Genomic DNA, 111,106 nt, shown 5'->3' with positions numbered 1-111,106 from the left:
TTTGCTGGTGATAAAACAGTACTTATTTTGCTGGTGATAAAACAGTACTTATTTTGCTGGTGATAAAACAGTACTTACCTTGCTGATGATAAAGCTGTACTTATCTTGTTGATGATAAAGCAGTGTAGTCTGATGAAGATAAAGGCAGAGTCGACTTTTTGTCAGTTTACTCTGCCTTTATATTACTGCTGCATCCAATCGACGTTAACGCCGGCTTGGTCAAACATATCTTGGCTTATTTGAATCTTTTCAGCCCAGCGTGACAGGAAATCTTCGCTTGGTTTTGGACTGTGTACTGTGCTTAATCCAGTTTGGATTATCTTTGCTGCGCAATTAGGGCAGGGGAAGTGAGTCACCCATATTTCGCAGCCGCTGAGATCACGCTTAGCATAGAGAATGGCATTCTCTTCTGCATGGAGGGTTTTTAGCAGCTTCATCTCTCGGTTGTCAGTTTCGGCACTATCGGAGATCCCATGTGGGTAACCGTTGAAACCTAAGGAGACAATTCGGTTATCTTCGGTGATCACCGCACCTACTTGAGTGGAGGGATCTTTACTCCAAGATGCTACAAGCTCGGCCATCTGCAAAAAACGTGTCGCCCATTTTGTCATCATTTAACAGATACTCCTTATGTGTGCTATTGAATAACCAACTCAAACTAGGTGTTATTCTCTATGGTGAACAGTGATAAATCAACCTATAGCCAATGAATAGACAATGAATAAGTAAAGTGTCTGCTGTTTCTGGCAGCGATATCTGAGCTTATACATCAAGTGGTTATATTTGATCCTCTGCCTATAATCAAAGTGCCACTTCATTTATTGACTTGAGTATTGTTATGCTGAGTTGTAAACTTTTGGCCTAGACTTTTCCTGCCGCTTAAGTCAAAACACCTTAATTAGGTTTGATTAACTATATGGTCATTAAGAAAGATGAAAACAATAGTTTAGATGAAACCGATGTTTGCCATGAGTGTGATCTTACCGTGTTGATCCCCAGATTAGCCGAAAACCAAAAAGCACTTTGCCCACGTTGCGGTTACCTTTTAACCGCTAAACGTACAAACTCCTTAGAACGTGTGTTTGCATTTGCCATTTCTGCTTTAATTTTTTTATTACTATCATTTCCATTTGGGTTTATTTCATTTGAATATAATGGCCTGGGGGATAGCATTAAGCTCCTGGACAGTGTGAGTATTCTTGTTGAAAATGGTTATGCTTGGCTTGCCATTATCGAAGTTATTAGCGTGTTTGTTATTCCTAGTTTTATTTTGATGTCTCTTAGCTATTTAATCTTTTTTCTCAGGCAAGGTCGCTACCCTGCTCACGGGCTTATGCTCACAAGAGTTATATTCAAATTGATCCCCTGGAATATGGTTGAAATATTTTTAATTGGCACCTTAGTGAGCTTTGTCAAAATCATTTCGATAGCAGAAATTGGCTTGGGCACGTCCTATTTTGCATTCATCTTATTTTCACTTTCAATGACAGCGGCATTATTACACTTAGATAAAAGAGTATTTTATCAAGCGATAGCCACGAGCCTAACAGCAAAAGAGCTGCTGCAAGTGGCAGAGTCTGCTGCAGCTAAGTCTGTTAAAGCTGAGTCAGTTAAAGCTAAGCGAATAGAATTAACGCTGGTGGAGTCAGAGTTAGTGGGATCAGAGTTAGTGGGGGCAAAATTAGACGCGCCAGAGACTGAGAGACAAGTAAAAGGTGGTCGCGATAAACAGCAAGCTAACAGCCTATCAATCCAAAAAACCTGGGCGTTTATTATTACTTCTATTTTGTTGTATATTCCAGCTAACTTATTGCCAATCATGAACACTGAGTTTTTAGGTCAAAGTGAGCCTAATACCATAATTGGTGGTGTGTTATTACTTTGGCAAGATAAGTCATATCCTATTGCTATCGTAGTGTTTATTGCTAGCATCATGGTGCCCATCACCAAAATTGTCATCCTTATCTGGTTAAATTACAGCGTACAGACTCATTCTGGTCGATTAGAGCATCAACGTATATTTTTGTACCGCGCAGCAGAGTTTATTGGTCGCTGGTCTATGATGGATATATTTGTGGTGATTACACTAACCAGTTTGGTTCAGCTTGGTAATACTATAAGCATTATACCTGGGCCCGCTAGCCTAGCTTTCTCTGCTGTCGTGATCATGACGATGTTGGCTGCAATGAGCTTTGAGCCGAAATTAATTTATAACGAGTATCAACATTTATGAAATCACAACAGCCCCTTGATGCAGAGATTAAAACGGTGAAAACAATCTCTAAGGTTTGGTTCGTACCTATAGTCGCGCTGTTGATTGGTGGCTGGATGGTGTATTACCACCTCAGTAACCAAGGTCCGGCTGTGACCATTTTGTTTAATTCGGCTGAGGGGATGGAAGCTGGAAAAACAAAAATAAAATCCAGATCGGTCACTATTGGTGAAGTTGAAACCATTAAGCTCAATGAGCAAGATGATGGCGTTATTGTGACAGTAAGAATGTCAAACGATACTGAAAAAATGCTGGTGAAAGACAGCAAGTTTTGGGTGGTGAGCCCTCAAATTGCCCTGTCAGGAGTTACGGGCTTGGATACATTAATATCCGGTGTGTATATTGAGCTTTCGCCGGGCTTATCTGAGCAACGTAGCAGTGAATTTACCGCGCTTAACTCTCCCCCGATAACCCCCAAGGGAACGCCTGGCTTACATGTCACCTTAAACAGTGATAAGCAATTTGCTTATTCCCAGGGCGACCCGATTATTTATAAAGGCTTAACCGTCGGTAAAATTGAAGAGGTGCACTTTAATATTAAAGATCGCGCCATCTATTACAATGCGTTTATTCATGCGCCATATCATGAGCTACTCACAAGTAACACCCGATTTTGGGATGCCAGCGGTTTAGTTGTCGACCTCAATGCCGAGGGGATTTCACTTAAAACGGGCAGTATTCAAACCATATTAACGAATGGGGTGACCTTTGGCATACCAAAGGGAATGCCATTAGGCGCTAAAATTACCGAACTCGATTCCTTTGAAGTTTATTCCGATTATCAAGGGGCGAGTAATGCGCGCTATAAATACTCATTAGAATATGTGATGTTAGTGAGTGATACGATTCGAGGTTTAAGTGTCGGTGCACCAGTGGAGTATCGTGGCGTGACTGTCGGCGAGGTGTCTTCGGTTGAGTTAATCACGACAGATCCAAGCGCTTTGTACAGTGATAATGTTCGAATTCCGGTACTCCTCAGTATTCAGCCGGGGCGAATAGGCTTACCTGATAATGAGCAAGGCGTTGCCTTGATGAAGCAGCATAATACGCTCTGGATCCAAGAGGGGTTAAGGGCCAGCTTGAAAACAGGCAGTTTACTAACAGGAAGCCTGTTTGTTGAATTGCAGCATTTTGATTTACCACGAATCGAGAAGCTTGAAACCTATAAAAAGTATGCTGTGATCCCAACGGTTAAAGATCAGTATTCACAACTAATTGATAAGGTTGAGCTGTTTGTCGATAATCTCAATGGGTTACCGTTAGATGAGATGACAAGTAATGCTAATGTCACATTAGTTAATGCTGCTAGTCTGCTTAGCGAGTTACAGCATACGAGCCAAAACCTAAATAAGCTCTTGGCCAGTGCTGAGCAGCAAGGTTTAGTTAAGCAGTTAAGAGTTGCATTAGAGAGTTTTGCTACGCTGAGTCAGGATTTCTCTTCAGGATCTCAAGGCTATGGGCAGTTACAGCAAGCGATGAAGAGTATTTCAGATGTGATGTATGAGCTTAAGCCTTTACTCGAGCAGCTAAAGCATAAGCCAAATGGGCTCATATTTGATTCTGGCAGCCAAGACGAAGAGCCAAAAAAATATTCAGAGGTTAACCAATGAGACTCATTTTAATCAGTTTAATCGGCGCAGTCTTGTTTCTTACTGGCTGCAGTTCAGCGTCAAACACTAGCAGTTATTACCTATTAAATAGCTACACGTCAGCTGGCGTTGCGGCACTTGACTTAAGCAAGCGCGGTGAGCTAAGTGAAAAAGCCAACGTTGAGCTTACGGTGCAGTTGGCTGAGTACTTAAACTCTCCTTATATTGTGATGCAAATTAATCAGCACAAACTAAACTATGCCAGTTTTCATATGTGGGCCGAACCATTAGCCGATGAAACCTTAAAAGCGTTGCAGCTTGATTTAAATGCTTTAAGCAACACGCTCAAATTTGTCAGCACAGCAAAAGTGAGCGAGACCAATAAGCAAGCCCATCTATCAATCCAAATCGATTATTTTTACGTGACAGCACAATCTAAGGTGGTGTTGTCTGGGCGCTATCAATATAACAACAGTTCTGAAATGGGAACTGAATCAAAGGGGGCTCAAAGTATTGAGCAAGCTTTCACCTTTGAGGAGCCATTAGAAGCAGACGGGTACTCGCAATCAGTAACCCAGATGAGAAGCTTGCTGTTAACACTCGCTAAGCAAATCACGGCTAATATCACATACTAAATATCACATATTAACCATTATGAGGGCTGTGCTTGAGAGGCCTGCCAATGTTACTCACTAATGTTTTTACCATAGTTCCTAATATGAGTTTCTCAGATTAGTTTCTAGCTAATGATTCTCGTTAATGTTTCTAGCATAGGTTCTTGCATAGTTTCTAGCACCTAAAAGCTCGGCTTTAGCCGAGCTTTATCATGTGCAGTTAATACACAAACCTTAAAACAGATGGCTGTTGAGCAGAAGGTGGCACACAATACCTGCCGCATACCCTAATGCAATAACTGGCATCCATTTTAAGTGACCAAAGAATGTATATTTTCCATGTGCAGCCCCCATCAGCGCCACACCTGCCGCTGAACCGATAGAGAGCATACTGCCACCAATACCGGCAGTGAGTGTTACCAGTAACCAATTTCCTAAGCTCAGCTCGGGCTGCATCGTCAGTACTGCAAACATCACCGGAATATTATCAACAATAGCCGATAGCACTCCGACCATAATATTAGCCCAGACAGGGTCCCACTGGTTATACATCACATCAGACACTACACCTAGATAGCCTAATAAGCTAAGGCCTCCTACGCACATAACGACCCCGTAGAAAAACAGTAAGGTGTCCCACTCGGCATGAGAGACGCGTTTAAATACATCAAATGGTACAACAGATCCTAATCGTTTCAGGGCTGCCTCATCATGATTAGCAATGGCATTGGCTTTCTTTTTCTCTAGTGAGCGTGGCAGGGTTTTGCGTAGAAAAAAACCAAAAAACTGTAAGTAGCCTAATCCCATCATCATGCCAATAACGGGGGGGAAATGTACCAAGGCATGAAAACTGACGGCTGTGGCGATGGTGAGAATAAATAGTGCCACAATGCGCTTTGCGCCTCGTTTAAGCTCAACATGTTCATTGGGTAAGTTAGGTTTGGTTAGCGGTACAAAAAAAGACATGATTGTGGCTGGCACGAGGTAGCTCACCAGAGAAGGAATAAACAAATCGGTAAACTGCATAAAATTGACTAGGCCAGCTTGCCAGACCATCAAGGTGGTGATATCACCAAATGGACTGAATGCACCGCCAGCATTTGCGGCGATGACGATATTGATACAGGCAATATTAATAAATTTAATGTTACTGCCACCGACCTTCATGACAACGGCACACATTAATAATGCTGTGGTCAGGTTATCGGCTATTGGCGAGATAACAAAGGATAGTAATCCGGTTAACCAAAACAAAGTTCTGAAATTAAAGCCCTTGCTGACCATCCATGCTTGCAGACCATCAAATAAGCGCCTTTCTTCCATGGCGCTGATATAGGTCATGGCGACTAACAAAAACAGCAATAACTCAGAGTATTCGAGTAAGTTATGTTCTAAAGCCTGCTTGGCAACCTCTGTTTGTCCCTGCTGTTGATAGGCAAATCCTATCATCAGCCAAATTAACCCAGCAGCTAATAGTACGGGTTTAGACTTGCGCAGTTGTAGGTATTCCTCTGCCATCACTAAACAATAAGCCAGAGCAAATATCACTAACGAGGCGTAACCGATACTAGAATGGGTGAGATCTAACCCTGTTTCACTGGCTAAGGCGGGGGCGGCAAGCCCCATAGTGATAATGGCTAAGATTAACTGAATGGGTTTCATATTACTTCTCGGTTCCTTGAGAGATTAATTATTTTTCGATTTTGTATCGATGCAATTATTGGCTGCATCGATGATGGATGTTTTATTAAGTGCTGCATAAGTGCGGCGAAAGTATTGTTTCAATACCTACTGCTTAAAGTAGCTATTGCTTAAAATAGCTACTGCTCAAATTACACTGGTGCTAATAGCACAGGTTTAAATGGCACTGGTTCAAATAGTAATGGTTATTTTTTAAACTATTTTACAGTGGGTTAAGCAAGTAATACAAGTCTAACGCTCGGTGTTATTCAAGATAGATGGCAGCGTTTTAGATTGCAGATTATTGATGATTAGGCATGTTGTTACTCGTGATTTTGATATTAACTATCGCTTATCTTCTTGTTATTAAAGCTGTTATCAATATTTTTGTAAACGATAAACTTTGGGGAGAGTAATGGATGCTAGGTGAAACGGTCATTCGTTTTAATGGGGTAGCGACTAAAGTATACCTATCTGTTATAAGAATACTTACTAGCTAAAGCATACCTGTCTACTTAAGAATGCTTACCAGCTAAAGCATATCTACTTAATCATATCTATCTACTTAAGCGTACCTACCAAGTGTAGCCGTAACTGATACCGATTAAGTCTGCACCATCATTGGCGCTCGCAAGCTCTGCATTCGAATAATGGCTATAAGATAAGCCTATTCTATGATGCTTATTCACAATTAGTCCTAATCCGAGCTTATCCTCAAATAGCCAGTTGGAGCCTAAATCACGGTCTAGATATAGGGTGTTATTGACGTAAGCGACACCGATCCCTAGCTCTAGGTAGAGGCTCATTGGTTTAAAGTGCCATTGATACTGAAAAATGGGATTAAGGCTAAAAACATGATTGCTCTCATGCTTGCTCTTAGGGGAATTGTCCTCCCAGCGCTGTACTGATAACTCAAGCCTTAACCCAATACCGTAGTTATCTAAGAAGGTATCGGTTGTGTCTATACCTTGTAAGTAGGATAAGCGCCAGCTTGCCCCTGAATCGTAGCGCTCATTTTTTGCCGGAATATAGCCATAGGAAAACTCGAGCCCAGAGCTTGCAGCGCAAGTGAATGGAAGTGTTGATAACAGTAATGTCGCCATTGCTTTCAACTTGAACCCTGCGAGTTTCACCATGTCTTTGACTATCATTGGTTGGTAATAATAAAGGTTAGTTTGTTTTGCTGAGTATGGGAGGCGGGGAATGATTTATTATGTGAATCGCCCCTATTTGTGTAACTAAATTCAATCTACTTATCAGCTGCTACACTGTACACAGAGCATAAAATGACAAAACAAACAGACGATAAAGAGAATGATAATGCTACGAATTGTATTCATATTGGGCCTGTTACTTTTTTCCTTCGATACTAAGGCGCAAGGTAACAACAGCTTTAGTAGTGAGGTGAGCCATTTTGCCGGAGGCATGGTCGCGGCAGGAGCAATGGTGGTTGTAAGCGATTACTACTGGCCTGAACAGAATCGTGCCTGGGTGGGGTTTACCGTTAGTGCTGTCGCTGGCGGCTTGGCGGAACTGTACCAATACAGCCGTGATGAAAATACGGCTGAAAATGCATTGTTAGACGCTGCATCCCATGCCCTTGGCTCTGCCGTCGGTGCATATATAACTGATCAGTATATTTTGTCACCGGTTATTAGAGTCGATGAAGGTAAAGGTACTTTTGTGGGGCTAAGAGCTTCATTTGTCTTTTAATCTTTTAATACTTGAATCTCGTGGAGGTATTGTGACTTTAAGAAGGAGCTTGAGTGATAAAAGGTTAGAACAATATCTCTATTCGTTCTATAGGTAACGGGATGTTATATGAAACTTGCTTTCAGTAAATTATTCCGTTCCGGCATATCCTACGCATTTTTTAGCTTTGCTCTGGCCCTGTATTTTTCATTAGTTATTAATATCCCTATATATGCTGAATTATATAAAGTATTAAATCAAATTGATGGTGTTAAATTCGGTTTTGTTGTTTCATTGCCGGTATTTTTTTGCTCAGTGTTAGTGTTTGTTTTTAACTTACTGAGTTGGCCAATTGTAGCCAAACCCTTCTTTATTATCTTATTAATACTTTCCAGTATGGTGAGTTACGCCGGTTATAATTATGGCGCGCTATTTGACTACAATATGATAGTTAATATAGCGGAAACAGATACCAGTGAGGCAGGGTCTTACTTTAGCGCTTACTCAACGCTTTGGGTATTTTTGATGGGGATCATACCTGCACTGATTGTGTTCATGGTGCCTGTAGGAATAAAGCAAAGCCCAGCGAAAATGCTAATGATGAAAGTAACCTCTATGCTGCTGTCATTAATGGTTATCGCGGTTATTGCAGCACTTTACTACCAAGACTACTCATCTGTTGGGCGTAACAATCGCTATCTGAAAAAGTTAGTGATCCCGACGCAGTTTGTTTACAGTTCAGTTGGATATATTAAAGACACTTATTTTTCTGAGCCTTTCGTGTATCGCCAAATTGGCTTAGATGCCAAGCAGGCAGATTCAGCGCTTATCATGGCCGAAACCAAACCGACATTAACGGTGCTGGTTATCGGTGAAACAGCCCGTTCGCAAAATATTGAACTTAACGGTTACCCGCGAAAAACGAATGAATATACCCGTGGGCTTGATATCATTTCATTCCAAAACGTAAGTTCATGTGGCACAGCAACAGCGGTTTCTGTTCCCTGTATGTTTTCTAATATGACTCGAAAAGAGTTCAATCGCAGTATTGCTGATAACCAAGATAATTTGTTAGATGTGTTAAAGCGTGCCGGTATTTCATTATTGTGGAAGGAAAATGATGGCGGTGATAAAAACGTTGCAGCCCGTATTGATAAGGTCACCATAGAACGTGCCGAAATTAACGAGTTTTGCGATGGGACCACATGTTTCGACATGGCCTTATTAGATACATTTGAGCAAGATATAAGCTCTCTTAATGGTAATCGAATGATTGTGCTTCATCTTATAGGAAGCCATGGGCCAACCTATTACAAACGTTACCCTGAACAGATGAAAACGTTTGCCCCTGATTGCCCCAGAAGCGATATTGAAAACTGCTCCATAGAAGAAATTGTTAACACATACGACAATACTATTTTGTACACAGACTATGTGCTCAGTAATACGATTGCCACGTTAATAAAGCTAGAAAAAAATTATAATACAGCACTTATTTACATATCAGATCACGGAGAGTCCCTTGGTGAGAATGGCATGTTTTTACATGGTATGCCGTATCGTTTTGCCCCTGACTATCAAACTCAAGTGCCTCTTATGCTGTGGATGTCACCTGGCTTTAAAGAGTCAAAAAATATTAATGCAGCCTGTTTAGAAAAAGCGGCTAAGAGTCATCCATATTCACACGATAACCTTTTCCATTCGGTGCTAGGCATGATGGAGGTAGAAACCCGTGAGTACCAAAGCAGTTTAGATATATTTAGTCAGTGTAAACAGTAGGTCAGCTTTTGTCTTTGCAAGTTAGGTGAGCGTTAGAGACGTTGTAGTGCGAGAGAGCGAAGCGATAAGCTTTCTTGAATATGAGTGAGAGTCCACTAACATTTATTGCAACCGCTATTGAGCGTTAGGCCTGTATTGCCTACAATAGCGCACTTTTTATTTACTGCAATTTTATTACTACAGGCCAGGATTATGACTGACACTACATCGCAACCGACTTTACCTGATCGTCTTTCTGTTAACCCACGTAGCCCGCATCATGTGGAAGCTATTTTTGAGCACGATATCGGTATCAAGGTTAACGGTAAAGAGCGTTTTGATGTTGAAGAATACTGCATCAGCGAAGGCTGGGTAAAAGTTCCATCACACAAGGCCTTAGACCGTCGCGGTCAACCGCTGATGGTTACCGTTAAGGGTGAGGTTGAAGCGTTTTATAAATAAGCGCAAGTAACTGCCCATCATATTGGGCTGAGATGTTGAGCTAAAATATTGAGCCTTGTCTTTAATTAAAACATTGGTTTACTGATGTTTTAAGCGGCAAGGCTTTTTGTCATTTATGGGCACCTAACATAATATAGCCTCTTAACTTATTTAGCCTCTCCCTACTGCAACATTGCCTTCAATATTGCGCTCTACAGCGACAAGATAGTATTCATTCAAATCTCCATCTCAACCTAAACCTTAATTTCAACCTTAATCTGAAACTCATACCAGTACCCGTCTAGAACTCAATATAAACAGGCGTTAACCCTTGTGTCTGCGCTTAGTCAATGACAGCACGCTGACATAATCTGATGGGGGTAACGGCCACTTTTAGTTAGATATCAATGCTTATGGACAATGCTTATGGCTTATGAGGATGGACATTTTTTACACCTTACTTTGCATCTTATAGTAACTACTTTTGCTTCTCTTCACTTCAGCTAGGCTAATGTTGAACTATATTTCAAATAGGCTCATTTACCTATGCTTACCATTTCCGCTTCAGCGACTCAGCTATGGGTGTATCGGCTAGACCAATCTCCTCATACAATAAAGATGAACAATTATGCCAACAAATAAAGATACAGCAGAAGTCGCTTCCGAAAATACTCAGGAAAAAACGGTTGCCTCTTCTAAGCGAGTCACGTGGATTTTATTAGTTATGGTCTTTTTACTGTGGATTTATACGCTGTGGGCTGATCGTGTGACTCCCATGAATAATCACGCCAGAATTAACGCTCAATTGATCCAAATAACTCCTCAAGTCTCCGCTGATATTTACAAGGTATCTGTGGTCAATAATGCAGAGGTCAGTCAGGGGCAAGCCCTAGTTGAATTAGACAATGCGCCTTTTTTACTAAAAGTTACCGCAGCTCGTCTGCACTTGCAGCAAACGAGTTTGTCATTAGGGGCGGATTCGGCGGGGATCCAAGAGGCTCAAGCCAACTTAGTGGCTAGCCAAATAAAACGTGACAATGCCTATAAACATACTCAGCGAATGACGGCGTTAGGCCGCACAGGGGTGATCAGCAAACAATCTTTAGATGACAGTCAAGATCAGCTTAAAGATGCCGAAGCAATGGTCGTGCAAGCTAAGGCTGCGCTTGAACGCTCAAAAAAAGCCCTTGGACCAAAAGGAGAAAATAATCCTCAACTACAAAGCGCGCTAAATCAGCTCCATCAAGCGCTACTTGAGGAGTCATATTGTCACCTGCAAGCACCTGGCGATGGTGTGATTACTCACCTTAATTTGGCTGCGGGTAACTTTGCCGTAGCGGGCCACCCTTTAATTACCTTTATCAATAACAAGCACACTTGGATCACCGCGATGCTGAGGGAGAACTCGCTCATTTATCTGAAACCGGGTACTCCAGTTAAAATCGTATTTGATGCCTATCCCGGCCAAACCTTTCGTGGTGAGGTGCAATCTATAGGTTGGGGCAGCAGTGGTAATGGCAATTTACAAACTGATCAAACGACGGGATTATTGATCTCTCCTGATGGCTTGCAACACTCGCAACGTTTTCCGGTCAATATCAATCTCGGACCAGAGGCCAGTGCCTTACCGCAGCGTTATGGCGCTCGAGCCATGATAAGTTTTTATCCTGGGCAGTCGACGATGGGTGAAACGCTGCTGGATATATGGACTTGGACTTGGAGCTACTTATCCTATGTTTCATAGCCGAGCCAATGCGCTGATAAGATTGGCTGTATTTCCTGTTTTATTATTATATTGGCAGGATTTTTACGGTACTCGTCTACCACTACTCGGGCCCGCTTTGGTGGCGGTTTTATTTTGCATCAGTTCACAAATGCCATCTACAAAAATGATTTTAAAGCTAGGTGTCATCTTGTTTGTCAGTACTTGGCTACAGGGTAAAATCAGCCTATACCTATTTGATGACCCATTAATCTATTATCTGTTACTGTTTGTTACCTTCTATTGGTGCATGCAAAGGGCGCGTGAAAACCCAGCGGATATCGTATCTTCGTTTATGCTGCTTTCTTTGGTGTTAGTGACGGTATTTAGCCGCCAAAAAGGGCTTGATATCACTCAACTGCCTAAAGGACTATTTTTAGAGCTTATCTATGCCGGTTTCACGGTCTGTATTGCCTTTCTATTATTTCCTGGCGGTGAGGTTATCGCGACAACTCAAACCGTTCCAGAGGGGGCGGCGCAGACGGAGATTTGGCACCTTTTGTTTAAAGCCGCTTGCTCATTTATTTTTTTGTGGGTCTTTATCGACTTAAACTTATCTCAAGCGGCACTTATGGCGATCACTTTAACGAATGTGATTAAGGACCCTAACCCGATGAGGGGGGTAAGCTATGGTATTAACCGTCTTATCATGAACAGTGTTGGGCTGTTGTTTGCTTTACCTCCGTTGTTGGCAGCAGCCTTTGAAGTTAACATTATCGTGCAGTTAGGCATCGCTATCGTTTGTGCCATGTTGGTGGGGATGTATGCGATGAAAAAACACGCTAGTAACAATAATTTTCAAGTCTTATATTGTGGCTATGTGATTTTGCTTTATAAAGGCATTACTGAGAGTGGGGGTTATGCACTGCATAATGATTTTATTCGAATTGGGTCTATTTTATTTTCGGTGATGCTGGGTTTGATTATATTGCAGTTAATTCAACCTCAGACTAAAACCGAGCAAGCATCCTAGCTAGCCATATAGCGCCTATCCATTCGCCCTATGTCATCGGCGGCATTAACTTGGTACCTAAGTCCGTTATTTCGCCCTTGTTGCGAGTATAATGGCGCTTGGCTTCATCTTATTCAAAAAGTGTCGACTTATAGGGCTATGTTCAGCTGCTCTTTACTTACCTCGATGACTCGATGTTGCTTATTGAGCTGATTATTTAACCCTGTCATTGCAGTGTTATGCATTTAATTAGATTTATATAGAGGTTTGTTTTGTCTGCTTTTTACCATAGTTGCCGCTATTTCTTTATCCCTCTTCTATTCACTGCGCTGGCTCTGATGATGAGTGAGATCTATCAAGCTCAGCTGCAGGTTTGGCAAGGGAGGATTGAACAACTTCCTTTTTGGTTGCTACCAGCTGGAGTTGTGATTGCACTGCAATTTAACCGAAGTCGCTTAGCGTATCTGGCGCTGTTAATGCTGGCTTACTATCTGTGTTCGTCGGGTGTTTTCTTTGGCAAGCTAGCAGTGAGTCAGCATTCGGATCTGCTGTTACTGGGGGGAGCGTTCACCATCACCTGGTTTGCTTTCATTAAAGACAGGGGGCTTTTGTCTCCACATAGCTTGGTGAGAGGGCTTGGGATAATACTGAGCTTTTTGGTTGCTTTCGTTTGGATCTGGGCTAACACACAATTTAATACGGAGCTGGACTCTTATCTTATTGAACCCTTGAATGTAGATATTCGCATACAGTCCCCATTGTATCTCTGCGTCGCGTTAGTGTTTATTCGTGGGGTTTGGCAGGCAAACTTAGTTAACACCTCCATCTTCATCACCTTGGTGCTTTGGGCTATACACTTTATTTCGCCAGCATTACTGCCGCAGTCTATTTCGATGACGGCATTAGCCACTATTTACATTTTGACGGTTCTGACCGACTCTTATTTTTTAGCCTATCGCGATGAACTGACTGGGCTTGCCTCGCGTCGCGCGCTATATAATTTAGTGCTTTCACTTGGCCGTAAATACAGTGTTGCGATGCTGGATATCGATCACTTTAAGAAGTTCAACGACACCTATGGCCACGATGTGGGTGATCAGGTGTTGAAGTTAGTCTCGAGTAAAATCGGCGGCGTTCGCGGTGGTGGCAAGGCTTTCCGTTACGGTGGTGAGGAGTTCACCATTGTCTTCCCTCGTAAAGACGCATCATCGACGCTTGATTACCTTGAAGAGGTGCGCGAGGCGATAGAAGAATATGATATCGTGCTGCGAGATGAGAAGCGAAAGAGCCAATCAAAAGCCACACGTGGTAAGGCCCAGCAAAAAACTAAAATGGTGAGTGTCACCATCTCTATTGGTGTTGCTGAGCACCAAAGCGGTGAAAACTTTGATCAAACCATGAAGCGAGCTGACGTTGCCCTATATAAAGCGAAGAAGAAAGGCCGCAATCAGGTTTGTACTTAATAAGCTGTTATAGCAAGGTATTGAGGCTGAGCGTAATGGTGACCAGCGTATTCGATACCTAGCAATACGAATAAGGCTCACGTAAACGGTGAGCCTTATTGTTTTCAGTTGATAAGGTATTTACTATTCAACTTTTAGCGTCGACAGATCCTCATTTAGCTCATTCACCACACTCTGTAGTTTGTCGCTGACTAAGTCCACTTCACTTGCGAGCGCTAATAATTCATCAGCTGAGTCACTGATGTGAGTGATTTTCTCGCTGATCTCCACGCTGACGGCAGATTGTTGCTCTGCCGCTGTCGCGACTTGGAGCACACTGGAATTAATCTGATTAATTCTTTCAGTGACTTCACTTAACTGTTGATAGCTTTGTTGAGTTTCATCGGCGGTTCGGTTAACTCGTTGCTGACTGGCATCTATCTGCTCAACTGCAAGGCTAACATCGTGCTGTAAGCTATTAATCAAGCTGTCTATTTCAGTGGTGGATGCCTGAGTTCGCCCAGCTAAAGTGCGTACTTCATCAGCCACAACAGCAAAACCACGTCCCTGTTCACCGGCTCGCGCAGCCTCAATCGCGGCGTTCAATGCCAATAAATTGGTTTGTTCGGCAATACTTCGAATGGTTTCTAATATGGTATTGATATTATGACTTTGCTGAGAAACTCGCGCGATTTGCTCAGATGCAACGCTCATCTCGCCAGCGAGTGCATTAATTTCATTAGTCGTGTTTTCGACACTGCCATGAGTGTTCTTCAAAAATTCAAATGCTTCCCCTGCGCCGTTAGAGACATCGGTGGCTAAATTTGCCACTTCATTTGACGTGGTCGACATCTCTTCTACAGCAGCGGCTATACTGCTGGTGGCGAGCTTCTGGTTCTCAGTGGCGACTCGGGTCGCTAGGGCGGTTTTAGACAGTTCGGTTGCTTCTTGAGTTAATTGTTTCGACTGGCCTTTTATCGATAACACCATCAACTTGAGTTTTTCTGCAAACGCGTTAAAGCCACTTGCCATGGTGATGAGCTCTTTATGACTTTCTATATCAAGAGTTTGCGTCAAATCACCATCACTCTTAGATAGGCTATCGAACTTTTGCGCCATCTGTGACATGGGCTTCACAAAACTGTTAACAAACAGATATAACAGCACCATAGCCAGACCTAGTGCAATCAGCGAGTAAGTGACCATTTTTACTGCTGTTGCTTCTGTTGCTTGCTTCATTTGCGTTATCAAGGTTTGGCTATCAGCCAGTGCCACAGCTTTAGGTTGGCGGATGACTAATGTCCACTCGGTATTAGAGGCGCTAATATTGATTTTTGCTACTGTGGTCAGATAGTCAGGGCTGTTTACCTTTGCAGTCTGTAACTCTTTTGCCAGTTGTGTGTCGGCCTCGGTCAGTGGGCGGTTTAACTGTTTGCTGTGATTAGAGCTTGCCACTAAGCGCTGCTGTTCACTTAATAGATTGACTTGTGCTTGCGGGAGATCGGCGGCGATTGCCACAATCATTTTTTGTAATAAGGGTAAGTTTATATCTACTCCGACTAAGCCTCTAAACTGACCTCCGGCTGTCACGGGGGCCGCTAAGGTGGTCATTAGAACTTTTTCTCCGCCCTCTAGCTCATACCAGTAAGGCTCTATAGTACAGGGCTTGCCGGTCTCTTTACTGCATAAATACCACTCGGCTTCTCGCTGGCCAAACTCATCTCTGGTATCTAGGTACTTTTCATCTGGATCGTCGACAGGATAAAAAGCTAACTCTCCATCTTCTCTCACCCAATAGATTTCAAGCGTGCCTTGATCAGAACTATGGGTTAAATCTCCTTTAAATTGGCTATCAATTTGATCATAGCCATTGGGTTCAAACTGGCTGTATATGGCACTCACCTGAGAGTTAGCGTTGAGGAATTGTTGGTTAAGCGCCTTAACCTGAACTCGGGAAAATACATTGCCATCGGCATGTGATGAACTACTGGCTAATAGCTCAGCTAAGGTTAGCGGCACCATAAATGCACCGTTTAAACGACTTTCAATAATGACGGCTGATTTGGCGGCAATTTCATCCAGTTTAGCTTGAGTAATGCGCTGTAAACTATCTGCCGACAACTGCTGTGACTCCGTAGCCGTCGTCTGCATTGACGTAATGCCGACCCAAGTAATAAGGAGTAATGACAACACTATTATTAAGGCCGTCGTTAGTAACAGTTTTATTTTAAGAGAAGACTTCTGCATTCTAAACACGCTCTACAACTTTCAATAAACCGCATATTAAATGTTTGTTATTGGATGGTAAATAGCGGTTGTGGCTAATGGTGACTTGTATCGCTTTTGTTTTGTTGGTGTTTTTGTGATTAGAGTTGCTTATACCTTGATAGATTAAAATTTGAATACACTTTTTACCGAGTGATAGTTATAGCGTAATAGTTACAGGATGAGCGTTAATAGGCGTATTTGAGGCTATTTAATTGGATATGACTTGGCGGATTTAATGACTATTTGAAATGTCTTTATATATCGATTTTAAGAAATAAATCAGATTCAAAGCGTATTATGTTTCTAACTAGTAAAAAGAGTGTTCTATCGTAGTATCTTTGTCAAAAAATATCGCTACTATTGGCACCAAGATATATATGTATTAACTTAATACAAGGAGTATTTATGTCCCTTAGCCATCAGCAGAAAGTGTACATTCCCAAGGGCGTTCGAGCCAATCAGTACATTACTGCAGAGATCATAGTAACAGATGCGTTGCTAGCTCATTTTCCGGATTACAAAACATGTTACGAGTCTCTTAGTCGCACTATTTTTACGTTAGGGGAGCAAGAGGAGCTATATAACCTTCATGTGATCACTAACGATAAGTTACCTGTGGTGCGTTTTCATGCTGAAGCATATTGCTTTCCAACCGAAGAGCAGATCATATTCTTCTACAATCCTGAATATCATGAAGCGCAAAGCCTTCATAGTAAAGATGATTACCGAGCAAGAAAAATTAGGATTGTATTCTTGGCTACGGGTGACGAAATTCGCAGTAACTCTGCTAATTTCCATATTAAGGTGCAGACCTTCCTTGCCAAATTGATGCCTCAGTTACCAGAGCAAAATCTAAAAATCAAAATTCGCGATCATCAGCACCTTTCATATGATCTGTTCGCTAAAGCGAAAGGCAATAAAGAGAGTTATGGTTATAAGCTACGCTCAATCAGCGATAGGTATAGAGCAAGACAATGCCCGCTTCCAGAGGATCACGGTTCATTATGCTATGTTACGGTCAAACTACCGTTAAGCCGTAAGCTTAAGCAGGCCATATTACCAGAACCGACCAATGACTTTACGCCTCTGTATCAGAAGCTTGAGGATGTATTTATTCAGGCGGCTTCAGCCAAACAGCTTAAACGAATTGCCATGGTTGCAAATGGGCTAACCCCGCTTGTGCGTAACAGTAAATTCGATCTAGTTGATGGCACTGACGAAGTGCAAATGCTTGGTTTTGACCCTAATATCGAAGAGCAGCAGTTTATTCGTCATTGGGACGGTAGCCGCTTAGTCGAAATGGTTAGCTTTACGATTGCCGCTGGCGTTAATGATTGTAAAGATGGCGCACTTGGGCGCTACTTGAACCGAGTTGAAGATGCGCTAAGGAGCCTCACGTCTGAATTGGCGTTAGACAAATCTCGTGATGAGCTGATTGTGCGATTCCACCAACATATTAGTTATCAAGCACCTGAGCAGCTGCTGAGCTGATCTTTTGCTGAGCCAGTCTTATTGCTGATATAGTAAAACACGCTTAAATCCTGGCGTGATATGTTGAGTCTTGTGTACCTAAATGGTGTCATTATCTATGGTAGGCAAGGCTCTTTACATCGGGTTACCACTGCGGCAATACAGATTGATGATCTAAAAAGATTATTGATCTAAATAGAGGCTGGTGCTTCTCTTAAAGTGGGGGAGGGCTTAAGAGCGTTATTGATGACTTTGAACTTGCGTAACGAGTCTTACTAATGAGTGGTCGAAAAGTTACCGATAAGCTGGTTATTGCCATTGATGATCTTACCTTGGCAGGTTTCATCACAATAGATAAAGTCTATATTTCTATCTACGACATTGCCCTTGACGAGAACATGACGTAATAGTACATCACCATTTAGCTGGTGGATTAGTGCATTCCAAGAAATGTTATCTTTAAAAATATTAAAATTTACTCTCATTTATTACCTTTTTTTGTTTGTTTTAGTGTGTGCTGATTTCTTTTTAGATTGGTGAAACCAAAATCGTTTTGGACCCGATGTACGAGACATAGTTAACCTTTTTGAAAAATGACTTAACAATAAGCAAAACTTAAAATAAGTCTTATTTTTTTTATTTAATTTGTATTTATAAGAATATAACGAAGTGATTCAGAAACGTAATGACATATACAACAAGCAGATGATTGAAATGTTAATGTTTTCGCAGATACAGTATAAATTTGGATTAAAGTTTTTTGTTGAAGTTGATTTTTAACGTCAGTGTTATTGGCGTTAGTTTTAAATGACGTAAATGGTATAAAACCATTTACGTCAACTTACGAAGTTACAGCGCGCTTACGTTAGCTGCTTGCAGGCCTTTTTGACCTTGCTCTACTTCGAAAGATACTTTTTGGCCTTCAGCCAAAGTCTTGAAGCCGTCAGAAGTGATTGCACGGAAGTGAACGAATACGTCAGCGCCGCCATTGTCTTGAGTAATGAAACCAAAACCTTTCTCTTCGTTAAACCATTTTACGATACCAGTTGTATTAGACATTATGTGTCCCTTAATATTAAATTAATAAAAATTGTCGCAGTATGCGGTGCACTGAAAAATTGAATTATTTAATGTGATGATGAATATAAGGGAAAACTGAGGATAACAACAATAACGAAGGAATTCTGAGATTTTACTTTTTACTTATTTTTCATTAATCACTCTCAATAGCAGAGCGAGGTAGATACTACGCGATAATTGAGCGTTGTCCATACTTATTTTTAACTTTCTACTTATATCAATAAAATTATCATAAAAATGGCAACGTTTCTCATGCTGTAGACGGAGCCTTTTCAGGTGATGGGCAAGCCGCAAAGCGCTAAGCTTGCTTTGGATGCGCTTAGATAAGATCTGAAGATATGGCAGTTAAATGCATCTCGAGTTCATCTTCAGTTGAGGGCAATGAATTTAACTCAAACGTCAGTGGTTTACTGCCATTAAGCATGAACACTGAGTGGGTACCATGATCGTAGTGAAACCATTTGCCGTTGACGCATAAGTCGGTATAACAATTTGGTAGTAGCTCCATAGGGTACCTCTATATTGTAGGTTTAATGATGATAAGCGGCTGTTTAACATCGCAATGTCACGATGGTGTGAGCTCTGCGAGGTAAGTTTGAGTGCTGCCCGTGATCTCGCTCACCTTTATATGGCCTGAAAAAGCGTAGGCGGTTATTGATCTACATCAAACGCAAGATAAATAGCGGTTTTGTTTTTCAATTGTGGCGATATAAATCACTGAGTTTTGCGTTAGGTTAGTGTCTTTTTGAAAGATAGTATGGAGTCAGTTGGCTGTAGCGATAGTTACTTTTGTTTGGTTGGCATTACCTGTTCATTGCTAAGCGCATTGTTGAAGAGCACTCGTAAGAATTGTTGCAAGAGCAGTTACAAGCGCAGCACTTGAGTTTTTGATTCAGGGCTGAAAAAATAGCTTAGTCGTTAATGACCTTGCCTCTGAAGCGCTAAATTCTCGCTGAGCGATTACATCTTTATACTAATTGATATTAATACTTAAGGTCCCTCGAAACACCACCATGAAACATGAGATTACTATCTCGCTTCCCTCGCTCATCCATCGAATTGGCCGCGAAGCGGTAAAGCAAGCACAAGCCGTTGCTAAACAATTTACTTGTGAGCTTAAGCGTGTGCGCCGTTCTCGAAACTGGGGGATAAGCGGTGATGCTATGCAAATCCAGGCCTTTAGTCAGCAGCTAAAAACTGTGCAATTAAGCGCAGGTAGTAGCGAGTTTGCTTACCTTATTCGAAAAGTGGATACCGGCTTATTGAGCCATGCCGATAAGTTGGAGCCGTTAGCTGTAAAGCTCGCTCGTTTAATCACTCAAGATCCCAACATCACTTTAGCCGAGTTGATGCACATGACTGATTGCACCATGGCTGAGGCCAGAACCGCGCGTTTTGAGGCTGATAGCTGGTAGACCGTGGGCATTTTTCTTTGCAAAATTCGCCTTTAAATTGTTCAGCAAAGCAGTTTGTAACTTTAAATATCTTCATTGAAAATAACGGCTTGCACTTGTTGTGGCAAGGGACTAGTCTACAAAAAATTTGGCGTGTATTTTTAATGTTAGTCAGTATAAAGATGCGTTCGCTTTAGACATGAATCAAAAATGAGGTTTACATGCTTAGCAGTAATATTTTCGATGGATTAACGCTAGACGATGTACTAAGTGAGCATCTTGCCGGGCTAGCTAGTTATGATGAGCCTTATTTTATCTGTATCAAGCTAAATACCACGAGCGATAACGCGATAAAAATGTTGATCCCAGAGCTTGATCATCTGGATGACGATATTTATGCGTTTAGACTTGAAAAACACTTGTTATTACTCAGCCTTGAGTGCGAAGTTGACGAGATAAAGTCACTTGCAAACATGTTACTTGACGCCTTTGCTGCGAATAATGTTACCGCGCAAATCGCTGTTTTCCATCATAACTGCTTAGGCGCACCGATTGAGACCTTAAAGTGGTCAACTCAGTTGTTAGAAGTCCTAATTGATAAGTCGCCTAACGAGTCTATTGTCGAGTTCAACGACTTTTGCGACCGTGGAAATTGGCCTGGTTTGAGCGACTACATTGAAGGGCGTGAACCGGGGAGTGGCGCTGATTTAGGCTATAACTATGATGAAAAAGCCTATGATGAAGACGACGATGACTTTGATGACGATGACGATGAAAGCCATGATCGTTTTGATGAACATGGTTTTGATAAGGATGGTCTAGATGCCAATGGTTTTACTGCACTTATTCAGGCTATTTTAGATAAAGATGCCGCAGTGGTAGCCAAAATGATAGCTAATGAAGCTGACGTGAATCAGGGCGATTGGTACAAGAATAAACCGCTTAATCATGCGGTCCAAAAAAGTACGCTTGAGATTGTTAGCTTACTACTTGAGTCGGGTGCTAATCCTAATCAAGCGGGAAGTTATGGCACGCTAGCGCTTAATATCGCCAGCCAAAACGGTATGTTGTCAAAGATGCAGCTGTTGTTATCAAAGGGCGCAGATGTAAACGGCTTAGATGATGAAGGTGAAAGCGCGCTAATGGCCGCCGCCGGCAACAGCACTGCCGAGGTGGTAGCATTATTGCTGCAATCTGGCGCTGATTGTAATGCGCTCAGTGACGATGGTAACACTGCACTTATCCATGCTGTTATTGGTAACTATAATGAACGTACTGTGATTGTTGAGTTACTGCTTGCTAATGGTGCTGCTAAGACGATGCATCATCAGAATATTCATGACTCAAGCGCAATGGATTTGGCTATAGACCGTGAGCATCAAGACATTGTTGAAATGCTAAAGCAGGCGATGTAATAGTCGTTTTCGATATTGATAGGTTCAGTATGAACTAAAGGGATAAGCTTTACGGCTTATCCCTTTTTTATGAGGCAATAAACTGTAAACCAGACTGACGGTATATGCGTATTTAACCCAGTAAAGGCCAATCAGTGCCTTCATTACTGCAACCAAAGCAAGTGGTTTGCGTGTTATTAGCGCTGTGACTACCAAAGCTTTTCAAGGGTTATTTATGTCTTTATCAAAACATCTTTTCGTTTTTAATCATTTGGTTGCTAACGGCACAAAACGTGATGATAAATATCATTTAGATGGCTTAACGGCTTGGCATGATATTGATGGTTATACCTGTTATTTAGGCTATCAAGACTTAGTGATGACGCTGTTGTTTCACGGCCGTTTTGCTTACGAGTATCAAAAGCGGCTGACCTACAATGAGTTCAATTCGCTTATAGAAAAACGCTTTAGGCAACTCAACTCCCCGCAATAGCTTATATTTTAGCTCGCCATTTGGTTAGCAAGAGTAATCTGTAACGCTCACCTGTGCGTATTAGTGTTTATTAGCGCTGTGGGTTGATTTTGCCAGCGACTGAGTGGAGGGAATTTGATATTGAGTAATAATCCGTTGGCATCAAAAATCTGCTTAGTCTGTGAAAGACCATTTAGCTGGCGCAAGAAATGGCGTAAAGACTGGCAGCAGGTTAAGTATTGCTCTAAGCGCTGCGCAGGGCAAAAGCAGAGCTTAAAAAACAAAGATGCTCTGCAGTAAAGGAATGATGTATGAATCAACATAATCAGCAATTTACCACTTTACGGTTGATCTTAGGCGATCAGCTTAACGCCGCTCACTCATGGTATCAGCAGCAAGATGATAAGACCTTGTATGTGATTGCCGAACTGCATCAAGAGACTGATTATGCCAAGCATCATGTGCAAAAAGTGTGTGCTTTTTTTGCTGCGATGCAGGCCTTTGCAAAAGCCTTACAACAAGCAGGGCACCAGGTGCTGCACCTTACTCTTGATGACACTGCACAGTATCCGAACTTACCAGCGCTTTTAGCTGCGTTAATTAACCAGAATAAAATCAATGAGTTTCAGTATCAATTACCTGATGAATATCGGCTGCGTCAGCAGTTGTCGCAGTTTGCTGCTTCGCTTGAGATTACCAGTCTCGCGTTTGAAACCGAGCACTTTTATTTGGCAGATGCCGAACTTCGTGATTATTTTACCGCAGATAAAAAGCATCGTTTAGAGCACTTTTACCGCAAGCTGCGCCGCCGTTTTAATCTATTAATGCAAGGTGATGAACCCGCTGGTGGCCAGTGGAATTATGATGCTGATAATCGGCAGAAGCTTAAAAAAAACGACTTTGACGCTGTGCCAGCGCCGCTGATGTTTACTAACGATGTCAGCGCCATATTGCGTAGGCTAGAGCGCCATCATGTCACCACTATTGGTGCAGCTCACAAAGAGCTGTTGTGGCCGATTACACGCAAACAAGCTAATGAACTATTGCAGTTTTTTTGTCGTCACTGTTTAGTCAATTTTGGTCGCTTCCAAGATGCGATGACTCATGAGTTAGATATGACCGCAGCGCCTGCCATGGGCGAGTTAGCGCTAGCACCCGGTTCAGACGCCAAAGTCGAACAAGTCACGACTGCAGAATACAAAAAACAGTGGAGCCTGTATCACTCGCGGTTGTCGTTTGCGCTCAATGCCAAAATGTTAAGCCCACAACAAGTGATAGACACTGCCATTGGCTATTTTGAGCAAAGTGATGGCGCCATCACCTTGGCGCAAATTGAAGGTTTTGTTCGGCAAATTCTAGGTTGGCGCGAGTTTGTAAGGGGCGTGTATTGGGCCAATATGCCAGATTACGCCAGTCTTAATCACCTTGCTGCTAATCGTCAGTTGCCAAGCTGGTTTTGGGATGGCGACACTAAAATGAACTGTATGCAGCACGCGATTAAACAATCCCTCGATTATGCCTACGCCCACCATATTCAGCGTTTAATGGTTACTGGAAACTTTTGCTTAATCGCCGGTATCGATCCTGATGAAGTGGACGCTTGGTATCTTGGCATTTATATCGACGCTATCGAGTGGGTAGAGATGCCGAATACCCGTGGCATGAGTCAATTTGCCGATGGCGGCATTGTGGGCTCTAAAGCTTATGCCGCGAGCGGTAACTACATCAATAAAATGAGTGATTACTGCAGTGGTTGCCAGTACGAGGTTAAACAAAGTCATAGCGATAATGCTTGCCCACTTAATGCGCTGTATTGGCATTTTTTGCAGCAGCATATTGATGACTTCAGCGCTAATCCACGCACACGTATGGTTTACGCCAATTGGCTGAAAAAGCCAGAGCAAACACAGCAACTTATTTTACAGCGGGCTAAGCATTTACTCGCCCTTATCGACAATTTATAAGGATATTGATAATGAAACATATTGGGTTTGACGACATTGAGCAGATGGAGCAACGCGTGCGCGCACGCTTGATTAATAGTTTATCAGGATTTAAAAGTGCCAATTTAGTCGCAACGATAAGTGAAGACGGACATAACAATGTGGCGATAATTAGCTCGTGTTTTCATCTCGGCGCTAGCCCAGCACTGATGGGGATGGTTATTCGTCCCGATAGCGTACCGCGCGATACGTTAAGCAATATTGAGCAAATGGGCTGCTATACCATTAACCATGTGTCAGCCAATATTTATCGTCAGGCACATCAGACTTCAGCGCGTTATGCCGAAGAGGTGTCAGAATTCGATAAAGTCGGTCTATCAGCTGAATTTGTTGCTGGTATTGAGGCGCCTTTTGTTGCGCAAAGTCAGCTTAAATTCTCGCTTGACCTACGAGAGATAATGCCACTGGCAATTAACGGTACTATCTTAGTGATAGGCGAAATCACTCATATTATGGTTGATGAGTCAGGCCTAAAAGACGATGGCTATATTGATATTGAAGCGCTGGAAAGTGTTGCGGTATCAGGGCTTGATAGCTATCACCAAACACAAAGGTTGGCACGTTTAAGTTATGCCAAGCCAGATAAAGCCTTGGTAACGCTGCCGATAGATGGCCATTAATCGCCAGTTCTTTTAGCTAAAGGTCTTTAATCGTGAAGTTATTAGATAGCCTTTGGTTAACCAGCCATCACAAGTCGAGTTATCAAGTAGCTTGAATAAATAGCTTTAACAAACAGCTTAGAGACTATTTGCAGTTTTATATTGAGGGCTTTGCGGTTGTACAGAGTGAGCTTTAATTAGCGCTAGCTTAACTAAACTTGATCTACATCAGCACAAAAAAACACCGTGTCGCCATAATCATACATTGTTTAGTGTAAAAGGTTTATTGCCAAGAGCTTCATTGCAAACAGCTGATTACAAGAGGCTGATTGTAAGGAGCGACGTGGTGTCAGATAGTCAAGTCACAGACCAAAAGCTAATCTTAATTCTTAAAACCTGTATCGGAATTGGGTTATGTTTAATCTTGCTTGGGATTTACCTGCATAACTTCAACGACACCATCCACGCTATGGGCGTAACCGGGATTATCATTAGTGCCGTTTGCGTGGCATTTGGCATGGTGCTGTCACTGCCGACGAAAATGTACCTCACGTTTATCTTAGTGAAGCGCGAGACCGATAAGAATCAATAAGCTTTGGGAAGCAAAAAACTCGATGAGCGCGCAGCTTGATACTGATTGACAATGCTTATTCTAGATGTCAGTGCTGTGAATCTGAGCTTTTGTGTAATTAACCCAAGACTAATGCGCCAAAAACACCGATAATTCCCCCAATTCGTTTATTTGGCCTCAGGGCTGATACCCAGTCTGGATCCACAATTAAGCTAGATGCTTGTGTGACAGGCTGATATCTGTGCCAAGGGCAACGCTCGCAACAAAGTGGAAATCATATTCAATGGAAATCAAAGTTAACTTTCTCGATAATTTGAGATTAGAAGCCAAGTTCGATGACTTTACCGTCACCGCCGATCAGCCAATCCGCTATAAAGGCGATGGCTCTGCACCGAGTCCATTTGATTACTTCTTAGCATCATCTGCCTTGTGTGCGGCCTATTTCATTAAGGTGTATTGTAAGGCGCGCGATATTCCAACAGAGAACATCAAACTGTCGCAGAACAACATTGTTGATCCTGAAGATCGCTATAACCAGATTTTTCAAATCCAGGTTGAGTTGCCAGACGATATTTCAGATAAAGACCGCCAAGGCATTTTGCGCTCAATTGAGCGTTGTACCGTGAAAAAAGTGGTACAAACTGGCCCTGAGTTTAAGATTGAAACTGTTGAAAACCTAGATGCAGATGCCAATGCAATGCTGATGGGGCAAAGTGATAGCGATGCTAGCACCTATATTTTGGGTAAAGATCTGCCACTTGAGCAAACCATTGCTAATATGACTGGTATGCTTGCCGATTTAGGCATGAAGATTGAGATTTCATCATGGCGCAACATTATTCCTAATGTATGGTCGCTACATATTCGTGATGCGGCATCACCTATGTGCTTTACCAATGGTAAAGGCGCGACGAAAGAGAGTGCACTATGTTCGGCATTGGGCGAATTTATCGAGCGTCTAAACTGTAACTTTTTCTACAATGATCAGTTCTTCGGTGAAGAGATTGCTAATAGCGAGTTCGTACATTACCCGAACGAAAAATGGTTTGCGTTGGAAGACGACGACTCATTACCTGCTGGTATGCTTGATGAATACTGCTTAGACATTTATAACCCAGAAGGTGAACTTGCGGGTTCTAACCTGATTGATACCAACTCGGGTAATATCGACCGCGGCATTTGTACTATTCCTTACACCCGTCATTCAGATGGCGAGACGGTTTACTTCCCATCAAACCTGATTGAGAACTTGTTCTTAAGTAACGGTATGAGCGCGGGTAACAATATCCAAGAAGCGCAGGTTCAGTGTCTGTCAGAGATCTTTGAGCGTGCGATTAAACGCCAAATCATCGAGCAAGAAATTGTCCTGCCAGAAGTGCCAATGGAAGTACTCGAAAAGTACCCAAGTATCTTAGCTGGCATTAATGGTCTTGAAGAGCAAGGCTTCCCGGTAGTGGTTAAAGATGCATCATTAGGAGGTCAATTCCCGGTGATGTGTGTGACCTTAATGAACCCGAAAACCGGTGGCGTATTTGCCTCATTTGGCGCGCATCCAAGCTTTGAAGTGGCGTTAGAGCGCAGCTTAACCGAGCTATTGCAAGGTCGTAGCTTTGAAGGTTTGAACGATGTGCCAAAGCCAACCTTTAACAGCATGGCGGTAACTGAGCCAGAAAACTTTGTTGAACACTTTATCGATTCAACCGGTGTGATTTCATGGCGCTTCTTTAGCAGCAATGCTGAGTTTGATTTCTGCGAATGGGATTTCTCTGGTACCAACCAGGAAGAAGCTGACAGCTTATTTGGCATTTTGGCTGACTTAGGTAAAGAGGTTTATACCGCTGAATTTAACCAGTTAGGTGCGTCAGCATGTCGTATGCTAGTACCTGATTTTTCTGAAGTGTATCCAGTTGATGACTTGATTTGGGATAACACCAATAAGGCGCTGGAGTACCGCGAAGATATTTTAAATCTGCACTCATTAAGTGATGAAGAGTTAGTGGACTTAGTGAATCGTTTAGAAGAAAGTCAGCTAGATAACTACACCGACATTCGCACCATGATTGGTATTGTGTTTGATGAAAATACCGTTTGGGGTCAGCTAACTATTATCGAGCTTAAGATCTTAATCTATCTAGCACTTGGCGCCGCAGAAGAGGCGATGGAGCTAGTCGATAGTTTCTTACAGTTTAACGACAACACGGTTGAGCGTGGCTTATTCTATCAAGCGGTTAGTGCTGTGCTTGAAGTTGAGATGGACGAAGAGCTTGAGCTTGAACACTTCATCTATAACTTCAAGCGTATGTTTGGTGAAGAAGTGATGAATAATGTCGTTGGTACTGTTAATGGTGACGTGCGTTTTTATGGTTTAACTAAAACCAGCATGGCGCTTGAAGGCATCGAGCCACATCTAAGACTGATTGAAAGCTATAAAAAGCTGCACAGTGCACGAGCGAAAGCGGCTCAGTAGAGCCCAGTCTTAATCGCTAAGTGATAGGTCTTTATACTGTTTAAGCCATATTGGGCTTAAAACAATAGTAATAAGATAGTTGAAAGCGGATCTTTTGTATTTTACAGAAGGTTCGCTTTTTTGTTTATGCTGCTGATACGGACCCAGTGTCAGGATAGGTTGCATCGGCAAGATTGAGTACAACTCTTAATAACAAAAAGTTATTGTTATCAGAAAATATCATAATTATTCATCTTATCTAAATTGTCTTAATATGACGGCCATAAACTATTAGCAATAATCTCTTAGCAAGAGACAAACTAGCAAGAGCCGCATATCGCATTTGGGCTAGACCCTGATGGATACCAAATAGAACTGATCCTGTTGGATTAAAGCCGGATCAGTAGCGTAAGCAGATTAATAGCCAATTTAGGCGAACAAGATAGCCATGCAGCAGAGCGCGTCTATAAGAGTAAATACAGCGGGTTATTGATAAGGAACTTAAGATGAAAAATGCATTATTTCAGTCCGTACAGCTTGGCCGACATACTCTTAATAACCGTATTGTGATGCCACCAATGACCCGCTCGCGAGCGAGTCAGCCGGGTAATGAAGCTAACGATATGATGGCCACTTATTACGCTCAGCGAGCATCGGCGGGTCTAATTGTTGCCGAAGGCACGCAAATCTCACCAATGGGCCAAGGTTATGCTTGGACGCCTGGTATTTATAGCCCATCGCAAATTGCCGGTTGGAAGAAAACTACCGACGCAGTACATGCAAAAGGCGGAGTGATTTTTGCTCAATTATGGCATGTAGGCCGTGTTACTCATCCTGATAATATTGGCGGCGAGCAACCTATCTCTTCATCAGCATTAAAAGCTGAAGGCGTTAAAGTGTTTATCGATAATGGTACTGAGGAGCCAGGTTTTGTTGAGGTGGTTGAGCCACGAGCAATGACCAAGGACGATATTGAACAGGTTATAGGTCAGTACCGACAAGCTGCATTAAATGCCGTAGAAGCAGGTTTTGATGGCATTGAACTGCACGCAGCTAATGGTTACTTGGTGAATCAGTTTATTGATTCTGAAGCGAACAATCGCACCGATGAATACGGTGGCAGCATTGCAAATCGTTTACGCTTTTTAGATGAAGTCGTTGCCGCCATGGTAGATGCTATTGGCAGCGACAAAGTGGGCGTGCGTTTAGCGCCATTTACCTCACTCAACGGCACAGTGGATGCGAGCCCTGAAGAGACGTATACCGCAGCGGCAGCGCTGCTCAATAAGCATAGGATTGCCTATTTACATCTTGCTGAAGTGGACTGGGATGATGCGCCAGAAACACCAGAAAGCTTTAAACATGCAGTGCGTGCTGCATTTGATGGTATTTTGATTTATGCCGGTAAATATGACGCAGACAAAGCGGCGCAAACCATTGCTGATGGCCTTGCCGATATGATTGGTTTTGGTCGTCCATTTGTGGCTAACCCAGATTTACCTAATCGCATAAAGCATGGCTATCCTTTGGCCGCTCATGATCCGGCAACCTTGTTTGGCGGCGCTGAAAAAGGCTTAACGGATTACACTGAGTATAATCTGTAGCGTTAATAGCGGTTCTTACTTTAAAATAGCACGACAAGCCAATAGCAATCCCATGTAAATGGGATTGCTATTTTTGTTATTAGCACGGTGAAAGAATTACTTTTCACCCATGCTATACCACCTAATCCCATTTGCTAATTGGCTGTAGGCCTTCTATTTAAGAGTGCTATTAATGCGCGGAGTGTTGTATCTATTTATCGCCACCTTGTTGGCCGCTGTGGGGTGGGTAGCCTCAAAAATTGTGGTGCAATCGATGCCTGGCGAGGTCTTTATTGGGACGCGTTTTATATTGGCAAGCCTGATCTTGGTGCCATTTTGCTATAAAAGCTTGCTTAAATTGAGCTTGAAGCAAGTGCTATCGGCTTGTGGTGTCGGTGTATTTCTAGGCGGCGCATTGCAGGTTTGGATATACGCAGTGTCGATCAGTGAGAGCTTATCTGAAGGCGCGTTTATCATGAGCTTAGCGATGATTATAGCCCCGCTTACGGCTTGGTTACTGTTTCAAATTAAGCCTAACCGCGCCTTTTGGATTGCACTGCCCGTGAGTATTAGCGGCATGATGCTACTTAGCCTAACCAACGGCTGGAATATGCAAGTGAGCCAGTTGTTGTTCTTGCTAGCATCGTCTTTACTGTCGGTACATTTCGTGCTGAATAAACGAATCAGTGGCAACTTAAAACCGCTTGTTTCTATCTGCTTGCAGCTGTTTGTTGTGGGGGTTGTGGGCGTGGTATATGCGATTTTTACTCAGCCTCACACCATAGTGTTTTCGAGTAACCTGATTATCTGGTTTGCCATATCTACCTTAATCGCAACGTCTGTGCGATACCTATTACAGACGATGGGTCAATATAAGGTGAGTATGGAAACCGCCGCGCTTTTGATGATCTTAGAACCGATTTGGACGCTGATCCTTAGCGTGATAGTGCTAGGCGAATCCCTTGAAAGCCAAAAGCTTATTGGTGGTGGGGTGATATTTTTATCCTTACTTATCTATATCAAGCTTTCTAGATACTATGCCAAGGTTGAGCAAGTAAAAGCCGGACAAGTTGAGGCGGGAAAGAAGGTCCTAGGTGCGAGCTCCTAGGAAGAGCTGAGACGTTACATGAGATGGTTTTAGAAGAGTGGAACGGCCTAGCGAACGTGACTAGGTCACTACAGAACGTTTCGATTATGGGACGAGTAAGGTCTTAGGTTCTAGAAAAGGCAAAGAAAGGTGCTAGGGAGTACTGAGACGGTACAAGCTGAGACTAGAAACTGTGATAAAAAAGCCAGCGTTAATCGCTGGCTTTTTTGCGGCTAGAATACAGTTTGCTATTGAAACCTAGCCAATAAAAATCATGAAGCCTTTGAGGATCAACGCGTTAACGATATCAACAAAGAAAGCGCCCACAATCGGTACCACCATAAAGGCCTGTGGTGATGGGCCTGTTCTTGATACTAGCGCACCCATGTTCATCACTGCAGTAGGCGTTGCGCCTAAGCCAAAACCGCAATGGCCCCCCGCCATTACTGCTGCATCATAGTTACTGCCCATTATTCTGAATGTCACAAAATAGGCAAAGAGCGCCAGCACGGCTGTTTGTACCACTAAGATGGCAAGTAGCGGTATGGCGAGATCAAAGATCTCCCAAAGCTTTAAGTTCATTAAAGCCATAGATAAAAACAGCGCTAGCGAGACTGAGCCCAGTACGTCAACACATTCACTGTTGATTTTGTAGCCGCGAGATATTTCAGTTAAGTTGGTAATCATTACGCCAATAAACAGCGCATAGACAAACTCAGGCATCTTGAGCCAGCTCGCTCCTAGGGCTTCAATAATGGCGCTAGTCCATTTCGCGCCCGCGACACACAACAGCATGATAAACAGGACTTCTAATACACTTTTAGCTGTGACTCTGTCCTCTTCAAGCTGATCATAAGTTACCAGATCTGGGTGGTCGGTATGATGATTTCCACCCACACCGTAACTTGATACTAAGTTATTTTTATTAATAAGCCGTTGCGCCACAGGTCCGCCGATAATCCCGCCCATGACTAAACCAAATGTGGCAGCAGCCATAGCAAACTCTAAGGTATTGACACCATATTCACTTTGGAAGGTATCCGCCCAGGCCGCGCCGGTACCGTGGCCACCTGAAAGGGTAATAGAACCTGCTAGTAAGCCCATGAAAGACTCTAGACCCAATAGGTTCGCTAAGCTAATGCCGACGATATTTTGAATAACGATAAACAGTGAGGCGACACCGAGAAATTGGAATACTTTACTACCGCCCTTGAGTAATAACTTATAGTTTGCGGCTAATCCTACGGTGCTAAAGAACATCAGCATTAGGGTGTTTTGCATCGAGAGGCTAAATGCCACTGTGATATTGTTAAAGTGCAGCACAGTGATAAGGGCTGCAATTAGAAGCCCACCAACAATGGGTTCGGGGATATTGTATTTCTTAAGCAGTGGAACATAGCGGTTAACCGTATGACCTATGAAAAGCACCAGAATCGCAATTAAAAACGATTCCAGTTCGCCAATGGTAAAGACTGTATTCATATGACTCCTAGAAAATAGATAAAGGCGTTATAAAAAAAACACCAGTTTGTTGCTAACTTTTTATTTTTATTGATTTATTTTTATGGCTATGCCTTTGTGGCTGAATATACTGCCACACTTATTTATGTTTTAGATATCCCATATATAGAAAAAACGCGGAGTTTTCACATTAATCTTTTTTTATAAATTGTCCGCAACAAACCCCAAGTCTATTAGGCTCTTAGTTACAGAGGATAAAGCGTTTAACGCTGATATTTTGACTATACTTGAATGATTCAATTTTGCTCTTTTGGTAGCAGCAGCTTGAAATGTTACCGACAGAGCTATAGTTACTTAGACAGTTACTTAGACAGTTACTTAGACAGTTACTTAGACAGTTACTTAGTCAATTACTTAGTTAATTACTCATTTATTCAGTTGCTTAGGTTAAGCTAAAAGGAGTTTGAAGATGACAGCCACACAACTAGTCAGTGTACTGCTAGTATCGACCTCGTTGGTGCTCGCACCAAGTGCAGTAGCAGAGCCACCACAAAAAGCCGAAAAACAAGCGCAAAAAGAATTGAATAAGGGGCAGCAAGAGCTAGACAAAACGCTGCGAAAAGAAGAAAAACAGGCAGCTAAAGAGGCGCGCGAGGCAAGAAAGAATGCCGATAAGTATGATCGTGAAGCACGTAAAGCGGCTGATAAGGACATGAAAGCTGCTAAGAAAGAAGCACAAGACGCTAGAAAGGATACCGATAAGTATGATCGTGAAGCACGTAAAGTGGCTGATAAGGATATGAAAGCAGCTAAGAAAGAGGCACAAGACGCTAGAAAGGATGCCGATAAATACGAGCGTGAGGCCCGCAAAGATATGAATGAGGATATGCGCAGGGCTGACAAGGATGCGATCGAGGCGAGAAAAGATGCCGATAAGTATGAGCGTGATGCCCGTAAAGATATGAGCGAGGATATGCGCAGGGCTGACAAGGATGCGTTCGAAGTGAGAAAAGATGCTGATAAATATGAAAATGAAGCCCGTAAAAAAGCCGATGAACTTAAACGCGAAGTTGAAAAAAAACCTATCCCACAATAGAAGCAGAGCAAAGGTATGTTTATGCCGATAGGCTGGCAACCTATAAAATAGGACAAATAATAAAGCCAGCAATTGATTGCTGGCTTTCAAGATTAACTCTCGTTTTATTCTAGCTAAGCTTATGTAAGAAGGCTAAAAGTTGCTGCTTACCATCGCGAACCCGATATAGGATGTCCATGATAGGTTTAATTACCTGATTTGCCGTTTTTAGGTTGCGGCGTTCATTACGCAAGCTTAGGCCGTAAACGGTCGACATGATTGCCCCAAGAACAGAAGCGCAGATAAGGTACTCGCTACTATAATAGGCCGCTGTAACCGTTAACCCCAGTCGTAGTGCCACCAAAAATTAGGCGCTAAAGCAGGTCTTGTCATAGTTGACCACAGACTGTGGCATCTGCGCTGGGCTCTTACGAGGGCTCGCAGCCTTTATCGGTTCCGCCGTTGGGGCTTGGCTACTGGCGCAACTTAGTTGCTCGCATACGACTATTTCACTTGCTGATTTAGTAGTGGTTTCGGCTTTAACGTCTATGTTATTAATGCTATTAACGACTATGGCATTAAGAGTGACGATCGGTTCTTGCTGTGCTTGTTGAGACTGACCACCGTGAAAGCAGTACTTGGCATGATTGTGCACTCGGCTTTCGCAGCAATATTGATAGCAGCTATCATTCATAAGCCTTATTTAGGCTTGCATTGCCAAGATTGGTTGTTTTCAAATTAACTCTGAAATATGTGAAGTTAATCACTCATGGTTAAGGGGCTCGTAGCCTACAATATCGCCATCTCGTAATGTCATATCATAATCAATAAGTCGTCGTCGGCAGAAAGCATATTTCTGGCGATTAAGTGCGTGCGTTTTTTACTAAAAAGTTAGCGCGATACACTTTATACCTACTGTTTGGGGCGCAGATTCGCTGAGTTAAAGATGGAAACAATCTATTCATGAGTACCGCAAGCAACAAACCCAACTCTGTTGGTAACGACAACCTTGACGCAGCCGCAGTTAATGCCGCGCAGGTGCCAGCTAAAGGCGGGTTGCTAGAGCGCTTTTTTAAACTATCAGCCCATAACACTACAGTATCAACCGAAGTCATTGCCGGCATCACCACCTTTATGACCATGGTTTATATCGTATTTGTGAACCCGCAAATCCTTTCTGCAGCAGGAATGGATGCCAGTGCGGTATTTGTGGTGACTTGTATGATCAGTGCGATTGGCTGTATTGGTATGGGCTTGATTGCTAACTTACCGATAGCATTGGCACCAGCCATGGGGCTGAATGCGTTTTTTGCCTTCTCCGTCGTAGTCGGTATGGGCGTCAGTTGGCAAGTCGGTATGGGCACCATTTTTTGGGGCGCAGTCTGTTTTGCCATAGTGTCCTTACTCGGGATCCGCTCGTGGATCTTAACTAACATTCCCAAATGTCTGCGCATCGGTATTCCTAGCGGTATTGGCTTACTGATCGCTATGGTCGGTTTTAGTAACGCGGGGATAGTGGTGGCAAGCCCTGCAACTATGATCACGGTCGGTGATTTGAGCTCGCTACAATGTGTCTTGGGCGCGCTAGGCTTCTTTATTATCGTTATTTTGGCCTCTCGCGGCATTCATTCTGCAGTGCTGGTGTCTATTGCTATTGTGACCGCCATAGCGGCCTTGATGGGTGATATTGAGTACACCGGTATTGTGTCTATGCCGCCGAGCATTGCTAATACCTTCGGTCAGTTAGACTTGGCTGGATCACTTGATGTGGCGCTGATGGGCGTTATTTTCTCATTTGCCTTGGTGAGCTTGTTCGATAGTTCTGGCACCATGATAGGTGTAACAGAGAAATGTGGTTTTACCGATAAACGTGGTCGTTTTCCGCGTATGAAGCAAGCGTTGATTACTGACTCTGCAACCTCTGTGGTTGGTGCCTATATGGGCACATCTACAGTGACCGCTTACATTGAAAGTTCTGCCGGTGTTGCTGCTGGTGGCCGCACAGGCTTAACTGCAATCGTTGCGGGTCTGCTGTTTATCCTGGTTATTTTCTTCTCGCCACTGGCGGCAATGGTTCCAGGTTATGCGGTTGCTGGCGCCTTGGTTTATGTGGGGATTTTAATGTCATCTGAACTAGCAAAAATAGATGGCAAAGACTTAACTGAGTCAGCTCCGGCCTTTATTACTGCGGTGATGATGCCATTTACCTTCTCTATCACCGAAGGCGTTGCGGCAGGTTTTATTACCTATTGCGTGTTAAAGCTAGGCACAAATCGCTGGCGTGAAATTCACCCAGGGGTGGCTATCGTTGCACTACTGTTTATTTTCAAATTTGCTTTTGTTGATGGTCATTAATCACTCCCGTGTTAATGAGTAGCTTGTAAAAAAGCGTTAAGCATAAAAAAAGGCTCAGAAGGTAATCCTTCTGAGCCTTTTTTATAGCCGTGGCTTAGTAGTCACTAGGCAATTATTTTTCAACCACCATCAGGCCCTTTACCCACACCTTACGGATGTTTTGGCGACTGTTGAGGGTGATGATTTTCTCAAGCTTATCTTTAGCACTGTCCATTTCATCGAGGATAAAAATGTTGCTGTCAGTGACGCTGGTATCAACCACCAGCGCATCGAATTCAAACCCTGGCTGGAACAAGCCTACCTTGACATCAATGGCTTGTCCGCCGCCAACCGTTGCCATCCAATAAGACTCTAAGAATGAAATACGACTGCCGCTTTCACCGCGAGTATCAGCTGGCAAATAAGTTGAAGTGCCATCTTCGCGTACGCGAGAGTGATTCACCGCATCTAAGCAAGTGTGGAATATCGATGGGATTGGCGCGCCAGCTAAGTCGCTACCTAGACCGCATTTTAGCTCGTTATCTAAAATTTCACGGGTTTGCATCACCGCATTGGCAAAGTACATGTTAGATAGCGGGCAGTGGGCAATACTTGCGCCTGTAGCCTTAATCATTTGGTGATCATTTGGGGTTAAAAAGATTGAATGCGCCAAAATGGTTTTGCTGGTCATTAAGCCAAAATCGTTATAGATCTCAACATCTGTCTTGCCGTACATCTCTTGGCTATAATCCCGTGCCCAGTCGCTCTCAGAGCAGTGAGTCTGCACATGGCATTGGTACTTTTTCACCAAGTCGCCTAAGCCCTGTAGCATGTCGCTGGTGCAACTTGGCACAAAACGCGGGGTGACAACCGGTGATACTAACTGATGCTCGTTGCCTTCAAGTGCCAAGACTTGCTTAATAAAGTCTTCGGTCTCGATAAGGGCATCTTGGGTAGATGCTTCGATATAAAATGGCGGACATTGGCTGGCTTCATCCATATTGACCTTGCCAACATAGCCACGCTGGCCTTGCTTTACACATTCACGAGCAAGCTCAACTGAAGTGTCTTTGTGGATAGTGGCAAAATACACGGCGCTGGTGGTGCCGTTAGCGAGCAGTGATTGCACTAGCTCTGGATAAATTTTCTTGGCAAAGCCCATATCTTCAAACTTGGCTTCAAGCGGGAAAGTATAATCTTGCAGCCAATCGTACAGTGGCAGATCTAGCCCTTTCCCCGCTTGTGGGAATTGCGGCGCATGTACATGTAAATCGACCATACCGGGCATGAGATATTGAGTAGGACTCAATTCTATGAGTTGCTTATTGTTCGATAATGCACTTATTTGCTGGTCAAAATCGACGTTTTTTTCTGTGAGAACGGATTTAATAATACCGTTATTATCGACCAAGATTAGCGCTTGAGCTGCGTACTCAAAATCACCTTTCACAGGACAATGAAAATACTGTCCTAATACACCAAATTTAATCTCAGACATCAGTATGCATCCATCTTATTGTTTGTAGGGTTATATCAATCAGTATAAGAAGTTGCTCTACTCAGAGCGGTTTTTGGCAAACTAATTCAAGGCGAATAGCTGAAAGAATGGTTATTCCCTTGTAAAGCTGTTCAACGCAGAAGTAGGCAGCCAAAATCGCTCCAGAATGGCGAGTTTTAGCGGCTCAGCTGCTGTGACTCTTAATGAACAAGAGGGAGCTAAACTTTAGTTCAACTATGATCTTCACTCATCGCAAACCACATGGTCTTGTATGTTCCAGACATACATAAGACATTTCCTCCATCCTTGAAGGTCAGATGTGGTGAATGTCATTCATGCTGGAGCATTTAATGACCTTGCCTCATAACCGCTAAATTCTCGCTGAGCGACCAAATCTTTAAACTGATTGGTATTATCACGGCGGGAGTATTACATGCGCGCAATCAGATTGAGTAAAATAAGCCGCGTTTTGTGACTAAGCTAATAGACTCAATATGCAGCCGATTAAAATGCAGCCAGTGAAATAGAGATAAGCGTTCATTTAGCCACAATAGATACATTCGTTGGCTTATTCATTTTACAGTCTTTTCATCAGAAGCTAGGATCTGTAAAGTACGCCACATAGTAGGCTTTGGGTCATATGGTCCATTTGCTAAGTAACGAACACAAGAGTATTGAAGATGAGTGACGAGCAAAAAGTTATCGATAATTTGGATGACCTAAGACGTTTATTAGTGTCGATTGAAACGGGTGGTTTGGGTCTTGAAGGTGTAGCTGGTGTTGGCATGGCGACTAATAATGCCGATGGTCGTCACTTTGTTGCCGTATTTGATAATAACCATAAGCTGTTACATGCCCGTTGGGTAACCGATGAAGTGTATGAAACTGGCAAAGATATGGTGCGTGACGGCGTGACCGGCAAACACTAAATCCGTTATTTTATGGATAGATTATGGAAGCCCGAGCTTAATGAGTTTTGGCTTTTTTATTGCACCATTTATTGCACCTTTTACAGTATTAGAAAGTATTAGCAATGCCCGAAATTCTAATTTTGCTCGCAGTCTTTATTACGGTATTGGATTACACTTTCGGGATATTCTGTTTTAGAAACGTTCCCTACAACAACGTTTTCAATTAAAACGTTCCCAACCAAAATAATAGGTAGTTGCAATGCAAACCGCTGAAAAATTTATTGAACATCTCGAATTAGAACAACATGTTGAAGGTGGCTATTTTCGCTCGTCATATCGCTCAGAGCAGCAGTTCGATGACACAAGGGCACTGTGGACGAGTATTTATTTTTTATTGCGTACCGGCGAAGTATCGAACTTTCATCGCTTAACGGCGGATGAGATGTGGTATTTCCACGCAGGTGAATCATTAACGATTTATATGATTGATGAGCAAGGGGAGCTGACCAGCGCACAATTAGGCTTAGATATGGCTGCGGGCGAGCGCCCACAATTTTTAGTCCCTAAGGGCTGTATTTTTGGTTCGGCGATGAATAAGCCAGGCTTTTCACTGGTCGGTTGTATGGTTTCTCCAGGTTTTACCTTTGATGATTTTGAGTTGTTTAGCCAAGAAACCTTGTTGACGGATTACCCGCAGCATCAAGATATTATTAAGCGTTTAAGCCGTAGTGGTGTTGGTAGCTAGTGATGACTCTCTAATTATGACTCTCTAATTATGACTCTCTAATTATGACTCTCTAATTATGACTCTCTAATTATGACTCTCTAATTTTGACTCTCTAATTTTGACTCTCTAATTATGACAGTCTAAGAATGATTGTCTAAGTGTGACAGTCTAATAGTGACTGCATAGGGGATGAGACGCTAGTGGAAGCCCTCGCTTGCAGATGCAAAAAGGCGCCGAATGCGATGTGACCCGCCGCCTTTTTTTCTTAAGCTCAGCCCTTAGCTCAAGCTTTAATTTAGTAATTAAGCAAGCCCTTAAGCAGGTCCTTAAGCAAGTTATTAACTTAGCGTTAAGGCTGCTTTGCTAACACGGCGTCAATGTCTGCGGCGCTATGGCGCTCAGCTAATTGCTCCCACTCCTCACCCCATGAGCGGTTAACGATACGGCCACGCTGCACGCCTTGGCGCTGTTCAATCTGTTTAGCCCAGCGCTGTAGGTTAGGGTAGCTGGCAACATCTAAAAATTCGGCGGCATCGTATAAGTTGCCAAGCACTAAATTGCCGTACCAAGGCCATATTGCGATGTCGGCAATACTGTATTCATTACCGCCAATGAATTCGTTATTGGCGAGTTGTTTATCGAGCACGTCAAGTTGGCGCTTAGCCTCCATACTGAAACGGTTAATCGGGTACTCGAACTTTTCTGGTGCGTAAGCATAGAAATGGCCAAAGCCGCCGCCAAGGTAAGGTGCAGAACCTTGTAACCAGAATAACCAGTTCATGACCTCGGTTTTAGCCGCCAGCTCTGTTGGTAAAAAGTAGCCAAATTTTTCGGCTAAATAAAGCAAAATATTACCCGACTCAAACACACGAATTGGCTTTGTCTCTGTGGTATCGATAAGGGCGGGGATTTTAGAGTTTGGATTGATATCGACAAAGCCTGAACCGAACTGGTCGCCTTCGCCGATGTTAATTAGATAGGCATCATACTCAGCCCCAGTCACGCCTTTGGCGAGTAACTCTTCTAGCATAATCGTGACTTTTTGGCCATTAGGTGTCGCCAGTGAATGCAGCTGCAGCGGATGTTTACCTTTGGCTAATACGTGTTTATGTCTTGGACCAGAGTCTGGACGGTTGATGCTGGCCCACTCGCCGCCATTTTCATTATCCATGGTCCAAACTTTTGCTGGTGTGTATGGGTTTGTCATGTTCTGTCCTATAGGTATTAGCTCTGTTAACGACAATTGTTAACTGCATTTGTTGTTAGCGCCGAGCGACATTGATTGCTTTGTGTTAACAGTATAGATATCGGGTCAGTTGCTCTTTTTTAAACCCTTAAAATCGAGTTATGAATATAACCGTTTAATCTGATTGAGAGCGATGAGGAATAAAAAATGCCAGTCAGGTGACTGACTGGCATTTAAGGGAGAACTTAACTTACTTTAACTTCAGTGGACTTGTTAAAGTGTGAGTTAGCCCATTACCAAATGCGTACGCGCTGATCTTCTGGTAAATACAGCTCGTCACCCGGTTTTACGTCAAATGCTTTGTACCAAGCATCGTGGTTACGTGGTGCTTGAGCGCGGTAGCGGCCCGGAGCATGGGTGCCTGCACGTAGCTGGTTTAGCATGCTTTGTTCAGTACGTTTTTCTTTCCATACTTGTGCCCAAGCAAGGAAGAAACGCTGATCACCAGTTACACCATCAATCACAGGAGCTTCTTTACCGTTTAGGCTCAACTTGTATGCATGGTAAGCCATTGATAAACCACCAACATCACCAATGTTTTCACCTAGGCTGTTACGGCCGTTGACGAAATTTTCTGGGATTGGTTCATACTTACTGTATTGCGCGGCAAGCTGATCGGCTTTGGCTTCAAATGCAGCACGGTCAGCATCTGTCCACCAGTTACGTTGGATCCCGTTAGCGTCAGACTTTGAACCTTGGTCATCAAAACCGTGACCCATTTCATGACCGATAACCGCGCCAATACCACCATAGTTTACGGCAGGGTCGGCATTGGGATCGAAAAATGGCGGTTGTAGAATTGCAGCTGGGAATACAATCTCGTTAAACGAGCTGTTGTAATAGGCATTAACGCGCTGTGGTGTCATACCCCAACGGTTACGGTCAGTTTTCTTAAGCTCTTTAGCTACGCTATCAGTATTGAAGTATTGACGCAGATTTTGAATATTGCCTACGAGGTCTTTGTTGGTGAGCGCTAAACCATCAAACTTTTGCCAAACATCAGGGTAGCCAATTTTAGGGTTAAATGCTGCAAGCTTAGCGTGAGCATTGACCTTAGTTTCAGCGCCCATCCAGTCTAGGCCGTCAATACGCTCACCCATAGCGGTACGCAGGTTTTCAACCAGCTCTGCCATTTGTTGCTTAGATGACTCTGGGAAGTAACGCGCAACATACACCTTGCCGATAGCAAAGCCGAGTGACTGAGTGCCTGACATCTCTGATACCGCGCGTTTCCAGCGTGGACGAGGCTCTTCTTGACCGCTTAGAGTTTTACCATAAAAACCAAAGTTGGCCGCGTAAATATCTTCTGATAAAAGACCAGCATTGTTACTGACTGTGTGGAAGGTCAGGTAATCCTGCCATACATTCAGAGGTTGCGTATTAACGAGGTCAATCATCGCTTTGACAGGATCTGGCTGAGAGATATTTAGCTGTGGTACTTGGTAGCCAGTTTGTTCAAAATAAACATCCCAATCAAATCCTGGGTAGTCTTTTGCTAAATCAGCGCGCTTCACTTGGTTCAGTGTTAGGTCGCGGTTACGGCGCTTCTCACGTGGCCATTGGCCTTCAGCCATCTTAGTCTCTAGTGCAAGAATAGCGGTTGCACGTGCTTGGCCATCTTTTATACCAGCAAAGGCCAGCATTTCAGCAATATGATTGACGTAAGCTTCACGGATTTTAACGAAACGCTCGGCGTCTTCTAGGTAGTAAGAGCGATCGGGTAAGCCTAAGCCCCCGGCACCAATAGACATTTCATACTGGTTTGGATCAAGACGGTTAAACCACATGCCACCAGATATTGGGGAGGTGGCGCCCGTTAACCAAGCTTGACCAAATACTTTAGTTAAATCGTCAGTAGACTTAATCGCACTGATTTGCTCTAGCGTGCTCTGGATAGGGGTGATACCGAGTTTATTAATCGTATCAGTATCCATGTATGACTGGTAAAAATCGGCGATTAGCTGTTCTTCGGCATTAAGGTCAGTGCGGCTAGCAATATCATCGATGATCTCTTTAACCTGTTTTTCACTGCGCTCAGCAAGACCGGTAAAGGCGCCAAAGCGGGTTTTGTCAGCTGGCATTACATAGTTGTCGTACCATGTGCCGCTAGCATACATAAAGAAGTCATCGCCTGGATTTACGGCTTCGTTACGCGCACTGAGATCGACACCAAAGCTCCCGAGTTCTGCTTTGTTGTTAGCAGTGTTAGTGACTTCAGCTTCAGTCACTTTTGCTTGGGGTTCGTTATTTACATCTGACGTGCCACAGCCACCCAAAAAGGAGGTTGCTAGGGCCATTGCGATAAGGGACTTTTTCATTATGTTAATCTCTTCCTTGCCAATAGTTTTTATCGTTTTTGTAACGGTTCTTATTATGATTTTGCAATAAACTTTTTATTATTGTTAACCAAGCTATCTTGTAGAATTGCCATAAAATGTCAACATTTGAATTGTTAATAAGTTTGAGTGAAGGACTGAATGCGAAGACACCTAGCTTTACTGATATAAAAATAGCAGCCAAGTGGCTGCTATTTTTAATGTAAATTAAGCGGTGACAAACCTATGCCGTTACTTCTCGATTAATACGTTTGATGCTCTTTTTAAATATACGGCGATAGAAAGTCACTGCGCTGAACATTAAGATTAAGCTACCAACCAGCGATACAGTGGTGATAAACAAGGAGTAGCTGAGCGGCATGTTTAAAGCGTCATGCAGTGGTCTAACAAAACTTGCCACTTGGCCTGAAAGCGGTCTATCGCTGTGCTTTATGGCGTCTTTAATCACACCTTGCTCGAAGCTCATTGTTATACGGTCGGCTTCACGCAGCCAAACACCACTATGACTATCAAAACGTATACTGTAGTTAAGCTCTGTCGGTGTTTCTCCCTTTTTAACTCTTGGTTTACTAATCGCGACTAAGTGTGATTCTGGCCATAAATCTTGCGCTGTTTGTAGCTGACTCTGCCAGTTGTTTGCTTGGCTAATCGGGTAGACCATTTCAGTTGCTGGTTGCTTAAGTGCTCCGGTCCACAAACTCTTGTAAGTAATTAAAAAACCACTAATGCACAAGATAAGCAGCGGTACAGAGATAAACAGGCCGAGCTGGATATGGCTCTTAACTAAGCTGCTTGAGCGGGTATTAGCTGGAATGCTTTGCTTTAATCTAAAGCCCTTACGTATGCGCCACCATAGATAAATCCCGACTAAGGTTACCGCACCACCAAGCAAAGATGCCCAAGCATTAATGTACTTGCCGCCAAAGTCTTCTAATAAGAAGTTGCGATGTAACCAAAATACGGTGCGGTAGCCAGGAATATCACCAAATGAGCTGACTGAAAGCTCATTAAGTTCACTGTCTAATGCTATGGTTTTTCCTCGGGTTGCCGCTTGAATATAAGGAGTATGCTCTGTTGGAAAGCGCACGGTACTCATTGCTGGATAACGTTCAAATAAGACTTCTACGGTATGCGCTTTTTGCTCGATAGATAGTGGCGCATATTGCTGGCCTTTATCATCAAGTCGCTTAAACATATCAACACTACCTAGATATACACCAGTAGTGAGTACAATCAGCATGGTGATACTGATGAAGAAACCGACCCAATTATGGAACCATTTTAGCGTCGCAACAGCGTTCATATTTACATTCTCAAATCGGTATAGGCAAAACGGGCCTATGACAAAAAAGGGGGATCTTAAGGTTATTGTTATAAACAGCCTGATTTGTAAGCTGTTTTTAAACTAAAGATTGAGGTTAGATAAAACATTCGCGAATGGTAATCAATCTCACTATCAACTGCAATTAAATAAGTGTAAAGACGCGTGATGGGCCTAACAGTTTTAGATTTATTGTCGGCTAAGTTCTTTGGAGTTAATGTAACTTTTGTTCACATGAGTGATGTCATGGAATAAACCTCTTTAATCTTGATGACTCATTGGTATCTCTTAATAGCTTTGATGAGAAATCCTCTATTTAGCTAAATGCAACCTTCTGTTAACATTGGCCGTTTCTCTAAATCATTAAGATTATCAGTTCTAGGATTGAACAATGAAAACCTTTGCCCTCTGTTTTTTGTTTATTGTAGTTATCTGTATTTCAGGGCTGACGCTCATTGGCTGCCGCGGGGGAGAGAACGCTGGAAGCGAGCAGGCTATAGCGCAGACTGTGGGCTCTGATAAGCCAGTTTTAAATAATGAGTTTGATAGTATTGCCGAGGGATATGTCAAACTCGTCCTTGAGATTGGATTGTATGCTCCCTCTTATGTGGATGCCTATTATGGCCCTGAGACTTGGCGTCCAAAGCCTGAGGTTAAAGAGCTGAAAATTCCACATGAAAGGTTAGCTGGACGCGCGTTAGCATTAAGTACTCGTTTAGCTAGACTCAAAGAGCGGGGGCTTGACCAAGAGCTAGTTCAACGCCATCAATTTTTAAGTAAACAACTTGATTCAATCCCTCACTTTATCGCGACACTGAGTGGCACTTCCTTTGATTTCGATGGCGAGGCCGTACGTTTATATGATGCTAAACCGCCTCACTTTAGCGCTGAGCACTTTGAGGACATCATTGCTCAAATTGATACGCTGGTGCCTGGTGAAAAACCTCTATATCAAAGGGTGGATGTATATCGACGTCAGTTCTTAATTCCTGCTGATAAGCTAGATCTCGTGCTTAGAACCGCGATAGAGGAGGCCCGTAAGCGTACTAAGGCTAATATCACTCTCCCCCAAGATGAAGACTTTCTTATCGAGTATGTGCAGGATCGCCCTTGGAGTGCATATAACTGGTATAAAGGCGAGCATAAGAGTTTGATCCAGATAAATACCAACTTACCGATATTTATTGATGCCGCAGTGAATTTAGCCTCTCATGAAGGCTATCCTGGGCATCACGTCTTTAATGTACTGCAAGAAACGCATCTGGTGGAGGGGAAAAACTGGCTTGAGTATTCAGTTTATCCACTGTCGAGCCCGAATAGTCTGTTATCTGAAGGCAGCGCCGATGCTGGGATTGCTATGGTATTTCCCGCTGATGAATGGGAAAGCTTTGATCGTGAAATTTTGTTCCCTCTGGCAGGGCTCGATCCGAGTGAGGCTCATAGGTATCACAAGTTAAAGAAGCTTTTGGCGCAATTAAGTTACAGCCGCAATGAAGCCGCTCGTTTGTATATGAGCGGTGAAGCTACAGATGAGGCGATCATTGACTGGCTGCAAAATTACAGTCTCAACTCGCCAGTAAGAGCAAAGCATAATCTAAGGTTTATCAAGTCCAGTGGCAGTTATGTGATTAATTACAATTTAGGGGCGGATATTGTTATCGATTATATTGCAAAGTCAGCCAATAAGGATGCAGAGCAAACTTTGGCGGAAACAGAGGTTCAGCGTCGCTGGAGGGTGTTTGAAACCTTACTATCGAATCCTAAAACGGCGTCTTATATGCGCTAAAAAATATCCGACCATGGGTGAGTAATTGTTTCAGGCCTAATTGCTTGCAGCTTAAGGTTTGTCCTACCCTTGTTACAGCGTTAATTGGGTGAGATTACCCCAAGCTTAAATTAGCCGCAGGAACGAGTGTGATAATTGCAGAGAGTTAAAGCCCGCTATCGGCGGGCTATAATTTGTTGGCGTGAAAAATGATTGCTTTTTACTGGCTTAAACATTGACCCACTTGCTGTGGGTTAAGCTCTGTAGTTTGAATGTATCCACCGCCCATACAAGCGGTGTAATGGCTAAAGAACTCTTTTAACTGATCATTCATTGGCAGTGCCGATTGTTGTTTAACCGCAGTTAATGCGTCCTTCAAGCATTGAGATTTAAACGGCTGCAGTTTAATTGCGCAGTTTTTGGCATCTTTAAAACCTAAACAACGCCGGTATTTATCCTGATTGCAAAGGTAATACTCACCTTGAGTGATTAACTTCTCTAGCGTTAAGGCTTGCTCAACAGCCTTATTCTTCCCGCCTTTTAGCACGTTTTTTTCATCCATATTCACCAACATGAAAGACTTTTTGGCGAGCACTGAATCGCGATAAAGAATTTCAAGTGTCCATCGCCCAGTGACTAACTCATGGGCGTCGCCGAAATACCACATCGCCAGATTACGGTCGTGCTTGAACATGGTGTCCGTCCAGCTTGAGGTGGTGAAGCCTTTACCACTTTTAGGGTCGACAATCTCTGGGTGAGTCATGCGAACTGTAATGGGAAACTGGTTTTGCTTGGCAAGGTGAGAATCGACTTTACCTGAGGCATCTTTAGGTAAATTAACCGCGTAACGATAACCGATATATTGGCCAAGTGTTGGCATCACTAATTGACTGGAATTTACATCATATTGAGCCCCATCCTGGGTAATGGTGCCGGCTTCGATGATACTGACTCGGGGCGATAATAGGTTTGAGATATCCTGTTGGTTTAAGACGTTATTGGCGATTGAAACCGGTGTGCCTTCTATCGATAGCATTTTAGGATGGTATTGCGGATCAAGTATCAAACTTTGTAGCGGGTTATTAAATGCAACGAGCTTATTCAGTTTGTTAAAGGTTGAAATGTCTAACTCTGTGATGCGGTTATTGTTGAGCTCTAGTTCAATTAAAGGTGCTGCAGGGCTCAATGTCATATCATCAATCTGGTTGTAATCGGCTTTGACTTTTATTAAGCGTGGATTTTGGCTTAAATCCAATTGCTTGAGCTGGTTATTTCTGACCGCAACAACTCTGAGATCGGGGTTGTGTTCGAGATCCAGCGCGGTAAGTTGATTGCTCGGTAGGTAAAGGTGGTTAAGCTTAGGATTATGGGACAGATCTATTTTACTCAAGGTGCCAACCGATAGATTTAATGTCTGTAATTCAGGATTATGAGACAGGTCAATCTCGGTCAGCTGATGGCGGCTTAAGCCTAAATCTCTTAGTTTTGGTAGCGTAGAAGTATCAATTTGAGTCAGTGGTAATTTATAGGCATAAAGGCTTATAAGCTGTGGGTTTTCACTCACATCGACAGTGGTAATGTTATTGCCTGAAATATTGAGTGCAATGAGTAATGGGTTGTTAGACAGATCAATATCAGTAAGCTGGTTATTACCTACGATAAGCCTATCAAGTTGCTCTAGATGACTGACATCAATGTGGCTGATTTGATTATCCAGCAACACTAATGCTGTCAGAGCAGGCATAAACCTAATTTCGTCTACGTTGGTTATTTGCTGACTATTACAGCTAAGTTGGGTGATTTTGGCCAGTTCCGTGATGCCGTTTTGTTGAACGCATTGTGCAAATTGTGGGTCGGTAAATTGAACCTCGCTGACTTGCTTTGGAGCTTGTGTTAGGGCGCAGCCGCTTAAGGCTAACAGGCTTGATGCCAGTAAGCCTGCGGTTAACTTCAATGATGTCATTTGTTGCTTATCCTTATTCCAAATACTGGGTCAGTTTATTGTCTGTACCTCTAATTCGAGTTTTTTACGCTATATTCAATCGATTTACTGACAATTTTGGTGCTGAATATATTGATAATGGCTTTATGTTTCAATGACTTTTGGGGAGTGGTGACATTAGAAGGTTAATACTTTGATCTTGAGCAAGCTAGGCAATTAAATAAAAATTTACCGAACCTCCCCATAGCCCGATGTAATGACTAATATGGCTTCAGTTTATAGGCTTAAATACTATCGAGCTTTGGAGCTAGTCAAGCTAATCAAGTTAGTATATTCATAGCAATTAGCACGAGAGGATGTGACGTTAGAACTGAAGTTTTTTGAACACATGTAGCTGATTTTACTTTTGGAGTGGCGGCCATATTCACCAAAATAGAATATAGGGGCAACTGTCACTTTGGATACGTTATACACTTCTGCGGGGCGTTATTTTGACACTGTTTGGTTAATAGTGTTTGGTATCGGATTTTTATTAGTTTTTAATGCTGTGAAGGCTGGTTGCTTCCCCTCGAAATAACTAGTAGTTAAGTCTATGTGTGGGAGGTTTTTACAACTTTAGGCTAGTTTGGCTTAATACTTTGAGCGGATTCAAGGACGCTTTTCTCTAAGCATAATCTGTGGCGACATTCTGGTTACCCCTGTTGCGAGCTAGTGACTATCTTTTGCTGTCAGCCGAGTACTCAGAATTGTTTTTTGGAGTTTATATTATTGCAATTGCTCCTTGTCGTGGTAAGCGGGCTCGGTCTGTTACCTCAAAATTGTTAATTTAGGGAAAGGTATAGGGATATGAAATACACTAAAATTGCACTGCTGGTCTCATCAGCTATTTTTGCATCGACAAGCGCTTATGCGACGGGAAGCAACAACAATAACGCAGATGTCACTCAAAATGGTGACAGTAACCAAGCATATGTTTTGCAAGCCAACGAAAGTGTGAGCAATACTACGACAGTGGATCAGAACGGTAGTGCAAACCAAGCATCTGTTTCGCAAACTGAAACGGCAAATGCAACGGCTGATATCGACCAAGTAGGTCAAGGTAACCGTGCTAATATTGAGCAAAATGACGAGATCAGCACCTCAACGGCAACAATCGACACTACGGGTAATGCGAACGTATCAAGCATTAGACAGCAACGTGGTACGCAGGAAGAAGCGACTGCAATCATCACTCAAAATGGTGATACTAACAACGCGACTATTTTCCAAGACAGTGCCGATGGTTCACTATCAAGCATTACTCAAAACGGTTCTGGTGATACGGCATTTATCAATAATTTAGCGACAGATCATGCTAGCGCAACGATTACTCAAAATGTGGGTGGCGGTAATAACGCAACCATTCAACAAGGTGATGCTGATTATGCTACTGCAGAGCTAAATCAAACGGGTAGTGCGAATATTGGTGCTATCGACCAATTTACCAATGCAGATGAGTTTTACGATAAGTCTGATTCTACCAGTGCCACTCTTAATCAAAATGGTGTCGGTAACAATGGTTATATTAGCCAAACTGCTATGCAAACATCAGCGAATGTAGAGCAAATTGGCGATGCAAACATTGCCAGTGTTACTCAAGTCGGTGAAGAGGCTACAGCTAGCCTTGCGCAAATTGGTAATAACAACCAAGGCTTTATTAACCAACAAGCTAAAGACTCGACCACGGCGACACAAACAGGCAATGGTAACAGCCTTTTTGCTAATCAAGCGGGTTCAGAGCATTTAGGTAATACGTTAAGCGCTAGCCAAACTGGTAACCTTAACAACATCTATGTCAATCAAACTGCGGATGCGGGGACTTCACAGTCCGCATCGATTGATCAAATTGGTAATGAAAACCAGGCAACAGTGAATCAGTCAGGTGCAGGCCAAAGCGCTAGCATCACTCAAGCAAGTGATTTAAGTGTTGTTTCGTTAAACCAGCAAGATTTTGGCAACAGCGCGACAGTTAATCAAACTGGTACTGTGCAATCTGCAATTATTACTCAGTTTGATGAATCGAACGTTGCAAACGTGACTCAAGGTGGTATGAATAACCAGCTTTCACTAACTCAGAGTGGCAGCACTGCGGGTAACGGTAATGCAGCAACAGTTAGCCAATTGGGTGACGGTGATTCAGCCATCATTACTCAACTTGGCGAAAGCAACACTGCTGTAGTAGAACAAGCAGACGACAGCTACGGTAACAGTATTAGCATTAATCAAAATGGTCAAGGTAACTTTGCTGCAGCAGGCACACGTTTTGGTTCAGGTAGCCAAATAACGATTGACCAGCAAGGTACTGATAACGTCATCATGGGCGGTGGTAATACACCAAGTGGTTATGGTGACACCGTTGGAGCGGGTACTTGGGGACGTGATAATTTACTTATGGTTTCTCAAGACGGCACGGGTAACCGCGTTTATGCTGATGCAGCACATGATCAGTCTACTGTAGATATCTCTCAGCAAGGTGACTTCAACGAGGCATCGGTTGAATCTTGGTGGGGAGAGCAAAACGATATCACTGTTGCACAAACGGGTGAGTCTCATGTTACTGATGTGCATGTTTATGGTGGCGTAGGTAATCATGTTTCTGTTACTCAGTACGATGCAAGTAACGCTGCTACAGTGACTTCTGTAGGAAGTCATAATAGTGCGACAATCATTCAGGGCAGCATGCCTCAGTAATGAATAACAATGACTAAAAAAGGGAGCTTCGGCTCCCTTTTTGTTGTCAGCTAATGACTCAGAACTTGCTGACTCACATTAGCTGATTAAGCCATAGTTGATTAAGCCTTAGTTGGTTTAGCTTTGACTTGTTAAGTGTTGGCTAATCAAGAGTTGGTATTGAGGCGATGAAACAGTGAGTCTTTTAACTCTGCTCTATCATGCTTCAGTTGATTCATGGCGTCGTCATCAATAGGCGCGCCTCTTAATTCAAGTTCGCGGATCTCTTTATCTAGCGCATTGTAGTGCTTGGTATCTTTAGCAAAAGCTTCATCGGTTTGGCAAAGCTTAACAATGATATCTTGGTACTCAGGAAACTCATGCATTATTGAGTGGTTTTCGCCTAACATATCAACCCCTAAATCGTTAATGGACAGTATTGTTACAAAGCTAAGTAAAGCTAATCGTAGGATTAATTTCAAGGTTACTTGTTGAGGTTTAATACTTCTTTCACAATTAAGCTTACGTAACAACTGCTCATCTTACCTAAAATCTGGGCGATATTTGCAGCCTATTTTACGTTACAACTTACTTATTGAGCTGGCTTGGTTCTCTCGATTACACTTATTCGATTGTACGGATTGTGTCGTTAACCAAGCAGCTATTCTCGATAGAACAAGTAACATTTACAGGCCATGACCTTGACAACCTTAGCTTTAATTTTGGCGTCAACTGACTTTAAAGCCTTGGCATTGATGATTGTCATAAAGGCAGTGGATTTTAAAGCTCCTTTATTTTGATCTCCAACTAGTCGGGATCAGCTTAAGGGTTTATCTTTTAATGATAAGCACCAGAGTTGACTCACCCCATATTGAAGTAACCCAAAGGGGGACGGTGCCTTTATAAGGAAGATTGCTATGCAGATGACTCTCTCTTTTCTTGGCGCTGCGCAAGAGGTGACAGGCTCTTGTCACCTACTCAATATTGATGGTCAGCAAGTGTTGCTCGATTGCGGCCTGATCCAGGGCAGTAAGGCTGATGTGTTACGAAATCATGACCCTTTTGCTTTCACGCCGTCACAGATCCAAGCGGTGGTATTAAGCCACGCCCACATCGATCACTCTGGGCGGCTGCCCTTACTGGTAAAGTCAGGCTTTACTGGGCCTATATATAGCCATAAGGCGACGGTAGAGCTTTGTGCGGTAATGCTCAGAGACGCCGCCATGCTCCAAGCCAGAGATATAGAGAGACTCAACAAGAAGCGTGCAAGGAATGATTTACCTTTATTAGAGCCGTTATTCGATGATGGCGACGTTGACCGTGTTATGCAGCAGTTTGTGGCGCTCGATTATGGCGAGAAAGCGCAAGTGATCCCACAGCTTAAGGTGTGTTTGTCTGATGCGGGACATATTTTAGGCTCCGCTGTGGTGGAACTTTGGCTAGGTGAGGGCGAAGCGACTAAAAAACTCGTCTTTAGCGGCGATCTTGGCCGTGAAGGCATGCCGATATTAGATGACCCAAGTTTAATCGATACGGCGGATTTGGTATTGATGGAAAGCACTTACGGTAACAGGTTACACCGTAGTTGGGACGATACGCTAGAAGAGCTTAAATCAATATTTGCACGTACCATAGAGCAGAGCCGTGGCAATATTTTACTGCCTGCATTTTCAGTTGGCCGAGCCCAGGAGTTGCTCTATCTGTTTCACCTCTACGCTAAAGAGTGGGATCTGTCTCACTGGCGTATTTGTCTCGATAGCCCTATGGCAATAAAAGCGACCAAGATCTATGTCGAGAATTATAACTTAATGGATGAGGATTTTAAGCGCTTCACCCGCTTATCGCCCGGTAAGCACCCGTTACTATCGAATGTGGATTTTATCGATTCCACTGAAGAGTCAATGGAGCTCAACCATATTCACCAAGGACTGATTATTATCGCGGGCAGTGGTATGTGTAACGGTGGTCGTATTCGTTGTCATTTAGAGCATAACCTAGCTAATAGTCAGTCTGATGTGATTATTTGTGGCTATCAAGCGCAGGGGACGCCAGGACGATTGTTAGTCGATGGTGCGACAAGTTTAACCATCAGCGGCCAAAGTATTAATGTTGCAGCGAGGCTACATACGATTGGTGGGTTATCGGCTCATGCTGATCAGGCTGAACTGCTGCGCTGGTATCGACATTTTAACGACTCGCCGCCTCTTGTGCTGGTGCATGGCGAGAGTGAATCGCAGCAAGCGTTGTTGGCTGCACTTAATGAAGATGCGCACAATGCGCCAACTCACAGTGCGATAGCTGAGCAGGGAAACTGTTTAGATCTCACGCAACTGCCTAAGTTTGTTTGGTTAACGCAATAACAATAGCTTTAACAATCGATAGCTAAGAGCAGCCTTAGGGCCGCTCTTTATGTTGTTACTTTTTATTACGCTTCACAGGGTGTTTCTCTGGGGTTAAAAGTGAAGCTTAATGCCTAGTTTGGCGATCTTCGATTGCTCAACCGCTAAATCTCGACTCAATAGCAGTTTTTCTTCATCAGGCATGTCAGGGATGATTAATATAACATGGTTATCTTTAACAGCCATTTTCAACTGTACCGGTTGAGTGCTAATCCGTCCTAAGTTAACCACGATAGCTATTCGAAAGATAACGAGTAACCTGGTTATGAGTAATTTATCTTCTGGCTCCAGTAGCTCAACTCTATTTTGATTGATGCGTTTTCTATGGTTTAACACAAGTAGTGCGAGCAGGGTCTGTTGATGCTGACTAAAACCCGGAAGATCGCTATTTTCAATAATATAGCCACCATGTTTATGATGGGATCGTGAGTTAATATGGATGCCTATCTCGTGTAGTTCGGCTCCGCTTTCTAGCAACCAAAGGTAAGGCGAAATCTGCCAGTCCTCGCTGACTTGCTCAAATAGATGATTGATAGAGTGACTGACATTACTCGCCTGGACAGGATCGGCATGATAGAGCTGTGCCAAGCTGGTAACGGTGCGCTGCTTAATGCTTTTTTGTTGGCCTATTTGTGCCAGCTCGTACAAGATCCCCTCACGTAAAGCCCCTTGGGCAACTTGCATGGTATCTATGGCGAGGCGTTTGAAAAAACTGATCAATATACACAGACCAGCAGGCAGTAGCGCAATGCGTTTGGGGTCAAGATTGGGCAGGTTTATATTATCGATATGACGTGCATCTAACAGATATTGTTTGAGCGTAATTAAGCGTTCTAATGTAATGTCAGTCGGTGTTTCTTGTTGGTGATTTATCGCTTCATATATCGCTTTGACACTGCCTGAGCTTCCGAGCACTAATTGCCAGTTTCCCTTAAAATAGGCATTGGGTAGTAAAGAAAACTGCTTATCGGCTGAAGTCTGTGCGGCCTTGAAGCTGGCTTTGTCGAGTACGCCAGAAGAAAAAAAGCGCTTGTTATAACTCACGCAGCCACATTTGAGGCTGGCTAATGCTGTGGCTTTTGTTTGCTTGCCTATCACAACCTCGGTCGAACCACCGCCAATATCGATAACCAAATTGCGTGTTTGCAGGCTTTGGCTATTGCTGATCCCACTGTAGATCAATCTCGCCTCTTCATGGCCCGATACAATCTCTATCGAGTAGGGGATGATCTTATAGGCGGCCTTAATAAACTGGCGGGCATTCTTAGCGACTCTAAGGGCATGGGTTGCCACCAGACGCACTCTGGGTTGTTCTAGTCCTGAAAAGCGCTGATGAAATTCAGTTAAACAAGTGAGGCCGCGCTCAATGGCTTGCTGATCTAGCTGGCCGTTGTCTGCAATACCTTCTGCGAGCTGAACCTGGCGCTTTTCTTTATGTAAGATCTGAATCGTGCCGTCTTGCTGTCTTGCAATCACTAAGTGAAAGCTATTAGAGCCCATATCGATAGCAACAAAATGGACTGAGTTGTCTTGTGGGGCCACGTTCTATTAAGCCTTCTTTTGTATGGTGTCAGTTTGCCAATAAACAAATGGCGCAGGAGAGTTCGCTAGTATTTGTGCTTGAGTTGCTTCGTAGCGTTGTAAATATTGATGAATAGCCATTTGGCTACGTACCTTTTTTCTATTACCGCGGGAGCGGTATTGATTACTTTGCTCTTGATCGACTATACGAGATTTAGTGTTATCACTTAGCTGGATATGGATGATATCGATAATCATCTTTTTGAGCGCCTGGCTATAAATTGGCGTACAAACTTCAACTCGCTCGTCAAGGTTGCGAGTCATCCAGTCAGATGAGCCTAAAAAGAGTTTCTGTTCACCATTGGCATGAAATAGCATCACGCGAGAATGCTCTAAATAGCGATCAACAATACTGTACACCTCGATATTACTACTGACTCCAGCAAGTTGCGGAATGAGTATGCACATGCCGCGAATAATCAGCTTAATGCTCACACCTGCTTGAGAGGCCTGATACAGCTTTTCGACCATGACTTTATCGACTAAATTGTTTAGCTTCAGCGTGATAGCCGCGGGCTTGCTCAGCTTAGCGCTATCAATTTCATCATCGATAAGGTTGAGCCATTGCTGCCTTGAATTAAAGGGCGATACGATTAAGTGATCAAAGTAATCTCGCTGATAGGGACGCTTAAGTAGATCAAAGACATGCTTAACCTCTCGGGCAATGGCTTGGTTAGCGGTAAACAGTGAGAAGTCAGTATAAAAACGCGCAGTACCTTCATTAAAGTTGCCTGAACCAATATGAGCGTATAGCCGAGTTTTGTCGTTTTCTTTACGGCTGATCAGGCAAAGTTTTGAGTGTACTTTTAGGCTCGGGATCCCGTGATGCACCTTAACGCCAGCCTCTGCTAAGCGTTTGGTCCAATCGATATTGGATTGTTCATCAAAGCGGGCTCTGAGTTCGATAACCGCAGTCACTTGCTTACCGTTTTGTACAGCATCGATAAGAGACTGCATGATGTGGCTGTTTTTGGCGACGCGATAAAGGTTAATCTTAATTGAATGTACAGCCGGATCGAATGCGGCTTGACGCACCAACTCAGTAAAGTGAGAGAATTTATGATACGGGTAGTTCAGTGCAATATCGCTGTGATTTATGGCGTCAAAACAGTTGTTGAAAGCATTGAATTGGCTACTTTCGATGGCGCTAAGGGTCTCATAGCTATGCTTGCGTCGACTCGATACCGGAAAGTCGATAAAGTCTTTAAAGCTGTGGTAACGCCCGCCAGGCACTAAGCATTCGGTTGAGCTGATGCTTAAGCTTCGTTTTAACATCTTTAGCATAGAGCTTGGCATGTTTCGGTCAAAAACCAGTCTTACGGGTTGTGCCTGTAAACGCTTGCGAATGGCATTACTCATTTGTTCTAACTGAGTTTTTTCAAGTTCCTCAGTAATATCAAAGTCTGCATCTCGGGTCATTTTCATTGAATAGACCTGGATGCTGTCGTAGTCAAAGAAAGGCTGGAACAGCTGGTCGATACAGTGGCGAATGATATTGTCTAGTAAGATAAAATGTCTATTCTTACTTGATTTTTCATGGGGAAGCTCAATAAAGCGAGGTAAGTTGGTATTGGGGATTTTTACAAATGCATAGCGACTCACCTCTCCCTTTTGCAAGCTTGTGCAAAGGTAAGTCGAGTCATCATCAATATGGTTAATAAGTTTATTCTGCTTGGTGATGATAAGTGGGGCGATGTGACGAATAAGCTGATCTTTAAAGTATTTATTTAGCCAGGCACTATGAAAGTCACTGAGCTGTTTCTCATTAATCAAGAAGATGTTTTCTCGTGCAAGGGCTTTCATCAAGGCATGATAAGTGTCATCGAAATGCTCCTGAAGCTTAAGCACTTTATCTTGGATCTTATTCATCAGCTTCTGGTTTTTATCTGATGCGTTGGGGTAAGTGAGTAATATTTCACGCCTCACCGCTGCCACTCTGACTTTGAAAAATTCGTCCATATTACTGGAGTAGATCCCTAAGAATCTGACCCTTTCGATTAGCGGAACAGCCTTATCACACGCTTCTTGTAATACCCGTTCGTTGAAAGATAACCAAGAGAGTTCTTTGTCGATAAATAAATCTGGATTGATTGAAGACACTGCCTATCCTATTTTGATTCAGCTTAAATACATCGTTGAGCTAATCGCGCTAGCGCATCCTGCTAGATAGATTCTTACTCCATATAACGCCAGTTTATTGAGCTTGTATGACACTTTTATTTAAATACGCCATAGGTGAGCAAAACTATTGTTAGTGCAGCATGGTGCAACTTATTGGTCATATTCGCGGGTTAAGGTTGAAAATCCAGATGTAAAGCCGATGTGATGAGTGATACTCTTGCGAAACATTTCTTTCATGTTTTGAGTACCATACTTGTTGTATAAGCGATTATTCTTCCCTCTGGCTTTAGCGTGTTATCACAGCTTATTTGTCCCGGTACATGCCTCTGAAATACGGGGGGCAGAGGCTAATACTGCCAAGAGTGATACTCAGGCTGATACTCCAAAGAGGGATACTCAGGCCGAAACGAATGATCAGAGCCAGGATGAAGATCCGTCGTCTCTTAGTGCTGAAGACGATCCTTGCTATAGCCAGTCGCAGATGGAAGGCACAATCGATAGGGCTTTTGATTACCTCAATACTAAGTTTTGTCAGCCTGCTATTTGGTTTGATAGCTTTTTTGTGGATGAGCGCGTCGAAGAGGATGCTAGAGCAGGCACTATAGTGCGCTGGTATAACGACTTTTCTTATTATGAAAAAGAAGGGTTTAAGTATCGGGCTAACCTTAACGCTAGATTGCATTTACCCGGTGTCACTAAACGTGTAAAGCTTATTTTGGACTCAACAGGCGAAGATGACCCTTTTGCGTTTATTAAATCTCCAAATGACAAAAATGAAAGAGACATTGGACTGAGGTACGACTGGTACGCCAAAGATCGTGTCAGTTTTAATATTAAGGCTAACTTTAAACCTAAAGTAGAAGCGCGTTGGCGCTACACTTATCCCATTTCTGACAGTACAGTGACTCGGTTAACTCAGAAGCTTTATCAGGAGAAAAAGGTGACGGGGGAGTCGACTGAATTTGATGTTGAGCATGCTTTTAACGAAACATTTGTGGGGCGCTGGAGTGCGGTAGCACAGTACGAGAGTCGTGGTAATGGTTGGGAGTTTGGTTCAAGTGCCAAGCTGTATCAATACATCAATAATAAACAAGCGCTAAGTTACCAAGCCAGCATTTATGGCGTTAATGAGCCTTATCATTATGTGAAAAATGCCAGTGTCAGCCTCACTTATCGGCAGAATGTTGCCAGAGATTGGCTATTCTATTCGATCACTCCTGAATATAATTGGAGTAAAGAGGATGAGTTTTCAGAGCGTATCAATCAATTCATCCTTACATTTTCTCTCGAAGTGCTGTTCCAGAATGTGTAGCATTACTGCTACTGGGATTAACTTTGCCATTATTGTTATTGGCTAACAGTATTAATCGATACCAATAACCGCTTCGATGCTAGGTTCGGTTTTTATCTCAGCCTGTAGGACTGGGGTTGTTAGCTGCTCTGCCAAGATAATAAGACTATCGGTATAGGAAAACCCATAGCCATAGCCACCTTCAGTGCTGACGCCATTACCGAGTAGGTGAGGGTCGCTGAAGTGATCTTTAAAGACATAATCTCCAGACGTCACAGGGGTTATCTGCTGCACTTTAAAGCCATCATTATTCAAGGCTTCGATAGCTTGTTGCAGATCATCATTGAGGCGTTCGTTATCAATCTTACAGGTTGAATATTCAAAGTCAGATGTTTTCGGCTTCGCGGCCCACATCTCCTCACGCTTATCGGTTTCAATCTTGGCAAAATAGCTCTTCACTAATACTATTTTCTGTTTCATTGATGCGCCTTAGTCTGTTATTTTCGTGCAATATTTAGAGGCGTTGATAACGCGAGTCTTGTCTGTTTAACGCTACAGATTACTCTATTAGCACTAACCGGTAAATATGATTAACTCTTTATTATTCAAGGCGGTTATAGAGGGGGAATGACGGTGGGTTAGCGAAAATACTTTCACAATGTTATTGCAACGGCTATTCATTTTTGTTGATAAAGGTAGGCTTATCTTGCTAGGTAACGCTAGCTAAATCTGTGATTTGTTGAAAAAAAGTCCTGTAATTGTTATGGTTGTGTCGCGATTAATCCAGTCAAATCATGTTTTCAGCGAACTAAATAGCACGTTGAATGTTGTCATCTACCTTGGTGTCTTAAGGTATAAACCAGTGGTTATATAGCGAATAGGAAAGTACCTTATTATGTCTAATATAGTGGAACTGAATTCTCTCTCGGAGTTGAAGTTTCATATAAAAACCTTCGACGAAAAGCTTAACGAGCAGTTTTTAACGCTGCCTGTGCAAACTCTACTTAAGAGGCGCGCTAAGCATATAGACGAAATGTTGGTTGCATTATGGAAGATGTACAACCTGCATAATACCTCTATGTCGCTTAATGCGGTGGGAGGATATGGTCGAAGGGCACTGCATCCAAGGTCTGATATCGATTTAGCCATTATTGTCGAGCAAGAACTGACCCCACATCAGCAAGAACAATTATCACTTTTTCTCACCCGCCTCTGGGATTTTGGTTTAGATATAGGCCAAACCGTTAGAACACTCTCTGAATCGACAGAATCAGCCCGCTCAGATATTACCATTGCCACCAACCTGCTCGATATCCGCTGTTTAGTTGGCGCCAAAAAACATGCGCAAACCATTAAAGAGCAGCTTTATCAAAATCAGCTATGGACCAGCCTGTCTTTCTACGATGCTAAAATGGCTGAGCAGCAATTAAGGCACAATAAAGCGCTAAACACCGCACTTTATTTAGAGCCCAATCTTAAGAATAACCCCGGTGGATTGCGCGATGTGCATACGATCATGTGGATTGCGCAAAAGCATTTCTCATTGGCTAATGCCAACGCCCTTAAAACCATAGGCTTTTTACAGCAAGATGAAGTGTATGAGCTGCTCGAAGCGTATGACTTCATCTGCCGTGTTAGATGGGCGCTTCACTGCGTGACACAATCGGCGCAGGATGTTTTGTTATTTGAGCATCAAGCAGGTGTGGCCGAGTTTATGCAGTTTGGCCAAGGCGATAATAGCCAGTTGGCGATCGAACGTATGATGCGTCAACTCTTTAGAGCCATGACGCGTGTGCGAGAGTTAAATCAAATTATCTGTGACTCATTTAAGCTTGATACGCTAAACGAAACCGAGCGCGGCAATCTGCAATCAATTGATAAATACTTCAGTGTTTGTAACGGACTGATTGAGGTTAAGTTTACTCAGGCGTTTATTGATAAACGCCAAGTGATGCGGATGTTCAAGCTTATTGCTGAGAACGATAATATTGATGGCATTGCGCCGCAAACCCTTAGATTACTTAGGCAAACTCGCCGTGGTTTATTGGGTGAGTTACAAGATTATCAAGGGTGTCGTGAAGAGTTTTTAGCGATTTTGGCGCACCCTAAGGGACTGCGTAAATGTTTAGGTTTAATGCACCGTTACGGCGTACTCGCTGCGTATTGCTCACAGTGGCATGCTATTGAAGGTCAGATGCAGTTTGACATGCATAACGCTTTTACTGTGGATGAGCACACCTTTAAAGCGATCCAATATATCGATAGCTTTGCCCTCAATAAGAAAAACAGCCTTACCTATAGTATTTATCAAAATATTGGTAATCGATTCGCACTGGTATTTGCCACACTCTGTCATCACCTATCTGGGAAGCAGGCGATTGAAAACAGCGAATTAAGTGCAATTCAAGCGAAAGAGTTAGCCGAGGAACATTTGCTTAAAGCCTCGACCACAGCGCTGATTTATTGGCTAGTGGCGAATCAAGATGTACTCATTAGTGCCATTCAAACCCAAGATATTAGCGATCCTGATGTTATAAAACACTTGGCTAAATCCATTGGCTCGGAGGGTAAGCTAAACGCACTGTTTTTGTTTACCATTGCCGATATGATGGCGACCAACGAAAGCTACTGGAATGACTGGCAAGAAAGCCAGTTAACTCAACTGTATATGGCGGTTCGTGAGACGTTAAAGCAGGGGATTGAAAATATATTCGAAGTGCGAACAGTTATCCGTGAAAACCAGGCGGATGCCAAGGCTGAGTTGCTAAAACAGGGGGTTGAGGAAGATCGCCTTAATCGCTTCTGGCACAGTTTACCGAATAACTTCTTTAGTGGTAATTCGTTAGTGGATATCATTGAGATAAGCCAAGGTATTTTGGCGGGGGAAGCGGGCACGACTCGAGTGTTGGTGGGTAAAAATGGTGAAAACGGCTTTACCAGTATTTTTGTTTATACCGAGGATAGGCCTAAGCTGTTTGTTGACCTGTTTAAGACGTTAGCAAGTTCGAAGCTTAAGGTGAAAGATGCACAGATGATGCAGACTAAAAATGGTCAAGTATTGGAGATCATTAAGGTGCTAGATCATAAAGATGAGCCTATTGATGATGAGCCAAGGTTAGAGCAAATAGTTAAGCGGATCTATCGCGCTATTGACCAAAAAGACAGACCTAGAAAACTCATGACGCCAAGAGCATTGAAGAATTTCGATAGTCCTCCGGTCGTAACAGTGCTGCACACCACAAAGAAAAATAGAGCCCTACTAAAGGTAAATACCTTAGATGACCCTATTTATTTAGAGCAGATCTGTAATCTATTATCTGAACGTAACCTGAGTATCCACTCGGCGAAAATTAGTACCTTAGGGGAATGTACCGAAAATGTATTTTTGGTCTCTAACGCAGAAAACAGTTCCTTTGGTCATGATGAACAGTTAAAACTCGTGGATATTATTGAAGAAGAGATAGCCTAACCTCAGTTAAAATGCCTGATTAATTTGTGGTTAAGGCTAGGGTTAGAGTGAGAGTTAAGAGTTAGATGTTAGACATTAATTAAGCATTAAGCATTAAGAGTTAGGCGTTAGGAGAACGATTTGAAATTGGTTTTGTTTGATTTTGATGGCACCTTGACTCAACAAGATATGTTTACCAAATTTATCCTTTACTCTGCCACGCCTGTGCGATTAGTGCTTGGCATGGTATTTATGTCACCGCTTTATCTGCTATACAAGTTAGGTATTATCCCTGCGAGAAGGCTTCGGCCGTTTGTGAGTTTTTTGGCGTTTGCTGGCCGCAATAAACAGCAAGTTGAGGCCATAGGGCAAGTTTATGCAGATAAGATCATCCCCAGCCATATTCGACTCGATGCAATGCAAACCCTCAAGCAACATCAAGCAGATGGTGCGACCATTGTCCTCGTCTCAGCCTCACTAGATCTCTACCTTAAACCTTGGTGTCAGATGATGAATATTGAGCTTATCTGCAGCGAAATGGCCTACCATGAACAGCGCTATACTGGCTACTACAGTGCTGATGATTGCAGTTGCCATGTCAAAGCTGACAAGGTCAGTAAACAGTTTGATTTAAGCCAGTACAATATCATTTATGCTTATGGTGACACTAAAGAGGATTTAGCCATGTTGGCGCTGGCTGATAAAGCCTATATGCGGGGAGTGGAGCAGTAAAGGGGCTACTCTTGTTAGTTGTCAACGTTGTAAATATTAAAGCCCTAGTTTCTCACTAGGGCTTTTAAAAATAATGTATTAACCATTAATGGAACTTTAAAGTCTTGGATAGTGCTCTGTGGACTGTTAAGGCGCCATAAATCCGGAATATTCAACCCCGGTTAATCGAGCCATTTCAATATGCCATGTGGCTAAATCGTCCTTATTAAACTGACTCAAGTCGTCATGGCCACAAGCGCGGGCCATGACCTGCATAAGTTGCACCGAAGCGTTAAAAAAATTCTGTAATTGCTTGGCAGATTTATCAATGTTAAGCCTTTTGCGAAGCTCAGGGTTTTGAGTCGCGATGCCAGAAGGGCAGTTGTTGGTATTACATATTCGTGCGGCAACACAGCCAATTGATTGTATTGCACTATTTGATATTGCTACACCATCGGCGCCTAAGGCGAGCGCTTTGACAAAGTCGATGGGAGTACGTATACCGCCAGTGGCAATTAACGTGACTCGACCACTCTCACCTTGCTGCTCAAGGTAACGTCTTGCTCTAGCAATCGCAGGAATAGTCGGCACACTGATATGGTTGCGAAAAATGTCAGGTGCCGCTCCGGTGCTGCCTCCTCGGCCGTCAAGTATGATGTAATCGGCACTGGCATCTAAAGCAAATTGAATATCGCGTTCGATATGGTTAGCGCTGAGCTTGAAGCCAATGGGAATACCGCCCGATACTTCTCGGACACGGTCGGCAAACCGCTTAAAGTCAGCGCTACTTTTAAGATCGGTAAAGGTAGGGGGCGAGATAGCATCAGTGCCTTCAGGTAAACCACGCACTTCAGATATTTTTCCAACATTTTTACTCGCGGGTAAGTGGCCACCAGTACCTGTTTTTGCGCCTTGGCCGCCTTTAAAGTGAAAGCTTTGCACTTGGCTCAGCAAGGCTTCTTTATAGCCAAATTTTGCGCTGGCAAGTTCATAGAAATAACGCGAGTTTTCGGCTTTCTCCTCCGCTAACATCCCTCCCTCACCAGAGCAGATCCCAGTGCCTGCGAGTTCAGCGCCACGGGCGAGTGCTATTTTGGCCTCCTCAGATAGGGCCCCAAAACTCATATCAGAAACAAACAGTGGGATGGCTAATTTAAGTGGTTTACGTGCCTGTGGGCCAATGATGAGCTCGGTTGATACTTCTATGTCTTCCATTAAAGGTTTTGTGGCCATTTGTGCCACCATCAATTGTAAATCGTCCCAGTGTGGGAGCTCGTTGCGTGGTACGCCCATCGCGGTCATTGGGCCATGGCGGCCAACTTTAGATAAGCCTTCTCGTGCCAGTAGGTGGATATATTCAAGGGTCGGCTCTGCTGGCGTATTGGTAGCCTGGGGAGGCGCGTCGCTGATAAGAGTGACTTCAGGGCCTTGTTTACCTACATCGGCTTGAACAAATTGTTCATGTGAGCCGTCGCAAAGAGGCGGATTAGCACTGTATTTACACTGACACAGATAGGCTTCTTCGTTGTTATCAGCAGTGAATGCCAGAGGTGTAAACTCGGTACCAGCATGGGAACCGTCACAAAAAGGCTGGCTTTTAGAGCGACCGCAGCGACAAAAGTAGTACTCTTTTCCCTGTACTAGGGTGACTTTAGCTGGTTTGTTATCGGCAATGATAGGTTTCATTTCCCCCCCTTAAGGTGTGCACCACTAAAAATTGGACGTCGAAAGTTGCTTAAAGCATAGCCATAAATCTATTCACTTGATGTTTTTAACATGCTGATGGATTTGAATTAAGGCTTAGCTTGCGGATTAGGATGACTGCCAGCGCTCTTGATTAAGCACACTTGTTCAAGGGGGGAGTTCAAGCTTTAAATAGAAAGCTTTCTATTTAAAGCCTTGGGCCAGCAGTTAACTCAGCTTGAACATTTGATAAATCACGACTAAGTTTTTTAGCTGAGTCTTTTACTTATTCAGAGTCCACTCTTTACCACTTGCAGGATTAGCGAAAAGCTAAAGAGCCTTATAGAGTCGCTCTATATGAAGGTACCAAAATGAGCCAGTTAAAAAAGTTACTAGTCATCATCAGTGTTTTCTTTTGTGCCATGTTAAGTGCTCAAGAGCACTATGATGCTCCCTCTAAAGGCGCTAAAGAGATGCCTGGGGCAAAGGGCACCTTTGCTTTTAAACCTACAGATTGGATAGCCGGTGAAACAACCTGGTGGAAAGATACCGACGGTGTGGCCCCTGATGTGGCTGGATGTCACGTGGCTACCGATATAGAAGGTAACTTAAACGGAAGAACCTTTGGAGAAGCCTGCCTTGAAAATGGCTTGCTGGTGGAGTCAAACCCAGGTAAAGATGTGCTGCACCGTCATACCGATGATACCGGTCACCCTGATGTATTTGATTGTAATGCCTGGTGTGTTGGGACGGGCAATACTAGTGGCATGTGCACCGTGGCTCAGGCTGATCCATGTGGAGCGTCTGCCGTGTGTCAGTGCCAATAAATTGCTATTGACTCGAACGTTCGCGTATCTCTGGTTGATGATGTTTTTTGAGTGATGTCTTTTGGTGACCTTTGATGACTTTGCGCTGTTAAGGCAAGGTCATTAATTGTGTCTCAGTGCTAGTATCCATCGTCATAGTATCCATGGCGGTAGCGCTCCCGGTAACGGCCTCTGCATTCATCTACTTTCTGGACCCTGTCAGTCGTGCTTAGCGCTGCTCTATATAGCTACATATACGTATAACCCAAAAGCCCTGAAAGCCTATGCTACAGGGCATCGGGGCTTGTCGACTTGTTGTGTGATTAGTGAATAAATTTATTTTATTTTGTGTGAATATTTTTATATTCCAATTGCAAGTTTTGGTGTAAATTACCGCTACCTTATCTAGTTCAACTTGTATTGATAGATAGATGCCATAGTCCGGTTTAGGTCATTTCACCTAAGTCATTGTGTTGTTTATTTTGAATACTCTACTCCTCCCCAAGCCACCACCTGGCCCAAGATCTTTAGAGCATTCCGTTTTATTAAGAGATCCCATTGAATATTCTATTTTTGATGTATCCGTGGTCGACGGTTGTGCCGGAGACCGACACAACGCTGCGGTTAATTCATGAGTGTGTTGCAAGGGGGCATACCGTTGCGCTTGCCACCACAAGTAATTTAACCATGCGTGACTCTGAAGCCAGTGCATTTTGCCAAGTATTCAATAAAGAGGCATCAGCGCCGAGTAACATCGTGTCTTTTTATAAGAAGGCGCGGTTTAAAACGGTTCAGTTGCCACTGGCTGGATTTGACAGCATCTTTATGCGTGCCAGCCCGCCGCTGGATCCTATCGCGCTAAACTTCCTTGATTCTGTGCGTGATGATGTGTTCATCATGAACGATATTGATGGTTTGCGTATCGCCAATAATAAGCTCTATACCGCATCATTTGATGACCCCAATAATACCTTTATTCCGGTTACTCACGTTTCGAAAACACCTGAGTATTTAGAGCAGGTGCTGCGTGAGTCAAAGACGGACAAGATGATCATGAAACCGCTAGATGGTTTTGGCGGTCAAGGGGTTATTTTAGTTGAGAAAGCGGCGCAAAAGAGTTTCCACTCACTGCTGCAGTTTTATATCAACAGTGGCAAAGGCGGCAACTACGTTATTTTACAAGAATATGTAGCGGGTGCTGAAGCTGGCGATGTGCGTATTTTAATGCTCAATGGCGAACCTATTGGTGCCATGAAGCGTGTGCCTGCAGAAGGAGAGGTTCGCTCCAACATTCATGCAGGTGGCAGTGTGGTTAAGCACACATTGACCAAGAAAGAAAAAGAGCTATGCAAGCATATTGGCCCCAAGTTAGTGCGTGATGGCTTATTTTTTGTAGGTATTGATGTTATCAGTGAAAAGTTGATTGAAGTTAACGTACAAAGCCCTGGTGGCATTATGCGTATAAACAAGCTGAATAACGTTAAGCTTCAAAAGAAAGTTATTGATTTTATTGAAAGTGTAATCAATGCCAAACAAGCATTAAACACAAGAAAAACAGAATTTAGAAAGGCGATAGAAGATGCTCACGTTATCTGAAAAAGAATGTATTACGTTAATTAATAAAGGTGAGTGTTTCCACGCTGAAGTTGAGTCTGGTTCATTTACGGTCAAGATTGATGAGTACTCGCCGTTTGTGTGTACCGCTATCCATAACGGCCATCGTCTGCGAGATGAACTGAAAAAGAACTGCAAATTAACCGATGAAGAACGTCTTTATGCTGAGGCGCCTTATACCGCAGAAATGTTGTCGTCTTTTCCTATTGTATTAGTGGGTAACGACTCACGTTTTGAATATGACTTGAACCGCCCAAAGGCGCATTCAACTCATTTTAAAACGGCCTGGGAAAAGCCATTAACCATTAAGCAGCGTAACGAAAGCCATGCAAAACATCAGTCTTTTTATAATGTACTGAGTGCATTGGTTGCGCGTTTAGAGAAGCAGTTCAAAAACAGCATTGTATTTGATGTTCACTCATATAATTACCAAAAAATTGAAGCCGATACGCCAACATTTAATATTGGAACCAGCCAGATTGATATTGAACGTTGGGGGACGACTTGCCAGAACTTTGAAAAGCAGCTGAGTAAAATTGAGTTACCGAACCTTGCTGTACGCGCAGCAAGAGATGAAGTGTTCCAAGGTCGCGGCTATCTTATCGCACATGTGAACGCGCATTTCGATAACACCTTAGTGTTGCCACTTGAAGTGAAAAAAGTGTTTATGGATGAAACCTCTGGTGAGCTATACCCATTGGTTTTAGAGGAGCTGAAAGCGGGCACTAAGCAGGCTATCTCTGAGACGGCGGCTTATTTTATGCGCCGTTTTGGTAAGCGAAAATCGGTCAGAAATGTTGACTTACTATCGTCAAGCTTACCGCCTGAGATCTTGTCGCTTGATAAGAGCCTATTTAAGCTAGCCAGTAACGTCGCCACACTGAAATATATTAACCCGATTAATATTGCCAGTGAGCGGAAAAAGTTTTTAGCCCGTAAAGGTGTCGCTGCGCCAGAGTTTAGCTATAAGCAGCTAAACCTAAACCCATATCAGTTCCGCGAGCAACTATATAAGCTGCCAGTGGCCAATATTATGGATGCGGATATTCAACAGCTTTATCGCCATGTGATTGATAACTTAGCAACAAAAATTGATCTGTTATGCTCTATTGGCACTGACGAGTTTGTTTATAACTCGCTTAAATATTACGGTCAGCCAGATAAAGACGATATTGCTAATGCTGAGTTCTTACTGCGAGCACCCGATCTTGAAGGTGATGACGAAGAGGCCATTTATGATTCTGCCTATGCGGTGAAGTCATTCCAACAGCAAGCGGATGAATGGGGTCTTAAGTGTAAGGTTGAAAAGTCATCGCGTATTGTAGCTAAGGCGATGGTAAACAATGAGCGTGGTAGCTTGTTAATCAACAAAGATGCCATGTTTACTAGCAAAGAGTTGATTGCGTTTGCCTACCATGAGCTGGGCGTGCATATGTTGACCACTGTTAATGCTCGCCGCCAAAAGTTAAGGGTGTTGTCCTTAGGGCTTGTGGGTAACACCCATACTCAAGAAGGTGTGGCAATTTACAGTGAGTATTGCTCGGGCAACTTGACCTTAAATCGCCTTAAGATCTTGGCATTGCGAGTTATTGCGGTGAATCTGATGTTAGAGCAGCGTGATTTCTCGATGACCTTTGAAACGCTTAAGCGTGAATATGGTCAAACAACTGAGCAAGCCTTTACCTTAACCACACGTGTTTACCGTGGCGGTGGATTAACTAAAGATTTCCTTTACTTAAAAGGCTTTAGAGATATCGTTAACTTAAGCAAAACCACGTCGTTAGATAATTTACTAGCAGGTAAAGCAGGTACGCTTGATTTACCGATTATCAACGAAATGGTTGAGCGTAATATGTTAGAGCGTCCAATCCCGTTATTTGAGCTTAAGCATAAATCGACACCTGAAACAGCCGTGATCGACTACCTTATATCGGCAATCCGCTAATACAAGCTAGAGTGTTAATAAAGCGCCTTGTTACTCACGTAACAGGGCGTTTTTTATTGCCTATTCGGTACCATTTATAAGTAAGTTGTACCTGGCAGACCGTTTGAGTTTATTGCTAAAACTATTCTCTACAGCCTCATAAAGCGTTATGGTTTGGTATAACATCAAATGACCAAAGGAAGGGATGACGATGAAAATATGCCAACGAATAAGCGCGTTGATGTTAACGCTTGTCGCGGTAACTAGCCCTCAGGCATTTGAGGTTGAAAAGGTTGCTAGTGGACTGGGCACTCCGTGGGGCTTGGCTTACATTGATGCTAACACTATGCTCGTTACCCAAAGAGATGGGGCGATTAAACAGTTGGACCTTAAAACAGGGCTGCATAAGACCTTGCTTGAGCCTGCCAATGTTTGGGCAGAAGGTCAGGGTGGTCTGCTTGATATCGCACTCTCTCCTTTCGAAGCGAATAAAATTTACTTTACTTACAGTAAAGATATTCAAGGTGAGGGCGCCACCACACTAGCAAGTGCGATATATAAAGACGGAAAATTGTCTGCCTGGCAAGATGTGTTTGTATCAAACTCCCGCTCAGACACCGGCAGGCATTTTGGTAGTCGTATCACCTTTGATAATAACAGTGTGTACTTTTCCATTGGCGATCGCGGCGTACGTGAGAACGGTCAAGATACCTTAACTCATGCAGGCGCTATTTTGCGCTTAAATCCAGATGGCAGCACACCAAGCGACAATCCGTTTATTAACAATAAAGCCGTGCTTGATGAGATCTGGAGTTACGGACACCGCAATCCACAAGGCTTATTCTTTGATGCCGATAGCCAAAATCTGTGGTCAATTGAGCATGGTCCTCGCGGCGGCGATGAGCTTAACCTTATTAAAAAGGGCGCAAATTATGGCTGGCCGATAACCTCACACGGTAAAGAGTATTGGGGGCCGCTTAGTGTTGGCGACGGTAAATTAAAAGAAGGGGTTGAACCACCAGTTAAGGTGTATATCCCCTCTATCGCACCCGGTAGTTTAGTGCTTTATCGAGGCGATAAATTTCCGCCGTTAAAGGGTAAACTGCTTGCTGGCGCATTGAAGCTAACTCACATCAATGTGATTAGCATTAATGATGCTGATGAGGCTATTGCAGAGCAGCGAATAATGTCAGAGCTTGGCGAGCGGATTCGTGATATTGAAGTCTCGCCCAAAGGCGATATCTATTTCAGTACTGATAGCGGTAATATTTATAAGCTTAAAAGATAGGTGCTAGGAAAAGCTAAGAAAGGTCCTAGGTCCTAGGAAAGTCGGAAAAGCGGTGGCTGTTGTAGGTCGGGCTTTAGCCCGTCAAGCTTGTGCTTTTCCTAGCAGGGCGAAGCCCGTCCTCGCAGCGAAGCGTCCTAGGTTCTAGGGCCTATGCTCTAACCTTAAGTTCTGTACAACACTTTAGTTACGTGATCATTGCCAGTAACTAGGTCGGCTGATTTATGTTCTGTAGAGGATCTTTATCACATGCCAACCGAACTTGGTCTTAACCAAGTGTGGAGTGATTAACTCGCCAGTAAAACAAACCTTATCAAATTGCGGCACCATCTGGCCTTTCTTAAATTCGCCTAAGCTACCGCCTTTCTTACCCGATGGGCAGGTTGAGTGCTTCTTGGCTAGTACGTCAAACTTAGCCCCTTTATTGAGCTGCTTAATAATATCTTCGGCAAGTGTTTGGTGTTTCACCAAAATGTGTAATGCGGCTGCAGTGCGCGCCATCTTAAGGCCTATATAATTTGAAACTAATGGGCGAGATTATATCGTTTATGGCGTGTCTTAGGCTAGCGTTAAGCTAAAGTGACGCTGATATACGCATTCGTGTGTCGTTATTGGTTGCTCTATAATGATGGCCTTAAAGTCACATAACAGTCTCAGCTGGGAATCGATAAGTGTTAAAAAGCCGCAGTTATAAACGTATAGGTCCAGATTATCGGTTCGATGAGCAAGTGAGTTTTGTTGATATCAAACAGGTATTCGGTCTTGGTCATATTCGCCTTGGTAAGTGGGTTGAAAACGAGGAGCGGGATAAAGCGGCTAACCTGATTTTTGATTCGTTAGCAGATTTGGCGTTTATCTTAAAACTCCCTCCTAAAGCAATCGGCCTGCGCGAAACCTTAAACCTCGCTTTTGGTAGTGGTGGTCAAAAAGGCGTACAGGCCCATTATGCGCCGCACCGGTGTGAGTTAGCACTGGCCAAAAATGCAGGAGCTGGGGCGCTTGCCCATGAATTCTGGCATGCGTTTGACCATTATATTGCGCCAAAATCCTACCATACGTCACCACGGGGGATCTCCTTTGCTAGCCACAGTTGGATAGCCGATGTTAAACCGATAAAGCATCCGTTGAATCAGCGTTTAGAGCGGGTATTTGAGGTGACGATGCTTTCTGATAATGGCAACGATGGCCATGACTATGTTAGTCGGGCAATTGTGCTCGATAAGCAGTACGGTACTCAGTATTTTTCGCGGCCAACCGAGTTAATGGCGCGGGCCTTTGAGAGCTGCATTGAGTCTTATCAAGAGATTTGTAACCCTTACTTGGTTGATGAAACCTTAAAGTCGTCCTTATTTGATGCTGGAGGTTACCCAAGTATTGAGCATAGAGCGCAGATTTTTAATGCGCTCATCGCTTATTTTGAGCCTTTAGGTGATGCGATAGGGCGAGAGTCGCAGTCATCTTAAATCAGAGAAACTAACGAAAAGCTGGTGGCTTTTCGTTAGCTTAATGGTGTTAAAACGTGACTGAGTAGTTTGCGTCTTGTGGGGGCGTCATTGCGATATCGGTAATCGTTGTTGTACCTAAGCTATAGGGGGTAATTTTAGCGGCAATTTTGTTAGCGCCATTAGAGAGTGCGAATTGATGGAAACTCTGACCGTTACACACGAGTTTTGGAAACACTCTGCGCTTGTTGATTTTATGTTCCTGCATGGTTCTGTTATACAAAAAGAGGTTGTTATTTAAGCCTGTTTTACAGACTGCGATGAGTGTTTTCTCTAAATTAGGTTCCATTGCGGCTGATGCATTAAAAGTGATTGAGGTCAGTATAATCGCGGTTAATGTAATCATTTTCTTCATCGGTTGCTCCTTGCGTGGGGGACTTAAAAAGACTTTAAGTTATGCGTTTGCATTGAGCTATTTAAGCGCAAGCTGATGATAAATGATGTGTTAACTTTGTATACAAGTGTATCTTTATCTTATTCTCAATTCAGTTGATGTCTGCAGGTAACAACATGTGTATGTGGCGCAAATATGCATACATTTGGCGACATAACGAGACTTTAAAAACAAAAAAGCCCGCAATAAGCGAGCTTTTCAATCTTAATAAAAGTGAAGGCGGGAATGCTTGTTAAGCGTTCTTCACTTTCCAGTTAACTTCTTCACCGGCGAAGAATGGCACGATTGGATTACCGTTTGGCAAGATGATTTCGCTCGGAACCGTCCATTTCTCTTTCACTAGCGTCACCGTGCTAGTGTTGCGAGCAAGGCCATAGAAGTCAGGGCCATGCTTACTGGCAAAGCCTTCAAGTTTATCTAGTGCACCTAAGTCATCAAAGACCTGTGCATATAGCTCTAATGCACTCCACGCGCTATAACAACCGGCGCAGCCACAAGCTGACTCTTTGCGGTGCTTCTCGTGCGGCGCGGAGTCGGTGCCTAAGAAGAACTTACTTGAGCCTGTTGCAACCGCAGCGCGAAGCGCTTCTTGGTGGGTGCTGCGCTTAAGAACTGGCAAGCAGAAGTTATGTGGGCGAACGCCACCTACAAGCAAGTCATTACGGTTAAGTAATAAATGCTGCGGGGTAATCGTTGCCGCCACATTGTCCGCTGCTGACATAACAAAGTCAGCCGCATCTTTAGTGGTGATGTGCTCAAATACCACTTTTAGGCTTGGGAAAGAGGCAACGATGCGGGCAAGGTAGCGCTCAATAAATATGGCTTCACGGTCGAAAATATCGATATGCGATTCAGTGACTTCACCGTGTACCAATAGCAACATACCGTGTTTAGCCATGGCTTCAAATACAGGGAACAGCGCATCAAGCGTTTTGACAGCCGCGTCTGAATTGGTGGTTGCACCTGCAGGGTAAAGCTTTGCAGCAACAACGCCGGCAGCTTTAGCATCAATGATGTCTTGCTCTGTGGTGTTGTTAGTCAAGAAGATGGTCATAAGCGGTTCAAAAGTCGAACCTGCTGGGCGCGCAGCCAAAATACGTTCACGATACTCAGTTACCATCTTCGCATCGGTGACAGGTGGTAAAAGGTTAGGCATAACAATCGCACGTTGAAACAGGCGCGCTGTTGCGGGAACCGTTTCTTGTAACATATCGCCATCGCGAAAATGTAGGTGCCAATCGTCAGGGGTAAGTAGGGTGATCTGCGTCATTTGGGGTTCCTAAGCGTTTACGACAAAGTAACTGGCTTTTTCAGCCTTTTCTTAGGCCGGTATTGTGCCTGAAATCGCGGCCGCTTAATAGCTGAACCTCTATAAGAGTCGATAAATACTGACCATTTTAAAATGAGCGCTTGTGCAATTTTGGCTGCTTGCGATAATCCAGCTTAGTATTGGGGTGCTGTAAGTCCTCTTGGAGCTAATACTGGGGCTAACTACAGTAAGTCGTCTCGGCGCTAATGCTGGGGCTAGTACAATGAGTCCTCTTTGCGCTAATACAGGGGCTAGTACGGTGAGTCGTATTGTAAAAAAGTACAGTAAAAATATTGGGTGATAACTAAGTAACATGCGTTTAGACAAATTTATCTGTAAAAGTACCGATCTCAGTCGTGCTCAGGCTAGCGATTGTATTGAGCGCGCTGAAATTAGCGTCAATGGCGAGACCATCACGGATGTGGCTTTTCAGGTACATGAAAGCAATGAGATCCGCTATCAAGGGGGCAGATTAGTGGCGCGGCCATCGCGTTACATCATGCTGCATAAGCCAATCCATACCTTAAGCTCGAATGTGGATGGCGATTATCCAAGCCTGTTTAACTGTATTAAGCTCGAAAGAGTGGAAGATTTACACATTGTAGGTAGGCTTGATGCCGACACGACAGGCTTAGTGCTACTGACCGATGACGGTCGTTGGTCGTTTGATATTATCAGACCCGACAAACAGTGTGAAAAGACCTACCGAGTGACCTTAAGAGACCCAGTTGCCGAAGACGTTGCTGAAAAGTTTAAACAGGGTGTGCAATTGCAAAATGAAAAGGCGCTAACACTCCCAGCGAAGCTTGAGATTGTCACGCCTAAAGAGGTGTTACTTACCATTACCGAGGGCAAGTATCATCAGGTGAAGCGGATGTTTGCCGCAGTGGGGAATCGCGTCAACGGCTTGCATCGTGAGCAGATAGGCGAGCTTAAACTCGATGTTGAGCTGGGGCTGTGGCGCTATCTGAGCGAGGTTGAAGTTAAGCAATTGTCGACGCCAACGCCTACATAGCCCTTAAAGGAATCGTCTGCTAAGTAACCACTTGGCTCAAACTTAAACTTAAACTTAAACTCAAGCTCACTGGGCACCAGCCTCATTTAGTGATTAGTCTGTCCAGTGCAGTACATTGTGAATGATTGACCAACGCGGCTCTACTTTTTTAGCGCCTTTACCTAGCATCCAATAATCGTAAATAGCTGCTTGGGTACCATCAACTTTACGTAAGCGCTGCCAATTATTGATGTAGTTGAGCAGCGACTGGTTATATTGTGCGACCGCGTACGCCACAGGATAATGTGTTTTATTTTCCAGCAGTGCAATACCGTAGCCCGGGAAGAACAAGGTCCAGGCTGAGCCTGCCTGGGCACTGATCACTACCGCATCATATTTGTGTTTTTTCTGCCTAAAGAAGTCTTTGTAGCCTTCAATTTTTACAAACTTGAGGTTGGGGGCGAAACGCCTAGCCTCTTCGATAGCGTCGCTATGTTCAACATAAGCTATGGTCATGCCCTGCATCTCTTTAATTTTTTCGTTACTCTTAAAGTCGTTCACCAAATAGTCTTTAGTCGCTATAGCAAGGTTAAGCTCAAGCACTGGGTTAGCGTAACTTAAGGCATCCATCTGCTCGATGTCCATGGCAAGTCCTGACATGGCAATATCAAAAAAACCCGCTTTTAGAGAGGCGACCAGTTGGTCTTTTTTAAAGGGAATAAATTCAATTTTCACCTTTAAGTCTTCTGCAAGTTTCGTCGCCATAGCGGTATCAAACCCGACTAAGTGTCCAGCATTGTTGTAATAACTAAAGGGCACGTTACTTGGGATATAACCCACTCTGAGGGTGCCCGCATCTCGAATCGCTTGTACCCCTCGGATGGGGGTTGCGGGAGTTTGGCCTACAATCGGGAACTGTTTTTTTACTTTGGTCGGTACTTTATCGGCCACCTGCATGTTGGCGATAACGCCACTGGTGATCTCTGGGCTATGAATAAACATCCCCATGCCGACACGGCAAACTAATAAGGTTGCAAACACACTGATACCAATGCCTACACTCATCTTCAATAGTTGCGGCGGGCGTATTTTGAGTGATTTTTGAAACAGCGATGCCGTTAATAAGGTGAGTGCAAACAGGTTCATTACCGCCGCAATGGAATTAAATTTACCTGTGATAAAGCCAGACATGACAAATAACTGGAATAGATCAGTTGGGAGTTTAACTAAGTCGAGCATAAACGGAATGGCCACATAGACACTGCCAAATAGCGCTAATAGCCCACTGATAGAAAGCGAAGGGATACTGGTAATATCAACAGGAGTACCATTAAACCAACCTGCAAAATAGATAAACATAATAACGGTGAGCTTACCGATATTAGGGAAGGTAAAGGCGATAGGCACCAAAATTTCAATCAAGGTGGCGCCGTCTTCGCATAAGTCGTCGTGCTCGCGCATCACCTGCTTACACTCTTCAACAATCACCGGGATTACGATGAAGATGTTACCGGTAGCAAAAGCGGTGACTAGGCTGGATTTAGAAATGCGCAGTGCTTGAGCAAAGGTAATGGGCGTCAACGAAGCTACAATCCAGGGCAATACCCAAAATGTGAGTAGCAAACACAGCACAAAGTAGCTGATAAGGTAAACCTGCATACTGGCAAACTCATCGACTCCCATGGTGCCTGCTGCCGAGGCCGACATAGCAAAAATACCGATAGGTAGAATTTTCACTAGACCTTGAGTAATGCGCGAAAAAATTTCTGAGCTGGTATGCATAAAGGTCAGTATTTGCTGTTTATGCTCGCCTTGCATGCCGATAAGCGCAAGCCCCATAGCGATGCTAAATACCACCATGGCAGGTACATAACCATCAGCCATGGACTCAAAGGGGTTAGAGGGAATATACAGCTTGAAATAATCGATTGGTGTAACAGGTTCAATGCTGCTGGTACTAAAGAAGGAGGCCGATTCGATAACAGGGAAAGACAGCGGCATTAAAGCAATCATTACAATCGCTAATAGCCAAAGCAGCAACATGATAAGACCGGCGCGGCTAAAAATAAGTTTGGCTGTATTTTTTTGCAGTTTACCAATACCGCCAACGAGTGACACAACGATATAGGGCAGTACCGTCATCTGCATCAGCAAGATCACCCCTGTGCCTATGGTCGCCATCCAAGCGATGGATTCCCCGAAAAACAGCCCCACGGCAAAACCAACAAACATGGCCACTAACATCTGGGTTGAGCTGGACATTGCAAGAGCTTTCTTTAGCACGCACATCACCTAAGTAGTTTGAGATCCCAGTGGAAAGATTTTTAGCACAGTTAAAAAGAAGCGTTAACTGTGACTGGGAAATGTTATTTATTATAAGTTCGGTATTGGTTTACTTTAAAGCAATAAATTTAAAACTTGGGTATAAAGGTTAACATTAGCAGCGGGTTAAGTGTTTAGCCGCTAAGTCGATAAATGCCCTGACTTTAGGCGATAAGTGTTTACGGCTCGGGTAAACGACAAAAACATCGATATCGGAATTAGGAAAGTGTTCAAATAAAATCTCTAGCTGATCACTTTCAAGCGCATCTCGCATATAGAAACTCGGTAAACGAGTGATGCCATGACCCGCCAGTGCCATATCCAGCTGCATATCACCATTGTTGCAGAGTATTTTTGGGCGAATATCAACGACAAAATGTTTGCCGTCATGATCAATATAATCCCAGCGGCTTGGCTGCTTATGATTGGAGTAGCAGATGCCGTAGTGTGTTTCTAATTCTCTGGGATGGTGGGGTTTTCCGTGGCGTGAAATATACGCTTTCGACGCCACAGTGTAGGCTTTGCAGCTATAAAGTTTGCGGCAAATAAGGCTCGACTCTTCAAGGTGTGCTGATGCTCTAATGGCTAAATCATAACCGTCGGCAATCACATCGGTGCGTTTATCGCTTAAATCTAAGTCTAAACTTACATTGGGGTATCGCTGCAGGTATTCAGAAATAATGGGCTTAAGGTAGTTTTGCGCAAAGCCGACCGGGCAACTTAATTTAAGTACACCGCGGGGGCTGACATCATGTTGAGTGACCAAGCCCACCGCCTGTTCGGCATCAATTATTAACTGTAAGCACTGCTGATAGTAAGCCTCTCCCTCGGGTGTTAAGCCGATAGAGCGGGTGGTTCTATTGAGTAGCCTGACCCCAAGTCGAGCTTCAAGCTTATTGACCTCTTTACTCACATAAGAGGTAGAGTGACCTAAAGCCTCTGCCGCGGCTGAGAAGCCAGCACTTTTTACGACTTGGACAAATATTACAATTCCATCAAATAGTTTATTTATAGTCATATCCCCCCTTAATTAAAAGCCATATGGAAATAGTAAATATCTTTTGAGGCTATTAATCTTTATTTGTCATCAATATACACTGCTCTACATCGAGTTGTCGTTCTAAACTTAACCTTTGCTTAATTGTGAGCACGGTACTTGAACCCAACGCAATTTGCAGAGTTAACTGCAGTCACTGAATATGAGAGTCCTATTATGAAACTATTAGCCTTTGCAGCTAGCAGCAGCACTAAGTCAATCAACAAGCAACTTGCAACCTATGCAGCATCATTAGTGCAGGGAGCTGAGGTTGAAATTCTTGATATTAACGATTATGAGATGCCACTTTTTAGTCAGGACCGAGAAGAAGAGCTTGGTCACCCAGAGCTGGCGCAGCAGTTTTTTGCCAAGATTGGTGAAGCCGATGCCATTATTATCTCTTTTGCTGAGCATAATGGTTCATACACTGCCGCTTATAAAAACCTGTTTGACTGGACATCACGTATCGACATGAAAGTGTTTCAAAACAAGCCAATGCTATTACTTGCTACCTCTCCTGGGCCGGGCGGTGCATCAAGCGTATTAGCTGCAGCTTCAGGATCTGCGCCATACTTTGCTGCAGATGTCAGGGCAACGCTCTCAGTGCCAAGCTTTTTTGATAACTTCGATATGGAAACGCAAGTGTTGAGAAATCCTGAGCTTGTAGCGGCGTTGAAAGAAGCGGTCGTTTTATTGAAATAAGTTAAAGTTTAAATAAGCTAAGGTTTAAATAAACAAGGGTTGAGGTGTGACCTATTGATATCATTATTTTTTAACCGATAAAAGCGCCAGCTGCTGGCGCTTTTATCGGTTTAGCTATTTTTTATCACATCACATGTATATCGCGAGATTCTTTATCAGAGCTCGTTTAAGTGATAACCGCTTGTTTAAGGCGTAACTTTGATGCGCTCAACGTCAGTCGCTGGTGGATCAATCATAAAGTCGAGCTGTACCTTTGCCTGTTTAAGGCCTTTACTGCTTTCACTGTACTGCCACTGCTTAAGTGCAGTTGTCGCAGAGCTATCAAATACCCCTTCAGGTGATGATTTAACAACGCTGACATTGCTAACCGCACCACTTGGGCTGATATCAAACTGTAAGACAACAAAACCACTTTGGTGAGCGTTAGCAGCTTCAATAGGATACTTAGGCTCGATACGGATTGTTGGGTGAACAGCGTCATGGTTGTGATCGCCGGCCTGCACCTGCTGATTGAGCAGCAAGCCACTGATCCCTAATGCGATAGTCAAACCGATAATGGCAAAACCGCTCTGACCTTGTTGAAATGTCTTCATTTGCATAATACGCTCCTTGAGTATGTTTTTATTTCCATAATGTGTGTGTAGCAGGCCGTGATGAGCTTGCTGGGAGTAGGCTAACAGCACTTGGCTATAGCAGATCTTTTGTTGTTTATTCAATGATTGAGTGACAAAGGCGTCACAGGCTAACTCTTGATCATCTCTAAAGCGTCGATAAGCGAGCCAACAAATAGGATTAAACCAGAACAGGCTGAGTGCGCTGTAGGCCAATAAATTACTGAGCAGATCTCGGCGCTGGTGGTGGTATTGCTCATGGGCGATAATCGATTGCTGCTCATCGGCGTTAAGCTGAATAAAATTAGAGGGCAGTATGATTTTCGGGTTAATGACCCCGACGAGCATAGGTGATTGCACACCGGGGTGGCTATAGGTCGGTAAGTTGGCGCCAGTGTGATGGACTCTAGTCGCAGTGCTTAATATGCGAGTTAAAGCAATCGCTTGTAGGCTGAGCAGAGTCACCATAGCCGCAATGCCAACTAACCATATCGACAGCGCAATCTTGGCGTAATCGCTGGTTTGAACTGTAGCCATAGCTTTGCTAGCGATAACGCTATAGTGAGCGAATTGTTCTGCCTGGGCTGCAGCAAGAGTGTTGGGCATGCTTGCGATTAACGCAGAGCTTATCAGCAAAGCGGGAACTGCTAACCATAGCTGGTAGGTTTTACGTGCCCCCAATCGCTGCTGTAAAAAGCGGTGGCTTATGAGTAAACCACCGCAAACAAGAGTAAGTAACAGGGTTTGCTGTGCCATCCATAGCATCATGATTTGTTGTCCTTTTGCCAGGTATCAATCAGTTGTTGTAATTCGGCCACGTCTTCGGCGCTGAGCTTGTTTTGCTTGGCAAAACCGGCCACTAAGGGAGCGACGCGACCAGAGAATAAGCGCTCGATGAAAGACTCACTCTCTTTAAGCTGGTATTCACTCTGTTCGATGAGCGGGAAGTAAAGATATGAGCGGCCCTGCTTGTCAAAGCCAATGGCTTGTTTTTTTACTAGGCGGTTAAGTAGCGTCTTGACCGTTTTTTCGTGCCAGTCATTGCTGCGAGATAATTCACTGATGACATCGTTAGCACTCATTGGCGATGATTGCCAAAGGATATTGAGCACACACAGCTCGGCATTACTGATTTCTTTCATAGTAAAACCTCTTTCATAGTAAAACCTTTTTCATAGTTGCTCTCTTTCAAAGTCGGCCTCTTTCAAAGTCATCCTTTGCTGAATGTTCTTTACGATTACAGCTGTAATGTATATTTAAGATTACAAATGTAATTGTATTGTGCAAGTACTTTTTGGTGTTTTTTTGATCTAGATTAGCTGTCGGTATATAAGCTGTTGTTAAATATAGAAGGGCGGAGGTGATAGCCATTGAAGATGACTGTGCATTTATGCGGATTCAATTTAATGACTTTTTAAGTACCACTTTGACAGATGCACAGATAGAATATCTGTTCATAAAAGTACCCCCAACAAGGATTGTAAAGGTATGACGTCATTATCTCCGCGCATGGCAGCAGGCCTGTTATGTGTAATATTTCTAGCTTTTCCATCATACGGTTTAAGTGATGAAGCGGTTACAGCGCACGTCGATAAAACTCCCAAGCAACTAGCGATTTTTAGTCAAACATTTAATTTTAGTTTGCCGTTAGACTGGAAACTCGCTTATTCAAATCAACAAGAGACGATGTTCTCTGCTGAGTTTGTTCCCGCTTCTCAAGCGTTACAAACCTGGTCATCTATGCTGTGTGTGCAAGGGTTTAAAGGGATCGCTGAAGATGTGAGCCCACAAAAATTTTTAGAGACTATGGCAGAGGTATACTTCGACAGTTGCCAAGGGGAAACGGTGTTTGAAACCTTGCAAAGTGAGCCACTCAACGGCCATGAAACAGCAAGCGCGATTATCGGCTGCACTAAGATGCCCAACTCTCATATTAAGTCGGTAGCAGGTATTGCTTATGATGAGGTGCAAACTCTAGGAGAGATTGGCCATTACACCGCTATCAGGGGGAAACTGGATCTGTATTTAATTCATAAATCGATTCGTGGTGACGCATTTAGCAAAGAAAATCCTCCCATCAAAGCGCAAAATCAGCAAGAGTTTTTATCTAGTATTACCCCTCTGAGCTTGTATTAAAGGCTTGTATTAAAGGCTTGGTAGGCTCAATGTGATAATTATATGTTGCTGATATTAATGTGAAACATTAGATCGCTAAGTACAAGGTGAATATTCCTCGGCTTAAATACGGGTTTTAAGTGGTGTTAAGTTAGACATTTAACCGTATAGACGTCTATAATGCGCCGCACTCTTGATAGTGATATTTGTTCACTTTTGAGTAACAAAAACTTATAACGATATTTAGTCAACTTTATTGGTGCCTCAGGTTACGGCTGTAACTTAGGGATAATCGGGAAGTCAGTTAAATTCTGACACTGCCCCCGCAACGGTGAATGGTGAGAGACAAGTGCGCCTTAATGGATAGGTGTTGAAAGCTTGTATTCGGGTATTAATACGTTAATACAGAACCTAAGTCCGGAGACCGGCCAGCAAAGTGATTTCGATGATTTCGGCGGGCAGATCTCGAAATGCGGCAATTAAACGAACCAATAAACGAGTGATTTTTTTCATTTATGGGTCGTGTCACCGTGACGTATTTGCCCCGTTTTCCTTTAGGAGTAAAAAGGTAAATGGGAACACAACCATCAAAAATCGCACTACTAGTCAGTAGTCTTGTTAGCTTATCAGCCTTTTCAGTTTCGGCCGAAGAAGTCGCATCTCACTTAGCAAATGTTGATGAAACGATTACCGTAACCGGTTCTCGTTTTGATAGAAGCGCCGATCAGCAGCTAACCGTCATTAATACCATTGAACGTGAAGAGATAGCGCGTCTTAATCCAAAGTCTGTGGCTGACGTATTAGAAACACTTCCGGGTGTTAGTGTATCGCGCAATGGCGGTGCGGGTCAGGCAACATCTGTCAGTATTCGCGGCAGTAACTCCAACCATGTATTAGTCCTAATCGATGGCGTTAAAGTCGGCTCTGCCACATTAGGTACAGTTAGCTTTAACAGTTTATCACCTGAAAATATTGAGCGAATCGAAGTCCTAAAAGGACCTCGAGCGTCTGTGTGGGGCAGTGATGCTATTGGCGGCGTCATTCAGATTTTTACTCGCCAACTCAAGGGCGGTGAATGGTTTGCGGGTGCTGAATATGGCAGCAATGAATATATTCGCGGCTCATTTGGCGCAGGTATGACCCATGGCGATGGTAGTACAACACTGAGCGTTAACCATGAGCAATCAGAAGGTTATGATGTATATAACGGCGCAGAGGTTGAAAATGATGATGATGGTTATAAGCGCAACGCGCTTTCAGTAAACGGCTCTCAGCAAATTAATCAAAACTGGCAAGCACTTTGGACCGGACAATACGATAAAGGTAACACTCAGTACGACGATATCTATGCCTCAGGTTCGGCAGATGAGTCAGACTATGAGAATTACTTTTGGGATCTTGCTACGCAATACAGTAATGACCGATTTACCAGCAAATTAGCCTTAAGCCAGTCTCGCGATTCAAACGAGAACTTTCGGGGTAACGATATCAGTGTGCCAATATCTGAGTTTGAAACCAAACGCGATCAGGTCAATTGGAGTAACCAATACCTAGCGGCAAGCGACTTGACCCTGACGGGCGGTGTCGATTGGTCAAATGAGTCTGTTAAGGGCGATTATGCCCAAGATGAGCGAGATATCTTAGGTGTCTACGCCTTAGTGCAAAAGCAGTGGAGCAATATACTGGCTGAAGTTGCGGTGCGTTATGATGATGTGGAAAATATCGACAGCGAAGTTTCATATAACGCTAGTCTCGCATATCAGTTTAATGCTCAATGGAGTTTGGCCGCGACAACGGGTACGGCCTTTAAAGTGCCAACCTTTAACGACCTGTACTGGCCAGGTTCTGGTAACGCAGAGTTGCTCTCAGAAACCGCTGAGAGTTACGATCTAACGCTGCATTTTAATGCTAAAGATGTGCGTGCTTATATCAGTGTATTTAAAAATACTATCGATAATCTGATTGCTTGGGCCCCAACGGGTGAGAAAGACGATTATGGTTGGGATATCTGGAAGCCTGCGAATATCAATGAAGCTGAGATCAGCGGTATCGAACTGTCTGCTAATTTCCAGTTATTGAGCCTTGAGCACCAACTGGGTTATACCTATCTGGATGCTGAGAATAAACAAACAGGTGAGCAGCTTGTTGGCCGTAGCGAGAATGAGTTTAACTATATGCTGAGCTATAGCTGGCAACGTTTTGATCTCTTGGCTAACTACCATTATCAAGGTAAGCGTTATGCTGGTTATGATGCGTTTTTGGATGCCTATCATAAAGTTGATTTAAGTGTGGGTTATCAGCTCGATGATGCTTGGAGCTTACGTTTAAAAGCGAACAACATCTTTGACGCAGAGATTATCTCCGCTCAAAACTACTTTAGCCCTGGTAGAGAGCTATTTTTGAGTGTTAGCTATCAAGCATTCTAGTTTTTTGTGACATATTTAAAATGATATGCGTACTTAAGTCAGACCTTGTGTCTGGCTTTTTTTATGTTATTTTTTGGCTACAGTCTCAAGTTAAAAGTTATTGATGAAACCATTATTTAAGCGTCGCCCTATTGTCCTATTGCTCGTTAGTTGCGCACTGCTGTTATTGCAAGCTTGCTCTGGGGCGAGTATTCCGCCCTTATCAGATAATGCACGGATATTAGCTTTTGGCGATAGCCTTACCTATGGCGTTGGCGCGTCGAAGGGCCAAGACTACCCTAGCCAGCTTGCTTCTCTTAGTGGTTTTGAGGTGATTAATGCGGGCGTATCGGGCGAGACAACAACGGGTGGTGCAGCACGTTTAGCTTCGTTATTAGATAAGTATTCACCAGAGCTATTAATCTTGTTAGAGGGCGGTAATGACTTCTTAAGAAACCATGCTATCACGACGACTAAATCTAATTTGGCCGCCATGATAGAGATGGCCCAGTCGAAACAGATCCCAGTTTTACTGGTTGCGGTGCCACAAAAGAGCCTATTTTTATCGGCGTCACCGATTTATGAGGAGCTTGCAGAGCAATATGAGTTGGTTTTAGTCGACGATGCGTTAAGTCGCTTATTGAAAAGTCCGAGTAAAAAATCGGATGCGGTACATTTAAATGACGCAGGCTATTTTGACCTTGCCAAAGCGATTTATCAGGCTATATAACAAAGGCTTACATTAATATATTAGCGTAGCCAAAATCCCTCCGGTTTTAATACTATTCCTGGCTCTTGCTACTGATGGCAGGTTTTATCAGCTACTTATTTAGTGGAGGTGAATAAAATTGTTGAAACTTGTTAAGGTTGTCGCTTATATGGCTTGACCTTTGACGTCATTGTGTGGGTTAATTTGCCACGGAATTGAGTGCACATCATGATTAAAAATAATAAGGTTTAATGTTTCGCATGACAGATCTTGAGCAGCAAGTATTTACTCAAGTACGCGCAATTATCAGCAACGAAGAGCAGGTAATTGGTCGTAGAGGGATCCTTATCCCATTGAAAAAGGCCATTATTGCAGACGGTGATATCCGTAATGTTATCGATATCGTGTCATCCGATCCGGCCGTATCTGCCCATCTGCTTTGGCGCAGCAACAGTGCAGATCACGCCACACCGCAATCGAGTAAGAATCGCTCATTAAAAGATGCTTTAGTACGTTTAGGTCAGGTTAATATTTATCGTTATGCGTTTACTTTCTATCTGAAAGAGCGTTTAGACGAATTGAATGAGCCTTACAAAAAGCTGGTTCATGGTTATTGGGCGCTTACCGAAGCGATTGCAGCGGACGCCGTTGATCAACTGCATCAGCTAGAAAGTTTGCAAATTAGCCCTGATGAAGTGCAAACCCTGGCACTATTTAGCGTATTTGGTGACATTATTGCACTAACGGCATTTGCTTACTTAAACTCAGAACTTGAACAGGATTACCCACTGAGCCTGCTTAAGTCTGTGATTGAAGATAAACAAGAAACCTTAACGCTTGAAGCTTTTGAGTCATTAGGGCTAGATGATGATTTACGTGATGAGTTCTTAATCGCGCATAACTTACGTCAAACCCATAACGCTAACTCTCCAGGTTTGGTCTTGAGACGGGTATTAGCGAGAAGAAATTTGCTACTTAAAGCGCTATAAAAAGAAAGCCTGCAATATGCAGGCTTTTTTGTATGCTACAGAGCGTAGTGCTCACTATAGTACGGATTGATCAGTTCAATCTCTGCTTCGCTAACCCTTCTTTTGAGACGAGCTCTAACCAATGTTGGGCTAAGCGTGCATTGGCACCGTTACGACGGTATGCGCCAAACAGCGGGCGTTTAAGGCCATCTGGCCCCAACTTAACGCTGGTAAGGCTAAGTCCATGAGCTTCGTTAATCGACCAACTAGGCAGCGCCGCAATACCATCTTTACAGGCAATACGCTGCAGTAACATCATGGTTAAATCACACTTTACCTGTGGCCCAGGCTTTATGCCTGCAGGCTCTAAGAAGTGGCGATAAATATCTAAGCGCTCAAGTGAAACTGGGTAGCTTAAAATCGCCAAGTTTTCTAACTGTTTCGGTGTAACATACTCTTGCTGCGCCAGCGGATGGTCGCTGGCAACCACTAATCTAACTTCAAAATCAAACAAGTGCTGATAAGCAATCGACTGAGCAGGTACTGGATCCGATGTCAGCACGACATCTAGCTCACCTAACTCAAGCGCGTTTAATGAGTCGAATAAGTGGCGACTAGAGAGGTCGAGATCCGCCTGTGGGTATTGTTTTCTAAATTGCTCCATTACCGGCATTAACCAACGGAAGCAGCTGTGGCACTCAATACCTACGCCTAAATGATTATCTCCTTCAGCTAAGCCTTTCTTTAAATCAAATTCGGTTTCGATCACTTTCGGCAGAATATCTTCAGCAAGGTTGAGCAATCGCGCACCCTCTTGTGTGAAAGAGAGGGGCTTACTCTTGCGCACAAAAATAGCTGAGTTAATGCGAGTCTCTAATTCCTTGATCTGATGAGACAGTGCCGACTGGGTGACGAAGCGTTTTTTTGCAGCCCCAGCGAGGCTGCCGCTTTCCTTTAGGGCAACTAACGTACGTAAATGTCTAAGCTCTATCATTTTATCCTCACATGAAATTCGCTCATGTTGCGCTTGAATTCGTTTCGATTGCGAATACTAAGGCTAACACAATAAACTTCCAGACGTCCAGACGCCCGTTGTTCTGTTTAGTTATATGAAATTCAGAGGGGCGTTAACTCTGAATTTTGCTCATCTTAACATCAAAAGGTATACAATATGCAATTAAATAGTTTGGGATTTCCACGAATTGGTCGTTTACGAGAGCTAAAATTTGCTTTAGAGAAGTATTGGCGTGGTGAAATTAAGCAGTCGCAGTTAGTTGAAATTGCAAAAGAACTACGCCAAACACATTGGCGCTGGCAGGCTGATGCCGGGGTGAGATTGTTGCCTGTTGGCGATTTTGCTTTCTATGATCAGGTATTAACCTTAAGTGCCACTTTGGATGTGATCCCAGAGCGTCATCAAAGTGATACCCCCACCGATATTGATACCTTATTCCGTATCGGACGAGGCCGAGCGCCAACGGGGAAAGACGCTGCCGCTGCTGAAATGACCAAGTTTTTTAACAGTAATTATCACTATATCGTACCGGAGCTAACGGTCGATCAAAGCTTTGATATTGGTTATGAGCAATTGTTTGATGAAGTGAGTGAAGCTCAGGCTTTAGGCTATCAGGTCAAGCCTGTGATCTTGGGGCCAGTGTCATTTCTATACCTGTCTAAAACTGTTGGTTCATCGTTCGATAAGCTGAGTTTATTACCGCAACTTCTGCAAGCGTACCATAAAATATTGGCCCGCTTTGCTAGTCAGGGTGTCGAATGGGTTCAGCTTGATGAACCTGTTTTAGCCCTAGAGCTAGACAGTGATTGGCAAGCCGCGATTAGCCAAGCCTATCGTGATTTTGAGCGTTGTAACCTAAACATCTTGCTCGCCAGTTACTACGGCAGTATTGAGCACCACCATCAGCTTGTCGCATCGCTTAACGTGGCAGGGTTACACTTAGACTTGGTTACAGCGCCAGAGCAGCTCAGCGCTTTTTCCATCAGCCTAAGGCAAGATCAAATACTGTCAGCAGGGGTGATTAACGGCCGCAATGTGTGGGCGGCAGAGCTCGATACACTCGCAGAGGGATTATCGAGTGTAGCGCGGGATCTTAAGCAGCGTTTATGGCTGTCGCCTTCGTGCTCTTTGCTACATAGTCCGGTCGATTTAGAGGTAGAAACTCAGCTTAAGCCTGAACTTAAGCAGCAGCTCTCTTTTGCCAAGCAGAAGCTGGCTGAATTGGGTCAATTGAAGACGTTACTCACAGCTCCAAACTCTGTCGAGGCCAAAGCCATAGTGCTTGAGTGCCAACAACGACGTAACGCCCGTGCCAAAGCCGCTAATCAAGAGGTGATAGCCAGAGTCGATGCTCTCACTGAGCAAGACTACCTGCGTGATGATGAATTTTCACTCAGGCAAGCCGCGCAAAGACAAAAATACCGCTTACCATTATTGCCAACGACCACCATAGGGAGTTTTCCTCAAACGCCTGCAATTCGTGGCCTGCGTAGCCGCTGGCGTAAAGGTGAAATAAGCCTTGAGCAATATAATGATCAGTTACGCCAAGTGACCAGAGACACTATTGAGCGGCAGTTAAAGCTAGGTATCGACGTATTAGTGCATGGTGAAGCAGAGCGAAACGATATGGTGGAATACTTTGGCGAACAGCTCGATGGTGTCGGCTTTACCCAGTTTGGTTGGGTACAAAGCTATGGCTCACGCTGTGTTAAACCACCACTTATTTATGGCGATGTATCACGCCCAAATGCGATGACGGTAGAGTGGGCTACATATGCTCAGAGCCTCACAGAAAAGCCGGTCAAAGGCATGCTGACAGGGCCGGTAACCATACTGCATTGGTCTTTTGCGCGCGAAGATATCAGTCGCGAGCAGATAGCGACTCAAATCGGCCTCGCCATTCGTGATGAGGTGGTTGAGCTACAAAATGCCGGTATTGGCATTATTCAAATCGACGAGCCAGCATTTCGAGAAGGCTTGCCGCTTAAAAAGAGTGAATGGCAGCATTACCTTAACTGGGCGGTCAATGCCTTTAAGCTGAGTGCGGCAGGTGTTAGCAACGAAACGCAAATTCATACCCATATGTGCTATAGCGAATTTAATGAAACCATCGCAGCAATCGCGGCGATGGACGCCGATGTGATCACCATTGAGACATCGCGTTCAAGAATGGAGCTACTCAATGCATTTGAGGACTTTAACTACCCAAATGAAATTGGTCCGGGTGTTTACGATATTCACTCACCCAATACACCAAGGGTTGATGAAATTGTCAGTTTGATGGAGAAAGCGGCGAGTAAAGTTGCGGTAGAACAACTGTGGATTAACCCTGATTGCGGCTTAAAGACACGCACTTGGGATGAAGTGGAGCCCGCGTTGGTTAACCTTGTTGAGGCGACTAAGATATTGCGGCGCAAATTAGGCTAGCGCTGCTCGCCTGCTGAGTTAACTTAAGCAAACGAGCTAAAGCATTACCTGTTTTATGGTGCTTTAGCTCGTCTTTAGCTCGTCATTAGCTGATAGTTTGTTGGGGGGCAGTATTCGTTTTCCTAGTCAGCCTAGTGTGTTTATCAATTCTGTTTTTTTCGAGTGCTTGCCTAGTCTGTTTGCCCGTTATCCTTGGCGATTAAAGGGGCGAGTGCTGCTAGAGTGAGTGCTGTGATGAACTATTTGTTTACTTATCCGGTCTTATAGAGTCATATTCATTTTACTGCCGCAATATAATGCCGGTAATGCTGAGCGCTATGGCCGAAAAGAAAGCGACCGAAAAGAAAGCGACCGAAAAGAAAGCGACCGAAAAGAAAGCGACCGAAAAGAAAACGACTGAAAAGAAAATGACAAAAAAACAATCGCCAGAAAAAAAGCCGACATTGAAGCACCGTATTGGTGGTTGGATTAAGCAGTTATTGATTTTGCTTATCATGCTGAGCGCCGTAGCTTGGGTCATGGATAAGTGGCGTAGTAGAAACTTAGAGGTCAATGATTTTCCGATGATTAGTGGTGTTGCTATCACAGGTGAGAAGATTAACGTATCGACGCTTAGTACCGATGGGCCCGTTTTGGTGTATTTTTGGGGTACATGGTGTCCTATTTGCCGTTCGGTAAGCCCATCTGTTGAGGCTATTTCGGCTTATTTTCCAGTGGTGAGCGTGGCCATTGCATCGGGCACTAATAGTGAGATAAATGATTATATGCAGGACCATGATTATCACTTTCCTGTGATTAATGATGCTGATAATCGCAGTGCCCAAGATTGGTCGGTGCATGTTACACCGACTCTGATTATCATCAATGAAGGCAAAGTGGTGTCTTATACCACCGGCTTTACTAGCCTTCCAGGGATCGGATGGCGTATGTTTCTGGCATCATACTGATTGAAATAAACTGTGCATGCTGTCTTTTGAGGGAAAATTGCTCTTATATTTACCGCGAGTGTTGGGGGGAATTCTTTGTCCTGACTATCACAGAGGTTGTTCTATACTGACTAAAGTTATTTCCTTCTCATCGCTGGAGTCATTATGAGCCATACCTACAAAATTATTGAATTGACCGGGTCGTCACCTATTAGTTCTGATGAGGCCATCAAGAATGCGATTGCCGCGGCAAATGAATCATTGAAGCATTTGAGATGGTTTCAGGTGGTTGAAACTCGTGGCCACCTTGAAGAGGGGTTGGTGGCGCACTGGCAGGTAACAATTAAAGTCGGCTTTACCTTAGATCCAAATGCATAACAGCTCTCTAATGATCTGTTATTAGGCCTACGCGTCCCGCGCTAGGCCTTTTTCGACACTGCGGATCACCCTTTGGGTTTTGCGGCTTAGGTTCTGCTCATCTGCTGCTTGTTGCTGTAGAGCCCAATCAATATGCTCTATCACCATATCATCGACTTCATTCGATAGTTTACGGGCCTCAAGCGCTGCGATAATCGCTTCACTGTGGGGCGCATTACCCAGCGCAACGGCGATATTTCTAAGCCAACGTGCATGGCCAATCCGGCGAATAGGGCTACCTTCAGTGAGCTTTAAAAATTCAGCTTCGCTCCACGCAAACAGCTCAAGTAGCTGTGGCTGCTTAAGTGAGGGGCGAGTATGAAAGTCGGTTTCATCGGTGAGTGGCGCGTTAGCGTTTACTGGGCAGACGAGTTGGCAATCATCGCAGCCGTAAATACGGTTACCAATAGCTTGTCTAAACTCTACTGGAATGGCGCCTTGTAGCTCAATGGTTAAGTAAGAGATACAGCGACTACCGTCAACAACGTAAGGCTCAATAATCGCGTTGGTCGGGCAAGATTTAATGCACGCTACGCACGTGTTGCAGCCTTCACTAATAGGAATATCGACGGGCAAAGGCAGGTCGATTAATAGTTCACCCAAGAAGAACCAGCTGCCAGCGTCTTGGTTGAGTAATAAGCTGTGTTTACCTGTCCAGCCAAGGCCTGCCTTATCGGCGAGAGGGCGCTCTAAAATAGGGGCAGAATCAACGAAAGGGCGAGAGTTTGGTTTGCTAATGCCTAGGTTTTTCAACTCAGCTTCGATTCTATCACCGAGCTTTTTAAGGCGGCTACGGATCATCTTGTGATAATCACGCCCGCCAGCATAACGCGAGATATAGCCAAGATTAGGGTCTTTAAGGTTAACCGCAAAACCGGCTTCGGGTGGTAGATAGTTCATGCGAGCGGCAATAACCCGCTTAGTGCCGGGGTGAAGTTCATAAGGTCTAGCGCGCATCATGCCGTGATTGGCCATGTAACTCATATCACCATGATAGCCCTTGTCTAACCACTGCTGTAATTTGGGCTCCTCGGTGCTTAAGTTTGTATCGCAAATACCGATTTGGGCAAAGCCTAACGCTTGGCCCCATGCTTTAATGTTAAGGGCTAATTCGCCGAGCTGAGTGGGCGTTAAGGTGTCGATTGCAGCAAGTTGTGAAGAAGAGTCAGACATAGGTCTATTGTCGGCGAAAAGTATCGGCGAAAGTAACGGCTTTAAGTAAGCGCTAATGATAGCAGTTATTGAGAGTAAATAGGTATCCTGAGATGTTATTCGACTCTTCTTGGACTCATCTTAGACTCTCAATGGGCTAACTCACTCTAGCTTGATTACGGCCTTCGCTCTTAGCTAGATAGAGTGCATCATCGGCGCGTTTTAGCAGCTGCGACAGCTTGTCGTCGCTTGACATTAAGCTGGCAACGCCAGCGCTAATGGTCATGCTAAAGCCCTGTGGGAACTGACTAAAGTTGCTATTACAGACGGTTAGCACTAAGGCCTGCGCTATTTTGTAGGCCTGCGCCTTGTCGGTATCTGGCAGGATAATCAAAAACTCTTCGCCGCCGACACGCGCGGTTTGATGCTCCGGGGCGAGGGCACTGCGGCAGATCTCAGCGAGTAACTCAAGAGCCTGGTCGCCTACCTCATGTCCAAAGTTATCGTTAATCAGCTTAAAGTTATCTGCATCGAAAGCGATGACTGAAAAACAGCTCTGTTTTATTTTTGTTTCTTCAAAGCATGTTTGCGCTTTGCTATAGATATAGCGCCGATTTGGTAGTTGGGTTAGATCGTCTGTGAGCGCCAACTTTGATAATAATGTGTTTTTCTGGATCTGCATGTAAGCAAACACCGACACAATCAGCATCAAAAAGCCGCCTAGCAAGATGATGATCCATTGCTGGAGCTCATTTTTCTCCAACATGGCCAGCTCTATCTCTCTGAGCTTTTGGTTTTCGATGAGATGACGATTCTCTTGCTCTATCTGATCGGCATTGAACCGTGTGCGCATTTCGGTGGTGTAGCTTGATAGCTGTTTGGCATCAAGCTCGTTGTGGATAGTCATGTACTGCTTAAGCGCCAGATAAGCTTGTTTCCAGTTATTTTGACTGAGAAATATTTGGCTTTCTACCAACTGCAGCTGTGCTAAGCCACGTATATTCTTTATCCGTTTAAAGGCACTACGCGCCAGTGCTATGTTGTCATGGGCCTGGGATAATTGACCATCGGCTAAATCCACTTGAGCGAGAAATAGATGCATGAAGCTGAAGAAACCTTCATCAGATGGCAAAATAAAAGGTTTAGCTTCATTTAAATATCGTTTTGCTTCATCAAGTTCACTCAGTTTTATTAGCGTTCCTGCAATATTGACCGCGACAGTTGCTTGCTCGAGTTCGCGCCCTTTAGCTTTCCAATACAAGTAACTAGTTTCAAACAGTTGCTTGGCATGCTCTAAATTCCCTAACTCTTCTTCGGCAATGGCAATGGCGACTGAAATGCTATTTGCGGCATCAAAGTCTTTACTCTCTATTTTACTTTTTTCGAGCTTTTTAAAGTAGCGAATGGCATTTTTCTGATCGCCAAAGCGGCGATAGCTAGTGGCGATTTCGTACAGGTTAATACTGACCCAAGCGGGTAAGTTAAGACTTTTATAGAGGGATTGCGAGGTGATTAAGTCCTCTAGCCCCTGGGTGAAGTTACCTTGATAAGAATGAAGGTAACCGCGCATACCTCTGGCATCGGCAATGAGGCGTAAGTTCTCAAGCGCATAAGCTTGATTGATCGCCTTGTTGTAGCCTTGCAGTGCTAGCTCAACATTGCCGTCTTGCTCGGTATACCAGGCCTGGCAGAGTTCTAAATCTAGCTTGTCGTTAGGAAAGCGAGCTAGATCAGGGTGGGTAAGTGCATGCTGAGCAAACGCTAATGCTTTGGCTGCCTCTCCCTCTTTAAATGGATCAAATGACCAGCACTGCGCTCGGGTTAGGCGCATCTTTCTTGCGATATCATCTTTAGCGATTAGCGTTTCAAGCTCGGCGACATAAGCGAGGTGAACTTGGTTGTTATTAACGGTGCCACTATCGAGTAGTGTAAAAATCGCATCGGCTTTTTCTGCATTGCTTTGTTCTGCATAGTTTTGCTCGGCATAACCGAAAACACTCACACAAAGTAAGCTTAAAAACAGAATGAGTTTTATTAACAAAAACGGCTTGGGCATTTAGCGCTTTCTTAGCATTAAAGTCATTGATAATCATGCACAAGCATACACGATAAAATATATATTTTAGTTATTTTTTAACAGAATCAATCATGGCGAATGCTCAAATACCTCTTCTAGTGCATTGCTTAGTTATGGCGTGTGATTGCATCTATAACAAGCGAATGCAGGCTTAGCCAGTACTATTGACGAGAATGGGGGCAGTAACAGGGGCTGTAATTGGGACGGTTACTGCAACTGGAATTACAGGGGGAGAGGCCTGCTATTATACATAGCAGGCCTTAGGTATATCGCTAATAAGCAGCAGTTAAAAGCCTAAAGAATAGCCTTAGTAGCCTAGCCATTTAGCACATTTCAACCTGGTCTCGGCCGTTTGTTTTTGCTAAATAAAGCGCGTCATCGGCGCGTTTTAGTAGCAGTGACAGCTTATCGTCACTCTCGCTAAGCATCGAAACGCCAGCACTGATAGTAATCGAGAAGTCCGGCGGGAATGAACTGAAATCAGCATCGCGAACTTGATTGACTAGGTCCTGGGCTATCTTAACGGCTTGGGCTTTATCTGTATCTGGCAGAAGAATTAGGAACTCCTCACCACCTACTCTGGCAGCTTCATACTTAGAATTTAGCCCTTCTCTACAGGTATTGGCGAGCAGCTTTAAGGTCAGGTCGCCTACTTCGTGGCCATACTTGTCATTAATGCGTTTAAAATAATCAGCATCGAAACTAATAACCGACAAAGGTTGCTGGGTTTTGCTTGCACGCTCAAAATGGTGCTGGGCCTGAGTGTAAATATAACGCCGGTTAGGCAGCTGAGTGAGATCGTCTGTGAGCGCTAACACAGACAGTAACCTATTCTTTTGTATCTGATTATAGGTAAAAATCGACACGATAATCAGAATGATGCTACCCATGAAAATAATCACCCATTGCTGAGCTTCATTTTGTTCCAGCATCGCCAACTCAAGTTCTTTGAGTTTATGGTTTTCAATTAAGTGGCGATTCTCTTGCTCTATTTGGTCAGCATTAAAGCGAGTTCGCATCTCAGTGTTGTAGCGAGAGAATATTTTTTTATCGAGCTCCATATGAAGCTCCATATATTTGTGTAGCGATAGATAGGCTGCCTGCCAATCGAGTTGCTTAAGAAAGATTTGGCACTCTACCAATTGCACCTGCACCAGCCCCCGCAGGCTTTTGACTCGCTCAAAAGCTTGCCGTGCTAACTGTATGCTGTTGTGAGCTTGGGTAAATTGTCCCTGCGCCAAGTAAACCTGGGCATAAAACAACTGCATATAATTATAAAACCCCGACGCAGATGGAGTGATAGAAGATGTGGCTTCGTCTAAATATTGGCGGGCTAAGTTGATCTCTCCTAATTTGATTAAGGTACCCGCCATATTAACGGCTACGCCAGCTTTCTTGAACTCTTTACCTTTGCTATCCCAGTAGTGGTAACTTTCTAAGTACAGCTTTTTAGCTTCAGCAAAATTATTTGCTTCTTCTTCTGCGATAGCAATTGATGAGATCACAGTATTGGCTTTATCAAACTGCGCGTTATTAATGTGACTCTCATGTAATTGGTTGAAATAGCGAATGGCATTGTCTTGATCACCTAAGCGGCGATAGATGGTCGCGATCTCGTATAGGCTGTGTTGCACCCAGGTTGTGACGTTGAGACTTTTATAAAGGGTTTTAGCCGTCATTAAGTCTTCGAGCCCCAAGGTGTAGTTACCTTGGAGGGATGCTAAAAATCCACGCATCATGCGCACGTCAGCCATCAGGCGTAAATTTTCAAGCTTATAGGCTTCATTTACGAGTCGGTCGTAATAGGCGGCGGCGGTGGCTACATCGCCTCTTTGCTCTGAAAACCAAGCGTAGCAAAGCTCTAAATCTAATTTGTCATCGGGAAAACTGGCTAACTCTGGTCGGGTTAGGGCCTCTTTCGCGAATAATAGGGCCTGGGCAGTCTCAGCATCATCATTCATGTTAAACGACCAGCAGGTGGCGCGAGTTAAAAGTAGCTGCCTAGCAATGTCATTTTTAGGCACTAATGATGTGAGTTCTTTGAGGTATTGTTTTCTCTCGGCGTTATTTTCAACGACACCGCTATCTAACATATCAAATAGCTTGTCAGCTTGAATTATATCGATTTCAGTAGCAGTAACTGGACGGCTTACAGAGAGTAAGCTTAGGGCGAGCATAAAAAGAGGTAACAGGGTCAGCTTGTTCATTGAGATTTATTTTATGTATTAAAGTCCTTTATATTCATGCAGTAGGATACACGATGGTAACGAGGTTTAACTAAACTTAAATTGCGAGTAAGCGCAAATAGATCACACCTTAGACAAGTTTTTGCATTTGTGCTGAGCAGCCTGTATAACAACGGCCTTAAAATAGTTCGTCAATAAGGTCATAAGGATGAGAAAAGTCTTTGCTTGTTTACTGTTGCTGGCAAGTGGGTCAACGTTTGCAGCATCTGATTTAGAAAAGTCAGGTGATGTATTGCACCTATTAATTCCTGCCGCAGCATTGGGCACAAGCCTTATTTATGAAGACGACTTTGAGGGCGCATGGCAGCTGGCCAAAACGGGGATAGTGTCACGTTTAGTCGTGGAAGGCCTTAAGTACAGCGTTGATAAAGACCGCCCCGATGGCTCAGGCGATGACTCGTTTCCATCAGGGCACACCGCCGACAGTTTTGCCGCGGCAACCTTTGTGCAGCAAAGATACGGTTGGCAGTGGGCTATACCTGCCTATATTGGTGCCACTTATGTCGGTTATACCCGGGTAGAAAGCGACAAACACCATGTAGAAGACGTATTAGCTGGCGCGGCAATAGGCATATTATCTGGCCTATACTTTACCGACCCATATAAAGGCATTACGGTAACGCCAATCGTAGGTAACGGCAATTACGGTTTATATGTAAGCGGTAAGTTTTAAGCCAAATTAATTTGAATAAAGAGTGCGTCAATCGCGCTCATTTGTAGAGAAAAATCATGACAGAAGTAAGCCAAACTTATAGAGAACGTGCCGAGCAGGTTTCATTAAACGTGTGCAACACAGTAATGCCAATGAACGACATTCCTGAAGGTTTGTTCGAAGCCTACGCAAACCTTTGCAACGAGCTAATTGAAGACACCGACCTTAAGTTCAGCTCGGGTTGGGATGCACTACCAGCCAGTGCCAAAGGCCTATTGCCGAGAGAAGACTTCCACGGTTTTTACATTGCTAACGCATGGTTTCAACTAAGTCGCGTAGCCCAAGATATCGCTGAAATGGCAGAGACTGACGATGAGATTGCCGAGAAAGAATATAACGGTATTTTCACTCGCTTAGCTGACGCATCACTTAAAGAGAGTGTTCGCAAGCTTAAGAAAGCCCGAACGGATCGCTCAATGCTGTATAGCATTAAGACAGTGATAGCTGGCAAATAGTTGGTTTAGCTTTTTGCTAAAAAGTTAAGTCAAAAAGGCTATTTCAAGAGGCTATGGGAGTTTTCCCGTAGCCTTTTCTTTTGCGTGTAGATAACGCAATTTTCTATCTTTTCTTAGAAGGGTGATATTTTTTAGGCTGCGAGTAGCATCCAGCAGCGGTGGTTCCAATGGCCTGCGGCCAGCGCAGACACTGCCGTGACACGCAGCAAGTCCATCCTTGGAAGCTCGGCCATGACGTCCATGTCATGGACGGTCACGGCCGTATCTACACCAAATTAGAAAAGTACAACTTTTGACATTGGAAGTTATGGCTGTCCTATCTTTTTGTAATGTGTAGCGAAGTGAAACGTAACTCACTGTTTTAGTTCCGTTTAACTTCCTTGTTATATTTACTTTCCCACAGATGCCATCTTAATTCCTGCAAAGATTAGCATGGCCCCAGCAGAACGATTAATGAATTTAATAATTGCAGGTTTTATGCCCACGCGAATTGATTTAAATCCTAAATATCCATAAAGAGAATAACAAAACAGATCTAAAATTAGTGTTATTAAACATAATACTGCTAATTGAGGCAGAATTGGATTCGATATATCAATAAACTGCGGTAGTAACGCCGAAAAATACAAAAGAGCCTTAGGATTAGATAATTCTAAAACAAACCCTTTTAAAAACACTTTATATCCACTGCCTTTTTTACTATTAGATGGATTAATACTTAAAGGACCAGATTCGCTAAAAATAGCACTAAAGCCAAGGTAAAGAAGATATGCAACACCTACCCATTTTATTACAGAGAAAAGTGTATGCGAGGCAATTAGCAACGCTGCGATTCCAGTAGCAGACAGAACAAAAAATACTACGTTTGCTATCGCAATACCTAAGATAACGAGGAAAGATCTCTTAAATCCATTAGAAGCTGATTCTGCAGTAACCGCTATAGCAGCAGGACCAGGCGAAAGTACAACCACAAATGTAGTTGCAAGAAAAAGCATTAGTGTCTCAAATGGTATCATCAGACTTTCCTTAGATAGATGTAAATATAACGCCCCAATAATGGGCAAATAACAGTTGGTTAAAATGTTGAGGAACGAAAACAGCCAACTGATTTCTGTCCTTATTTGTTAGGTTATTTTAAGTTTTTCCACACGTAAGGCGCAGAAAAAAACAAACCAAATAGAATAAATAATTCTATATTTGGATTGATAACCGCTGAAATGGTTGTACCAACTAAAGGCATTGATAATGCACTAAATACAAAAACCACTAAATATGACAAAAACACCGCAGCTACAACAAACTTGATGTACCACGTTAAACCTTTTTTAATATCTTCCATGATTAAATCTCCAAATTAACCTAACGCCCTGCTAATAAGTGAACCAAGTGCTGGCGGGCGATTTGCTCAGCAAATGGCATGACAGCCTTGGTGAATCTGAATTTGGCAGCTTGTTAGCTATCCCTTTCGGATTCGACGTCTTTATTAGACCAGATTAAGCCGAGCTCAGGGCTTTCGATTGTAAAACTAGAGAAGACACAACTATAGGACTGCGCGACGTCACACATAAACTCTACCCAGTCAATAAAATCAACTTGGCTTAGTTCATTGCCATAGGGTCGAGTTGTGCCACTTAAAAACTGATATCCTTTATCATCTACATCACTGAATTCCAGTTCATAGTTTTCACTTAACTGTTTACCCAGTTCTTTTAGTTTTTCGGGAAGATCGCAAAAATGAGTAAAATCCATGGCAAACACAGTTTCACTTGAAACTCCTGCTTTCAACATGTTTTCCCAAAGTATTGTTGCTTCGTCTACCTTTCGAGTTTTGATTCTTGAGTAGTAGTCATCCCAAGTTTGTTGAGGATCGTCCATGATATTCCTTGTATAGCTAACATTTTAATATGACGCTCGCGCGCTTTGCCGATATTTGCTTGAAAAGTGCGCACTACATTGTTTAATAAAAATTAAACAATAACAATAAATTAAACGTCATCATTAATGATTGTATCTAATATACCTTGGGTAAAAGCGCACTCGCGCACTTTGCTCGCCTGTTATCCCGCAAAAACGAGAATGCACACATATATCTTTATGATTTAGCGGAACAGTACGAAAGCTTAAAATGAAGCACTAATTATTCAGTGTAGATAAGGCTGCGGGCTTCGATGAAATGGATGTCATCGCAGAGCTTACAGGGATTGTACTTGCAGCGTCTCGCAGCATTGTCTGCACATACCCCGCTGGAGGCGATTAATAACCATGAAGTGGCAATCCTGAACTAGCTACCCTGTAGCAACAATCCAAGAATAAATGTAATCAGCCTTCATTCCAAGGCTAACCAACTTTGGGGCATTTTCAAGTTAGAAACCGAACCATTAGTTCCTAAATTTGTACACCAATTACCACGTGTAGATACGGCCGTGACCGTCCATGACAAGGACGTCATGGCCGAGCTTACAGGGATTGTACTTGCAGCGTCTCGCAGCAGTGTCTGCACATACCCGCTGGAGGTGATTAATAACCATGAAGTGGCAATCCTGAACTAGCTACCCTGTAGCAACAATCCAAGAATTAATGTAATCAGCCTTCATTCCAAGGCTAACCAACTTTGGGGCATTTTCAAGTTAGAAACCGAACCATTAGTTCCTAAATTTGTACACCAATTACCACGTGTAGATACGGCCGTGACCGTCCATGACATGGACGTCATGGCCGAGCCTCCAGGGAAGGACTTGCTGCGTGTCACGGCAGTGTCTGCACATGCCCCGCTGGAGGCGATAGATATTTTCGAAAATGAGTGAGGTTCAACAACTTCGTCGGGGCGGCTGGGGAGATGCAAGAGGGGGAAGCAGTTGTCCCCCTTTTGCCCGAGTGTGAGCTGGAAGCTCACGACTTTTATCAAGCGAAGCTTGATTGCTCAAACTTCGTTAGTTAAGGTTTCGAAGCAGAACCTTAGAAAGCAGTTCTTTTATAATTTCGATATTCTGCCATCCAGAAGTTATCCTCAATCGCATAGGTCAGCAACTCATTAGTTGTTGGCAACGCATGGCCTTCTTCAATTGCTACTCTAGCAACGGCAAACGCAATATGCTTACTCACCTTATGGATATCTTCAAGCTTAGGTAATAACGAGCCTTCACCATCAATAGCCAGTGGTGAGCACTCGGCTAACGCGCGGCTCGATGCCATCAACATGGCATCGCTGACACGCTTTGCCCCAGAGGCTAATACGCCAAGGCCAATACCAGGGAAGATATAACTGTTATTACACTGGGCAATTTCATAGGTCACATCGTCAACAACTACGGGCTCAAATGGGCTGCCTGTCGCGACAAGTGCCTGACCTTGAGTCCAATGCAAAATATCTTTTGGTGTGGCTTCAACGCGGCTAGTCGGGTTCGACAGTGGGAACACAATTGGGCGTTTGCAATGGCTGTGCATCGCTTTGATGATCTCTTCGGTGAACAAACCGGGGGCACCTGATACGCCAATCAATACTGTAGGCTTGGCATTGTTGACCACATCCAGCAGTGAGATGTTGTCGCTGAAGTTATCCCAATTAGCGATATCATCACAGTTTTGCGCTAGCTTTTGCTGGAACGGCAGAAGGTTAGGCATGTTTGATTGCAGCATGCCCCAGCGATCAACCATAAACACTTGCTTGCGCGCTTGTTGTTCAGTGATGCCTTCTGACACCATTTGCGCCACGATTGCCTCGGCAATACCACAACCTGCAGAGCCTGCACCTAAGAAGGTAATGCGCTGCTCACTAAGTTTAGTGTTTGCCGCTTTACATGCTGCTAAAAGCGAGCCAACGGTTACAGCCGCAGTGCCTTGAATATCATCGTTAAAGCAGCAGTATTGATCTTTATAACGCTCTAGCAGTGGCATGGCGTTCTTTTGCGCGAAATCCTCAAACTGGATCAGTGCATCTGGCCAGCGGCGGTGAACGGCTTGCATAAAGGCTTCGACAAATTCGGTGTACTCTTCGCCGCCAATACGCTGGTTACGCCAGCCCATGTACATTGGGTCTTCAAGCAGGTGCGGGTTATCGGTACCCACATCTAAGGTTATTGGCAGGGTGTAAGCTGGACTAATGCCACCACAGCTGGTGTAAAGTGACAGCTTACCAATCGGGATCCCCATGCCGCCAATGCCTTGGTCGCCCAAGCCTAAGATGCGCTCACCGTCGGTCACAACGATGATTTTAACCTTTTGACGAGTCGAGTTATTAAGAATGTCGTCGATACGGTCTTTATTGGCGTAAGAGATAAATAGGCCACGGTTACGACGATAATCTTTAGAAAAACGCTCACAGGCCATACCCACAGTTGGGGTATAGATGATAGGCATCATCTCGGTAATATGGTTTTGTACTAGGCGGTAATACAAGGTCTCGTTGGTATCTTGAATGTTTCTAAGATAGATGTGTTTATCGAGATCATTGCTGAAGTTTTTATATTGGTCGTAAGCGCGTGAGGCTTGCTCTTCAATAGTTTCAATCACGTGCGGCAGTAGGCCTTCAAGATTGAAAAAAATCCGTTCTTCGTCGGTGAAAGCGCTGCCTTTGTTGATCAAAGGGGCTTCAAGAATGGCTGGACCAGCAAAAGGAAGATAGAGCGGGCGTTTATTATCGTCCATTGGAAACCTTTTCTTTATTTTTGTTAGTTGGATGACAGGTGATGCGAATCACGGAAGATTAACACAAAGCGTGATCTTTGTTAGCGGTTGCGGCCGAATTAAGCTAACTTTTTTAGATATGGGAAAAGCGAAGGCTCTAGGAAAGGCAAACAGCAAAGACGATGAAAGCCAAGACGGAGAAAGCAAAGACGGTAACAGCCGAACGGCCTGCGGCCTAGGGAACGTGACTACGTCACTACGGAACGCTGCGCTTACGGAAAAATAGGCAAGGCTGAGAAAGGTCCTAGGAACTAGGTCCTAGTTCCTAGTTCCTAGTTCCTAGGTCCTAAAACCTAGAGCCTAGAGCCTAGAGCCTAGAGCCTAGAGCCTAAGATATGTAGGTCGGGCTTTAGCCCGTCAAGCCTTTGCACTTTCTAGCAGGGCGAAGCCCGCCCTCGCAGCGTAGCGCCCTAGAGTCTAGGATCTTCTTCCTAGTACCTTCTTTAAAAAAAAAGCACCGCCGCTGGCAGTGCTTTTCTGATCACGAGTGAACGTAACTATTATTCAGCGTCTTTTGGACGGTGCTTGAGTGATAAGCCCATTAAGAAGTTACGCAGCACTTGGTCACCACATGGCTTGTAGTGCTTGTGCCCAGGCTTTCTAAATAGTGCGCCTAGCTCTGACTTAGTCATGTTGAACTCAGCAAGCTCTAACGCTTCAATGATATCTTCTTCGCGTAACTCAAATGCCACTCTTAACTTTTTAAAGATAAGGTTATTGGTCAGTTGCGATAATGGCTCTGGTACTTCTGCGCCAGGCTTTAGGCCACGCTTGTAGATCACTAAACCATCCAAGAAACGACACATGTTTTTGTCGTTGCAAGGTGTATAACCTTCTTCATGCTCTTTTTTTAGCATGTCGATGATCTCTTCTTGAGTCACTTCGTGCTTAGCTTTGGCAAAAATACGGATCATTTTTGCATTGCTTAAATCGAGGATATAGCGAACTTTACGTAAAATATCATTGTTAATCATAAGTTTGATTTCTTCTAGCTATGGGATCGCGCGGCTGCGCGATCATCGGCGGTTATTATAGCAGAAGTTAACTCTTCAATAGCAATTACTCTGCACTCTTAAGCTGTGCAGTTTCAGGTCTTGGTTCGGGTTCGGGTTCTGATTTTGGTTCAGGTTTAGCCGATAAGGCATTTTCTACTGCGGATATGCCAGCTTGATAGAGTTTTTCGACTGGACGGTTTTCCATTGCAATCAATTTACTGCGAATGCTGTTGCGAATGTCGTCATGCAAGCCAAAAGTTCTTTGGCTATCGCTCAGATCCCACGAGGTGTTTTCAAAGATAACCAGACTCACCTTTGACTTAGGGTAGTAGACCGCAAGGCTCACATAACCGGGTAGGTAACCACTGTGACTGTATTCGACTAACTGCTCGTCTCGGCTAATTTGAATGCCATAACCGTATTCTAAGACGCCCCATCTGTGGTTGCGGGTTGCTTGAGGAGAGGTCATTAACTTAAGGCTGTTGGCAGTGATCAAATTACCACTATAAAGGGCATGCTGAAACTGACTGTACGCTTCTGCCGAGGCAATCATGCCACCAAAAGCCACCAATTGATTATCGATGTTTAAATCGACTTGAGTGTAGTGAGCATGGCTTTTACCATCGCTACTTTGCCCTAGCTCTTCGACTTGGCCAAGGATCAAGCTTGGGTGTTTGGCTTGAATACTACTAATACCACCCGTTTGGGCATACAGGCCATCTAGCTTAGTTTGCTCATTGAGCTGGTTAATCAGTTGATAAATCGGTTTTTGGTAAACGGTTTCCAGTAACTCACCTAATAGCGCGTAACCATAGTTAGAATATTGAAACTGACTTCCGGGCTTATATCGGGGCGCTTCGCCGATATTGACGAGACCGGATGTGTGGCTCAGTAACTGCGACACCGTGATGCTCGGGGGAATATAGTGTTGGGTCTGGTTAGTGTCTTCTGATAAGTAGAAACTGACACTTTTCTCTAGTTCTATTAAGCCTTCATCCACCGCTTTTAAAATTAACGCCGCAGTGACTTGCTTAGATAAAGAGGCAATGACAAAGCTTGAGTTAATTTCAACATCATCACCCGAGATATAAGTAAATATCGGCTGATTGTCACGCTTGAGCATGATGATGCCGCTAAATGGGCGCTCATTTTGTGCGATAAGGGTTGGTAATTGCTTGGCGATATCGCTGCTGGCCATTCGATTCGCACTGGCTTTGTTTGCTGCCCAAAGGCAGCAGCCAACCACGACTGTGCCTATAAGTGTTTTTGTTATTAGGTGCATTTGAGGTGTAGGTGTCCGTGTACGTTATTTTGTTAGCATCCAATAGATAAAGAGCAGGGCAAAGCTTACTAAGTAAGTTAAGCCTAGCCATGAGAGCACTCTCATGGCGCTACCATACCTGTCTGCTGGTAACAGTGCTGTGCTGATCATCAACTTATAGTTAAGCCAAGCAAAAACGACCGTTGTCATAAAGGCGAGGATCATAACAAATTCCAGCAAAGGAAGTAGAGCCCCTTTAAAAAACAATATGATAATTAAGCCCAGAGCACTGATTGATAGCATTACCCCATTAAACCGTCGCTCACTATCTTGCTGCTGAGTCAGCAGTTGCCAACCCATGTTGAGGGTGCGGCTATAGCCATCTATCACCGTCACTGTGGTACTGAATATACATAAAAAGGCCACAGTGCCGATGAGATAGCGACTTTCGCTGCCCATCACCTGGCTATAAAGGTTGATTAATTGGCTGGCAAACTTAGCGCCGGATGCCGAAAATTGCTCGCCACTGCCGTACATAACTAAGGTGCCGAGGGCGAGAAAGACTATGGCGAGTAGCGCCGTCATTAAGTAGCCAAAGTTAAAGTCAAACAGTGCCTGCTCTTTGGTCACTGGAGATAACTTTTGTTTTTCTATTAGCCAAAGCGAGTTCCAAGCACTGACTTCAATCGGCGCTGGCATCCAGCCCATCATGGCGACCAGGAAGCCGATATAAGCCCATTGCCAGGGGGATTGAGGCACAAACTCTGGGTTAACAATTGCTGGTGCGTTAAAGGCCAGTGCAACGGCAATTAAGGTGGTAAGGGTTAGCGCCAGCATAATGACTTTGGTGAGTTTATCCAGCAAGGCGTAATGGCCGAAGATTAGAATAACTAGGCTGGAGACTAATACCAGTAGCGCCAGAATATCTATGGGCAAAGGGATAAATTGAGTCAGCATGGCGGCGGTTAGCATCGCAACGCCTGCGGTACTGGCGATGGCGGCGATAGTATTGAGCGCGGTAAATACCAGCAGATACTTGCGTCCTTGCTTTAAGTAACCTTGCAATAAATTCTCGCCAGTGGCGCTGGTGTATCGCGCTCCTGCCGCAAAAAATGGGTACTTAAGCAGATTGACAGCCAAAATAACCCAGGCCAGTTGCCAACCAAACTCTGCGCCTGCTCGGGTTGAGGCGACCAGATGTGAGGCTCCAATGGCTGCCGCGGCCATTAACAGGCCTGGTCCCATGGCGTTCAGTAGTGTGGGTAATTTCATTTTTTGGTTTGTTAGTGCCGCGCTGTTATGACTCATGTTTAATATCTTTTTATTGTTATAGGCAATGTTATGAAGCTGATTCTTATCTCTAGCTCAAGTTATCGGTTCAGATCCTGGTGTTAGTCTCTAACTTTTACTATTGGTTTCAATGCGTTTGAGAGTATCAGAGATCTCTTGTAAAAGGCTTATCACACTAGTCTCATTATTTTCATCTTATTTTATATTGCTGTAATTTATGTTCTTATTTCATCCATTACTTAAGCAAAATTACAGCTGATTTGAAACTGTTATATTATTAACCTGTTTTATTTTGAAATGAGCTTATTTGAAGCCGTCTCATTCTGAAGCCTATTTTGAAACTGACTTATTTTGAAACTGACTTATTTTGAAACAAAGTGCTAGTTTCTATTTTTACTGCTTCACAGTAGCTTAAGGGCTCTATTTATTCAGTTGTTATCAGGTTAAGGAAGCGCACGATGATAAAGTTATATGGCATTCCCCGTAGTCGCTCTTTAAGAGTGTCGTGGACGCTAGAGGAACTCGGTTTAGAGTGGCAATATCAATATATCAACTTTGTGAATGGCGATGGGCGTGATCCCGCGTTTTTGGCCGTTAACCCTTGCGGTAAAGTCCCCGCCTTAGAAGACGATGGTTTTGCATTAACCGAGTCTGCAGCAATCGTGCTCTACTTGGCCGAGAAATACGGTGAGGGGAAGTTATTGCCGTTAGCGGGCAGCCATGAGTCAGGACTACACCATAAGTGGATTAGCTTTATTATTAGTGAGCTTGAGCAGCCTTTGTGGACCATGGGTAAGCATAAGTTTGCCTTACCTGAAGCTCAGCGTTTAACCGAGATGTTAGCGGTAGCAAAGTGGGAGTTTGATAAGGCTGCTGCGATAGCTGAGAAGTGGTTACCCGATAGCGAGTTTTTACTGGGGGATAAGCTAAGTGTTGCCGATATTTTACTTGGGCACACCTTATTGTGGGCAACGCGATTTGAGCAAGATATTCCGCCAAAGCTTGCTGCCTATCGCGATCGACTCACCGCACGTCCAGCCATGGCCAAAGGCTTAGCAAAAGAGGAAGCTGGCGCAGCTTAACCCCTGCTTAAATTAAAAATTAAGCACAAAAAAAGCATCCATTATATAGAATAAAGTGGATGCTTTTCTTAATGTAGAACCTAGAACCTAGAACCTAGAACCTAGAACGCTTCGCTTCGAGGACGGGCTCCGCCCTGCTAGGAAAAGCAACAGCGTGACGGGCTAAAGCCTGACCTACAACAAACACTGTTGTTCACAGCTTTTAACCGGCTTTATCCGTCTCGGCTTTCATCGTTTTTGCCTTTTGCATTTCCTAGGACCTAGGACCTTTCTTTGCCTTTTCTAGTACCTCGGATCTAAAGCTTATAACTGCGTCTTCGCCCATTTTGCGCGATTTTCGCGGCTCTCTTTTAAGCCATCTTTGTCGCGGTACGCTTTATATGATTCAAAGTCTAATGGCACTAATACCACATCGACTTCTAGCATTAGCTTACATTCTTTCTTGATGCGCCAAGCTGAGGTGTTATAAAGCTCAGCTAACGGAAGAGTACCTAAAAACTCAGGGTTGTACTGGGCATAAAGTGCCTGAGTTGGGTATACCACAAAGCTTAAGGTACGCTTTGGTTCTGACTTGAATAGCTCTTCAATACCATCACAAGTATTGAGTACTTGCATCTCTATGGCTTCATCGATTTCGATTAGCTTCTTTTGTACTGGCATGTGAGCAGGTTTTTCGCCGGCTTCCCAGGCAATCACATCGGCTTCGCTGACTTTGCCAATTTCGGCAACTTGAGCTGTGGTTAACGCCAAAGAGTGACGAAGGTACTGCATTTCAATGGCATTGAAACCAAGTTCTTTAGACATGATATTTCCTTAGTAAAATTGTTGTGATGGCGTATTAGCGATATCGATGGCTATTAGCTACGCATCCATACATCTTCGGCCCAGTCCCAAAAAGATTCCCAGGTTTCTTCCTCGTCGATTTCACCATCTTGCCACAGCTGAATTTGACCTTCTTGACTAATAAAGAAGAAGTTATCGCCCTGCTGGCAAATCGGTACAAACTCACGCGGCAGGCCGACCGACCAAGCATAAGAGGTCACTTCTGACAGGTAAGTATGCGAATTGGGGTCGCTTGCGGTGACAGGCTCTAGGCTGCCACAAATCACATCACTGGCGTAGAGTAAGTATTCTTTCAGCTCCATAGGCAGTGGGATAAGAATTTCTTCTTCCACTTCAACAATTTGCTCAAACGTCGCTAGCTCTAACGGTACAGGTACCGTTTCACTCATCTCTTGCAGTTGCTCAATGATATCGTTCATAAGGTCTTGGGTATATTTGGGTGTATAGATTATTGGAGCGGAGTATAACTCCAAATCAGTTGGAAGTGCAGGTTACAGTAGTAATTAAATGCACTTATGACTTTGGGATTTAGGTGATGTTCACCGCGGGATGAGGACAAAAAAAAGGCCCGTGTTAGCGGGCCTTGTTGAATCGGTTTATCGAGGTTTTATGCTGCTACTGCATCGATAACTTTAGCTTGGTCGCTGCGCTTATACCTTAGCCATGCTTTGTGGTAAAGCTTATGTGACTCTTGACGCAGCTGAGTGATTTTTGCGTTTTCAATCTCACTTAAATCACGTTGCTGCTGTATGGCAGAGGCTTGAATAGATTGCACTTGCTCATAGACCTTATGTTCGGCGCCGCTTTTAATATCGGCAATATCGGCAAGGTGCAGCTGCACTTCGGCAATCATCTGTGACTGAGGGAGTTTAATCAGTAGGTTAAGGTCACGGTAGCCAGACTCTTTTGGGGTGGCAAAGCGGTTTTTAACCTGGATAAGTTCGCTGTCAGACTTGAGTAAGGCAAATGCTTGCATCAAGTTATGGATGTCGTTACTGACGATACTCGCTCTTACGATATCGGTGAGCTGGCTCGCGTCGTTACCAAGTTTGTTTTGTACCTTGGTCTGCGCTCTTTCGCGGCTCTTAATATCGGCCAATATTGATTGGGTTTGAGATTGTGAGGTGATCAGTTTAAGCAACTGGCTCAGCTCTTGTTGGGCGTGATTGGCTTGGCTATAGAGGGTGTCGAGATCGGCGCTAGTTTGTCTAGGCACCTGGTATTGCATAGACTGAATCGCGGTAAGCCCATCGATGTTTTTAGAAAAAGCCAGTTTGGCGGCGTAGCTACCGTTATCCTTGGTATTGTTTTGACTATGCTCGACAGTATGGGCAAAAGCTGAACGGGTCGACAGTAGCAGTAAGAATATGAAAAAAGTCCGTAATATCCGGTTCATGGCAGTCCTAGTTTGTGGCTGTACCCATAATCTAACTGGCAAATGCTTAAGCTATGCTGAATGACAAATTAACATTTGTTCATAGTGTGAGCTGTCGCTTCTGAAAAGTAACAATAAACAAAAAGCCGTTGATGAAATGAGACATCAACGGCTTTTTCGTTTTTATTAATTGGAGACCTAGAACCTAGAACCTAGAACCTAGAACCTAGAACCTAGAACCTAGGACCTAGGACCTAGAATGGTCTTGCTAGCAGAAGCAGGAGCTTGACGGGCTAAAGCCCGACCTACAACAGCCACACGCCTCTTGCTTTCCTAGGACCTTTCTTGGCATTTCCTAGAACCTAGGACCTAAAGTTTGACTACCAGATTTTCACGCGCTTATCTGGTGCAATGTACATCGCATCACCGGGCTTAACATCGTAAGTGCTGTAGAACTCAGGCATGTTAGATAGGGCACCTAGAGCACGGAACTGTGCTGGTGAATGTGGGTCAGTTGCTACGCGGTTACGCATAGATTCCTCTTTGATTTTGGCGCGCCAAATTTGGCTGAAACCAATGAAGAAACGCTGATCGCCCGTTAGGCCATCAATCACCGGGGCTTCTTTACCGTTAAGCGACTTTTTATAAGCGCGGTACGCGATAGTGACACCAGAAAGGTCACCAATGTTTTCGCCAAGAGTCAGATCACCGTTAACGTTGAGATCGTCAAATACAGCGTAGTCATTGTATTGGTCAACAAGCGCCTTACCACGAGCTGAAAACTCAGTTAAGTCTTGCTCTGTCCACCAATCACGCATGTTACCTTCGCCGTCAAACTTAGCACCTTGGTCGTCAAAACCGTGGCCCATTTCGTGACCGATAACCGCACCAATACCACCGTAGTTTACTGCGTCATCGGCTTCCATGTTAAAGAATGGCGGCTGAAGAATAGCGGCAGGGAATACGATTTCGTTCATGGTTGGGTTGTAGTAAGCATTGACGGTTTGCGGTGTCATGTGCCATTCCCACTTACGAATTGGGCTACCGAGTTTTTCTAATTCTTTTTCATGGCTAAGCTTGCTTGCGCGCTGGTTGTTGCCATATAAATCGTCAGCTTTGATAGTCAGCTTGCTGTAATCTTCCCAGCGGTCTGGATAACCAATCTTGGGATCAAATTTAGCCAGCTTATCTTTGGCTGCGACTTTCGTGTCTGCGCTCATCCACTCTAGCGACTCAATGCTATTGCCATAGGCGCCACGTAGATTTTCAACCAGCACTTGCATGCGCTCTTTTGCTTCAGGTTTAAAGTGGCGCTTAACGTACACCTTACCAACCACTTCACCGAGTAGACCATTGACCGACGACACACCGCGCTTCCAACGTGGTTGCTGCTCTTGCTGGCCGTTAAGCGTTTTAGCAAAAAACTCGAAGTTTTCTGTATCGATAGCTTCGCTTAGGCTGCTTGCTGCGTGAGTCAGCACTTGCCACTGCATGTAGGTTTTCCAGGTTTCTAGATCGGTGTCTTTAATGACTTCATTTAGACCTTGGATATAGCTAGGCTGATTGATAATGATGTCAGCTTGCTTGTCGGCGCCAAGTGTTGCTAAGTAGCCGTCCCAGTTAATGTCGGGTGCCAATGTAGCTAAATCTTTAACTTGGTATTTGTTATACGTCTTAGTGCTGTCACGGGTTTCAACCACGTCCCAGTGCTTTTTAGCTATCTCAGTTTCAAGTGCAAGAATCGCTTCAGCACTGGCTTTTGGATTGGGTAGGCCAGCTAAGGTATACATTTTTTCGATGTGCTCAAGATACGCTTTACGGATGTTCACGAAGCGCTCATCTTGGTTTAGGTAGTAATCTTTTTCTGGCAGGCTTAGACCATATTGCCAGATATGGGTGGCATAACGGCTTGAGTCTTTGGCATCGACGTTGATATAAAATGCCATGGGTGTACCGCTACCGTTAATTTGGCTGCGAGCAAAGTAAGTCACTAGATCATCTTTTGACTTAATGGCATTAACGGTTTCAAGCTCGCTTTGGATAGGTGTTACACCCAGTTTATTTAGCGTCTCGACATCCATAAATGAGTTATACAGATCGGCAACTTTCTGCTCGTCGCTACCGGCTGCAAGATTTGGGGTTGCAGCCACTTCTTCGATAATCACTTTTACATCATCACGTGACTTTTCACGTAGATCGTAAAATGCACCAGAGCTAGTGCGATCGCTTGGAATAACCGTATCTTTTACCCAGGTACCATTAACGTACGAGTAGAAGTCATCTTGTGGACGAACTGATTTGTCGAAGTTGGCAAAGTCGATGCCAGAAGTGAGGGCTTTTTCTACCGCTACGGCCGCTTCTGTTTTACCTGTATCTGGTGTTTTAACATTAGTCGGTTCGCTATTACACGCACTGAGGCCAACGATAAGGGAAGCGCATAAGCCCCCAACGAGTACTTTTTTCATTTTTCTTCCTTAATCTATACCGTCAATTTGTTGTTTTTTTAGAAGTAAGCTCTGCACTCACGCTTTTATCAAGCCAGCATGAATTACATTGAGTTACGTATGTTAAGGTTTTTAGCGTATAACGAACAAGCCCGCTCTGTAAACTTATGGGGATTATTGGGTAAACATGTGTAAGAAAAGGTTTCCTGGATTGAAATTAAAGTGCTTTTTATCAAATAGCCTGAGTACAAAGATTTAGCGTATAAGCTTTGCCCTAGGTTCTAGGGCCTAGGTTCTAGGTTCTAGGGTCTAGGTCTATAAGCTCGCCTTCTCATGCTGAAGTCCTTGCAGTGATAAGCGTTGAGTGACTGTTGATTTAAGCAAAACTTTGCCCTTTGGCGGCGCTGGCCTCATAATGTCGGCCATTATGGTTATATAAGCTGAGTTCTGCCTGTGCGTTTAGATAAATTTATTTGTGAATCGACTTCACACTCTCGTGTTTCTGCTAAAAAAGCCCTACATCGTGGTGATGTGACTTGTAATGGCGAAGTGGTTAAAAACTCGGGCTTTAAAGTTACCGATGAACATGAGATCCGTCTTGACGGTGAAGTGTTAACCATCATTGGTCCGCGCTTTATCATGCTTAACAAACCTGTTGATACGATCTGCTCAACCATAGATGAAGAGTACCCATCGGTGATAAGCCTGCTGGATGTTATTCGCCCTGAAGACTTACACATTGCTGGGCGTCTTGATGCGGATACTACGGGTCTAGTACTGATCACTACCGATGGTCAGTGGTCGCATAAGATCACCTCTCCTAAGAAAGAATGCGCTAAGCGCTATTTATTAGAAACCGCTGAGCCGTTAACTGATGACTTAGTGCAGCAGTTTAGCGACGGTGTGCAGCTTAATAATGAAGATGGCCTGACTAAACCTGCTGTACTTGAGATTTTAGGTGCTAATCAAGCGCGCTTAACGATTACTGAAGGTAAGTATCATCAGGTTAAGCGTATGCTTGCAGCCGTTGGTAATAAAGTGACTAAACTTCACCGCGAAAGTGTTGGCGCAATTGAACTTGACCCAAGTCTTGGGCTGGGCGAGTGGCGCTACTTAACCGATGTTGAGACTCAATCAGTTAAGTAAATCAGTTAAGTCAGTTAAGTTAAGGCTGTAAAGTCAGCAAGGCGACTTTAATAGGTTGATTTCAGAACTTAACGGTTACCTATGCTGAAGTTAAGTCAGTAAAGTAACGCTTAATAGTTCATTACTAGACGTAACTACACAACTATACGTAAAAAAAGGGCCCTCTAGTGAGTAATGCCGTTCACTTAAGGTGAACGGCATTTTTATTTTTGGCATACCGTTGAGGCCTTGGTTTTACTGTTCTGGGGAAAGTTCTTTCTCTGCGCCCCTCTAAAATTAAGCTTTCAGCCATATTGTGAAATCCTTTTAATTGGCGAGGTATTGCGCCTGGAGTGGAGTATGGAAGCCCAACTAGTAATGCTGTTACTCGTGCAAGTGTGCCCTTAAAACTGAGTTGATATGGCAAATAGTTTCCCTTCAAACTAAAGCTTAATTCAACCATTTGGTAACGGATTAAATTGTATGTCAGTAAGATGCCCCATAACTCTTGTTTAACTAATTCAGGTAAGCGACTGCGTAAGGTAAGACGGCTACCTAACATGTATTGTTTCTGCTCACGATAACCTAACTCTATTTCCCAGCGATGCTCGTACAGCCCTGTTATATCGGCTGTTGGAAATCGCATGGCATCAAGCATTGAGGTTAAAACTTCATAGGTTTTACCTTTTATTTTACGTGTAACAAGGCGTGCTTGAATCGTTTCAGGTAACTCAGGCCAGAGCTTTCTCGCTCTTGG

General features: G+C 43.7%; 91 protein-coding genes and 1 riboswitch. Of the genes, 49 read left to right on the top strand and 42 right to left on the bottom strand.

Annotated features, from left to right (window positions below):
• Nucleotides 1-182: 182 nt before the first annotated feature.
• Nucleotides 183-614: a dCMP deaminase family protein gene (locus tag ACVBIU_RS13255; RefSeq protein WP_439268041.1), complete on the bottom strand. Its 432-nt coding sequence runs from the start codon at nucleotides 612-614 to the stop codon at nucleotides 183-185.
• A 302-nt stretch (nucleotides 615-916) separates the two neighbouring features.
• Between ACVBIU_RS13255 and ACVBIU_RS13250 the strand changes: the two genes are divergently transcribed.
• From ACVBIU_RS13250 to ACVBIU_RS13240, 3 genes are read left to right on the top strand one after another with little or no spacing between them, the layout of a single operon-like run.
• Nucleotides 917-2,233 carry a PqiA/YebS family transporter subunit gene (locus tag ACVBIU_RS13250; protein ID WP_447163996.1) on the top strand — a complete coding sequence of 439 codons (1,317 nt, stop codon included), beginning with the start codon at nucleotides 917-919 and terminating at the stop codon, nucleotides 2,231-2,233.
• Nucleotides 2,230-3,882, top strand: a complete 1,653-nt coding sequence (gene pqiB / locus ACVBIU_RS13245; protein WP_447163995.1) for an intermembrane transport protein PqiB — start codon at nucleotides 2,230-2,232, stop codon at nucleotides 3,880-3,882. The genes ACVBIU_RS13250 and pqiB overlap by 4 nt, the downstream gene beginning before the upstream one ends.
• Nucleotides 3,879-4,496 (top strand): PqiC family protein, encoded by a 618-nt coding sequence (locus tag ACVBIU_RS13240; protein ID WP_447163994.1) that lies wholly within the window; start codon nucleotides 3,879-3,881, stop codon nucleotides 4,494-4,496. Before pqiB ends, ACVBIU_RS13240 begins: the two co-directional genes overlap by 4 nt.
• 213 nt (nucleotides 4,497-4,709) lie before the next feature.
• On the opposite strand, the gene nhaD is transcribed toward ACVBIU_RS13240, so the two are convergent.
• Entirely contained in the window at nucleotides 4,710-6,137 is a 1,428-nt protein-coding gene (nhaD, locus tag ACVBIU_RS13235; RefSeq protein ID WP_447160674.1) for a sodium:proton antiporter NhaD, read from the bottom strand.
• Nucleotides 6,138-6,730: 593 nt separating this feature from the next.
• On the bottom strand, nucleotides 6,731-7,258 hold the full coding sequence (locus tag ACVBIU_RS13230) for an acyloxyacyl hydrolase (protein WP_447160675.1): 528 nt from the start codon (nucleotides 7,256-7,258) through the stop codon (nucleotides 6,731-6,733).
• A gap of 217 nt (nucleotides 7,259-7,475) precedes the next feature.
• Here ACVBIU_RS13230 and ACVBIU_RS13225 point away from each other — a divergent pair, with 217 nt between their 5' ends.
• The 6 genes from ACVBIU_RS13225 (at nucleotide 7,476) to ACVBIU_RS13200 (ending at nucleotide 14,223) form a co-directional block, all read left to right on the top strand.
• A complete protein-coding gene (locus ACVBIU_RS13225; RefSeq protein ID WP_447160676.1) occupies nucleotides 7,476-7,868 on the top strand; it encodes a hypothetical protein in 393 nt (130 codons plus the stop codon).
• A gap of 108 nt (nucleotides 7,869-7,976) precedes the next feature.
• A complete protein-coding gene (locus tag ACVBIU_RS13220; protein ID WP_447163993.1) occupies nucleotides 7,977-9,626 on the top strand; it encodes a phosphoethanolamine transferase in 1,650 nt (549 codons plus the stop codon).
• A gap of 192 nt (nucleotides 9,627-9,818) precedes the next feature.
• Nucleotides 9,819-10,067: a DUF3297 family protein gene (locus ACVBIU_RS13215; RefSeq protein WP_447160678.1), complete on the top strand. Its 249-nt coding sequence runs from the start codon at nucleotides 9,819-9,821 to the stop codon at nucleotides 10,065-10,067.
• A gap of 607 nt (nucleotides 10,068-10,674) precedes the next feature.
• The gene (locus ACVBIU_RS13210) at nucleotides 10,675-11,790 is read left to right on the top strand and encodes an HlyD family secretion protein (RefSeq protein WP_447163992.1); all 1,116 of its coding nucleotides are present in this window, start codon (nucleotides 10,675-10,677) and stop codon (nucleotides 11,788-11,790) included.
• Nucleotides 11,780-12,781 (top strand): DUF2955 domain-containing protein, encoded by a 1,002-nt coding sequence (locus ACVBIU_RS13205; RefSeq protein WP_447163991.1) that lies wholly within the window; start codon nucleotides 11,780-11,782, stop codon nucleotides 12,779-12,781. Before ACVBIU_RS13210 ends, ACVBIU_RS13205 begins: the two co-directional genes overlap by 11 nt.
• Before the next feature lie 251 nt (nucleotides 12,782-13,032).
• Nucleotides 13,033-14,223, top strand: a complete 1,191-nt coding sequence (locus tag ACVBIU_RS13200; RefSeq protein ID WP_447163990.1) for a GGDEF domain-containing protein — start codon at nucleotides 13,033-13,035, stop codon at nucleotides 14,221-14,223.
• 123 nt (nucleotides 14,224-14,346) lie between these two features.
• On the opposite strand, the gene ACVBIU_RS13195 is transcribed toward ACVBIU_RS13200, so the two are convergent.
• Entirely contained in the window at nucleotides 14,347-16,353 is a 2,007-nt protein-coding gene (locus tag ACVBIU_RS13195) for a methyl-accepting chemotaxis protein (RefSeq protein WP_447163989.1), read from the bottom strand.
• A 522-nt stretch (nucleotides 16,354-16,875) separates the two neighbouring features.
• Here ACVBIU_RS13195 and ACVBIU_RS13190 point away from each other — a divergent pair.
• Together ACVBIU_RS13190 and ACVBIU_RS13185 are read left to right on the top strand one after the other, a co-directional pair.
• A complete protein-coding gene (locus ACVBIU_RS13190) occupies nucleotides 16,876-17,961 on the top strand; it encodes a DUF3083 family protein (RefSeq protein WP_447163988.1) in 1,086 nt (361 codons plus the stop codon).
• Between the two features lie 257 nt (nucleotides 17,962-18,218).
• Complete coding sequence (locus ACVBIU_RS13185; protein ID WP_447160684.1) at nucleotides 18,219-18,347, top strand: hypothetical protein; 129 nt, start codon at nucleotides 18,219-18,221, stop codon at nucleotides 18,345-18,347.
• Nucleotides 18,348-18,789: 442 nt separating this feature from the next.
• On the opposite strand, the gene cspE is transcribed toward ACVBIU_RS13185, so the two are convergent.
• Together cspE and ACVBIU_RS13175 are read right to left on the bottom strand one after the other, a co-directional pair.
• A complete protein-coding gene (cspE, locus tag ACVBIU_RS13180) occupies nucleotides 18,790-18,999 on the bottom strand; it encodes a transcription antiterminator/RNA stability regulator CspE (protein WP_447160685.1) in 210 nt (69 codons plus the stop codon).
• A gap of 340 nt (nucleotides 19,000-19,339) precedes the next feature.
• Nucleotides 19,340-19,528: a hypothetical protein gene (locus ACVBIU_RS13175; protein WP_447163987.1), complete on the bottom strand. Its 189-nt coding sequence runs from the start codon at nucleotides 19,526-19,528 to the stop codon at nucleotides 19,340-19,342.
• Nucleotides 19,529-20,033: 505 nt separating this feature from the next.
• Between ACVBIU_RS13175 and ACVBIU_RS13170 the strand changes: the two genes are divergently transcribed.
• From ACVBIU_RS13170 to ACVBIU_RS13125, 10 genes are all read left to right on the top strand, one after another.
• A complete protein-coding gene (locus tag ACVBIU_RS13170; protein WP_447160687.1) occupies nucleotides 20,034-20,435 on the top strand; it encodes a ribosome recycling factor family protein in 402 nt (133 codons plus the stop codon).
• 200 nt (nucleotides 20,436-20,635) lie between these two features.
• The gene (locus ACVBIU_RS13165) at nucleotides 20,636-21,829 is read left to right on the top strand and encodes an ankyrin repeat domain-containing protein (RefSeq protein WP_447163986.1); all 1,194 of its coding nucleotides are present in this window, start codon (nucleotides 20,636-20,638) and stop codon (nucleotides 21,827-21,829) included.
• A 214-nt stretch (nucleotides 21,830-22,043) separates the two neighbouring features.
• Entirely contained in the window at nucleotides 22,044-22,301 is a 258-nt protein-coding gene (locus ACVBIU_RS13160; protein WP_447163985.1) for a DUF3081 family protein, read from the top strand.
• A gap of 120 nt (nucleotides 22,302-22,421) precedes the next feature.
• Entirely contained in the window at nucleotides 22,422-22,580 is a 159-nt protein-coding gene (locus ACVBIU_RS13155) for a DUF2256 domain-containing protein (protein ID WP_442530498.1), read from the top strand.
• Nucleotides 22,581-22,591: 11 nt separating this feature from the next.
• The gene (locus ACVBIU_RS13150; RefSeq protein WP_447163984.1) at nucleotides 22,592-24,244 is read left to right on the top strand and encodes a cryptochrome/photolyase family protein; all 1,653 of its coding nucleotides are present in this window, start codon (nucleotides 22,592-22,594) and stop codon (nucleotides 24,242-24,244) included.
• Between the two features lie 11 nt (nucleotides 24,245-24,255).
• Nucleotides 24,256-24,903, top strand: coding sequence for a flavin reductase family protein (locus ACVBIU_RS13145; protein WP_447160690.1), 648 nt, complete (start codon nucleotides 24,256-24,258; stop codon nucleotides 24,901-24,903).
• A gap of 325 nt (nucleotides 24,904-25,228) precedes the next feature.
• On the top strand, nucleotides 25,229-25,474 hold the full coding sequence (locus ACVBIU_RS13140) for a hypothetical protein (RefSeq protein ID WP_447163983.1): 246 nt from the start codon (nucleotides 25,229-25,231) through the stop codon (nucleotides 25,472-25,474).
• A 262-nt stretch (nucleotides 25,475-25,736) separates the two neighbouring features.
• A complete protein-coding gene (locus ACVBIU_RS13135) occupies nucleotides 25,737-27,920 on the top strand; it encodes an OsmC domain/YcaO domain-containing protein (RefSeq protein WP_447160692.1) in 2,184 nt (727 codons plus the stop codon).
• Between the two features lie 485 nt (nucleotides 27,921-28,405).
• Nucleotides 28,406-29,503: an alkene reductase gene (locus tag ACVBIU_RS13130; RefSeq protein ID WP_447163982.1), complete on the top strand. Its 1,098-nt coding sequence runs from the start codon at nucleotides 28,406-28,408 to the stop codon at nucleotides 29,501-29,503.
• Nucleotides 29,504-29,675: 172 nt separating this feature from the next.
• Nucleotides 29,676-30,590, top strand: a complete 915-nt coding sequence (locus tag ACVBIU_RS13125) for a DMT family transporter (protein ID WP_447163981.1) — start codon at nucleotides 29,676-29,678, stop codon at nucleotides 30,588-30,590.
• A gap of 237 nt (nucleotides 30,591-30,827) precedes the next feature.
• On the opposite strand, the gene gltS is transcribed toward ACVBIU_RS13125, so the two are convergent.
• Nucleotides 30,828-32,051: a sodium/glutamate symporter gene (gene gltS / locus ACVBIU_RS13120; protein ID WP_447163980.1), complete on the bottom strand. Its 1,224-nt coding sequence runs from the start codon at nucleotides 32,049-32,051 to the stop codon at nucleotides 30,828-30,830.
• A 448-nt stretch (nucleotides 32,052-32,499) separates the two neighbouring features.
• On the opposite strand from gltS, the gene ACVBIU_RS13115 reads away from it, so the two are divergent.
• Complete coding sequence (locus ACVBIU_RS13115; protein ID WP_447163979.1) at nucleotides 32,500-33,126, top strand: hypothetical protein; 627 nt, start codon at nucleotides 32,500-32,502, stop codon at nucleotides 33,124-33,126.
• Between the two features lie 109 nt (nucleotides 33,127-33,235).
• Here the strand turns inward: ACVBIU_RS13115 and ACVBIU_RS13110 are convergent, their stop codons facing one another.
• Nucleotides 33,236-33,466: a hypothetical protein gene (locus ACVBIU_RS13110; RefSeq protein ID WP_447160697.1), complete on the bottom strand. Its 231-nt coding sequence runs from the start codon at nucleotides 33,464-33,466 to the stop codon at nucleotides 33,236-33,238.
• 6 nt (nucleotides 33,467-33,472) lie between these two features.
• Complete coding sequence (locus tag ACVBIU_RS13105; RefSeq protein WP_447160698.1) at nucleotides 33,473-33,799, bottom strand: hypothetical protein; 327 nt, start codon at nucleotides 33,797-33,799, stop codon at nucleotides 33,473-33,475.
• A gap of 362 nt (nucleotides 33,800-34,161) precedes the next feature.
• Here ACVBIU_RS13105 and ACVBIU_RS13100 point away from each other — a divergent pair, with 362 nt between their 5' ends.
• A complete protein-coding gene (locus ACVBIU_RS13100) occupies nucleotides 34,162-35,460 on the top strand; it encodes an NCS2 family permease (protein ID WP_447163997.1) in 1,299 nt (432 codons plus the stop codon).
• 112 nt (nucleotides 35,461-35,572) lie between these two features.
• Here ACVBIU_RS13100 and guaD read toward each other — a convergent pair whose 3' ends face one another.
• Nucleotides 35,573-36,937: a guanine deaminase gene (guaD, locus tag ACVBIU_RS13095; RefSeq protein WP_447163977.1), complete on the bottom strand. Its 1,365-nt coding sequence runs from the start codon at nucleotides 36,935-36,937 to the stop codon at nucleotides 35,573-35,575.
• Nucleotides 36,938-37,617: 680 nt separating this feature from the next.
• On the opposite strand from guaD, the gene ACVBIU_RS13090 reads away from it, so the two are divergent.
• A complete protein-coding gene (locus ACVBIU_RS13090; RefSeq protein ID WP_447160700.1) occupies nucleotides 37,618-37,866 on the top strand; it encodes a hypothetical protein in 249 nt (82 codons plus the stop codon).
• A gap of 241 nt (nucleotides 37,867-38,107) precedes the next feature.
• Nucleotides 38,108-38,593: a cupin domain-containing protein gene (locus ACVBIU_RS13085; protein WP_447163976.1), complete on the top strand. Its 486-nt coding sequence runs from the start codon at nucleotides 38,108-38,110 to the stop codon at nucleotides 38,591-38,593.
• Nucleotides 38,594-38,924: 331 nt separating this feature from the next.
• Here the strand turns inward: ACVBIU_RS13085 and yghU are convergent, their stop codons facing one another.
• The 3 genes from yghU to ACVBIU_RS13070 all read right to left on the bottom strand — a co-directional run bounded on the left by yghU (nucleotide 38,925) and on the right by ACVBIU_RS13070 (nucleotide 43,460).
• A complete protein-coding gene (yghU, locus tag ACVBIU_RS13080; protein WP_447163975.1) occupies nucleotides 38,925-39,782 on the bottom strand; it encodes a glutathione-dependent disulfide-bond oxidoreductase in 858 nt (285 codons plus the stop codon).
• A 272-nt stretch (nucleotides 39,783-40,054) separates the two neighbouring features.
• The gene (locus ACVBIU_RS13075) at nucleotides 40,055-42,139 is read right to left on the bottom strand and encodes a M13 family metallopeptidase (RefSeq protein WP_447163974.1); all 2,085 of its coding nucleotides are present in this window, start codon (nucleotides 42,137-42,139) and stop codon (nucleotides 40,055-40,057) included.
• Nucleotides 42,140-42,380: 241 nt separating this feature from the next.
• A complete protein-coding gene (locus tag ACVBIU_RS13070) occupies nucleotides 42,381-43,460 on the bottom strand; it encodes a PepSY domain-containing protein (RefSeq protein WP_447163973.1) in 1,080 nt (359 codons plus the stop codon).
• 409 nt (nucleotides 43,461-43,869) lie between these two features.
• Between ACVBIU_RS13070 and ACVBIU_RS13065 the strand changes: the two genes are divergently transcribed.
• Entirely contained in the window at nucleotides 43,870-45,264 is a 1,395-nt protein-coding gene (locus ACVBIU_RS13065; protein WP_447163972.1) for a hypothetical protein, read from the top strand.
• A gap of 199 nt (nucleotides 45,265-45,463) precedes the next feature.
• Here ACVBIU_RS13065 and ACVBIU_RS13060 read toward each other — a convergent pair whose 3' ends face one another.
• Nucleotides 45,464-47,206, bottom strand: a complete 1,743-nt coding sequence (locus ACVBIU_RS13060; protein ID WP_447163971.1) for a leucine-rich repeat domain-containing protein — start codon at nucleotides 47,204-47,206, stop codon at nucleotides 45,464-45,466.
• Between the two features lie 825 nt (nucleotides 47,207-48,031).
• Between ACVBIU_RS13060 and ACVBIU_RS13055 the strand changes: the two genes are divergently transcribed.
• Entirely contained in the window at nucleotides 48,032-49,915 is a 1,884-nt protein-coding gene (locus tag ACVBIU_RS13055; RefSeq protein ID WP_447163970.1) for a beta strand repeat-containing protein, read from the top strand.
• A gap of 146 nt (nucleotides 49,916-50,061) precedes the next feature.
• Here the strand turns inward: ACVBIU_RS13055 and ACVBIU_RS13050 are convergent, their stop codons facing one another.
• Nucleotides 50,062-50,304 carry a YdcH family protein gene (locus ACVBIU_RS13050; protein WP_447160707.1) on the bottom strand — a complete coding sequence of 81 codons (243 nt, stop codon included), beginning with the start codon at nucleotides 50,302-50,304 and terminating at the stop codon, nucleotides 50,062-50,064.
• Nucleotides 50,305-50,811: 507 nt separating this feature from the next.
• Here ACVBIU_RS13050 and ACVBIU_RS13045 point away from each other — a divergent pair.
• A complete protein-coding gene (locus ACVBIU_RS13045; RefSeq protein WP_447160708.1) occupies nucleotides 50,812-52,254 on the top strand; it encodes an MBL fold metallo-hydrolase RNA specificity domain-containing protein in 1,443 nt (480 codons plus the stop codon).
• A gap of 93 nt (nucleotides 52,255-52,347) precedes the next feature.
• Here ACVBIU_RS13045 and ACVBIU_RS13040 read toward each other — a convergent pair whose 3' ends face one another.
• Entirely contained in the window at nucleotides 52,348-53,835 is a 1,488-nt protein-coding gene (locus tag ACVBIU_RS13040; RefSeq protein ID WP_447163969.1) for a Ppx/GppA phosphatase family protein, read from the bottom strand.
• Nucleotides 53,836-53,841: 6 nt separating this feature from the next.
• Entirely contained in the window at nucleotides 53,842-55,974 is a 2,133-nt protein-coding gene (gene ppk1 / locus ACVBIU_RS13035; RefSeq protein WP_447163968.1) for a polyphosphate kinase 1, read from the bottom strand.
• 277 nt (nucleotides 55,975-56,251) lie between these two features.
• Here ppk1 and ACVBIU_RS13030 point away from each other — a divergent pair, with 277 nt between their 5' ends.
• The gene (locus tag ACVBIU_RS13030) at nucleotides 56,252-57,307 is read left to right on the top strand and encodes a hypothetical protein (RefSeq protein ID WP_447163967.1); all 1,056 of its coding nucleotides are present in this window, start codon (nucleotides 56,252-56,254) and stop codon (nucleotides 57,305-57,307) included.
• Nucleotides 57,308-57,358: 51 nt separating this feature from the next.
• Here ACVBIU_RS13030 and ACVBIU_RS13025 read toward each other — a convergent pair whose 3' ends face one another.
• The gene (locus tag ACVBIU_RS13025; RefSeq protein WP_447163966.1) at nucleotides 57,359-57,766 is read right to left on the bottom strand and encodes a hypothetical protein; all 408 of its coding nucleotides are present in this window, start codon (nucleotides 57,764-57,766) and stop codon (nucleotides 57,359-57,361) included.
• Between the two features lie 415 nt (nucleotides 57,767-58,181).
• Between ACVBIU_RS13025 and glnD the strand changes: the two genes are divergently transcribed.
• Entirely contained in the window at nucleotides 58,182-60,755 is a 2,574-nt protein-coding gene (gene glnD / locus ACVBIU_RS13020; protein WP_447160712.1) for a [protein-PII] uridylyltransferase, read from the top strand.
• Nucleotides 60,756-60,875: 120 nt separating this feature from the next.
• Complete coding sequence (locus ACVBIU_RS13015) at nucleotides 60,876-61,466, top strand: HAD-IB family hydrolase (protein WP_447163965.1); 591 nt, start codon at nucleotides 60,876-60,878, stop codon at nucleotides 61,464-61,466.
• A gap of 126 nt (nucleotides 61,467-61,592) precedes the next feature.
• On the opposite strand, the gene ACVBIU_RS13010 is transcribed toward ACVBIU_RS13015, so the two are convergent.
• The gene (locus ACVBIU_RS13010; RefSeq protein ID WP_447160714.1) at nucleotides 61,593-63,131 is read right to left on the bottom strand and encodes a glutamate synthase-related protein; all 1,539 of its coding nucleotides are present in this window, start codon (nucleotides 63,129-63,131) and stop codon (nucleotides 61,593-61,595) included.
• Between the two features lie 368 nt (nucleotides 63,132-63,499).
• Between ACVBIU_RS13010 and ACVBIU_RS13005 the strand changes: the two genes are divergently transcribed.
• The 4 genes from ACVBIU_RS13005 (at nucleotide 63,500) to ACVBIU_RS12990 (ending at nucleotide 68,760) form a co-directional block, all read left to right on the top strand.
• Complete coding sequence (locus ACVBIU_RS13005) at nucleotides 63,500-63,955, top strand: hypothetical protein (RefSeq protein WP_447163964.1); 456 nt, start codon at nucleotides 63,500-63,502, stop codon at nucleotides 63,953-63,955.
• Nucleotides 63,956-64,492: 537 nt separating this feature from the next.
• Nucleotides 64,493-65,530: a glutathione synthase gene (gshB, locus tag ACVBIU_RS13000; protein ID WP_447163963.1), complete on the top strand. Its 1,038-nt coding sequence runs from the start codon at nucleotides 64,493-64,495 to the stop codon at nucleotides 65,528-65,530.
• Nucleotides 65,514-67,493, top strand: coding sequence for a flavohemoglobin expression-modulating QEGLA motif protein (locus ACVBIU_RS12995; protein WP_447160717.1), 1,980 nt, complete (start codon nucleotides 65,514-65,516; stop codon nucleotides 67,491-67,493). Before gshB ends, ACVBIU_RS12995 begins: the two co-directional genes overlap by 17 nt.
• 190 nt (nucleotides 67,494-67,683) lie before the next feature.
• On the top strand, nucleotides 67,684-68,760 hold the full coding sequence (locus ACVBIU_RS12990; RefSeq protein ID WP_447163962.1) for a PQQ-dependent sugar dehydrogenase: 1,077 nt from the start codon (nucleotides 67,684-67,686) through the stop codon (nucleotides 68,758-68,760).
• A gap of 219 nt (nucleotides 68,761-68,979) precedes the next feature.
• Here the strand turns inward: ACVBIU_RS12990 and ppiC are convergent, their stop codons facing one another.
• The gene (ppiC, locus tag ACVBIU_RS12985) at nucleotides 68,980-69,258 is read right to left on the bottom strand and encodes a peptidylprolyl isomerase PpiC (RefSeq protein ID WP_202722546.1); all 279 of its coding nucleotides are present in this window, start codon (nucleotides 69,256-69,258) and stop codon (nucleotides 68,980-68,982) included.
• A gap of 170 nt (nucleotides 69,259-69,428) precedes the next feature.
• Here ppiC and ACVBIU_RS12980 point away from each other — a divergent pair, with 170 nt between their 5' ends.
• A complete protein-coding gene (locus tag ACVBIU_RS12980; RefSeq protein WP_447160719.1) occupies nucleotides 69,429-70,220 on the top strand; it encodes a CLCA_X family protein in 792 nt (263 codons plus the stop codon).
• 49 nt (nucleotides 70,221-70,269) lie between these two features.
• Here the strand turns inward: ACVBIU_RS12980 and ACVBIU_RS12975 are convergent, their stop codons facing one another.
• Nucleotides 70,270-70,614 (bottom strand): DUF3718 domain-containing protein, encoded by a 345-nt coding sequence (locus ACVBIU_RS12975; RefSeq protein WP_447160720.1) that lies wholly within the window; start codon nucleotides 70,612-70,614, stop codon nucleotides 70,270-70,272.
• 271 nt (nucleotides 70,615-70,885) lie between these two features.
• Nucleotides 70,886-71,923 carry a dihydroorotase gene (gene pyrC, locus ACVBIU_RS12970; protein WP_447163961.1) on the bottom strand — a complete coding sequence of 346 codons (1,038 nt, stop codon included), beginning with the start codon at nucleotides 71,921-71,923 and terminating at the stop codon, nucleotides 70,886-70,888.
• A 352-nt stretch (nucleotides 71,924-72,275) separates the two neighbouring features.
• Here pyrC and ACVBIU_RS12965 point away from each other — a divergent pair, with 352 nt between their 5' ends.
• A complete protein-coding gene (locus ACVBIU_RS12965) occupies nucleotides 72,276-72,977 on the top strand; it encodes a pseudouridine synthase (RefSeq protein ID WP_447163960.1) in 702 nt (233 codons plus the stop codon).
• A 93-nt stretch (nucleotides 72,978-73,070) separates the two neighbouring features.
• Here the strand turns inward: ACVBIU_RS12965 and ACVBIU_RS12960 are convergent, their stop codons facing one another.
• On the bottom strand, nucleotides 73,071-75,218 hold the full coding sequence (locus tag ACVBIU_RS12960; RefSeq protein WP_447163959.1) for a cation:dicarboxylate symporter family transporter: 2,148 nt from the start codon (nucleotides 75,216-75,218) through the stop codon (nucleotides 73,071-73,073).
• 175 nt (nucleotides 75,219-75,393) lie between these two features.
• Entirely contained in the window at nucleotides 75,394-76,296 is a 903-nt protein-coding gene (locus tag ACVBIU_RS12955; protein ID WP_447163958.1) for a LysR family transcriptional regulator, read from the bottom strand.
• A 195-nt stretch (nucleotides 76,297-76,491) separates the two neighbouring features.
• Between ACVBIU_RS12955 and ACVBIU_RS12950 the strand changes: the two genes are divergently transcribed.
• Nucleotides 76,492-77,016 (top strand): NADPH-dependent FMN reductase, encoded by a 525-nt coding sequence (locus ACVBIU_RS12950; protein WP_447160725.1) that lies wholly within the window; start codon nucleotides 76,492-76,494, stop codon nucleotides 77,014-77,016.
• Between the two features lie 185 nt (nucleotides 77,017-77,201).
• Here the strand turns inward: ACVBIU_RS12950 and ACVBIU_RS12945 are convergent, their stop codons facing one another.
• Together ACVBIU_RS12945 and ACVBIU_RS12940 are read right to left on the bottom strand one after the other, a co-directional pair.
• On the bottom strand, nucleotides 77,202-78,395 hold the full coding sequence (locus ACVBIU_RS12945) for a TonB family protein (protein ID WP_447160726.1): 1,194 nt from the start codon (nucleotides 78,393-78,395) through the stop codon (nucleotides 77,202-77,204).
• The gene (locus ACVBIU_RS12940) at nucleotides 78,392-78,769 is read right to left on the bottom strand and encodes a BlaI/MecI/CopY family transcriptional regulator (RefSeq protein WP_447160727.1); all 378 of its coding nucleotides are present in this window, start codon (nucleotides 78,767-78,769) and stop codon (nucleotides 78,392-78,394) included. The genes ACVBIU_RS12945 and ACVBIU_RS12940 overlap by 4 nt, the downstream gene beginning before the upstream one ends.
• A 346-nt stretch (nucleotides 78,770-79,115) precedes the next feature.
• On the opposite strand from ACVBIU_RS12940, the gene ACVBIU_RS12935 reads away from it, so the two are divergent.
• The 4 genes from ACVBIU_RS12935 to ACVBIU_RS12920 all read left to right on the top strand — a co-directional run bounded on the left by ACVBIU_RS12935 (nucleotide 79,116) and on the right by ACVBIU_RS12920 (nucleotide 83,845).
• Nucleotides 79,116-79,763 (top strand): hypothetical protein, encoded by a 648-nt coding sequence (locus ACVBIU_RS12935; RefSeq protein WP_447160728.1) that lies wholly within the window; start codon nucleotides 79,116-79,118, stop codon nucleotides 79,761-79,763.
• A gap of 219 nt (nucleotides 79,764-79,982) precedes the next feature.
• Nucleotides 79,983-80,189, top strand: a riboswitch (cobalamin riboswitch).
• Nucleotides 80,190-80,314: 125 nt separating this feature from the next.
• Complete coding sequence (locus ACVBIU_RS12930) at nucleotides 80,315-82,168, top strand: TonB-dependent receptor domain-containing protein (RefSeq protein ID WP_447160729.1); 1,854 nt, start codon at nucleotides 80,315-80,317, stop codon at nucleotides 82,166-82,168.
• A 103-nt stretch (nucleotides 82,169-82,271) separates the two neighbouring features.
• Complete coding sequence (locus ACVBIU_RS12925; protein WP_447163957.1) at nucleotides 82,272-82,877, top strand: arylesterase; 606 nt, start codon at nucleotides 82,272-82,274, stop codon at nucleotides 82,875-82,877.
• A 239-nt stretch (nucleotides 82,878-83,116) separates the two neighbouring features.
• Nucleotides 83,117-83,845 (top strand): HDOD domain-containing protein, encoded by a 729-nt coding sequence (locus tag ACVBIU_RS12920; protein WP_447160771.1) that lies wholly within the window; start codon nucleotides 83,117-83,119, stop codon nucleotides 83,843-83,845.
• Between the two features lie 70 nt (nucleotides 83,846-83,915).
• On the opposite strand, the gene ACVBIU_RS12915 is transcribed toward ACVBIU_RS12920, so the two are convergent.
• Complete coding sequence (locus tag ACVBIU_RS12915; protein WP_447160731.1) at nucleotides 83,916-84,818, bottom strand: LysR family transcriptional regulator; 903 nt, start codon at nucleotides 84,816-84,818, stop codon at nucleotides 83,916-83,918.
• Between the two features lie 177 nt (nucleotides 84,819-84,995).
• On the opposite strand from ACVBIU_RS12915, the gene metE reads away from it, so the two are divergent.
• The 3 genes from metE (at nucleotide 84,996) to ACVBIU_RS12900 (ending at nucleotide 88,570) form a co-directional block, all read left to right on the top strand.
• Nucleotides 84,996-87,266, top strand: a complete 2,271-nt coding sequence (gene metE / locus ACVBIU_RS12910) for a 5-methyltetrahydropteroyltriglutamate--homocysteine S-methyltransferase (protein WP_447163956.1) — start codon at nucleotides 84,996-84,998, stop codon at nucleotides 87,264-87,266.
• Between the two features lie 317 nt (nucleotides 87,267-87,583).
• Complete coding sequence (locus ACVBIU_RS12905; protein ID WP_447163955.1) at nucleotides 87,584-88,213, top strand: protein disulfide oxidoreductase; 630 nt, start codon at nucleotides 87,584-87,586, stop codon at nucleotides 88,211-88,213.
• A 144-nt stretch (nucleotides 88,214-88,357) separates the two neighbouring features.
• The gene (locus ACVBIU_RS12900; RefSeq protein ID WP_447160734.1) at nucleotides 88,358-88,570 is read left to right on the top strand and encodes a dodecin; all 213 of its coding nucleotides are present in this window, start codon (nucleotides 88,358-88,360) and stop codon (nucleotides 88,568-88,570) included.
• 27 nt (nucleotides 88,571-88,597) lie between these two features.
• Here ACVBIU_RS12900 and queG read toward each other — a convergent pair whose 3' ends face one another.
• The 3 genes from queG to ACVBIU_RS12885 all read right to left on the bottom strand — a co-directional run bounded on the left by queG (nucleotide 88,598) and on the right by ACVBIU_RS12885 (nucleotide 94,045).
• On the bottom strand, nucleotides 88,598-89,782 hold the full coding sequence (queG, locus tag ACVBIU_RS12895) for a tRNA epoxyqueuosine(34) reductase QueG (RefSeq protein WP_447163954.1): 1,185 nt from the start codon (nucleotides 89,780-89,782) through the stop codon (nucleotides 88,598-88,600).
• Nucleotides 89,783-89,918: 136 nt separating this feature from the next.
• A complete protein-coding gene (locus ACVBIU_RS12890) occupies nucleotides 89,919-91,817 on the bottom strand; it encodes a diguanylate cyclase (protein ID WP_447163953.1) in 1,899 nt (632 codons plus the stop codon).
• A gap of 344 nt (nucleotides 91,818-92,161) precedes the next feature.
• The gene (locus ACVBIU_RS12885) at nucleotides 92,162-94,045 is read right to left on the bottom strand and encodes a diguanylate cyclase (RefSeq protein ID WP_447163952.1); all 1,884 of its coding nucleotides are present in this window, start codon (nucleotides 94,043-94,045) and stop codon (nucleotides 92,162-92,164) included.
• A gap of 187 nt (nucleotides 94,046-94,232) precedes the next feature.
• Between ACVBIU_RS12885 and ACVBIU_RS12880 the strand changes: the two genes are divergently transcribed.
• Nucleotides 94,233-94,757: a phosphatase PAP2 family protein gene (locus tag ACVBIU_RS12880; RefSeq protein WP_447163951.1), complete on the top strand. Its 525-nt coding sequence runs from the start codon at nucleotides 94,233-94,235 to the stop codon at nucleotides 94,755-94,757.
• 56 nt (nucleotides 94,758-94,813) lie between these two features.
• Nucleotides 94,814-95,251: a DUF3069 domain-containing protein gene (locus ACVBIU_RS12875; RefSeq protein WP_447163950.1), complete on the top strand. Its 438-nt coding sequence runs from the start codon at nucleotides 94,814-94,816 to the stop codon at nucleotides 95,249-95,251.
• 389 nt (nucleotides 95,252-95,640) lie between these two features.
• On the opposite strand, the gene ACVBIU_RS12870 is transcribed toward ACVBIU_RS12875, so the two are convergent.
• From ACVBIU_RS12870 to ACVBIU_RS12840, 7 genes are all read right to left on the bottom strand, one after another.
• The gene (locus ACVBIU_RS12870; RefSeq protein ID WP_447163949.1) at nucleotides 95,641-96,267 is read right to left on the bottom strand and encodes a LysE family translocator; all 627 of its coding nucleotides are present in this window, start codon (nucleotides 96,265-96,267) and stop codon (nucleotides 95,641-95,643) included.
• A gap of 113 nt (nucleotides 96,268-96,380) precedes the next feature.
• The gene (locus ACVBIU_RS12865) at nucleotides 96,381-96,590 is read right to left on the bottom strand and encodes a hypothetical protein (protein ID WP_447163948.1); all 210 of its coding nucleotides are present in this window, start codon (nucleotides 96,588-96,590) and stop codon (nucleotides 96,381-96,383) included.
• A gap of 113 nt (nucleotides 96,591-96,703) precedes the next feature.
• Nucleotides 96,704-97,126 (bottom strand): hypothetical protein, encoded by a 423-nt coding sequence (locus ACVBIU_RS12860; protein WP_447163947.1) that lies wholly within the window; start codon nucleotides 97,124-97,126, stop codon nucleotides 96,704-96,706.
• A 1,080-nt stretch (nucleotides 97,127-98,206) separates the two neighbouring features.
• Complete coding sequence (locus tag ACVBIU_RS12855) at nucleotides 98,207-99,895, bottom strand: NAD-dependent malic enzyme (RefSeq protein WP_447163946.1); 1,689 nt, start codon at nucleotides 99,893-99,895, stop codon at nucleotides 98,207-98,209.
• 539 nt (nucleotides 99,896-100,434) lie between these two features.
• A complete protein-coding gene (locus tag ACVBIU_RS12850) occupies nucleotides 100,435-100,908 on the bottom strand; it encodes a DUF1456 family protein (protein ID WP_447160745.1) in 474 nt (157 codons plus the stop codon).
• 85 nt (nucleotides 100,909-100,993) lie between these two features.
• Nucleotides 100,994-102,211, bottom strand: coding sequence for a serine hydrolase domain-containing protein (locus ACVBIU_RS12845; RefSeq protein ID WP_447163945.1), 1,218 nt, complete (start codon nucleotides 102,209-102,211; stop codon nucleotides 100,994-100,996).
• A gap of 24 nt (nucleotides 102,212-102,235) precedes the next feature.
• Nucleotides 102,236-103,498 carry an Nramp family divalent metal transporter gene (locus ACVBIU_RS12840; RefSeq protein WP_447163944.1) on the bottom strand — a complete coding sequence of 421 codons (1,263 nt, stop codon included), beginning with the start codon at nucleotides 103,496-103,498 and terminating at the stop codon, nucleotides 102,236-102,238.
• Nucleotides 103,499-103,938: 440 nt separating this feature from the next.
• On the opposite strand from ACVBIU_RS12840, the gene ACVBIU_RS12835 reads away from it, so the two are divergent.
• The gene (locus ACVBIU_RS12835; RefSeq protein ID WP_447160748.1) at nucleotides 103,939-104,562 is read left to right on the top strand and encodes a glutathione S-transferase family protein; all 624 of its coding nucleotides are present in this window, start codon (nucleotides 103,939-103,941) and stop codon (nucleotides 104,560-104,562) included.
• A gap of 303 nt (nucleotides 104,563-104,865) precedes the next feature.
• Here the strand turns inward: ACVBIU_RS12835 and ACVBIU_RS12830 are convergent, their stop codons facing one another.
• From ACVBIU_RS12830 to ACVBIU_RS12815, 4 genes are all read right to left on the bottom strand, one after another.
• Nucleotides 104,866-105,366, bottom strand: a complete 501-nt coding sequence (locus tag ACVBIU_RS12830; RefSeq protein ID WP_447160749.1) for a DUF4447 family protein — start codon at nucleotides 105,364-105,366, stop codon at nucleotides 104,866-104,868.
• 53 nt (nucleotides 105,367-105,419) lie between these two features.
• Nucleotides 105,420-105,824, bottom strand: coding sequence for an SMI1/KNR4 family protein (locus tag ACVBIU_RS12825; protein WP_447160750.1), 405 nt, complete (start codon nucleotides 105,822-105,824; stop codon nucleotides 105,420-105,422).
• A 188-nt stretch (nucleotides 105,825-106,012) separates the two neighbouring features.
• Entirely contained in the window at nucleotides 106,013-106,801 is a 789-nt protein-coding gene (locus tag ACVBIU_RS12820) for a RelA/SpoT domain-containing protein (RefSeq protein ID WP_447160751.1), read from the bottom strand.
• Nucleotides 106,802-107,160: 359 nt separating this feature from the next.
• Nucleotides 107,161-109,245 carry a M13 family metallopeptidase gene (locus ACVBIU_RS12815; RefSeq protein ID WP_447163943.1) on the bottom strand — a complete coding sequence of 695 codons (2,085 nt, stop codon included), beginning with the start codon at nucleotides 109,243-109,245 and terminating at the stop codon, nucleotides 107,161-107,163.
• 432 nt (nucleotides 109,246-109,677) lie between these two features.
• Here ACVBIU_RS12815 and rsuA point away from each other — a divergent pair, with 432 nt between their 5' ends.
• Nucleotides 109,678-110,370, top strand: a complete 693-nt coding sequence (gene rsuA, locus ACVBIU_RS12810; protein WP_447163942.1) for a 16S rRNA pseudouridine(516) synthase RsuA — start codon at nucleotides 109,678-109,680, stop codon at nucleotides 110,368-110,370.
• A gap of 181 nt (nucleotides 110,371-110,551) precedes the next feature.
• On the opposite strand, the gene ACVBIU_RS12805 is transcribed toward rsuA, so the two are convergent.
• On the bottom strand, nucleotides 110,552-111,106 hold a 555-nt coding region (locus tag ACVBIU_RS12805), incomplete at its 5' end, for a transposase (RefSeq protein ID WP_447163941.1).

This window comes from Shewanella sp. 30m-14 (assembly GCF_052977125.1).
This window is presented reverse-complemented; position numbering and strand designations above follow the sequence as displayed.

Excerpts from the sequence above, each read along its gene's own strand:
- ACVBIU_RS13255 (WP_439268041.1), bottom strand. The coding sequence starts at position 614 with ATGATGACAAAATGGGCGACACGTTTTTTGCAGATGGCCGAGCTTGTA.
- ACVBIU_RS13250 (WP_447163996.1), top strand. The coding sequence starts at position 917 with ATGGTCATTAAGAAAGATGAAAACAATAGTTTAGATGAAACCGATGTT.
- pqiB (WP_447163995.1), top strand. The coding sequence starts at position 2,230 with ATGAAATCACAACAGCCCCTTGATGCAGAGATTAAAACGGTGAAAACA.
- ACVBIU_RS13240 (WP_447163994.1), top strand. The coding sequence starts at position 3,879 with ATGAGACTCATTTTAATCAGTTTAATCGGCGCAGTCTTGTTTCTTACT.
- nhaD (WP_447160674.1), bottom strand. The coding sequence starts at position 6,137 with ATGAAACCCATTCAGTTAATCTTAGCCATTATCACTATGGGGCTTGCC.
- ACVBIU_RS13230 (WP_447160675.1), bottom strand. The coding sequence starts at position 7,258 with ATGGCGACATTACTGTTATCAACACTTCCATTCACTTGCGCTGCAAGC.
- ACVBIU_RS13225 (WP_447160676.1), top strand. The coding sequence starts at position 7,476 with ATGCTACGAATTGTATTCATATTGGGCCTGTTACTTTTTTCCTTCGAT.
- ACVBIU_RS13220 (WP_447163993.1), top strand. The coding sequence starts at position 7,977 with ATGAAACTTGCTTTCAGTAAATTATTCCGTTCCGGCATATCCTACGCA.
- ACVBIU_RS13215 (WP_447160678.1), top strand. The coding sequence starts at position 9,819 with ATGACTGACACTACATCGCAACCGACTTTACCTGATCGTCTTTCTGTT.
- ACVBIU_RS13210 (WP_447163992.1), top strand. The coding sequence starts at position 10,675 with ATGCCAACAAATAAAGATACAGCAGAAGTCGCTTCCGAAAATACTCAG.
- ACVBIU_RS13205 (WP_447163991.1), top strand. The coding sequence starts at position 11,780 with ATGTTTCATAGCCGAGCCAATGCGCTGATAAGATTGGCTGTATTTCCT.
- ACVBIU_RS13195 (WP_447163989.1), bottom strand. The coding sequence starts at position 16,353 with ATGCAGACGACGGCTACGGAGTCACAGCAGTTGTCGGCAGATAGTTTA.
- ACVBIU_RS13190 (WP_447163988.1), top strand. The coding sequence starts at position 16,876 with ATGTCCCTTAGCCATCAGCAGAAAGTGTACATTCCCAAGGGCGTTCGA.
- ACVBIU_RS13185 (WP_447160684.1), top strand. The coding sequence starts at position 18,219 with ATGAGTGGTCGAAAAGTTACCGATAAGCTGGTTATTGCCATTGATGAT.
- cspE (WP_447160685.1), bottom strand. The coding sequence starts at position 18,999 with ATGTCTAATACAACTGGTATCGTAAAATGGTTTAACGAAGAGAAAGGT.
- ACVBIU_RS13175 (WP_447163987.1), bottom strand. The coding sequence starts at position 19,528 with ATGGAGCTACTACCAAATTGTTATACCGACTTATGCGTCAACGGCAAA.
- ACVBIU_RS13170 (WP_447160687.1), top strand. The coding sequence starts at position 20,034 with ATGAAACATGAGATTACTATCTCGCTTCCCTCGCTCATCCATCGAATT.
- ACVBIU_RS13165 (WP_447163986.1), top strand. The coding sequence starts at position 20,636 with ATGCTTAGCAGTAATATTTTCGATGGATTAACGCTAGACGATGTACTA.
- ACVBIU_RS13160 (WP_447163985.1), top strand. The coding sequence starts at position 22,044 with ATGTCTTTATCAAAACATCTTTTCGTTTTTAATCATTTGGTTGCTAAC.
- ACVBIU_RS13150 (WP_447163984.1), top strand. The coding sequence starts at position 22,592 with ATGAATCAACATAATCAGCAATTTACCACTTTACGGTTGATCTTAGGC.
- ACVBIU_RS13145 (WP_447160690.1), top strand. The coding sequence starts at position 24,256 with ATGAAACATATTGGGTTTGACGACATTGAGCAGATGGAGCAACGCGTG.
- ACVBIU_RS13135 (WP_447160692.1), top strand. The coding sequence starts at position 25,737 with ATGGAAATCAAAGTTAACTTTCTCGATAATTTGAGATTAGAAGCCAAG.
- ACVBIU_RS13130 (WP_447163982.1), top strand. The coding sequence starts at position 28,406 with ATGAAAAATGCATTATTTCAGTCCGTACAGCTTGGCCGACATACTCTT.
- ACVBIU_RS13125 (WP_447163981.1), top strand. The coding sequence starts at position 29,676 with ATGCGCGGAGTGTTGTATCTATTTATCGCCACCTTGTTGGCCGCTGTG.
- gltS (WP_447163980.1), bottom strand. The coding sequence starts at position 32,051 with ATGAATACAGTCTTTACCATTGGCGAACTGGAATCGTTTTTAATTGCG.
- ACVBIU_RS13115 (WP_447163979.1), top strand. The coding sequence starts at position 32,500 with ATGACAGCCACACAACTAGTCAGTGTACTGCTAGTATCGACCTCGTTG.
- ACVBIU_RS13105 (WP_447160698.1), bottom strand. The coding sequence starts at position 33,799 with ATGAATGATAGCTGCTATCAATATTGCTGCGAAAGCCGAGTGCACAAT.
- guaD (WP_447163977.1), bottom strand. The coding sequence starts at position 36,937 with ATGTCTGAGATTAAATTTGGTGTATTAGGACAGTATTTTCATTGTCCT.
- ACVBIU_RS13090 (WP_447160700.1), top strand. The coding sequence starts at position 37,618 with ATGAGTGACGAGCAAAAAGTTATCGATAATTTGGATGACCTAAGACGT.
- ACVBIU_RS13085 (WP_447163976.1), top strand. The coding sequence starts at position 38,108 with ATGCAAACCGCTGAAAAATTTATTGAACATCTCGAATTAGAACAACAT.
- yghU (WP_447163975.1), bottom strand. The coding sequence starts at position 39,782 with ATGACAAACCCATACACACCAGCAAAAGTTTGGACCATGGATAATGAA.
- ACVBIU_RS13075 (WP_447163974.1), bottom strand. The coding sequence starts at position 42,139 with ATGAAAAAGTCCCTTATCGCAATGGCCCTAGCAACCTCCTTTTTGGGT.
- ACVBIU_RS13070 (WP_447163973.1), bottom strand. The coding sequence starts at position 43,460 with ATGAACGCTGTTGCGACGCTAAAATGGTTCCATAATTGGGTCGGTTTC.
- ACVBIU_RS13065 (WP_447163972.1), top strand. The coding sequence starts at position 43,870 with ATGAAAACCTTTGCCCTCTGTTTTTTGTTTATTGTAGTTATCTGTATT.
- ACVBIU_RS13060 (WP_447163971.1), bottom strand. The coding sequence starts at position 47,206 with ATGACATCATTGAAGTTAACCGCAGGCTTACTGGCATCAAGCCTGTTA.
- ACVBIU_RS13055 (WP_447163970.1), top strand. The coding sequence starts at position 48,032 with ATGAAATACACTAAAATTGCACTGCTGGTCTCATCAGCTATTTTTGCA.
- ACVBIU_RS13050 (WP_447160707.1), bottom strand. The coding sequence starts at position 50,304 with ATGTTAGGCGAAAACCACTCAATAATGCATGAGTTTCCTGAGTACCAA.
- ACVBIU_RS13045 (WP_447160708.1), top strand. The coding sequence starts at position 50,812 with ATGCAGATGACTCTCTCTTTTCTTGGCGCTGCGCAAGAGGTGACAGGC.
- ACVBIU_RS13025 (WP_447163966.1), bottom strand. The coding sequence starts at position 57,766 with ATGAAACAGAAAATAGTATTAGTGAAGAGCTATTTTGCCAAGATTGAA.
- glnD (WP_447160712.1), top strand. The coding sequence starts at position 58,182 with ATGTCTAATATAGTGGAACTGAATTCTCTCTCGGAGTTGAAGTTTCAT.
- ACVBIU_RS13010 (WP_447160714.1), bottom strand. The coding sequence starts at position 63,131 with ATGAAACCTATCATTGCCGATAACAAACCAGCTAAAGTCACCCTAGTA.
- ACVBIU_RS13005 (WP_447163964.1), top strand. The coding sequence starts at position 63,500 with ATGAGCCAGTTAAAAAAGTTACTAGTCATCATCAGTGTTTTCTTTTGT.
- ACVBIU_RS12995 (WP_447160717.1), top strand. The coding sequence starts at position 65,514 with ATGCTCACGTTATCTGAAAAAGAATGTATTACGTTAATTAATAAAGGT.
- ACVBIU_RS12990 (WP_447163962.1), top strand. The coding sequence starts at position 67,684 with ATGAAAATATGCCAACGAATAAGCGCGTTGATGTTAACGCTTGTCGCG.
- ppiC (WP_202722546.1), bottom strand. The coding sequence starts at position 69,258 with ATGGCGCGCACTGCAGCCGCATTACACATTTTGGTGAAACACCAAACA.
- ACVBIU_RS12975 (WP_447160720.1), bottom strand. The coding sequence starts at position 70,614 with ATGAAGAAAATGATTACATTAACCGCGATTATACTGACCTCAATCACT.
- pyrC (WP_447163961.1), bottom strand. The coding sequence starts at position 71,923 with ATGACGCAGATCACCCTACTTACCCCTGACGATTGGCACCTACATTTT.
- ACVBIU_RS12965 (WP_447163960.1), top strand. The coding sequence starts at position 72,276 with ATGCGTTTAGACAAATTTATCTGTAAAAGTACCGATCTCAGTCGTGCT.
- ACVBIU_RS12960 (WP_447163959.1), bottom strand. The coding sequence starts at position 75,218 with ATGTCCAGCTCAACCCAGATGTTAGTGGCCATGTTTGTTGGTTTTGCC.
- ACVBIU_RS12955 (WP_447163958.1), bottom strand. The coding sequence starts at position 76,296 with ATGACTATAAATAAACTATTTGATGGAATTGTAATATTTGTCCAAGTC.
- ACVBIU_RS12950 (WP_447160725.1), top strand. The coding sequence starts at position 76,492 with ATGAAACTATTAGCCTTTGCAGCTAGCAGCAGCACTAAGTCAATCAAC.
- ACVBIU_RS12945 (WP_447160726.1), bottom strand. The coding sequence starts at position 78,395 with ATGATGCTATGGATGGCACAGCAAACCCTGTTACTTACTCTTGTTTGC.
- ACVBIU_RS12940 (WP_447160727.1), bottom strand. The coding sequence starts at position 78,769 with ATGAAAGAAATCAGTAATGCCGAGCTGTGTGTGCTCAATATCCTTTGG.
- ACVBIU_RS12935 (WP_447160728.1), top strand. The coding sequence starts at position 79,116 with ATGACGTCATTATCTCCGCGCATGGCAGCAGGCCTGTTATGTGTAATA.
- ACVBIU_RS12930 (WP_447160729.1), top strand. The coding sequence starts at position 80,315 with ATGGGAACACAACCATCAAAAATCGCACTACTAGTCAGTAGTCTTGTT.
- ACVBIU_RS12925 (WP_447163957.1), top strand. The coding sequence starts at position 82,272 with ATGAAACCATTATTTAAGCGTCGCCCTATTGTCCTATTGCTCGTTAGT.
- ACVBIU_RS12920 (WP_447160771.1), top strand. The coding sequence starts at position 83,117 with ATGACAGATCTTGAGCAGCAAGTATTTACTCAAGTACGCGCAATTATC.
- ACVBIU_RS12915 (WP_447160731.1), bottom strand. The coding sequence starts at position 84,818 with ATGATAGAGCTTAGACATTTACGTACGTTAGTTGCCCTAAAGGAAAGC.
- metE (WP_447163956.1), top strand. The coding sequence starts at position 84,996 with ATGCAATTAAATAGTTTGGGATTTCCACGAATTGGTCGTTTACGAGAG.
- ACVBIU_RS12905 (WP_447163955.1), top strand. The coding sequence starts at position 87,584 with ATGGCCGAAAAGAAAGCGACCGAAAAGAAAGCGACCGAAAAGAAAGCG.
- ACVBIU_RS12900 (WP_447160734.1), top strand. The coding sequence starts at position 88,358 with ATGAGCCATACCTACAAAATTATTGAATTGACCGGGTCGTCACCTATT.
- queG (WP_447163954.1), bottom strand. The coding sequence starts at position 89,782 with ATGTCTGACTCTTCTTCACAACTTGCTGCAATCGACACCTTAACGCCC.
- ACVBIU_RS12890 (WP_447163953.1), bottom strand. The coding sequence starts at position 91,817 with ATGCCCAAGCCGTTTTTGTTAATAAAACTCATTCTGTTTTTAAGCTTA.
- ACVBIU_RS12885 (WP_447163952.1), bottom strand. The coding sequence starts at position 94,045 with ATGAACAAGCTGACCCTGTTACCTCTTTTTATGCTCGCCCTAAGCTTA.
- ACVBIU_RS12880 (WP_447163951.1), top strand. The coding sequence starts at position 94,233 with ATGAGAAAAGTCTTTGCTTGTTTACTGTTGCTGGCAAGTGGGTCAACG.
- ACVBIU_RS12875 (WP_447163950.1), top strand. The coding sequence starts at position 94,814 with ATGACAGAAGTAAGCCAAACTTATAGAGAACGTGCCGAGCAGGTTTCA.
- ACVBIU_RS12870 (WP_447163949.1), bottom strand. The coding sequence starts at position 96,267 with ATGATACCATTTGAGACACTAATGCTTTTTCTTGCAACTACATTTGTG.
- ACVBIU_RS12865 (WP_447163948.1), bottom strand. The coding sequence starts at position 96,590 with ATGGAAGATATTAAAAAAGGTTTAACGTGGTACATCAAGTTTGTTGTA.
- ACVBIU_RS12860 (WP_447163947.1), bottom strand. The coding sequence starts at position 97,126 with ATGGACGATCCTCAACAAACTTGGGATGACTACTACTCAAGAATCAAA.
- ACVBIU_RS12855 (WP_447163946.1), bottom strand. The coding sequence starts at position 99,895 with ATGGACGATAATAAACGCCCGCTCTATCTTCCTTTTGCTGGTCCAGCC.
- ACVBIU_RS12850 (WP_447160745.1), bottom strand. The coding sequence starts at position 100,908 with ATGATTAACAATGATATTTTACGTAAAGTTCGCTATATCCTCGATTTA.
- ACVBIU_RS12845 (WP_447163945.1), bottom strand. The coding sequence starts at position 102,211 with ATGCACCTAATAACAAAAACACTTATAGGCACAGTCGTGGTTGGCTGC.
- ACVBIU_RS12840 (WP_447163944.1), bottom strand. The coding sequence starts at position 103,498 with ATGAGTCATAACAGCGCGGCACTAACAAACCAAAAAATGAAATTACCC.
- ACVBIU_RS12835 (WP_447160748.1), top strand. The coding sequence starts at position 103,939 with ATGATAAAGTTATATGGCATTCCCCGTAGTCGCTCTTTAAGAGTGTCG.
- ACVBIU_RS12830 (WP_447160749.1), bottom strand. The coding sequence starts at position 105,366 with ATGTCTAAAGAACTTGGTTTCAATGCCATTGAAATGCAGTACCTTCGT.
- ACVBIU_RS12825 (WP_447160750.1), bottom strand. The coding sequence starts at position 105,824 with ATGAACGATATCATTGAGCAACTGCAAGAGATGAGTGAAACGGTACCT.
- ACVBIU_RS12820 (WP_447160751.1), bottom strand. The coding sequence starts at position 106,801 with ATGAACCGGATATTACGGACTTTTTTCATATTCTTACTGCTACTGTCG.
- ACVBIU_RS12815 (WP_447163943.1), bottom strand. The coding sequence starts at position 109,245 with ATGAAAAAAGTACTCGTTGGGGGCTTATGCGCTTCCCTTATCGTTGGC.